106 protein-coding genes, 1 tRNA gene and 2 pseudogenes (1 of these 109 only partly in view) are annotated in these 102,338 nt (G+C 61.6%); 59 read left to right on the top strand and 50 right to left on the bottom strand.

Going from position 1 to position 102,338, the window contains the following annotated elements:
• Positions 1 to 165: 165 nt before the first annotated feature.
• The 8 genes and pseudogenes from LXM96_RS10830 to rsmI form a co-directional block, all read right to left on the bottom strand.
• A pseudogene (locus LXM96_RS10830) lies at positions 166 to 1,432 on the bottom strand (YifB family Mg chelatase-like AAA ATPase).
• Between the two features lie 183 nt (positions 1,433 to 1,615).
• Positions 1,616 to 2,566 (bottom strand): glutathione synthase, encoded by a 951-nt coding sequence (gene gshB / locus LXM96_RS10825; protein ID WP_239998475.1) that lies wholly within the window; start codon positions 2,564 to 2,566, stop codon positions 1,616 to 1,618.
• Between the two features lie 76 nt (positions 2,567 to 2,642).
• Positions 2,643 to 3,743: a sn-glycerol-3-phosphate import ATP-binding protein UgpC gene (locus LXM96_RS10820; RefSeq protein WP_239998474.1), complete on the bottom strand. Its 1,101-nt coding sequence runs from the start codon at positions 3,741 to 3,743 to the stop codon at positions 2,643 to 2,645.
• Between the two features lie 12 nt (positions 3,744 to 3,755).
• The gene (ugpE, locus tag LXM96_RS10815; RefSeq protein WP_239998473.1) at positions 3,756 to 4,598 is read right to left on the bottom strand and encodes a sn-glycerol-3-phosphate ABC transporter permease UgpE; all 843 of its coding nucleotides are present in this window, start codon (positions 4,596 to 4,598) and stop codon (positions 3,756 to 3,758) included.
• A gap of 10 nt (positions 4,599 to 4,608) precedes the next feature.
• A complete protein-coding gene (locus LXM96_RS10810; RefSeq protein WP_239998582.1) occupies positions 4,609 to 5,538 on the bottom strand; it encodes a carbohydrate ABC transporter permease in 930 nt (309 codons plus the stop codon).
• Positions 5,539 to 5,641: 103 nt separating this feature from the next.
• Complete coding sequence (locus tag LXM96_RS10805) at positions 5,642 to 6,940, bottom strand: extracellular solute-binding protein (protein WP_239998472.1); 1,299 nt, start codon at positions 6,938 to 6,940, stop codon at positions 5,642 to 5,644.
• Between the two features lie 126 nt (positions 6,941 to 7,066).
• The gene (locus LXM96_RS10800) at positions 7,067 to 7,429 is read right to left on the bottom strand and encodes a YraN family protein (RefSeq protein WP_239998471.1); all 363 of its coding nucleotides are present in this window, start codon (positions 7,427 to 7,429) and stop codon (positions 7,067 to 7,069) included.
• Positions 7,413 to 8,282, bottom strand: a complete 870-nt coding sequence (gene rsmI, locus LXM96_RS10795) for a 16S rRNA (cytidine(1402)-2'-O)-methyltransferase (RefSeq protein WP_239998581.1) — start codon at positions 8,280 to 8,282, stop codon at positions 7,413 to 7,415. Before rsmI ends, LXM96_RS10800 begins: the two co-directional genes overlap by 17 nt.
• Before the next feature lie 302 nt (positions 8,283 to 8,584).
• Between rsmI and dnaN the strand changes: the two genes are divergently transcribed.
• The 11 genes from dnaN (at position 8,585) to LXM96_RS10740 (ending at position 17,063) form a co-directional block, all read left to right on the top strand.
• The gene (dnaN, locus tag LXM96_RS10790) at positions 8,585 to 9,703 is read left to right on the top strand and encodes a DNA polymerase III subunit beta (protein ID WP_239998470.1); all 1,119 of its coding nucleotides are present in this window, start codon (positions 8,585 to 8,587) and stop codon (positions 9,701 to 9,703) included.
• A gap of 120 nt (positions 9,704 to 9,823) precedes the next feature.
• Positions 9,824 to 10,417 carry a phospholipid N-methyltransferase PmtA gene (gene pmtA / locus LXM96_RS10785; protein ID WP_239998580.1) on the top strand — a complete coding sequence of 198 codons (594 nt, stop codon included), beginning with the start codon at positions 9,824 to 9,826 and terminating at the stop codon, positions 10,415 to 10,417.
• A 6-nt stretch (positions 10,418 to 10,423) separates the two neighbouring features.
• Positions 10,424 to 11,023, top strand: a complete 600-nt coding sequence (locus LXM96_RS10780) for a histidine phosphatase family protein (RefSeq protein WP_239998469.1) — start codon at positions 10,424 to 10,426, stop codon at positions 11,021 to 11,023.
• Complete coding sequence (gene pyrF, locus LXM96_RS10775; protein WP_239998468.1) at positions 11,010 to 11,702, top strand: orotidine-5'-phosphate decarboxylase; 693 nt, start codon at positions 11,010 to 11,012, stop codon at positions 11,700 to 11,702. Before LXM96_RS10780 ends, pyrF begins: the two co-directional genes overlap by 14 nt.
• Positions 11,703 to 11,724: 22 nt before the next feature.
• The gene (locus LXM96_RS10770) at positions 11,725 to 12,012 is read left to right on the top strand and encodes a DUF1330 domain-containing protein (protein ID WP_239998467.1); all 288 of its coding nucleotides are present in this window, start codon (positions 11,725 to 11,727) and stop codon (positions 12,010 to 12,012) included.
• Positions 12,013 to 12,112: 100 nt separating this feature from the next.
• A complete protein-coding gene (locus LXM96_RS10765; protein ID WP_239998466.1) occupies positions 12,113 to 13,093 on the top strand; it encodes a complex I NDUFA9 subunit family protein in 981 nt (326 codons plus the stop codon).
• A gap of 191 nt (positions 13,094 to 13,284) precedes the next feature.
• On the top strand, positions 13,285 to 13,449 hold the full coding sequence (locus LXM96_RS10760) for a hypothetical protein (protein ID WP_239998465.1): 165 nt from the start codon (positions 13,285 to 13,287) through the stop codon (positions 13,447 to 13,449).
• 145 nt (positions 13,450 to 13,594) lie between these two features.
• Entirely contained in the window at positions 13,595 to 14,725 is a 1,131-nt protein-coding gene (locus tag LXM96_RS10755; RefSeq protein ID WP_239998464.1) for a TRAP transporter substrate-binding protein, read from the top strand.
• An 80-nt stretch (positions 14,726 to 14,805) separates the two neighbouring features.
• Positions 14,806 to 15,390, top strand: coding sequence for a TRAP transporter small permease subunit (locus LXM96_RS10750; protein ID WP_239998463.1), 585 nt, complete (start codon positions 14,806 to 14,808; stop codon positions 15,388 to 15,390).
• Positions 15,387 to 16,805, top strand: a complete 1,419-nt coding sequence (locus tag LXM96_RS10745) for a TRAP transporter large permease (RefSeq protein ID WP_239998462.1) — start codon at positions 15,387 to 15,389, stop codon at positions 16,803 to 16,805. Before LXM96_RS10750 ends, LXM96_RS10745 begins: the two co-directional genes overlap by 4 nt.
• 90 nt (positions 16,806 to 16,895) lie before the next feature.
• Positions 16,896 to 17,063, top strand: a complete 168-nt coding sequence (locus LXM96_RS10740; RefSeq protein WP_239998461.1) for a hypothetical protein — start codon at positions 16,896 to 16,898, stop codon at positions 17,061 to 17,063.
• Positions 17,064 to 17,067: 4 nt separating this feature from the next.
• Here the strand turns inward: LXM96_RS10740 and LXM96_RS10735 are convergent, their stop codons facing one another.
• On the bottom strand, positions 17,068 to 17,874 hold the full coding sequence (locus LXM96_RS10735; RefSeq protein ID WP_239998460.1) for an undecaprenyl-diphosphate phosphatase: 807 nt from the start codon (positions 17,872 to 17,874) through the stop codon (positions 17,068 to 17,070).
• A 164-nt stretch (positions 17,875 to 18,038) separates the two neighbouring features.
• Between LXM96_RS10735 and LXM96_RS10730 the strand changes: the two genes are divergently transcribed.
• From LXM96_RS10730 to LXM96_RS10665, 14 genes are all read left to right on the top strand, one after another.
• Positions 18,039 to 18,731, top strand: a complete 693-nt coding sequence (locus LXM96_RS10730) for a glutathione S-transferase family protein (protein ID WP_239998459.1) — start codon at positions 18,039 to 18,041, stop codon at positions 18,729 to 18,731.
• A complete protein-coding gene (queG, locus tag LXM96_RS10725) occupies positions 18,712 to 19,887 on the top strand; it encodes a tRNA epoxyqueuosine(34) reductase QueG (protein ID WP_239998458.1) in 1,176 nt (391 codons plus the stop codon). Before LXM96_RS10730 ends, queG begins: the two co-directional genes overlap by 20 nt.
• Positions 19,887 to 20,780, top strand: a complete 894-nt coding sequence (locus tag LXM96_RS10720) for an SDR family oxidoreductase (protein WP_239998579.1) — start codon at positions 19,887 to 19,889, stop codon at positions 20,778 to 20,780. The genes queG and LXM96_RS10720 overlap by 1 nt, the downstream gene beginning before the upstream one ends.
• A 410-nt stretch (positions 20,781 to 21,190) precedes the next feature.
• On the top strand, positions 21,191 to 21,541 hold the full coding sequence (locus tag LXM96_RS10715; RefSeq protein WP_394801940.1) for a septal ring lytic transglycosylase RlpA family protein: 351 nt from the start codon (positions 21,191 to 21,193) through the stop codon (positions 21,539 to 21,541).
• Positions 21,542 to 21,621: 80 nt separating this feature from the next.
• The gene (locus LXM96_RS10710; RefSeq protein ID WP_239998456.1) at positions 21,622 to 22,914 is read left to right on the top strand and encodes an RsmB/NOP family class I SAM-dependent RNA methyltransferase; all 1,293 of its coding nucleotides are present in this window, start codon (positions 21,622 to 21,624) and stop codon (positions 22,912 to 22,914) included.
• 125 nt (positions 22,915 to 23,039) lie between these two features.
• Positions 23,040 to 24,314 carry an imelysin family protein gene (locus LXM96_RS10705; protein ID WP_239998455.1) on the top strand — a complete coding sequence of 425 codons (1,275 nt, stop codon included), beginning with the start codon at positions 23,040 to 23,042 and terminating at the stop codon, positions 24,312 to 24,314.
• 107 nt (positions 24,315 to 24,421) lie between these two features.
• Entirely contained in the window at positions 24,422 to 25,891 is a 1,470-nt protein-coding gene (locus LXM96_RS10700; RefSeq protein WP_239998578.1) for a di-heme oxidoreductase family protein, read from the top strand.
• Positions 25,891 to 26,997, top strand: coding sequence for an imelysin family protein (locus LXM96_RS10695; RefSeq protein ID WP_239998454.1), 1,107 nt, complete (start codon positions 25,891 to 25,893; stop codon positions 26,995 to 26,997). The genes LXM96_RS10700 and LXM96_RS10695 overlap by 1 nt, the downstream gene beginning before the upstream one ends.
• A 2-nt stretch (positions 26,998 to 26,999) precedes the next feature.
• Positions 27,000 to 28,085, top strand: coding sequence for a DUF1513 domain-containing protein (locus LXM96_RS10690; RefSeq protein WP_239998453.1), 1,086 nt, complete (start codon positions 27,000 to 27,002; stop codon positions 28,083 to 28,085).
• A 40-nt stretch (positions 28,086 to 28,125) separates the two neighbouring features.
• The gene (locus LXM96_RS10685) at positions 28,126 to 28,578 is read left to right on the top strand and encodes a TspO/MBR family protein (RefSeq protein WP_239998452.1); all 453 of its coding nucleotides are present in this window, start codon (positions 28,126 to 28,128) and stop codon (positions 28,576 to 28,578) included.
• A 67-nt stretch (positions 28,579 to 28,645) separates the two neighbouring features.
• Positions 28,646 to 29,089: a PaaI family thioesterase gene (locus LXM96_RS10680; RefSeq protein ID WP_239998451.1), complete on the top strand. Its 444-nt coding sequence runs from the start codon at positions 28,646 to 28,648 to the stop codon at positions 29,087 to 29,089.
• Positions 29,086 to 29,724, top strand: coding sequence for a 5'-methylthioadenosine/S-adenosylhomocysteine nucleosidase (locus tag LXM96_RS10675; protein ID WP_239998450.1), 639 nt, complete (start codon positions 29,086 to 29,088; stop codon positions 29,722 to 29,724). Before LXM96_RS10680 ends, LXM96_RS10675 begins: the two co-directional genes overlap by 4 nt.
• A gap of 40 nt (positions 29,725 to 29,764) precedes the next feature.
• Entirely contained in the window at positions 29,765 to 31,342 is a 1,578-nt protein-coding gene (gene guaA, locus LXM96_RS10670) for a glutamine-hydrolyzing GMP synthase (protein WP_239998449.1), read from the top strand.
• Positions 31,343 to 31,360: 18 nt separating this feature from the next.
• A complete protein-coding gene (locus tag LXM96_RS10665) occupies positions 31,361 to 31,666 on the top strand; it encodes a hypothetical protein (protein ID WP_239998448.1) in 306 nt (101 codons plus the stop codon).
• 6 nt (positions 31,667 to 31,672) lie between these two features.
• Here the strand turns inward: LXM96_RS10665 and LXM96_RS10660 are convergent, their stop codons facing one another.
• From LXM96_RS10660 to LXM96_RS10650, 3 genes are all read right to left on the bottom strand, one after another.
• The gene (locus LXM96_RS10660) at positions 31,673 to 32,230 is read right to left on the bottom strand and encodes a methylated-DNA--[protein]-cysteine S-methyltransferase (protein ID WP_239998447.1); all 558 of its coding nucleotides are present in this window, start codon (positions 32,228 to 32,230) and stop codon (positions 31,673 to 31,675) included.
• A gap of 76 nt (positions 32,231 to 32,306) precedes the next feature.
• A complete protein-coding gene (locus tag LXM96_RS10655; RefSeq protein WP_317208214.1) occupies positions 32,307 to 33,749 on the bottom strand; it encodes a methyl-accepting chemotaxis protein in 1,443 nt (480 codons plus the stop codon).
• 83 nt (positions 33,750 to 33,832) lie between these two features.
• A complete protein-coding gene (locus tag LXM96_RS10650; protein WP_239998446.1) occupies positions 33,833 to 33,997 on the bottom strand; it encodes a hypothetical protein in 165 nt (54 codons plus the stop codon).
• Positions 33,998 to 34,165: 168 nt separating this feature from the next.
• Between LXM96_RS10650 and LXM96_RS10645 the strand changes: the two genes are divergently transcribed.
• The 3 genes from LXM96_RS10645 (at position 34,166) to LXM96_RS10635 (ending at position 36,314) form a co-directional block, all read left to right on the top strand.
• Positions 34,166 to 34,513: an ArsC family reductase gene (locus tag LXM96_RS10645; protein ID WP_239998445.1), complete on the top strand. Its 348-nt coding sequence runs from the start codon at positions 34,166 to 34,168 to the stop codon at positions 34,511 to 34,513.
• A gap of 7 nt (positions 34,514 to 34,520) precedes the next feature.
• The gene (gene ybaK, locus LXM96_RS10640) at positions 34,521 to 34,997 is read left to right on the top strand and encodes a Cys-tRNA(Pro) deacylase (RefSeq protein ID WP_239998444.1); all 477 of its coding nucleotides are present in this window, start codon (positions 34,521 to 34,523) and stop codon (positions 34,995 to 34,997) included.
• Positions 34,998 to 35,060: 63 nt separating this feature from the next.
• Complete coding sequence (locus tag LXM96_RS10635) at positions 35,061 to 36,314, top strand: aminopeptidase (RefSeq protein WP_239998443.1); 1,254 nt, start codon at positions 35,061 to 35,063, stop codon at positions 36,312 to 36,314.
• A 67-nt stretch (positions 36,315 to 36,381) separates the two neighbouring features.
• Here LXM96_RS10635 and xseA read toward each other — a convergent pair whose 3' ends face one another.
• Together xseA and LXM96_RS10625 are read right to left on the bottom strand one after the other, a co-directional pair.
• Positions 36,382 to 37,998, bottom strand: coding sequence for an exodeoxyribonuclease VII large subunit (xseA, locus tag LXM96_RS10630; protein ID WP_239998442.1), 1,617 nt, complete (start codon positions 37,996 to 37,998; stop codon positions 36,382 to 36,384).
• 121 nt (positions 37,999 to 38,119) lie between these two features.
• Positions 38,120 to 39,895: a hypothetical protein gene (locus LXM96_RS10625; protein ID WP_239998441.1), complete on the bottom strand. Its 1,776-nt coding sequence runs from the start codon at positions 39,893 to 39,895 to the stop codon at positions 38,120 to 38,122.
• Positions 39,896 to 40,088: 193 nt separating this feature from the next.
• Between LXM96_RS10625 and LXM96_RS10620 the strand changes: the two genes are divergently transcribed.
• From LXM96_RS10620 to LXM96_RS10605, 4 genes are read left to right on the top strand one after another with little or no spacing between them, the layout of a single operon-like run.
• Positions 40,089 to 41,090, top strand: coding sequence for a glycosyltransferase (locus LXM96_RS10620; RefSeq protein WP_239998440.1), 1,002 nt, complete (start codon positions 40,089 to 40,091; stop codon positions 41,088 to 41,090).
• Entirely contained in the window at positions 41,087 to 41,785 is a 699-nt protein-coding gene (locus LXM96_RS10615) for a class I SAM-dependent methyltransferase (protein ID WP_239998439.1), read from the top strand. Before LXM96_RS10620 ends, LXM96_RS10615 begins: the two co-directional genes overlap by 4 nt.
• Positions 41,786 to 41,794: 9 nt before the next feature.
• Complete coding sequence (locus LXM96_RS10610) at positions 41,795 to 42,157, top strand: EamA family transporter (protein ID WP_239998438.1); 363 nt, start codon at positions 41,795 to 41,797, stop codon at positions 42,155 to 42,157.
• Between the two features lie 8 nt (positions 42,158 to 42,165).
• The gene (locus tag LXM96_RS10605; RefSeq protein ID WP_239998437.1) at positions 42,166 to 42,537 is read left to right on the top strand and encodes a hypothetical protein; all 372 of its coding nucleotides are present in this window, start codon (positions 42,166 to 42,168) and stop codon (positions 42,535 to 42,537) included.
• Here LXM96_RS10605 and LXM96_RS10600 read toward each other — a convergent pair.
• A complete protein-coding gene (locus LXM96_RS10600) occupies positions 42,534 to 43,520 on the bottom strand; it encodes a Gfo/Idh/MocA family protein (RefSeq protein ID WP_239998436.1) in 987 nt (328 codons plus the stop codon). The two genes, LXM96_RS10605 and LXM96_RS10600, sit on opposite strands and share 4 nt — an antisense overlap.
• Before the next feature lie 168 nt (positions 43,521 to 43,688).
• Between LXM96_RS10600 and LXM96_RS10595 the strand changes: the two genes are divergently transcribed.
• The 5 genes from LXM96_RS10595 (at position 43,689) to LXM96_RS10575 (ending at position 46,729) form a co-directional block, all read left to right on the top strand.
• Complete coding sequence (locus LXM96_RS10595) at positions 43,689 to 44,639, top strand: aldo/keto reductase (RefSeq protein ID WP_239998435.1); 951 nt, start codon at positions 43,689 to 43,691, stop codon at positions 44,637 to 44,639.
• A gap of 3 nt (positions 44,640 to 44,642) precedes the next feature.
• A complete protein-coding gene (locus tag LXM96_RS10590) occupies positions 44,643 to 45,098 on the top strand; it encodes a GNAT family N-acetyltransferase (RefSeq protein ID WP_239998434.1) in 456 nt (151 codons plus the stop codon).
• A 14-nt stretch (positions 45,099 to 45,112) separates the two neighbouring features.
• Entirely contained in the window at positions 45,113 to 46,105 is a 993-nt protein-coding gene (locus tag LXM96_RS10585; RefSeq protein WP_239998433.1) for an aldo/keto reductase, read from the top strand.
• Between the two features lie 87 nt (positions 46,106 to 46,192).
• Positions 46,193 to 46,417, top strand: coding sequence for a hypothetical protein (locus tag LXM96_RS10580; RefSeq protein WP_239998432.1), 225 nt, complete (start codon positions 46,193 to 46,195; stop codon positions 46,415 to 46,417).
• An 87-nt stretch (positions 46,418 to 46,504) separates the two neighbouring features.
• Positions 46,505 to 46,729: a DUF3072 domain-containing protein gene (locus tag LXM96_RS10575; protein WP_239998431.1), complete on the top strand. Its 225-nt coding sequence runs from the start codon at positions 46,505 to 46,507 to the stop codon at positions 46,727 to 46,729.
• Here the strand turns inward: LXM96_RS10575 and LXM96_RS10570 are convergent.
• The 6 genes from LXM96_RS10570 to infC all read right to left on the bottom strand — a co-directional run bounded on the left by LXM96_RS10570 (position 46,726) and on the right by infC (position 52,464).
• Positions 46,726 to 47,352 carry a hypothetical protein gene (locus tag LXM96_RS10570; protein ID WP_239998430.1) on the bottom strand — a complete coding sequence of 209 codons (627 nt, stop codon included), beginning with the start codon at positions 47,350 to 47,352 and terminating at the stop codon, positions 46,726 to 46,728. The two genes, LXM96_RS10575 and LXM96_RS10570, sit on opposite strands and share 4 nt — an antisense overlap.
• A gap of 84 nt (positions 47,353 to 47,436) precedes the next feature.
• Positions 47,437 to 49,860, bottom strand: coding sequence for a phenylalanine--tRNA ligase subunit beta (pheT, locus tag LXM96_RS10565; protein ID WP_239998429.1), 2,424 nt, complete (start codon positions 49,858 to 49,860; stop codon positions 47,437 to 47,439).
• A gap of 16 nt (positions 49,861 to 49,876) precedes the next feature.
• Positions 49,877 to 50,959, bottom strand: a complete 1,083-nt coding sequence (pheS, locus tag LXM96_RS10560) for a phenylalanine--tRNA ligase subunit alpha (RefSeq protein ID WP_239998428.1) — start codon at positions 50,957 to 50,959, stop codon at positions 49,877 to 49,879.
• A gap of 130 nt (positions 50,960 to 51,089) precedes the next feature.
• A complete protein-coding gene (gene rplT, locus LXM96_RS10555; protein ID WP_239998427.1) occupies positions 51,090 to 51,494 on the bottom strand; it encodes a 50S ribosomal protein L20 in 405 nt (134 codons plus the stop codon).
• 38 nt (positions 51,495 to 51,532) lie between these two features.
• Positions 51,533 to 51,736: a 50S ribosomal protein L35 gene (rpmI, locus tag LXM96_RS10550; protein ID WP_052641458.1), complete on the bottom strand. Its 204-nt coding sequence runs from the start codon at positions 51,734 to 51,736 to the stop codon at positions 51,533 to 51,535.
• Positions 51,737 to 51,927: 191 nt separating this feature from the next.
• On the bottom strand, positions 51,928 to 52,464 hold the full coding sequence (infC, locus tag LXM96_RS10545) for a translation initiation factor IF-3 (protein WP_239998576.1): 537 nt from the start codon (positions 52,462 to 52,464) through the stop codon (positions 51,928 to 51,930).
• A 183-nt stretch (positions 52,465 to 52,647) separates the two neighbouring features.
• On the opposite strand from infC, the gene LXM96_RS10540 reads away from it, so the two are divergent.
• Both LXM96_RS10540 and LXM96_RS10535 read left to right on the top strand, forming a co-directional pair.
• Complete coding sequence (locus LXM96_RS10540) at positions 52,648 to 53,454, top strand: alpha/beta hydrolase (RefSeq protein ID WP_239998426.1); 807 nt, start codon at positions 52,648 to 52,650, stop codon at positions 53,452 to 53,454.
• A 131-nt stretch (positions 53,455 to 53,585) separates the two neighbouring features.
• A complete protein-coding gene (locus LXM96_RS10535) occupies positions 53,586 to 54,200 on the top strand; it encodes a transglutaminase-like cysteine peptidase (protein ID WP_239998425.1) in 615 nt (204 codons plus the stop codon).
• Positions 54,201 to 54,251: 51 nt separating this feature from the next.
• On the opposite strand, the gene mbfA is transcribed toward LXM96_RS10535, so the two are convergent.
• A complete protein-coding gene (gene mbfA, locus LXM96_RS10530; RefSeq protein WP_239998424.1) occupies positions 54,252 to 55,244 on the bottom strand; it encodes an iron exporter MbfA in 993 nt (330 codons plus the stop codon).
• Positions 55,245 to 55,476: 232 nt separating this feature from the next.
• Here mbfA and LXM96_RS10525 point away from each other — a divergent pair, with 232 nt between their 5' ends.
• The 3 genes from LXM96_RS10525 (at position 55,477) to LXM96_RS10515 (ending at position 58,142) form a co-directional block, all read left to right on the top strand.
• Positions 55,477 to 56,583, top strand: coding sequence for a TRAP transporter substrate-binding protein (locus tag LXM96_RS10525; RefSeq protein WP_239998423.1), 1,107 nt, complete (start codon positions 55,477 to 55,479; stop codon positions 56,581 to 56,583).
• A gap of 133 nt (positions 56,584 to 56,716) precedes the next feature.
• On the top strand, positions 56,717 to 57,823 hold the full coding sequence (locus LXM96_RS10520; RefSeq protein WP_239998422.1) for a TRAP transporter substrate-binding protein: 1,107 nt from the start codon (positions 56,717 to 56,719) through the stop codon (positions 57,821 to 57,823).
• Positions 57,824 to 57,965: 142 nt separating this feature from the next.
• Entirely contained in the window at positions 57,966 to 58,142 is a 177-nt protein-coding gene (locus LXM96_RS10515; protein ID WP_239998421.1) for a hypothetical protein, read from the top strand.
• Between the two features lie 237 nt (positions 58,143 to 58,379).
• Here the strand turns inward: LXM96_RS10515 and LXM96_RS10510 are convergent, their stop codons facing one another.
• From LXM96_RS10510 to LXM96_RS10495, 4 genes are all read right to left on the bottom strand, one after another.
• The gene (locus tag LXM96_RS10510) at positions 58,380 to 58,550 is read right to left on the bottom strand and encodes a hypothetical protein (protein WP_239998420.1); all 171 of its coding nucleotides are present in this window, start codon (positions 58,548 to 58,550) and stop codon (positions 58,380 to 58,382) included.
• Positions 58,551 to 58,698: 148 nt separating this feature from the next.
• Complete coding sequence (locus LXM96_RS10505) at positions 58,699 to 59,199, bottom strand: GNAT family N-acetyltransferase (protein ID WP_239998575.1); 501 nt, start codon at positions 59,197 to 59,199, stop codon at positions 58,699 to 58,701.
• Between the two features lie 71 nt (positions 59,200 to 59,270).
• The gene (locus LXM96_RS10500; protein WP_239998419.1) at positions 59,271 to 59,843 is read right to left on the bottom strand and encodes a helix-turn-helix domain-containing protein; all 573 of its coding nucleotides are present in this window, start codon (positions 59,841 to 59,843) and stop codon (positions 59,271 to 59,273) included.
• 50 nt (positions 59,844 to 59,893) lie between these two features.
• A complete protein-coding gene (locus tag LXM96_RS10495) occupies positions 59,894 to 61,438 on the bottom strand; it encodes a VOC family protein (RefSeq protein ID WP_239998418.1) in 1,545 nt (514 codons plus the stop codon).
• A 397-nt stretch (positions 61,439 to 61,835) separates the two neighbouring features.
• On the opposite strand from LXM96_RS10495, the gene LXM96_RS10490 reads away from it, so the two are divergent.
• Positions 61,836 to 62,531, top strand: coding sequence for an Ntn hydrolase family protein (locus tag LXM96_RS10490; RefSeq protein ID WP_239998417.1), 696 nt, complete (start codon positions 61,836 to 61,838; stop codon positions 62,529 to 62,531).
• 202 nt (positions 62,532 to 62,733) lie between these two features.
• On the opposite strand, the gene LXM96_RS10485 is transcribed toward LXM96_RS10490, so the two are convergent.
• Positions 62,734 to 63,078: a hypothetical protein gene (locus tag LXM96_RS10485; protein ID WP_239998416.1), complete on the bottom strand. Its 345-nt coding sequence runs from the start codon at positions 63,076 to 63,078 to the stop codon at positions 62,734 to 62,736.
• A 242-nt stretch (positions 63,079 to 63,320) separates the two neighbouring features.
• On the opposite strand from LXM96_RS10485, the gene chrA reads away from it, so the two are divergent.
• Positions 63,321 to 64,556 carry a chromate efflux transporter gene (chrA, locus tag LXM96_RS10480; protein WP_239998415.1) on the top strand — a complete coding sequence of 412 codons (1,236 nt, stop codon included), beginning with the start codon at positions 63,321 to 63,323 and terminating at the stop codon, positions 64,554 to 64,556.
• An 11-nt stretch (positions 64,557 to 64,567) separates the two neighbouring features.
• Here the strand turns inward: chrA and LXM96_RS10475 are convergent, their stop codons facing one another.
• On the bottom strand, positions 64,568 to 66,076 hold the full coding sequence (locus tag LXM96_RS10475) for a CHASE domain-containing protein (protein WP_239998414.1): 1,509 nt from the start codon (positions 66,074 to 66,076) through the stop codon (positions 64,568 to 64,570).
• Positions 66,077 to 66,255: 179 nt separating this feature from the next.
• Positions 66,256 to 66,657: a ketosteroid isomerase-related protein gene (locus LXM96_RS10470; protein ID WP_239998413.1), complete on the bottom strand. Its 402-nt coding sequence runs from the start codon at positions 66,655 to 66,657 to the stop codon at positions 66,256 to 66,258.
• Positions 66,658 to 66,739: 82 nt separating this feature from the next.
• Here LXM96_RS10470 and LXM96_RS10465 point away from each other — a divergent pair, with 82 nt between their 5' ends.
• From LXM96_RS10465 to lepA, 3 genes are all read left to right on the top strand, one after another.
• Positions 66,740 to 67,333, top strand: coding sequence for a GNAT family N-acetyltransferase (locus LXM96_RS10465; protein WP_239998412.1), 594 nt, complete (start codon positions 66,740 to 66,742; stop codon positions 67,331 to 67,333).
• A complete protein-coding gene (locus LXM96_RS10460; protein WP_239998411.1) occupies positions 67,330 to 68,199 on the top strand; it encodes a carbon-nitrogen hydrolase family protein in 870 nt (289 codons plus the stop codon). The genes LXM96_RS10465 and LXM96_RS10460 overlap by 4 nt, the downstream gene beginning before the upstream one ends.
• A gap of 96 nt (positions 68,200 to 68,295) precedes the next feature.
• Entirely contained in the window at positions 68,296 to 70,116 is a 1,821-nt protein-coding gene (lepA, locus tag LXM96_RS10455) for a translation elongation factor 4 (RefSeq protein ID WP_239998410.1), read from the top strand.
• 24 nt (positions 70,117 to 70,140) lie between these two features.
• On the opposite strand, the gene LXM96_RS10450 is transcribed toward lepA, so the two are convergent.
• The 5 genes from LXM96_RS10450 to choX all read right to left on the bottom strand — a co-directional run bounded on the left by LXM96_RS10450 (position 70,141) and on the right by choX (position 75,806).
• Complete coding sequence (locus LXM96_RS10450) at positions 70,141 to 70,947, bottom strand: hypothetical protein (protein ID WP_239998409.1); 807 nt, start codon at positions 70,945 to 70,947, stop codon at positions 70,141 to 70,143.
• Positions 70,948 to 71,017: 70 nt separating this feature from the next.
• Entirely contained in the window at positions 71,018 to 71,998 is a 981-nt protein-coding gene (locus LXM96_RS10445) for a L,D-transpeptidase family protein (protein WP_239998408.1), read from the bottom strand.
• A gap of 878 nt (positions 71,999 to 72,876) precedes the next feature.
• On the bottom strand, positions 72,877 to 73,218 hold the full coding sequence (locus LXM96_RS10440; protein WP_239998407.1) for a hypothetical protein: 342 nt from the start codon (positions 73,216 to 73,218) through the stop codon (positions 72,877 to 72,879).
• 95 nt (positions 73,219 to 73,313) lie between these two features.
• On the bottom strand, positions 73,314 to 74,831 hold the full coding sequence (gene betC, locus LXM96_RS10435) for a choline-sulfatase (protein WP_239998406.1): 1,518 nt from the start codon (positions 74,829 to 74,831) through the stop codon (positions 73,314 to 73,316).
• 12 nt (positions 74,832 to 74,843) lie between these two features.
• A complete protein-coding gene (gene choX / locus LXM96_RS10430) occupies positions 74,844 to 75,806 on the bottom strand; it encodes a choline ABC transporter substrate-binding protein (RefSeq protein ID WP_394801939.1) in 963 nt (320 codons plus the stop codon).
• 102 nt (positions 75,807 to 75,908) lie between these two features.
• Between choX and LXM96_RS10425 the strand changes: the two genes are divergently transcribed.
• A complete protein-coding gene (locus tag LXM96_RS10425) occupies positions 75,909 to 76,859 on the top strand; it encodes a LysR family transcriptional regulator (protein WP_239998404.1) in 951 nt (316 codons plus the stop codon).
• 8 nt (positions 76,860 to 76,867) lie between these two features.
• On the opposite strand, the gene LXM96_RS10420 is transcribed toward LXM96_RS10425, so the two are convergent.
• On the bottom strand, positions 76,868 to 77,893 hold the full coding sequence (locus tag LXM96_RS10420) for a glycoside hydrolase family 25 protein (RefSeq protein ID WP_239998403.1): 1,026 nt from the start codon (positions 77,891 to 77,893) through the stop codon (positions 76,868 to 76,870).
• A gap of 276 nt (positions 77,894 to 78,169) precedes the next feature.
• On the opposite strand from LXM96_RS10420, the gene LXM96_RS10415 reads away from it, so the two are divergent.
• From LXM96_RS10415 to LXM96_RS10395, 5 genes are all read left to right on the top strand, one after another.
• Entirely contained in the window at positions 78,170 to 78,883 is a 714-nt protein-coding gene (locus LXM96_RS10415; RefSeq protein WP_239998402.1) for a nutrient deprivation-induced protein, read from the top strand.
• Entirely contained in the window at positions 78,876 to 79,292 is a 417-nt protein-coding gene (locus tag LXM96_RS10410; protein WP_239998401.1) for a phage holin family protein, read from the top strand. The genes LXM96_RS10415 and LXM96_RS10410 overlap by 8 nt, the downstream gene beginning before the upstream one ends.
• The gene (locus LXM96_RS10405) at positions 79,289 to 80,305 is read left to right on the top strand and encodes a DUF3618 domain-containing protein (RefSeq protein ID WP_394801938.1); all 1,017 of its coding nucleotides are present in this window, start codon (positions 79,289 to 79,291) and stop codon (positions 80,303 to 80,305) included. Before LXM96_RS10410 ends, LXM96_RS10405 begins: the two co-directional genes overlap by 4 nt.
• Positions 80,306 to 80,498: 193 nt before the next feature.
• Entirely contained in the window at positions 80,499 to 80,783 is a 285-nt protein-coding gene (locus LXM96_RS10400; protein WP_239998574.1) for a SelT/SelW/SelH family protein, read from the top strand.
• 91 nt (positions 80,784 to 80,874) lie between these two features.
• Positions 80,875 to 80,961: transfer RNA gene (locus LXM96_RS10395), tRNA-Leu, on the top strand.
• Positions 80,962 to 81,151: 190 nt separating this feature from the next.
• On the opposite strand, the pseudogene LXM96_RS10390 reads toward LXM96_RS10395, so the two are convergent.
• The 4 genes and pseudogenes from LXM96_RS10390 to LXM96_RS10380 all read right to left on the bottom strand — a co-directional run bounded on the left by LXM96_RS10390 (position 81,152) and on the right by LXM96_RS10380 (position 84,972).
• Positions 81,152 to 82,166 (bottom strand): annotated as a pseudogene (locus tag LXM96_RS10390) (L-lactate permease).
• Positions 82,111 to 82,644, bottom strand: a complete 534-nt coding sequence (locus tag LXM96_RS21595) for an L-lactate permease (protein ID WP_262913598.1) — start codon at positions 82,642 to 82,644, stop codon at positions 82,111 to 82,113. The pseudogene LXM96_RS10390 and the gene LXM96_RS21595 overlap by 56 nt, the downstream one beginning before the upstream one ends.
• Positions 82,645 to 82,858: 214 nt before the next feature.
• Entirely contained in the window at positions 82,859 to 84,082 is a 1,224-nt protein-coding gene (locus LXM96_RS10385; protein WP_239998399.1) for a LysR family transcriptional regulator, read from the bottom strand.
• Positions 84,067 to 84,972, bottom strand: a complete 906-nt coding sequence (locus tag LXM96_RS10380; RefSeq protein ID WP_239998398.1) for an NAD(P)-dependent oxidoreductase — start codon at positions 84,970 to 84,972, stop codon at positions 84,067 to 84,069. The genes LXM96_RS10385 and LXM96_RS10380 overlap by 16 nt, the downstream gene beginning before the upstream one ends.
• Before the next feature lie 150 nt (positions 84,973 to 85,122).
• Here LXM96_RS10380 and LXM96_RS10375 point away from each other — a divergent pair, with 150 nt between their 5' ends.
• The 4 genes from LXM96_RS10375 to LXM96_RS10360 are packed head-to-tail and all read left to right on the top strand — an operon-like array spanning position 85,123 to position 88,579.
• Positions 85,123 to 85,872 (top strand): PIG-L deacetylase family protein, encoded by a 750-nt coding sequence (locus LXM96_RS10375; protein WP_239998397.1) that lies wholly within the window; start codon positions 85,123 to 85,125, stop codon positions 85,870 to 85,872.
• Positions 85,873 to 85,883: 11 nt separating this feature from the next.
• Positions 85,884 to 86,840, top strand: a complete 957-nt coding sequence (locus tag LXM96_RS10370; RefSeq protein WP_239998396.1) for a VOC family protein — start codon at positions 85,884 to 85,886, stop codon at positions 86,838 to 86,840.
• A 1-nt stretch (position 86,841) separates the two neighbouring features.
• The gene (locus LXM96_RS10365) at positions 86,842 to 87,513 is read left to right on the top strand and encodes a 4-carboxy-4-hydroxy-2-oxoadipate aldolase/oxaloacetate decarboxylase (protein ID WP_239998395.1); all 672 of its coding nucleotides are present in this window, start codon (positions 86,842 to 86,844) and stop codon (positions 87,511 to 87,513) included.
• Positions 87,506 to 88,579 carry a 4-oxalomesaconate tautomerase gene (locus tag LXM96_RS10360; protein ID WP_239998394.1) on the top strand — a complete coding sequence of 358 codons (1,074 nt, stop codon included), beginning with the start codon at positions 87,506 to 87,508 and terminating at the stop codon, positions 88,577 to 88,579. Before LXM96_RS10365 ends, LXM96_RS10360 begins: the two co-directional genes overlap by 8 nt.
• A gap of 56 nt (positions 88,580 to 88,635) precedes the next feature.
• Here LXM96_RS10360 and LXM96_RS10355 read toward each other — a convergent pair whose 3' ends face one another.
• From LXM96_RS10355 to LXM96_RS10340, 4 genes are all read right to left on the bottom strand, one after another.
• Positions 88,636 to 89,187, bottom strand: coding sequence for an acyl-CoA thioesterase (locus LXM96_RS10355; RefSeq protein WP_239998393.1), 552 nt, complete (start codon positions 89,185 to 89,187; stop codon positions 88,636 to 88,638).
• A gap of 115 nt (positions 89,188 to 89,302) precedes the next feature.
• Entirely contained in the window at positions 89,303 to 92,485 is a 3,183-nt protein-coding gene (locus LXM96_RS10350; protein ID WP_239998392.1) for an efflux RND transporter permease subunit, read from the bottom strand.
• Positions 92,486 to 92,602: 117 nt separating this feature from the next.
• Entirely contained in the window at positions 92,603 to 93,790 is a 1,188-nt protein-coding gene (locus tag LXM96_RS10345) for an efflux RND transporter periplasmic adaptor subunit (RefSeq protein ID WP_239998391.1), read from the bottom strand.
• A gap of 52 nt (positions 93,791 to 93,842) precedes the next feature.
• Positions 93,843 to 94,634, bottom strand: a complete 792-nt coding sequence (locus LXM96_RS10340; protein WP_394801931.1) for an alpha/beta hydrolase — start codon at positions 94,632 to 94,634, stop codon at positions 93,843 to 93,845.
• 149 nt (positions 94,635 to 94,783) lie between these two features.
• Here LXM96_RS10340 and LXM96_RS10335 point away from each other — a divergent pair, with 149 nt between their 5' ends.
• Entirely contained in the window at positions 94,784 to 95,770 is a 987-nt protein-coding gene (locus LXM96_RS10335; RefSeq protein WP_239998390.1) for a LysR family transcriptional regulator, read from the top strand.
• Positions 95,771 to 95,795: 25 nt separating this feature from the next.
• Here the strand turns inward: LXM96_RS10335 and LXM96_RS10330 are convergent, their stop codons facing one another.
• The 6 genes from LXM96_RS10330 to LXM96_RS10305 form a co-directional block, all read right to left on the bottom strand.
• Positions 95,796 to 96,692, bottom strand: a complete 897-nt coding sequence (locus tag LXM96_RS10330; RefSeq protein ID WP_239998389.1) for an NAD-dependent epimerase/dehydratase family protein — start codon at positions 96,690 to 96,692, stop codon at positions 95,796 to 95,798.
• 39 nt (positions 96,693 to 96,731) lie between these two features.
• Positions 96,732 to 97,508 carry an SDR family NAD(P)-dependent oxidoreductase gene (locus LXM96_RS10325; protein WP_239998388.1) on the bottom strand — a complete coding sequence of 259 codons (777 nt, stop codon included), beginning with the start codon at positions 97,506 to 97,508 and terminating at the stop codon, positions 96,732 to 96,734.
• A 117-nt stretch (positions 97,509 to 97,625) separates the two neighbouring features.
• The gene (locus tag LXM96_RS10320; RefSeq protein WP_239998387.1) at positions 97,626 to 97,982 is read right to left on the bottom strand and encodes a hypothetical protein; all 357 of its coding nucleotides are present in this window, start codon (positions 97,980 to 97,982) and stop codon (positions 97,626 to 97,628) included.
• Positions 97,983 to 98,063: 81 nt separating this feature from the next.
• A complete protein-coding gene (locus tag LXM96_RS10315) occupies positions 98,064 to 98,915 on the bottom strand; it encodes a C40 family peptidase (protein ID WP_239998386.1) in 852 nt (283 codons plus the stop codon).
• Positions 98,912 to 99,268, bottom strand: coding sequence for a MarR family transcriptional regulator (locus LXM96_RS10310; protein ID WP_239998385.1), 357 nt, complete (start codon positions 99,266 to 99,268; stop codon positions 98,912 to 98,914). The genes LXM96_RS10315 and LXM96_RS10310 overlap by 4 nt, the downstream gene beginning before the upstream one ends.
• Positions 99,269 to 99,324: 56 nt before the next feature.
• Complete coding sequence (locus LXM96_RS10305; protein ID WP_239998384.1) at positions 99,325 to 100,710, bottom strand: leucyl aminopeptidase family protein; 1,386 nt, start codon at positions 100,708 to 100,710, stop codon at positions 99,325 to 99,327.
• Between the two features lie 128 nt (positions 100,711 to 100,838).
• On the opposite strand from LXM96_RS10305, the gene LXM96_RS10300 reads away from it, so the two are divergent.
• Positions 100,839 to 101,666 (top strand): tetratricopeptide repeat protein, encoded by an 828-nt coding sequence (locus LXM96_RS10300; RefSeq protein WP_239998383.1) that lies wholly within the window; start codon positions 100,839 to 100,841, stop codon positions 101,664 to 101,666.
• Positions 101,667 to 101,804: 138 nt separating this feature from the next.
• Here LXM96_RS10300 and LXM96_RS10295 read toward each other — a convergent pair whose 3' ends face one another.
• Positions 101,805 to 102,338, bottom strand: the 3' portion of a protein-coding gene (locus tag LXM96_RS10295) for a type II secretion system F family protein (RefSeq protein WP_239998382.1). Its footprint extends 444 nt past the window's final position; 534 of the gene's 978 nt are visible here — the last part of the coding sequence; its start codon lies beyond the right edge, outside the window; the stop codon is at positions 101,805 to 101,807.

Genomic DNA, 102,338 nt, shown 5'->3' with positions numbered 1-102,338 from the left:
AGCGAGTAGCGAGTAGCGAGTAGCGAGTAGCGAGTAGCGAGTAGCGAGTAGCGAGTAGCGAGTAGCGAGTAGCGAGTAGCGAGTGTCAAACCTACTGATGGCCTGCACCGCAAGCCCTCCGCTTTCTCCACCTCGCTATTCGCTATCCCCTATTCGCTCATCTCGTTATGCCGCAGCGGCCAGCCGTTCGCCGGCCATGCGGTAGGAGATCGCTTCGGCGAGATGTATGCGTCCGACCGTGTCGGCGCCGTCGAGATCGGCCAAGGTACGGGCGACCCTTAGAACGCGATGATAGCCGCGGGCGGAGAACTTCAGCTTCTCCGCAGCATCGCGCAGAAGCTGAAGTCCGCCGGCATCCGGTTCGGCAATCTTTTCAATCAGCGAGGTCGAGCAGCGGGCATTGGTCGAGACCTGCGGCGCGCCGGCCCAGGCCAAGCGATCCTGCTGCCGCTCCCGGGCAGCAGCCACACGCTTTGCCACATCGGCGCTCGCCTCGGCAGGGCGCGGGCGGATGAGGTCCGCGGCCGACACCGCCGGCACGTCGATGCGGATATCGATGCGGTCCATCAACGGTCCGGATATGCGACCCTGGTAGTCCGACATGCATTTGGGACCGCGCGCGCAGCTATGCCCAGGTTCGCCCGCCATGCCGCATCGGCAGGGGTTCATCGCCGCCACCAGTTGGATGCTGGCCGGATAGGAGACGCGGTGGTTGGCGCGCGCGATAACGCATTCTCCCGTTTCCAGCGGCTGGCGAAGCGCATCTAGCACCTGCGGCGCGAACTCCGGAAATTCGTCGAGGAACAGAACCCCGTGATGCGCCAGCGACGCCTCCCCCGGCTTTGCCCTTAGCCCGCCGCCCACAAGCGCTGCCATGGTGGCCGAGTGGTGCGGAGTACGAAACGGGCGGCGGTCCGACAGCTTACCGCCTGAAAGCTGCCCGGCAATCGAGTGAACCATCGAAACTTCAAGCAACTCGGCGGCAGACAAGGGAGGGAGAATGGAGGGAAGCCGCGCCGCCAGCATCGACTTGCCGGAGCCTGGGGGGCCAACCATCAGGAGATTATGCCCGCCTGCCGCAGCCACCTCCAGCGCCCGCTTGGCGCTTTCCTGGCCCTTGATGTCGATCAGGTCCGGCAGATTGGCAGGCAGCGCGCGCACAGCCGGCTGCGGCCGCGACATGACTTGTGTACCGCGGAAATGGTTGGCGAGCGCGATTAGGCTGCGCGGCGCGAGGATGTCTATGTCGGCACCCGCCCAGGCTGCTTCCGGGCCGCTGTCGTACGGGCAGATAAGGCCTTCTTTCTGCCACCGCCTTGTCCGGCAGACCGACGATCGGCATCAGCAGCTTGCCGGGCGAGACCATCACCTGCACCTCGACCGGAACGCCTTCTATGCCATGGAATGCAACTGTAGAGACACGCGCCACCATATTCCCGCCTCCAACCTCATGTCTGAGGACCGCAAGATACAAGCCTTCCGCATCAGCGAATACAATCTTGCATAGAAACTAGAATAAAACAAGAACATCTGTTGAACGAGTTCCCGCCCGCGCTGTGACTAGGTTGCAAGCGGTTGTAAAGCAGGAACAAAGCGGCGCTGGATGAGGAACGTTCTAGCGGCGCTTGGCCTCGATTGCGTCCCACAGAAGGGCCGCAACATCGGCGCCGCCGAACTTCTTCACCTCGCGGATGCCCGTCGGCGAGGTGACGTTGATTTCCGTCATGTAGTCGCCGATCACGTCGATGCCGACGAAGATGAAGCCACGCTCCCGCAGCGCCGGACCGATCCGCTCGCAGATTTCCCGGTCGCGGCTCGTCAGTTCCACGGCCTCGGCGCGGCCGCCGACATGCATGTTGGAGCGGCTATCAGTCTCCGCCGGCACGCGGTTGATGGCCCCGACGGGCTCGCCGTCGACGAGCAGAATGCGCTTGTCACCCTTGCGCACGGCCGGCAGATACGCCTGTGCAATATATGGCTCGCCGCGATAGACCTGCTCGAACATTTCCAGCAGCGAGGTAAAGTTGCGGTCGTCGCGGGCGGAATGGAAAACGCCGGCGCCACCGTTGCCATAAAGCGGCTTGAGGATGATGTCGCCCATCTCCTGACGGAAGGCTGCGATTTCTTGGACGTCGCGGCTGATCAGCGTCGCCGGCATCAGGTCTGAGAATTCAGTGACGAAGATCTTTTCCGGCGAATTGCGCACCCAGGCCGGATCGTTGACCACCAGCGTCTTCGGATGAATACGCTCGAGCAGGTGCGTCGAGGTGATGTAGCCCATGTGAAAGGGCGGGTCCTGGCGCAGGTGGATCACATCCATCGTCGACAGATCGACCCGCTCGCGCTCGCCCAGCGTATAATGGTCGCCCTTGACGTCGCGAACCTGCATCGGTTCGACGGCGGCGAAGATCTTGCCGTCGCGCATGGTCAGCCGGTCCGGGGTGTAGTGGAACAGCTCGTAGCCACGCGCCTGCGCCTCCAGCGCCATGGCAAAAGTGGAATCTCCAGCAATGTTGATGCTGGAGACATGGTCCATCTGGAATGCGACTTTGCAAATGCGTGCCATAGCCCCTGCCCCTTGAGAAATGCCCGCCTGATGTAGGACGACGGATCGTCAAAGGCAACGGCTGCAGGGCCTCCCCTCAGGCGACTTCCATGACGGACGTCTGACTTGCGGGAGCCGTCGCCGGCGCATGGACGCGCTTTCCCGTCTCCCGTGCGAAGAAATGCAGCCGCCGCGGATCGATTGCGAACTTCATCTCGTCGTCGAGCGCGACGTCGAGAGCCATGGCCGCCGTCAGCGCCTGGTCGCCGACATGGCCGTGCACCAGACGTTGCGAGCCGAGTTCTTCGACATAATCCAAGCGGAACAGCAGGCCTTCCTCATCCGGCGAAGCGACCCGCAAGTCTTCCGCGCGCAGACCGATAGTGACCTCGCCGGACGTCGGTGCGTGCCCGCCCAGGGTCAGAAGTGATGGCCCGACCGCCAGCCGGTCGCCGTGCAGTTCGCCCTGCACGAGGTTCATGGCTGGCGAGCCGATGAAGCTTGCGACGAAGGTGGAGGCCGGCTGGTGATAGATCTCTAGTGGGGCGCCGATCTGCTCTATGCGGCCACCATTCAGCACCACCAGGCGGTCCGCAAGCGTCATCGCCTCTAGCTGATCGTGGGTGACGTAGATGGAGGTCGTGCCGAGGCGGCGCTGCAGGCGCTTGATCTCACCGCGCATGGAGACACGAAGCTTGGCGTCGAGGTTGGAGAGCGGCTCGTCGAACAGGAAGGCGGCGGGCTTCCTCACGATGGCGCGGCCCATGGCGACGCGCTGGCGCTGGCCGCCCGAGAGCGCACGCGGCTTGCGGTCGAGGTACTGGTCGATCTCGAGCATGCGCGCAGCCTCGGCAACCCGCGCATCGATGTCGGAGCGCGGCGTCTTACGGTTCTTCAGGCCGTATTCGAGGTTCTGGCGCACCGTCATATGCGGATACAAAGCGTAGTTCTGGAACACCATGGCGATATCGCGCTCGGCCGGCTCGACCGTATTGACGGTGCGGCCGCCGATCTTCACCTCACCCTCGGAAATCTCCTCCAGCCCCGCCACCATGCGCAAAAGCGTGGACTTGCCACAGCCGGACGGGCCGACGAGGACGATGAATTCTCCATCTTGAATTGCGATGTCGACGGAGTGCACGGCCTTGTTGCCGCCGGCATAGATCTTGGAAACCTGGTTGATGTCGATGGATGCCATGACACGTGTCCCTTACTTGTCGCTTTCGGTCAGGCCCTTGATGAACCAGCTCTGGAAGATCACCACGATCAGCACGGGAGGCAGCATGGCGAGCACCGCTAGCGCAAAGGCCTCGTTGTAATCGGGGATCTGAGAGCCGATCCAGACCTGCAGGATCTGCTTGATGCCGCGCATCAAGGTGAAAAAGCGCTCGTCCGTCGTCATCAGCATCGGCCAGAGATACTGGTTCCAGCCATAGACGAACATGATGATGAAGATCGCTGCGATCATCGTCCGCGAGAGGGGCACGAGCACGTCGATGAAGAACTTGATCGGACCGGCACCATCGATGCGTGCCGCTTCCAGGAGTTCGTCCGGCACCGACTTGAAGAACTGCCGGAAATAGAATGTGCCAGTAGCCGACGCTAGAAGAGGCACGATCAGGCCTGTGTAGGTGTTCAGCAGGCCAAGCTCGGACATGACCTGGTAGGAGGGCATGATGCGCACTTCGAGCGGCAAAAGCAGCGTCGTGAAGATCACCCAAAAGGCAAGCGTCGCAAAGCGCATGCGGAAATAGACGATCGCATAGGCCGCCAGCATCGACAGCACGATCTTGCCCAGAGCAAACCCAATTCCGAGAATGAAGGAATTCATCACCATGCGCGACCCGGTGACCTGGCCGGTGAACCCGCCTTCGCGGGTGAGCACCTTTTCGTAGGTCTCGACAAAATTGCCGCCCCAGGTCAGCGACAGGCCGTTGCTATGGATGTCGGCGGCTGCATGCGTCGACGTCATGAAGGCGACGACAACCGGCACCATGAGGAAGAGCGAGCCGAGGATCAGCACCAGATGGTCGGAGAGCTTGTTTTTCTGCATCGCCTTGCCCTCAGGTATAATGGATGCGCCGCTCGACGAAGCGGAACTGGAAGATCGTCAGCACGAAGACGACGATCATCAGGATGACGGACTGGGCGGAGGAGCTGCCGAGGTCGTTGCCGCGGAAGCCGTCCTCATAGACCTTGTAGACGAGCGTAATCGGGTTGTTCGCCGCCTTGTCCTTCACCATGACGTCGATGATGCCGAAGGTGTCGAAGAGCGAATAGGTGACGTTGATGATCAGCAGGAAGAAAGCGGTCGGCGCCAGCAACGGCAGCGTGACCGTCCAGAAGCGACGGAAGCCGGACTTGCAGTCGATCGCTGCCGCCTCGCGCACTGAAACCGGCACGCTCTGCAGGCCCGATAGAAAGAAGATGAAATTGTAGGGCACCTGCTTCCACACCGCGACGACGATCATCGCGAAGGCGGTATCGAAATAGCTCAAGCCGACGCGCATGTCCCAGCCGAACCAGCTCGCCACTTCGACGAAAGGGCCGATATGCTGGTCGAAGAACATCATGCCGATCAGGGCCGCCACGGGTGCCGCGATCGCATACACGGAAATCAGCATGGTCTTGTAGGCGGAGGAGCCGCGGATCACCGCATCCGCCTTCACCGCCAGCAGGAGTCCGATGGACAGCGAGAACAATGTCACGAGGGCCGTGAACACGACGGTAAACAGCGCGATCCCGCGATACTGCGCGCTCGTCAGCACATCCGTGTAGTTGCTCATGCCCACGAAGGTGGAGCCGAACCCGAACGGGTCTTCAATGTAGAAGGACGAGCTGACGGCCTGCACGGAAGGCCAGTAGAAAAAGATGAAGATCACCGCAAGCTGCGGCGCGAGAAAGAGATAGGGGAGGACGGGGGACGAGAACTGCACCCGCTTGTCACCTTCGGCAACGACCTTCGGGCGAGGCTTGCGGGTGAGCCAGGGCAGGAATCGGGGTGATGGCGCGACATAGGCCAATGCATTTCCTCCTTACGGGAAACCAGGCCGCTCCTTTTCAGGACGGCCTGGCCTTGTCATTCAGAGGCTCAAATCAGCCGGCGGTCTTGGCGAAGCGGGCGAGCAGCTCGTCGCCTTCCTTCTTGATGGTTTCCATCGCGTCCTTGACCGATGTTTCGCCAGCGAAGATACGGTTGTATTCACGCTCCATGATGGTGCGGATCTGCGGGTAGAAGCCGAGGCGGTAACCCTTGTTCCACTCGCCGCTCGGCAGCTGCAGCTGCTGGATGCCGACTTCGGCGGCAGGCTTTTCCTTGTAGTAGCCTTCTTCCTTGGCAAGCTCATAGGCAGCCTCGGTGATGGCGACGTAGCCGGTGGCCTGGTGGTAGAACTTCTGGATCTCGGGCGAGGTCAGGAAGTGGAAGAAGGAGGCCGTGCACTTGTTTTCGGCTTCGGACTTGCCGGACATCGCGAAGAGTGCGGCGCCACCGATGAAGGTGTGAACGCCTTCCGGGTTGACCGACTTCCAGTAGGGTAGGAAGGTCGCCGAGAACGGCATCTGAGCCGTCTTCTGCAGACCGCCGAAGGAGCCGGACGAGCCGATCCAGAGAGCAACCTTGTTTTCTTCGAAGGGCTTCTGGTTGTCCGACCAGCCGGCACCGTAGTAGCCGAAGTAGCCGTTGTCGTGCCAATCCTTCAGCTTCTGGTACATCATCACGTGGTTCGGATCGGTGACGTTGATCGTCGTGTCGATGACACTGTCGTAACCGTTGTTGTTCGATGCGAACTGAAGGTTGTGGCGCGAGAAGAAGTTCTCGGTAAACTCCCAGGTCAGCTGCGACTGGACGAGCGGGATGTAGCCGGCTTCCTTGAGCTTCGGCGCGATCTCTTCGAACTCTTCCCAGGTCTTCGGAGCCTCGACGCCAGCCTTCTTGAGGGCTTCGTCGTTGATGTACATGATCGGCGCCGAGGAGTTGAACGGCATGCCGACGAACTTGCCATCGGAATCGGCGTAGAAGTAGCGGACGCCTTCGATGAAGTCGTCGCGGTTGAAGTCGTAGCCGGCGTCCTTGATCAGGTCTTCGGCAGCAACGGTCGCGCCCTTGGCGTTGATGATCGTGGCGGCACCTGCGTCAAACACCTGCAGGATGTTCGGCTGTTCACCGGAACGGAAGGCGGCGATGCCGGAAGCGAGCGCTTCTTCGTACGTGCCCTTGGAAACAGGCGTCAGTGCGCATTCAGTCTGGGATTCGTTGAACTTCTGCGAAATCTCGTTGATGACTTCGCCGTTGCGGCCACCCATGCCGTGCCACCAGGTAATGTTGGTTGCGGCCAGCGAAGACGTGGCAGAGAACGTGACCGCAAGAGCGGCCATGGAAAACTTCTTGATCATGACTTGGTCCCTTCCCACCGGTTGATCGGTGAGCAAGCCAATAGGCAGGGTACGTGACACGACCATAACGGTTCCATGTCAAAAATATTACATTGCAGACTGAGGTTTAGACGGCGGTGGCGCAGATCAAAACGCATCGCGAAAGTGCCGGGGAAGGCGCCCCGGAAGCACCGCTACCACGTCGTAGCGCTGTGACAGGCGTGCAGCATCCGGACGCTTTGACAGCCACACGTCGCTGGCTGCTCGGATGCGCCGTTGCGCAGTGATGCTGACTGCGTCGATTGCCGCTCTTTCGTCGGCGCGCGCCTTCACCTCGACGAAGACTGCGAGGTCACCTTTTCGCGCAACAAGATCAATCTCCCCGGCCCTAGTGCGGAAGCGGATGGCCAGAATGCGGTAGCCCTTGGCGAGCAGAAACAGAGCCGCGATATACTCGGCGAAGTGGCCGCGCCTTTCTGCTTGGCGCCGGAGCTTACTGTCCTTCGCCACCTTCTTCGTCCTTCAGGGCCAGCAGGCGTTGGTAGAGGTCCTTCTTGGACAACCCGGTCAGGCGGGCTCCTTCGGCAGCAGCTTGGGAAGCAGGCATGTTGGCGGACAATTCCCGCAGCAGGACCTCCACCTCGACCGCGCCCGGAACGTCGTCAATCTCCGGTGGCGCGACCAACAGAACGATTTCCCCCTTCACCGCGCGGCCACCATAATGCGACGCCAGCTCCTCCAGCGTCCCCCGCTGGAATTCCTCAAAGGTCTTGGTCAGCTCGCGGCAGACTGCAGCGCGACGTCCCGGCCCGAGAACATCGGCGGCAGTTGCAAGCGTAGCACCGATACGGTGCGGGGACTCAAAGAAGATCAGCGTTGCAGGGACCCTTGAAAGCTCCGCAAGCCGGTCGCGCTTGCCCTTGTCCTTGACCGGCAGGAAGCCGGCGAACAGGAAGGCATCGGACGGCAAGCCAGAGCCGACCAGCGCGGCGAGTGGCGCGGACGCGCCCGGAACCGGCACGACTCTGTGCCCCCCCTCGATCGCCAGCTGACCGAGCCTGTAGCCGGGATCGGATACCAACGGCGTTCCGGCATCGGAAACCAGCGCCACAGACTTTCCCTCTTCCAGCGCCGCAAGCAACTTCGTGCCCGCTTCCGCTGCATTGTGCTCATGGTAGGGAAACGGCCGGTTGACGATCCCAAAGCGATCCAGAAGGACACGGGTCACCCGCGTATCCTCGCAGGCCAGCACATCCGCCCCAGCGAGCGTCTCCAGAGCCCGTAACGTGATATCGCCGAGATTTCCGATCGGCGTCGCGACAAGGTACAGCCCCGCCTCGAGCGGGCGTGCCGGGATCGCCATGCTGGCGATCCGGTAGGTGCGGGCGGTTATAGTCCGGTCGTCGCTCAATGGCAGGCTCGGTAAAAAGTTAGTTCCTCATCCCTCTTATGGCACCCGAGGGTAGATCGGCAAGGATGGGACCCTCCCGATTGCCTGTGGATGTCTGGGGCAAGTCTGTGAATGCAGATCACCCTCCCTCACTGGCTCTTGCTTTCTGGGTAAATCTTCTGCCATTTTGCGCGTCCACATCTTCCGGCCTTTCCTGGGCCGGCAATTATCTGGGCGTCGTCCCCAAGGGCGCCCTGTCGAAAGCGGTAGCGTCAATGCGTATTACTCTTGAGCGGTCCAACCTCCTGAAGTCGCTGAACCACGTCCACCGTGTGGTGGAGCGTCGAAACACGATCCCGATCCTGTCTAACGTTCTGTTGCGCGCCTCGGGCGCGGATCTCGCGCTGAAGGCAACGGACCTTGACCTTGAAATCACCGAGGCTGTCGCCGCCATGGTCGAACAGCCTGGCGCGACAACCGTGCCGGCGCACCTGCTTTACGAAATCGTTCGCAAGCTGCCGGACGGCTCGGAAGTGCTACTCGCCACCAATCCTGACGGCGGCTCTATGACGGTACAGTCCGGCCGCTCGAAGTTCACCTTGCAGTGCCTGCCGGAAGCCGATTTCCCGGATCTGACCGCTGGAAGTTTCTCGCACACGTTCAAACTGAAGGCGACCGATCTCAAGATGCTGATCGACCGCACCCAGTTTGCCATCTCGACGGAAGAAACCCGCTATTACCTGAACGGCATCTTCTTCCACACGATCGAATCCGGGGGCGATCTGAAGCTACGGTCCGTGGCAACTGACGGCCACCGCCTCGCCCGCGCCAATGTCGACGCACCTTCCGGTTCCGAGGGCATGCCTGGCATCATCATCCCTCGCAAGACGGTGGGCGAACTGCAGAAGCTTGTCGACAATCCGGAGGTGGTGGTCACGGTTGAGGTTTCGGACGCGAAGATCCGCCTGACGATCGGCGGCATCGTGATGACGTCGAAGCTGATCGACGGCACCTTCCCGGACTACCAGCGCGTCATTCCGGCCAACAATGACAAGGAGATGCGCGTCGACTGCCAGAGCTTCACGCGCGCCGTCGATCGCGTTTCGACGATCTCCTCTGAGCGCGGCCGCGCGGTCAAGCTGGCGCTGACGGACGGCCAGCTGACGCTGACGGTCAACAATCCCGACTCGGGCAGTGCGACGGAAGAAGTCGCCGTGGGTTATGACAATGATCCCTTGGAGATCGGCTTCAACGCCAAATACCTCCTGGACATCACGGCTCAGCTGTCCGGGGAAGACGCAATCTTCATGCTGGCGGACGCGGGATCGCCAACACTTGTCCGCGATACGGCGGGTGACGACGCTCTTTACGTACTGATGCCGATGCGCGTCTAAGGATCAAAGCGGCAGGCACTCCTGCCGCTTTCTTTTTGCTGTTTTCCGCGTGCGACATTTTTCCTTGTCTTTGCGCCATCCTCCACCATAACTTGAGGAACCGGAGAGGAGACAGACGTGATGCAGATGCGCCTAAAGGAACGGCTTGGCCGAAAGTTCGATGAAGAGATCCGCTTCTTCAAGGGATGGATCGACGGTCCGAAAAGCGTTGGTGCCGTCTTGCCAACTTCCTCAGTGACCGCTCGACGCATGGCGAGCGTGATCGAACCTTCATCCGGTCTTCCCGTGCTGGAGCTTGGCCCAGGAACGGGGATCATCACCAAAGCGATCATGAAGCGCGGCGTTGCCCCCGAAAACATTGTGTCGATCGAGTACTCGACCGACTTCTACCAGCACCTCACGCGAACTCTCCCTGCGGTCAACTTCATCAATGGCGATGCATTTGACCTCGACCGGACGCTAGCCGATTGGGAAGGCCGGCAGTTCGACGCCGTCATCTCCGCCATCCCGATGCTGAGTTTTCCGATGGAGCGACGTATCGCACTGCTGGAAGACCTGCTTGATCGCATGCCGTCGGGACGCCCGGTTGTACAGATCACCTACAGCCCCATTTCTCCAATCGACGCCCGGCCGGACCGCTTCCACATCAGGCATCTGGATTTTGTCGTGCGCAATATCCCGCCGGCGCAGCTATGGGTCTACAGCAGAGGCTAGTTCGCCATGTTCGGCGTCTACATTACGCATCCGCAGGTGGATATAAACCCTAACATTCCAGTTCCTGAGTGGGGGCTGTCCACGATCGGTCGCGCACGCGTTTTCAAATCGGTGCAATTGCCATGGGCTGCCACGCTTCAGCGCGTTATCGCGAGCCAGGAGAGGAAGGCGATTGAGACAGCAGAACTGCTGGTGAGTCTTTCCGAGATCCCCGTTGAGATCCAGCCGGACATGTACGAGAATGACCGTTCCGCAACAGGCTTTCTCCCGCCACAGGAGTTCGAGGCAGCCGCCGACCAGTTCTTTGGTCATCCCCATGACAGCTACCGTGGCTGGGAGCGCGCGGTGGACGCGCAGGTCCGGATCGTCGCTGCGGTGACGAGAATCCTCGACGAGCATGACCCTGCCATCCCGATCGCCTTCGTTGGGCACGGCGGAGTCGGGACACTTCTGAAGTGTCATCTTGCCGGCCATCCTATTGCGCGCGACCGTGACCAGCCTCCAGGTGGCGGCAATCTCTATGCCTTCTCCCTTGCAGACCGGAGCCTCTCATGCGACTGGACGCCTATGGAAGAATGGAAGGGATTCGGACATGGACCCGCGTGACCGCCTGATCGTTGGCCTGGACGTTCCCACCGTGCGCGAAGCGCAGGCACTTGTCTCTACCCTTGGGAATGAGGTCACCTTTTACAAGGTCGGCTATCAACTCGTCTTCGCCGGAGGTCTTGATTTCGCCCGTGAGCTCGTCAATGCCGGCAAGAAGGTGTTCCTCGACATGAAGCTTCTGGACATCGACAATACCGTGGCCAAGGGCGTCGAGAACATCGCCAAGATGGGCGTATCCATGCTCACATTGCATGCCTATCCAAAAGCGATGCGCGCTGCCGTTGAGGCCGCAAAAGGGTCGGATCTGACGCTGCTCGGCGTCACTGTACTCACGTCGATGGACGATGCGGATCTGCGCGAGGCAGGCTATGACTGCGATCCCCAGAGCCTTGTCCGACGCCGGGCCGAGCAAGCACGTGACGCAGGCATGGGAGGGATCGTTTGCTCGGCCGAAGAATCTGCGGAGGCTCGTCGCATCGTGGGCCCGCAAATGAACATCGTCACACCGGGGATCCGCCCGCTAGGATCCAACGCCGGCGACCAGAAGCGTGTCATGACGCCCCGCGATGCCCTTCGCGCTGGATCGACACATCTGGTTGTCGGGCGTCCAATCGTAAAGGCACAGGATCCGAAGTCGGCCGCGCGTGCCATCGTCGACGAAATGGCGGCCGCGCTCTAACGTAGCACAAGGAGAGATCATCATGCCCAAGGGATACTGGATTGCGCGCGTGGATGTTCGCGATGCCGAGCGCTACAAAGATTACGTCAGCACCGCAAAGCCCGCCTTCGAGCGCTTCGGGGCAAACTTCCTTGCGCGCGGGGGAGAATTCGTCGAGCTTGAAGGCGGCGCTCGTGCTCGTAACGTGGTGATTGAGTTTCCTTCGCTTCAGGCGGCTGTCGATTGCTACAATTCGACCGAATACCAGGCGGCGGCCAGGATTCGCCAGGAGGTTGCAGACGCTGAGATGGTGGTCGTCGAAGGCGTTTGAGCACGCCTCTGGATGCGGCATTTCTCAGGCTTCCAGTTGCGGTGCATTTAGTCTAAGAGACCGTCAACAATCAGACCATCATAGCTCCCGGAGCAGCATCATGACCGTGTCCAACCTGCCACCTCTCGTCACCGTCTTCGGGGGATCGGGGTTCGTCGGGCGGCATGTGGTGCGCACGCTGGCTAAGCGCGGCTATCGCATCCGGGTCGCTGTGCGCCGGCCGGATCTCGCGGGCTTCTTGCTGCCCTATGGCTATGTCGGCCAGATTTCGCTGATCCAGGCCAATCTCCGCTATCGCTATTCGGTGGATCACGCGGTTCAGGGCGCATCCGCCGTGGTGAACTGCGTCGGCATTCTGTTTGAAAGCGGCCGCAATTCATTCGATGCCGTTCAGGATTTTGGTGGCCGTGCCGTGGCGGAGGCCACGCGTGCCGCAGGCGCCAGGCTTGTGCATATTTCGGCGATTGGTGCTGACGAGAATTCGGCCTCCAGCTACGCCCGCAGCAAGAGCCGGGGAGAACGCGCAGTCCTGTCCAACGTGCCGGATGCAGTCATTCTGCGTCCCTCCATCGTCTTCGGGCCGGAAGACAGCTTCTTCAACAAATTTGCCGGCATGGCTAAGATGTTCCCAGCCCTGCCACTGATCGGCGGCGGCAAGACGAGGTTTCAGCCCGTCCATGTCGAGGATGTCGCCCAGGCAGTGGCACTCGGTGTCGATGGGGTGATACCCGGTGGCAGGATCTACGAACTCGGCGGGCCCGAAGTTCTGACTTTCCGGGAGACCCTTGAGTTCGTCCTGCGGACCACCAATCGCAAGAGGCCGCTTGTGTCGTTGCCCTTCGGCCTGGCCTCGCTACTTGGCAGTGTGGCATCGCTGGTTCCTCTGATCACCCCGCCAATTACCGGCGATCAGGTGGAGTTGCTGAAGGGTGACAACGTCGTCTCGCAGGATGCGGTCGAAGAGGGACGCACGCTGGAGGGGATGGGTATCAGCCCGACGCTGATGTCCTCGGTCGTGCCGGCCTATCTCGTTCAATATCGCCCGCAGGGCCAGTTCACGAACACCGGCAAGGCAGCCTGACAGGCGCTTCCTGCTTCAGCGGTTACCTCGCTGGCGCTGAACATGTTGCACGAAGGTCGCAACTTCGAAGACTTGCGCATTAACGGGCGATTCAGCAACTTTCGCTATTGAGTTCGTTCCTGCCGGACAATACACGCCCTGCAGCGAAAATTGCTCAACACCGTCACATCCTATCCGAAAGGCATCTCCCCATGGGCAAGCCCATCGCACTGTTCTTCGTGTGTGCGGCACTTACCATTCTCGCCGGCTCCTTCTTCGCTCCGAAGACAGATGCGGCAGGCAACAGCGAATGCGCCCCTGCCTATGGGCTCGATCCGTGCAGCACTTCGTCCATTCCGGTCAGCGCCGTGCGCTGAATAGTTCAACATCTTCAAGTGGATCATGCATCGACAGGGCTTAATCGAAGCTCGGGCGGCCTTGATCTATTGAAGTCGAACTTTTTTTCCGGAATACTCCGCCTTGGGAGAAGGGCAAAAGCCCGCCCAATGGGAGGAGAAATCAATGGGAAATGCTGACAAGGCGCACACGCGCCGGAACTTCTTGAAAATTAGCGCAACCGCAGGTGGAGCCGCCGCAGGTACGCTTGCAGCGCCGGCAGTTCTGGCACAATCGCCTATGGTGATGAAGATGCAGACATCGTGGCCTGCGTCTGACATCTGGATGGATTTTGCACGTCAATTCACTGAGCGTGTGGAAGCCATGTCGGGCAAACGGTTGACGGTTGACCTGTTGCCAGCAGGCGCGGTCGTGGGCGCGTTCCAGGTTTTGGACGCCTGCCACGACGGCGTCATCGACGCCGCGCATTCTGTGCCCGTCTATTGGTACGGCAAGCACAAGGGCGCCTCACTGTTCGGCACCGGTCCCGTATTCGGCGGATCGGCCACAACCATGCTGTCCTGGTTCTACGAGGGCGGCGGTGCGGAATTCTATCGGGAACTGCAGCAGGATATCCTGGGCCTTGAGGTTGTCGGATTCCTGGGCTTCCCAATGTTTGCGCAGCCCTTTGGCTGGTTCAAGAACGAGGTCAAATCGGTCAGCGACATCAATGGCCTGAAGTACCGGACGGTCGGTCTGGCTGCAGACCTGATGCAGAAGATGGGCATGTCGGTGGCGCAATTGCCGGGCGGCGAGATCGTGCCCGCCATGGAACGCGGCGTCATCGATGCGTTCGAGTTCAACAACCCCTCATCAGACATTCGCTTCGGTGCCCAGGACGTTGCCAAGAACTACTACCTGTCCTCGTACCACCAGGCATCAGAATCCTTCGAGTTCCTGTTCAACCGAGGCTTCTATGAGGATCTCGAGCCGGACCTTCAGGCGATCGTGCGCTATGCGGTAGAGGCCGCGTCGACGGCCAATACCGCATCGGCGATGAACAACTATTCTGCCGACCTGCGCAAGCTGGAAGAAGACGCCGGCGTGACGGTGCATCGCACGCCACAGGAGGTGCTTGATGCGCAGATCAAGGCGTGGGACGAACTGATCGTCGATCTTGAGCAGGACGAGTTCATGAAGCGCGTGCTGGACAGCCAGCGCGATTGGGTCGAGCGGGTGACGTACTATGAGTTGATGAACTCACCCGACTACGCTCTCGCCTACCAACATTACTTCCCCAATAAGCTCAAGCTGTGAGCCTCACTCGATAGCATGTCTTGGTCTCGGCAGGGGTATTCCCCTGCCGAACGTCCCTCAACAGAAAGACGCACGCATCGATGGTGGCATTCATTCGTTTTGCAGACTCCCTGTCGGCTTGGTTCGGCAAGGCATTCGCGTGGCTGATCGTCCTGATGACCTTCGGTACGAGCTACGAAGTCTTCGTTCGCTATGTCGTCGGGCGACCGACACCATGGGCGCTCGATGTCTCTTTCATCATGTACGGCACGCTCTTCATGATGGGCGGTGCCTACACTTTATCTCGCGGCGGCCATGTTCGCGGTGACTTCCTTTACCGGCTCTGGAAACCACGGACCCAGGCGTCCGTGGACCTGGTTCTCTACCTTATCTTCTTCTTCCCCGGCGTCACGGCGCTCATCTTTGCAGGATGGAAATACGCCTCCCGCTCGTGGGGTTACGGAGAGGTCAGCGTCAACAGTCCTGCGGGCATCCCGATCTACCAGTTCAAGATGGTTATCGTGGCAGCCGGCGTGCTCCTTTTCATTCAAGGGATCGCGCAAGTTCTACGATGCATCCGCTGCATTCGAGACGGTGAGTGGATTGAGGCGGAAGAAGACGTAGAGGAGACGGAGACGCTCCTGATCAAGGAAAAGCAGGCCGAACCTGCAGGAGAAAAAGCATGACGGACCCACAAGTCGCCCTATTGATGCTGGGTCTTTTCATTTTCATCGTGTTCCTGGGTTTCCCGATTGCCTTCACCTTGATGGCGATGGGCATCGGCTTTGGCTACTACGCCTATTATGAACCCAATCGCATGTGGCGATCCTATAACCGCCTCGACGAGACGGCGGGCTGGTGGGACAGTAGCAGCCTGTGGCTAGAGGGCTTCTTTAACAACCGCGTCTTCGACCTGTTCATCAACCAGACCTACACGGTCATGGCGAACGACGTACTGACGGCGGTGCCTCTCTTCCTGTTCATGGGTTATATTGTCGAGCGTGCCAATATCGTCGATCGTTTGTTTTCGACCCTGAATATTGCGTCCAGGAACCTCCCCGGCTCCATGGGCGTCGCGGCGTTGATCACCTGCGCGCTGTTTGCGACAGCCACCGGTATCGTCGGCGCCGTGGTTACTCTCATGGGATTGCTGGCGCTGCCGGCGATGCTGAAGGCTCGGTACGACCATTCCTTTGCCACCGGCATCATCTGCGCGGGAGGAACGCTCGGCATCCTCATTCCACCCTCGATCATGCTGATCGTGTATGCCGCTGCCTCCGGCACCTCCATCGTGCGCCTCTATTCGGCAGCCCTTCTGCCGGGGCTCACGCTTGTCGGGCTCTATCTGATCTATATCGTGGGCCGCTCCATTCTGCAGCCAAGCGTTGCGCCCAAACCGACCGCCGAGGAGGTTCCGGACGTCCCGTTCCTGAAGCTTGCAGGCATGATCGTCACGTCCTTCCTGCCACTGGCCATTCTGATCCTCGCGGTGTTGGGGTCCATTCTATTCGGTCTTGCAACGCCAACGGAGGCGGCGGCGATCGGAGCTTTGGGCGGGATGGTTCTGGCGGTCCTTTACCGCGCCATGAGCTGGGACCGCCTTCGGCAAAGCGTTTACTTGACGGTGAGAACCACGGCGATGGTCTGCTGGCTCTTTGTCGGCTCCTATACGTTTTCTTCCGTCTTCTCCTATCTGGGCGGTGAGCACATCATCTCTGAGTTCGTCCGCAGTCTGGACCTGACGCCATTCCAGTTTCTGCTTCTGGCGCAGTTCATCATCTTCCTGCTGGGCTGGCCGCTGGAGTGGTCGGAGATCATCATCATCTTTGTGCCGATCTTCCTTCCGCTGCTGGATATGTTCGGTATCGATCCCTTGTTCTTCGGAATCTTGGTAGCGCTCAACCTGCAGACGTCTTTCCTGACGCCGCCCATGGCGATGTCAGCCTATTATCTCAAGGGAATTGCGCCGCCGGAGGTGCGGCTGACACAGATCTTCAGGGGCGTACTCCCCTTTGTCTTCATGGTCTTCATAAGCATGACGCTTATGTATGTCTTTCCGCAGATCGTGTTCTATCTACCGGAGTTGTTCTATGGCCGCTGACGAGAGATCAATGCGCGCTCGCAAGGCGGCTGTTGCCACTCAACCGTCCACCTCCTCTTTGGAGGCGGACCTCAGACAAAGGAGTAGGGCATGACGGACCGTCTGCTCGCCCTGATCGCCTTTGGCGTCCTGTGTGGCTTCCTCGGCATCCTGCTTTGGCAGGTGCCTCGCGCGGACCTCATCGCCGTCGTCGGCATAACTGTAGCTTTCGGCGGCTACGATCTATTCTTCTATCATCGCCGCGACGACCACGGTTGACCGATCAGCCAAAGGCAAGAAGACCAAACAAACCGACTGCTCCAACGAGGATCCGCCACCAGGCGAAGGGTGCGTATCCTCGACTGGATACGAAATTCAACAGAGAGCGCACGACGATCAGCGCCGTTACGAAGGCCGCGACGAAGCCAATGGCGATTATCGCAGCATCATCGACGCGAATGGCAGCCCGATTCTTGTATAGATCAAGCGTGAAAGCCCCAAGCATTGTCGGCATGGCAAGGAAGAACGAGAATTCCGCAGCTGAACGCTTGTCGGTCCCCAGCAGCAGCGACCCCACGATCGTCGCTCCCGAACGCGAGGTGCCGGGAACCATGGCGAGGCACTGAAACAGTCCGATCTTGAACGCGAGCGAAAGGGGATAGTCTTTGATATCCGTATACCGAGGCTGATGGGCCATTCGATCGACGAACAGGAGGACAACCCCTCCCAGAATCAAGACGATGCACATCAATGCAGGCGTTTCGAAAAGGACGGTCTTGATGAAACCGTGGGCAAGAACGCCGAGGACGGCTGCCGGAAGAAAAGCAATTAGCACCGTCAACACAAAATGTCGCGCCTCTGCACTGGTGGGCAGATTGAGCGCAATATCGAGCAGGCGGCGAAAATAAACGAGCAGAATCGCCGATATCGCGCCCAGCTGGATCAGGACGGCGAAGGTATTTCCGGGAGACTCGAAACCAAGAAAGTGTCCCGCGAGAAGGACGTGAGCGGTCGAAGAGACCGGTACGAACTCCGTCAGCCCCTCGACAAGCCCTAGAACGAGAGCACTGACGATTGATGATTCCGGCATTCTTTACCCTTCTTCATACGGCTTGCAGGCAGGAATGCCGGAACCGGCCATGTCGCCTTTGCTTGCCATGCCTCTTACCAAACCCATATAGCTGCGGTATTGCAGTCGGGCCTTAGCGCAGCCGGCGTTACTCCCTATACCCATTTCGTAAAGCTCACGTTTCGATGCCCACGCTCTACCATCACCCTATGTCGTCTAGTTCGCGATTCGTCCGTCTTATTCTTTCGGAATATGGCTTTCAGACGGATCTGGTGGAAGAACAGCCGTGGGAGAAGCGGAGGGAGTTCCTGGTGCTCAACCCGTCCGCTGCATTGCCGGTCTACGTCGACGACAATATGCGAGCGCTCTGCGGGCCAAACGTTCTGATGGAGTTTCTGGATGAAACCCACGGCGTACTGAAGCGCGACCGACGCCTGTTCGCCGAAGACCCCTTTCAACGGGCAGAGATACGGCGGCTGACGGAATGGTTCCTCTTGAAGATGGAAAACGACGTGACGAGGCCGCTGGTGCGAGAGCGGGTTTTCAAGCTGCAGATGACGGCGGCGCAAGGCGGAGGTGCGCCTGACTCCAAGGCACTTCGCACGGCGCGCGCCAACATCCGCCAGCACATGAAATATCTTGCCTGGCTCGCCGGCTCGCGTCCCTGGATGGCGAGCGACCGGCTAAGCTACGCGGACCTCGCCGCGGCGGCCTCCGTTTCAGTTCTTGACTATCTTGGGGAAATCGATTGGGCTGAAACGCCAGTTGCCAAGGACTGGTATCAGCGACTGAAGTCGCGCCCCTCTTTCCGGCCGCTTCTGGCCGAACGGGTCCGGGGGCTTACCCCGGTGTCTCACTATGCGGATCTCGATTTCTAACCCTACAGCGGAGCGTGTAGCGACTGACGGCCGGCGGCAGGAGAAGCTGACCGGCTTCATCAAGGCGGAAGCGGCGGCGCAGGGCTTCGATCTCTGCCGCATCACCCATGCCGATAGCATCCCTGAGGCGTCTGGCCGTCTCGCCACCTATATCGCCGATGGTCACCACGGCACCATGGGCTGGATGGAGGAGACGCGCGAGCGCCGCGCCGCGCCGCGCGCCCTGTGGCCCGAGGTGCGTTCGGTTATTATGTTCGGCCTGAACTATGGCCCGGACGAAGATCCGCGGGCGCTGCAGGCAAAGCCGAGCCACGGCGCCATTTCCGTCTATGCCCGCAACCGTGACTACCACGACGTCATCAAGGGACGCCTGAAGGAGATCGCCACCCGCTTTGCCGCACGGGCCGGCGAGGACGTCAAGGTGTTCGTGGATACTGCGCCGGTTATGGAGAAGCCCCTCGCCGAGGCGGCGGGGCTTGGCTGGCAAGGCAAGCATACCAATCTTTTGAGCCGGACCCACGGCTCCTGGCTTTTTCTCGGAAGTCTGTTCACCACCGCCGATCTCGTGATGGACGAACCAGAAATAGACCACTGCGGCTCCTGCCGGGCCTGTCTCGAGGCCTGCCCGACCGATGCCTTTCCGGCACCGTACCGGCTGGATGCGCGGCGCTGCATTTCCTACCTGACCATCGAACACAAGGGTCCGATCGATCCCGACCTCCGCCCGCTGATCGGCAACCGCATCTATGGTTGCGACGACTGTCTCGCCGCCTGTCCTTGGAATAAGTTCGCCGTCAGCGCCTCGGAGATGAAACTCAAGGCGCGCGAGGATCTAAAGGAGCCGACACTCTCCTTCCTGCTCTCACTCGACGACGCCGCATTCAGAACCTTCTTCAGCGGCTCGCCTGTCAAACGCGTCGGGCGTGACCGCTTCGTGCGGAATGTCCTGATTGCCGCGGGCAATTCCGCGGATGCCACGTTGATCGAGCCGTGCCTGACGCTGTCCCGCGACCCGTCACCGACGGTGCGAGGGATGGTGGTCTGGGCACTAAAGCGGCTGATGCGGCCGGAGGATTTCGAGCGCTTCGCAGCAACCTCCCGCGAAGAGGATGATCCGGAGGTTCTGGAGGAATGGCGTCTGGCGGGAGTGGCATGATGCAGATGATGATTTTCGGATGCGGCTATTCGGGCACCGCAATCGCCCGATCCGCGCGTGGAATGGGTGCGGGTGTCGCCGGCACCACGCGGACCCTCGACAACGCGACCGCGCTTGCAGATGAGGGCATCGCAGCCTTTGTCTTCGACGGGGCGACGATCACCGACGAACTCCCGACGGCGCTGGCTCAGGTGACCCATCTGGTCCAATCAATCCCGCCCAGCCCCGATGGCGATCCACTGCTGGGCCTGTCAGACGGAGCCCTCCGTCAACTCTGCCCAAGGCTTCAGTGGATCGGCTACCTGTCGACCGTCGGCGTCTACGGCGACCAGGGCGGCGACTGGGTGGATGAGGAGGGCGAATGCCATCCTTCCCTCGGGCGGTCGCAGGAAAGAGTAGACGCTGAGAAGGCATGGCTATCGCAGGGAGAGGCCATGGGCGTGCCGGTTGCGATCCTGCGGCTTGCCGGCATCTATGGCCCCGGCCGCAACGCCTTCGTCAACCTGGATAAGGGCACGGCCAAGCGCATCGTGAAAAAGGATCAGGTCTTCAATCGGATTCGTGTGGAAGACATTGCGGCGGCGACGCTGTTTCTGGCGCAGGGCCACCTTTCTGGGGTCTTCAACATCACCGACGACGAGCCGGCGCCCCCTCAGGACGTCATTGCCGAGGCAGCGCGGCTAATGGGTGTGGAGCCGCCGCCGGAGCAATTGTTCGAGACGGCGAACATGACGCCGATGGCGCGCTCCTTCTACAGCGCCAACAAGAAGGTCTCCAACCGCAAGATCCGCAACCTGGGCTTCGCCTTTCGCTTTCCTGAATACCGGATGTCGCTGCAGCAGCTCTGGACCACCGGCGAGTGGCGCCGGCTGAACGGCCTCGCCAGCGGATGAAAAATCCATCCTCGGCAGCATTCCCTCTATCTTCATCTTCTTCTTTGCCACAAAGGCGCCAAAATTTGGCGTGCGGAATGCATAAATTTCGTTTTGCAACAAAATTATTTTCACCAGTTTCGTGATTGATTGCCTAGGGGATGAGCGGTGGAAGCCTGTTTCCGCTTTCTGACTGAAACCAATCAATTTTTCTCAATTGTGCGCCCGACGTCGACATTCCCATAGCACGTTATGCAATCACGAATGTTACATTATGTAACATTCCGTTACTAGCTGGCGCACTTTTTTGCCAATTTTCGACCTGCTTAACCCGTCCCGCACGCCACGTGCAGCACCACTGAACGGGGACGACGGATTTGAAAACCTTTCGACGCACCACTCTCGCCGCAGCCGCACTCGCTGCTTTCGCCATGCTCGGCTCCACATCGGCTCAGGCCGCTCCCGGTTGCGGTCATGCCTCCTGGTATGCGCTGACCTCCAAGACCGCCTCGGGCGAACGCATGAACCCGGCGAAGCTCACCGCTGCGCACCGTTCGCTGCCGTTTGGCACGAAGGTGAAGGTTACCAACAAGCGGAATGGCAAGAGCGTCGTCGTGCGCATCAACGATCGGGGACCTTTCATCAAGGGCCGTATCATTGATGTGTCCAAGGCTGCCGCGCAGAACATCGGCATGGTCCGCTCCGGCACCGCCCAGGTCTGCTATCAGATCGTCGACTCCGGGAACCAGAAGGTTGCAGGCCGGGGCCTGAAGGACGGCTGAGCCGCCCAAGCATCGCTTGCTCTTGAGCAATATCCCCGTTAGGACCCGCTCGAACGGGTTCAACCGAGACGGAGAGTGACATGCGACTGGGCGGACGGCTGAGCGGAGCCATTGATGTTCTGACCGACATCGAGGAGCGCAAGCGTCCCGTCGCAGATGCTTTGAAGGACTGGGGCCTGGCCCATCGTTTTGCCGGCTCCGGCGATCGCGCCGCCATCGGCAACATCGTCTACGATGCACTTCGCATGCGCCTTTCGCACGCCTGGCTGATGGATGACGACAGCGCAGCAGCGCTCGCCTATGCCGTGTTCCTCCGGCAGTGGGGATTTTCGCCCGACGCACTCGCTGCCGAACTCGAGGGCGATCGCTTCGCGCCGCCGCCGCTGTCGGCGGAGAACCTGGCGGCGTTCTCCTCGAGACGCCTCGAAGATGCGCCGCTTCACGTGCAGGGCGATATTCCGGACTGGATCCAGCCGTCTTTCGAGGACGCGTTCGGCGACGATTGGCTCACCGAAGCCAAGGCGCTAGCAGAACGCCCAACCCTCGACCTGCGGGCCAACACGCTGAAGGCGTCGCGGGACAAGGTCGTGAAGGCGCTGGAGCGATCCGGAGCCGCGCCGGCGCCGATTGCGCGGCATGGTGTGCGTATCCCCGCCGGTGAAGGCCCATCGCGGCTTCCCAATGTCACCGCCGAACTTTCCTTCCAGAAGGGCTGGTTCGAGGTCCAGGACGAAGGCTCGCAGATTGTTGCCGACCTCGCCCATCCGCAGGAGCATGACCAGGTGCTGGATTTCTGCGCCGGCGGCGGCGGCAAGACGCTCGCCATGGCCGCGGCGATGAACAACAAGGGCCAGGTACACGCCTATGACGCGGACCGGAAGCGGCTGGCACCGATCATCGAGCGCCTTCGCCGTGCGGGCACGCGAAACGTTCAGGTGCATGACGATGTGCGGCAATTGGGTGGGCTCAAGGAGAAGCTGGACGTGGTGCTGGTGGACGCTCCCTGCACCGGGACCGGCACCTGGCGCAGGCGTCCCGACACGAAGTGGCGGCTGACCCAGAAGAACCTCGACGAGCGGGTCGCCCAGCAGCAGGAGGCGCTGGCGGAAGCCGCCGCCTTCGTCAAGCCCGGTGGCAGCCTCGTCTACATCACCTGCTCGGTCCTGCCTGAGGAGAACGACCGTCAGATGGAGCGCTTCTGCAGCGAAAACCCGCAGTTTACGCCGGAGCCTGTCTTGGAGACCTGGAAAAGCCTGTTCGGAGAGGGCGCTTCTCGCCCCGTTACGCGCGACGACCGCTCCGTGACCCTGACCCCTGCCAGCACCGGCACGGACGGCTTCTTCTTCTGCCGCCTGCGGAAGGCGCCTCAGTGAATTGACGATCTTCAATTCCGTGTGGTCGTTTCAAACTTTTCTAAACTAGAAGATTTGACACAAGTTTTTACATGGGTCATTCAGGGGCTGCGCAGCCGAGGGATGAGGCTGCCGAAGGAGGGACAATGATCCGCAAGACACTTTTTGGCGCAACATTCGCGCTTCTGGCCGCTTCCGTGGCTTTCCCCGTGACCGCTGCCGCAGCAGCCGAGCCGGCCGCCGTTGTCGAGCATTACGCCGAACTGGCACATGCCAAGTATGAAGACGCGCTGACCACGGCCAAGGCTCTGGATGCGGCGATCGATGCGCTGATCAAGAGTCCGAGCGAAGAAACACTTAAGGCCGCGCGGGAAGCGTGGATCGCCGCGCGCGTTCCCTATCAACAGACGGAAGTCTATCGCTTCGGCAACCCCATCGTTGACGAATGGGAAGGCCGGGTGAATGCGTGGCCGCTCGATGAAGGTCTGATCGACTATGTCGACGCCTCTTACGGCACCGAAAGCGACAGCAATGCGCTCTACGTCGCCAATGTGATCGCCAACCCGAAGCTCAGCGTGAACGGCGAAGAAATCGACGCCAGCAACATCAACCCCGACCTGCTGCGCAGTCTGCACGAGGCAGGCGAGATCGAAGCCAATGTCGCGACCGGCTACCACGCGATCGAGTTCCTTCTCTGGGGGCAAGACCTGAACGGCACGGACGCAGGCGCCGGCAACCGCGCCTATACAGACTTTGACACATCCAATTGCACCAACGGCAATTGCGACCGCCGCGCCGCCTATCTGAAGGCTGCCTCCGAACTGCTGGTCTCGGATCTCGAAGAGATGGTTGCCGCCTGGGCGCCGGAAGGCGATGCGGCGAAGGCCGTCACGTCCGATCCGCAGGCAGGTGTTCGCGCCATTCTGACCGGGATGGGTTCCCTTTCCTACGGGGAGCTCGCTGGCGAGCGCATGAAGCTCGGCCTTCTCCTGCACGATCCGGAGGAAGAACACGACTGCTTCTCCGACAACACGCATGCCTCGCATCTCAACGACGCGATCGGCATCCAGTCGGCCTATACGGGCGAGTACACCCGCGTCGACGGCACGAAGATGACGGGTGCTTCGGTTTCCGATCTGGTTGCAGAAAAGGATGCGGCACTCGACAAGGAAGTGAAGGGCAAGCTGGACGCAACGCTTTCCGCCATGAACGCCATGGCAGAGCGTGCCGAAGGCGGCGAGGCCTATGATCAGATGATCGGCGAAGGCAATGCGGAAGGTAATGCCGCCGTCCAGGCTGCCATTGACGGCCTCATCGATCAGACCCGCTCCTTTGAGCGCGTCATTGCGTCGCTGGATCTAGGCGCAATCGAGCTTGAAGGTTCCGATAGCCTCGATAATCCTGACGCCGTATTCCAATAAGACCCGAGGGAGCCGCAGACCACTGCGGCTCGACATCCATGAGAGCGCCCAAGCACACCATCTTTTTCCTGCCGATTCTTTCGGGCGCTCTCCTTCTGACTCCGCTGATGGCGATCGGCGAGAGCCCGAACTTCCCTACCGAACGGACTGACCTTTCGCCGAAGGACAAGAAGCGGGTCCTCGGTGTCACGCGACCGACGCAGGACTTCTCCAAGGCCGAAAATTTCGAGACGATGCAGGGCGGGGCGGCAACCTCGAAGGCGATCGTCAACGGGGACGCCTTCTCGCATTTCTCCGCCAACATCACCTTCGCGGAAGAAGAGACCTTCAAGCTCGGCAATGCGCTGTTCCGCAAGCTTTGGGTCTCGTCGCCCTCCTCGACACAGGCCTCTGACGGGCTCGGCCCACTGTTCAATGCCCGCGCCTGCCAGAGCTGCCACCTGAAGGACGGGCGCGGCCATCCGCCCGAAGGCATGGCTGACAACACCTCCATGTTCCTGCGGCTGGCACGCGATGCGCGGGATGCGAAGGAGCAGGAGATTCTCGCCCGCCACGAGGCGCTGAACTTCCCCGACGTTACCTATGGCAAGCAGCTCCAGGAACTGGCCGTTCCGGGCCTCGCGTCGGAAGGCACGATGAAGATCGCCTATAAAGAGGTGCCGGTCACCCTCGGCGACGGTGAAATCGTGTCGCTGCGCAAGCCGACCTATTCCGTCGAAGGCTTGAACTATGGTGCGCTGGAGCCGGACGTCACGCTGTCGCCGCGGGTAGCTCCCCCGATGATCGGCATGGGCATGATCCAGGCAATCCATGAAGCGGACATCCTGGCGAAGGCCGATCCCCACGATGCCGACGGCGATGGGATCTCCGGCAAGGCTTCGCTCGTGCGGGATCACCGCACCCGAGAACTGAAACTCGGGCGCTTCGGCTACAAGGCTGAAAATGCCACCGTCCGCGACCAGTCGGCATCGGCCTTCGTCGGCGACATGGGCATATCCAATCCGGATGCACCCTTCGACCAGGGCGACTGCACGAGCAGCCAGCAGGGCTGCCTCGACCGCCCGACAGGCGTGCAGGAGCGCCTCGGCGAAACGGAAGCGCCCGACCCGGTGCTCGAACTCGTAACCTTCTATTCGGAGAACCTTGCGGTGCCTGCCCGCCGCGATCCCGGCGACGTCAAGGTGCTGAAGGGCAAGGAGCTATTCTACCAGTCGGGCTGCGTCTCCTGCCACACGCCGAAATTCGTCACGCGTCGCGATGCGGAAAACAAAGCGCATGCCTTCCAGCTGATCTGGCCCTATTCCGATTTCCTGCTGCACGACATGGGCGAAGGACTGGCGGATGGCCAGCGGGTTGGCGTGGCGGACGGCCGGGAATGGCGAACGCAGCCGCTCTGGGGCATCGGCCTCACCGAAACCGTCAACGAGCACACCTTCTTCCTGCACGACGGCCGCGCCCGCAATCTCACCGAAGCCATCCTCTGGCACGGGGGCGAGGCTCAGGCGGCGCGCGACGCCTTCGCCTCGCTCGATCGGGACGACCGCACCGCCCTCATCGCATTCCTGGAGTCGCTGTAATGCTGAAAATCCTGATCAGTGCGAGCCTTGCCGCCATCCTGACATCCGCTACAGCCTATGCGCAGGAAGAGACGCTGCTGCCGGAAACGCCGGAGGATGCCGAGATCCACAGCGTGATCGTCAAGGCCGTCGACGACTTCATCCGGCCTGGCTACCGGGATGTCCACGCAAGCGCCGGCGCCCTGGCGCAGGAGATGGATGCCCTCTGCGAAAAACCGTCCGACGCGGCACTTGCGGAAGCACGAGAAGCCTTCGCGGCGGCGGCCAAGGCCTGGGCGAAGATCGAGATCGTCCGCACCGGACCGGCAATCGAAGAAAACCGCTTCGAACGGATCCTGTTCTATCCCGACCGCAAGAGCACCGGGCTGAAGCAGGTGCAAGGACTGCTGGCGAAGCCGGACGAAAGCGTGACTGCACCCGGCGGGCTGTCCGGAAAGAGCGTCGCAATCCAGGGCTTCGGTGCCTTGGAGTTCGTCCTCGCGGGAACCGGCTCGGAAGAAATGGCCGAGGCGCCTGCCACCTTCCGCTGCCACTATGGTCGCGCCGTTGCCCACAATATCGAGCAGGTCGCTGCGGAACTGGAGCGGCTGTGGGAAGACCCGGAAGGCATCCAGCAGGACTGGAAGGAGCCTGGACCGGACAACCCGCTGTTTCGCACTCAACAGGAAGCACTGACGGCGCTGCTCGGCATCCTCGTCCATGGCGCCGAGATGGTGCGCGACCAGCAGATCGAGACCTTCTACAAGGGCGAAGACAGTGTTGCCTTTCCAAAGCAGGCGATCTTCTGGCGCTCGGGAAACACCTGGACAATGGTGGAAGGCAACCTGCAGGGCCTGCGGGATCTTCTTCACGTGTCAGACATGGTCACGCTCTTGCCGGAGGACCAGAGCTCCATCGTGGCGTCCGCCGACTTCGTGTTGAAGTCTATGCTGCGCGTCAGCGCAGAGTTGGACAGTGACATCGAGGCGGCGGTAGCTGACGAAGGGCAGCGCCAGAAGCTCGACTTCCTGCTCCTCAACGGGCGTGACCTGATCACCCGGCTCAACGACCACTACGGAGGCGCGATTGGGCTAACCTCCGGCTTCTCCTTTTCCGACGGAGACTGATCATGACCTGGCGGAGCGGATTGATCGACCGCCGCAGCTTCATGAAGGCCGCCGGCATCACCTTTGCGGCGGCACTCTCGCCGCAATCACTGCGGGCTCTCGAGCAGACGGATGCCGTCTATGCGTCCGGCTTTCGCGGCGCAGATGGCTCGTTCGGCATCGCGACCGTCTCCGAGCGCGGCGAGATCGTCGACCGGGTCGCCCTACCCGCCCGCGCCCATGGCATGGCGCTTTGTCCCTCCTCCGGCCATGTCGTCGCCTTTGCCCGTCGCCCCGGTACGTTTGCGATGATCTTCCGTGCCGACCGAACCGCTGAACCCATTATGATCGCGGCACCGGAAGGCCGGCACTTCTACGGCCATGGCGCCTTTTCGCCAGAAGGTCGCTTTCTCTATGCCAGCGAAAACGACTTCGAGGGCAATCGCGGCATGATCGGCCTCTACCATGCCAGCGACCGCTTCACCCGGATCGGCGAGTTCGACGCGCATGGGATCGGCACGCACGACATGACCGTCTCCGACGACGGAGCGATGCTCGTCGTTGCCAATGGCGGCATCGAGACCCATCCGGACTTCGGCCGCACCAAGCTTAACACCGACCGCATGGAGCCGTCGCTTGTGCTTCTCGATGCCAGAGATGGGCGCCTGATCCAGAAGCACACTCTGCCTTCAACGTTGCGGCAGCTTTCCACCCGGCACCTTGCCGTCGGCGACGATGAGCAGGTGTGGTTTGCGGGCCAATGGGAAGGCGCGCGGAATGCCTCTCCGCCGCTGGTCGGTTATCTGAGGCGCGGCGATGATATCTCGCTCGTGACCTTGCCGGAGCGGGTGACGGAGGGGCTGGCAAACTATGTCGGCGCGATCGCCGTCAACCGCCGCGAAGGGATCGTCGGCCTCACCTCTCCCAAGGGCGGCTCAGCCGTGACGCTCGATGCCAGGACCGGAGAGGTCCTGCGCGAGGAGCGGATCACGGATGCCGCCGGGGTGGCTCCGGCTGCGGAAGGCATCGCCGTCTCCTCCTACCGGGGACGCTTCAACGACACCCTGAGCGACGTCGCTTGGGACCAGCACATCATCCGCCTGGCATAGCAGGCTGGAAGGTGGGCGCGCCTGCGCTAGATTGAACGACATGAAACGCACTCTCACCTATATCCTCTTCATCGTCCTCGTCGTCGGATTCGGGGCGCTAAGCGGCATCAGCAACATGCCGGGCGAGTGGTACCAGACACTGGAGAAACCGTTCTTCCAGCCGCCGCCTTGGCTCTTCGGCCCAGTCTGGACGACACTCTACGTGCTGATTGCCATTGCCGGGGCCAAAACCTGGCTTGCCGCTCCAGCCTCGGGCCGCATGCAGGTCTGGTTTGCACAGATGGCTCTCAACTTCCTCTGGTCTCCCGCCTTCTTCGGCGCCGAGAGCTCCATCCTCGGCCTCATCGTCATCGTGCCGCTGCTTGTCGCGATCATCCTCTTCATCAGGATGAGTTGGAGCCCGGACCGTGTCAGCGCATGGCTGTTTCTGCCCTATCTCGCCTGGGTCGGCTTCGCCACGCTACTCAACCTGTCGATCGTCTTGCTGAACTGACCGCCGCAGGCAGTTGCCGAAGGGCGGCACACGTGCCAGTTTCGCACCCGCGAACACGGGTACCGAGATGACTGATGACAGCGACTTTGGTGAGCGGATCCGGCAAAGCTTCGGCCGGCAGGGCACGATGGCGATGATCGGGGCTGAGCTCACCCGCATCGAGCCGGCCATGGTGGAGATCGAGGTACCGTTCGATCCGAAGCTGACGCAGCAGCACGGGCTTCTCCATGCCGGCATTATCTCGGCAGCCTCGGAAACCGCCTGCACCTATGCCGCCTATGCCAAGGTCAATCCTGACGTCTCGCTTCTGACGATAGAATTCAAGGTCAACCTGATGTCGCCCGGACGCGGCGAGCGCTTCCTTTTTCGCGGCGAGATCACCAAGCCTGGCTCCACCATCATCGTCGCCGATGGGCGCGCCTATGCCATCTCGGACGGCCCAGCCAAGCTGATCGCTTCGATGACCAGTACGATGATGGTCATCCGAGGTCGGGAGGACATCGTCGGATGACATTCGAACTGAAGCAGGCAGGTGGCAGATCGATCCTCTTCGTCATGGCTGTCGATGCCGAATATGGCGCGCACCTGCGCCGGCGGATCGTTCCCCTGATGACGGGCGTCGGCCCAGTCGAAGCAGCCGTCGTCCTCACGTATGCGCTGACGAGACTGGAAGCGGACGCGTCGCTGCCGGATCTTGTCGTCTCTCTCGGATCCGCCGGCTCGCGCAGCCTTGAGCAGACGGAGGTCTATCAGGTATCGTCCGTCGCCTACCGGGACATGGACGCCTCGCCGCTCGGTTTCGAAAAGGGCCGCACGCCGTTCCTCGATCACCCGGCGGTCATCACCCTGCGCCATCGTATCCCGGAGGTACCGGCGGCCTCGCTGTCGACCGGCGCCAACATCGTCTCCGGCGCCGCTTACGATCTGATCGAGGCAGACATGGTGGACATGGAAACCTTCGCCGTGCTCCGCAGCTGCCAGTTGTTCCGCCTACCGCTCATCGGACTGCGCGGCATCTCCGACGGCAAGGAAGAGCTGAAGCATGTCGGCAGCTGGACGGAATACCTGCACGTCATCGACCAGAAGCTCGCGCATTGCGTCGATGAGCTTCTCACTGCGCTGGAAAGCGGGGAATTGGCCCTTTGACGCAGTTGCACAAGGCCCGAGTTTTCACTAAAGGCTCGATATGACCCAGATAGCCCATCCCGACAGCATCCTCATCATCGATTTCGGCAGCCAGGTGACGCAGCTGATCGCGCGCCGCATCCGCGAAGCCGGTGTCTATTGCGAGATCCACCCGTTCCAGAACGCCGCCGGCGCGTTTGAGAAGATGCAGCCGAAGGGCGTGATCTTTTCCGGCGGTCCGGCATCCGTCACGGCTGAAGGCAGCCCGCGGGCGCCGCAAGCGGTCTTCGACTCCGGCGTGCCGATCCTCGGGATCTGCTACGGCCAGCAGACGCTCTGCACCCAGCTTGGCGGCGTGGTCGAGGGCGGCCACGCGGCGGAATTCGGCCGTGCCGACCTGGAAGTGAAGGCGGCAAGCCCGCTGTTCGACGGCTTCTGGGACGTCGGCGGACGCTATCCGGTCTGGATGAGCCACGGCGACCGGGTCACCAAACTTCCCGAGGGCTTCGAAGTCATTGCGACATCGGAGAACGCACCCTTTGCCATCGCCGCAGACGAGAGCCGCCGCTACTACACCACCATGTTCCATCCGGAAGTGGTCCACACGCCGGATGGCGCCAAGCTGCTTTCCAACTTCGTGCACAAGATCGTCGGCCTGAAGTCAGACTGGACGATGGCCGCCTATCGCGCGGAGATGATCCGCAAGATCAAGGAGCAGGTCGGCCCCGAGCGCGTCATCTGCGGCCTGTCGGGCGGCGTCGACTCCTCCGTCGCGGCCGTGCTGATCCACGAGGCGATCGGCGACCAGCTGACCTGCATCTATGTCGACCACGGCCTAATGCGCCAGGGCGAGAGTGAGCAGGTCGTCGGGATGTTCCGCGACAACTACAATATCCCGCTCGTCCACGTGGACGCATCGGACCTGTTCCTCACCGAACTGGCCGGCGTCACCGACCCCGAGATCAAGCGCAAGACGATCGGCCGCCTGTTCATCGAGGTCTTCGATGCCGAAGCCACAAAGATCGCCGAAGACGGCAAGGGTGCGCCGAAATTCCTCGCGCAGGGTACGCTCTATCCTGACGTCATCGAAAGCGTCTCCTTCTCCGGCGGTCCTTCCGTCACCATCAAGAGCCATCACAATGTCGGCGGCCTGCCCGAGCGCATGAACATGCAGCTGGTCGAACCGCTGCGGGAGCTCTTCAAGGACGAGGTGCGTGCGCTCGGCCGCGAACTCGGCCTGCCGGAAAGCTTCATCGGCCGCCACCCCTTCCCTGGCCCAGGCCTCGCGATCCGTTGCCCCGGCGCAGTGACCCGCGAAAAGCTCGACATCCTGCGCAAGGCCGATGCCATCTATCTCGACGAAATCCGCAAGGCCGGCCTCTACGACACCATCTGGCAAGCCTTTGCCGTGCTCCTGCCGGTGCAGACCGTCGGTGTCATGGGAGACTACCGCACCTACGATTTCGTCTGCGCGCTGCGCGCGGTCACCTCGGTCGACGGCATGACAGCGGACTTCTACCCCTACGATATGAACTTCCTCGGCCGCACCGCCACCCGCATCATCAACGAGGTGCGCGGCATCAACCGCGTCGTCTATGATGTGACGTCGAAGCCCCCGGGCACGATCGAGTGGGAATAAAGGGTAAGCGGCGGCATCATGCATCTTGTTCAGATCCTGCTGCCGACCACCGACGCCTCCGGCTCACCCTTTGCACCCGAGCTTTTCGCGTCCGTTCGTGAAGAACTGACCCGCACATTCGGCGGGATGACCTTTCACCGCAGCGCTCCGGCCGAAGGCCTTTGGCTGAGCGATGCCGGGGTGGAGCGAGATGCCATTGTCACGGCTGAGGTCATGGTGAACGAGATCGACCACCAAAGGTGGGCAAACATGCGGAAGGATTTGGAAGCGCGCTTCAATCAGGATGTGATCGTTATCCGCGCGCTTCCGATTACCCGTCTCTAGCACCCGCTAGAACGCAAAGGCCTGCTGCGCCGGATCGGTGGGACCAAGCCGAACACCCTCCAGTTCCAGCATGCGCATCTTGGTCTCCAAGCCGCCGGAGGCCGAGAAGCCGCCAAACTTGCCGCCGGCAGCCAAGACGCGGTGGCAGGGGATGATTAGCGGCACCGGATTGTTGGCCATCGCCTGGCCGACCCGTCGCGCCGCTTCCGGACCTGCGCCAAGCTCCTTCGCCAGATCGCCGTAGGTCGTGGTCTTGCCCCAGCCCACCCGGCGAAGTGCCGAATAGATCCCGCGGAAGAACGCGTCCTGGTCGGCGATATCCAGGGCCAGATCGGAGAACTCAATCGGGATGCCGCCGAAGTATCGGCACACGGCCCCGATGACCCTGCTGACTTCGGGCGCCGGGCTGCCGGAGGACGCCTGAGGCAGGCGGCGCAACATGAGGCGCTCCGTTGCCTCGGCACTTTTCGTCGGGAGCTGGAACCGGCTGACGCCCCCGTTGCTCCAGGCAATCGCGCAGAAGCCGGCCGGCGTCTCGAATACATGATAGCGGTGCACTGTCATGCGGTGATCCTCCGTTCTTCGGGAGAATCGTTCCATCTGTAGCCATTTTCAACCCGCTTCTTGCAGGCTGAAGATCCTAGACGCGGATCGCCAGTCTCAACCCGCCCCAGTGGCGGCCGTTGACGGTGATCGGGGCGGAGATGTCCTTCATCAGCACGAATTGTCCGCCACCCATGTCACGCCGATAGGTCTGCAGCAGGAAGGGCTCGGTGTTGCGCCCGGCCGACAACCCGACCCGGTCATTGAAGATGCGGCGGTTGCGGCAGTTTGCGGTATTCCAGTCCACATCGCCGGGGCGCCGGGGCTGCGAGAACTTGCGATTGTGGGTGGGCAGGTAACCGTTCTCGTCAACGGCGGCGCAGAAAGCGATCCGCTCGTCGCTCGACGCAGCCTTCTCCTGGATGGCGGGCAAGACGGTGTCCATGAATTCGGTGAAGCGGGTCATGTACTGCACCGGATCGCTGCCCTTGATTGGCTGATACTGCCGGTCGAACAGGGCGTTCATGTCGATGCGTCCCGACCTGAGCCCGGCTTCGAACGCAGAAGAGACCTCGGCGGCAACCGCCATGGCCGCACGGATGTAGGGCGTATCCGGGGTTTCGGTACCCGCGCTCGCGGTCGCCTGGATGATGCGTTCGGAAATCGCAACCACCTCTCCCACGCGGACAGAGGTGTCCTGCAGCTTTTCGTTCGACTTCAAGATCGCCGTTGCCGCCGTAGCGATCGATCCCGCAAACTCGCTACATTGGCGATCGACCACTTCAGTCGTCGACGCCAGCGAGGAAGCGCTGTCGAGGATCTGCGACATCACGTCCTCAACATCCTTGAAGGAGCCCTGGACGTCTTTGGCCGTACTTTTCACCCCTTCGGCGGAGACACGAGCACCCTCGCCGGCGGCGACCAATCGGTCAACGCGGCCTGCAAGCGTCTCGAGGGTTGTCTGGATCGAACTGGTGGTTTGCGACGTCTGCAGCGACAGAGCACGCACTTCCGCCGCGACCACGGCAAAACCTTTGCCTGCATCGCCAGCACGTGCCGCTTCGATCGCGGCATTGAGCGCGAGAAGATTGGTCTGGCGCGCAATTGTCCCAATCGCATCGGCGAGGCGGCCGACATCAGCGAGCGCGGTGGAGAACGACTTGGTCTCTTCGCCGATTTCCTGGGAAGCCGTTACCATGTGATCGATGGCGGCGACGGAGCCGTTCAGTTGCTGCGACTGTTCGCCGAGAACCTGCCGGGCACTGGCAGCCAGTTTGTCGGTTTCGCCGAGCGAACGGGCAACCTCTGCATTTGCGTCCGCAATGGCTTCGGCAGCCTGGGTGAGGCGGGAAAGCAGGGCCGCATGTTCTGAAGACTGAGCGGCGGTGTCTTGGATGGTGCCGGCAATGTCCACGAGGTGGAGGCCAAGATCGGAGGCTTCGAGGGCAAGCTTTCCGACGGACGCCTGAAGCGCCTGTGGATCAGCCACCGGAACCTCCGGCAGCACATCATCTTCGAGACTCTGAGCAATCGCAGCCACCGCACCACCTCCCCACTATCTGGAGATGATGCGATGACAGGGTTAACAAAACGTGTCGCTGCGCAAAACTTAGGCGGTTCCGATCAGATCTGGTCGAACGCCTTCGGATCGATGCCGAGGGTGGCAAGATCACGCCTCGCAGGCCTGCGGCCGTTTTCAACGGCGCTAGACGCGTTTACCGCAGCACCGAACACTGCGAAGGCGCGACCGATGAAGCCAGTGGAAAGACGCGTACGGGGGATCGACATGATGTGCTCCTTGGTTAAGCCCAATGTGGGCCCGCACCTGGATCCTCACAACGGCCAAGGACGCAGCCAAGCCATGCCAAAAGCGCATGACCCAATCTGATCCATGTCAATGCTTGCGGACCCGGCGTCAGCCTTGGTATCGGTTCGGCCTATTGCGGAGGACATCGCATGGCCACGACGATCTACGGCATCAAGAACTGCGACACGATGAAGAAGGCGAGGAACTGGCTCGACGAGCGCGGCATCGGTTACAGCTTTCACGACTACAAGGCCGTGGGTGTCGATCGCACCCAATTGGAGCGTTGGTGCGATGCAGCGGGATGGGAAACCGTGATCAACCGCGCCGGCACGACCTTCCGCAAACTGGACGACGGCCTGAAGGCAGATCTCAATCGCGAGAAGGCAATTACGTTGATGCTGGATCAGCCTTCGATGATCAAGCGCCCGGTGCTGGAGGCCGAGGGCAAGATCCTTCTTGGCTTCAAGCCAGAGCTCTACGCATCGCATTTTGCGTGAGCGCGCAATGAGCAAGACGACGCGGGCGACACAAATACTGACGAAGGTAAGGATCGCCTTCACGACCGTGACCTACGACTATGACCCGTCCGCCGACCGGATCGGCATTCAGGCCGCGGAGGCGATTGGCGAAGCGCCGCACCGCGTTCTCAAGACATTGATGGCAGAAGTGGACGGCAAGCCCGTCTGCGTGGTCGTGCCGTCCGACCGGGAGGTCAGCATGAAGAAGCTGGCCGCGGCCTTTTCGGGAAAATCTGCTCAGATGATGAAGCCGGCGGACGCAGAGCGCATTACCGGCTACCATGTCGGCGGCATCAGCCCGTTCGGCCAGCGCAAGACGGTGCCGACAGCCATCGAGGAAACTGTGCTCGGCGAGACGCATGTCTACATCAACGGCGGCCAGCGCGGCCTGCAGGTCAGGCTGTCGCCGCGGGATGCGCAGGCAACGCTAAATGCTGTTACGGCATCTCTTGTGGCAGACTGACTTCAAACCCTTCAGGTGACGCCTTATCTCCTTTGCACATTCAGCAAACAGGACAGTGACACGATGAACATCCAGACCGAGATCAAAAGCGCCGTCGACCCGATCAAGCTAGAGAAGCTGGCAGAGGTGGCGGTCAAGGTCGGCCTTCAGCTGCAGGCGGGCCAGGACCTCGTCATCACGGCACCCATTGCGGCCCTGCCGCTGGTACGGCTCATCACGCGCCACGCCTACCTGGCTGGCGCTGGTCTCGTTACCACCTTCTATGCCGACGAGGAGGCGACGCTGGCGCGCTACGCCCACGCCCCGGACGAGAGCTTCGACCGCGCCTCCGGCTGGCTCTATGAGGGCATGGCGAAGGCCTACGCCGATGGCGCTGCTCGCCTGGCAATCGCCGGCGACAACCCGATGCTGCTGGCCGGTCAGGACCCGGCAAAGGTGGCGCGCGCCAACAAGGCGAATTCCACGGCCTACAAGCCGGCCCTGGAGAAGATCTCCAACTTCGACATCAACTGGAACATCGTCTCCTATCCAAACCCGTCCTGGGCCAAGGTGGTCTTTCCTGATCTGCCGGAGGAGGAGGCAGTCCGCAAACTCGCCGATGCCATCTTCGCGGCCTCCCGCGTCGACGTCGCCGATCCCGTGGCTGCCTGGGCGGAGCACAACACCAACCTGAGAAAGCGGTCGAGCTGGCTCAACGGCGAGCGGTTCGCGGCGCTCCACTTTACCGGTCCCGGGACCGACCTAACGGTTGGTCTCGCCGATGGTCACGAGTGGCACGGTGGTGCATCGACGGCCAAGAACGGCGTCACCTGCAACCCCAATATCCCGACGGAAGAAGTCTTCACCACGCCACACGCGCTGAAGGTGGAGGGCCACGTCTCCTCGACGAAGCCGCTGTCGCACCAGGGCACGCTGATCGACGAGATCCAGGTTCGGTTCGAGGGTGGGCGCATCGTTGAGGCCAAGGCCGCCAAGGGCGAAGCCGTCCTCAACAAGGTACTCGACACAGACGAGGGTGCCCGGCGTCTCGGCGAAGTTGCGCTCGTGCCGCACTCTTCGCCGATCTCCAAAAGCGGCATCCTGTTCTACAACACGCTCTTCGATGAGAACGCCTCCTGCCACATCGCGCTTGGCCAGTGCTACTCCAAGTGCTTCCTGGACGGTGCATCGCTCAGCCAGGAGCAGATCGCGGCGCAGGGCGGCAATTCCAGCCTCATCCACATCGACTGGATGATCGGCTCCGACAGGATCGACATCGACGGCATCAAGCCGGACGGCACGCGCGTGCCTGTCATGCGCAAGGGCGAATGGGCTTAGGGTCTATACAGAAGCACCTATACAAGCTCGACCGGAGCGATGGCTAGATCGACGAGGGTAACCAACTCTAGAACAAGCTGCCCTGCTTAGGGGGGTCGGCGGGCGGTACGGACTTCCGTGCCGTTCGCTTGCGAACAGGAGGCTCTTCTGAGACCGAAAAGTCGGCTGGTCTCTGTGAGGCCTCACCCCCAGCCTGCGCCTCAACCCGTCCGTCGGAAAACTCGATCGCCAGAGCCTGACCTGCGGCAATACCGGCCGCGCGCGTAAGCGGCTTATCAGTGGCGTCCCGGATCACGGCATAACCGCGCTTCAGCACGTTCTTGTAGGACAGCGAGTTGAGCATCCGCTCCTGCGAGGCGACGGCCGCCCTGTTTCTCGCCAGGCTGTGTGCGACCGCCGTATCGGCATGACGGATCAGCGATGAAACCCGCTGGCGCTCACGCTGCAGCTGCGAGTTCAGCCGCGCTGGCAGCGCCGACAAGGATGTCGCCGCCCGCGCCACGCGATTATGCTCCTTCAGCATGTGCCGCTCGAGGCAGCGCTCCTTGCGCAGGATCTGTTCGCCGACGAAACGACGGCGTTCGGCGATGCGGTTGGTCAGGAGGTCGAGGCGAAGGCCGGCCGTCGCCTGCTCCAGACTGCGGCGCTTGACGACCGTCGTCCGCTCCAGCCCGCGTCCCAGACCCGCGGCCGCCTCGTCGAACCGGCGGCGCGGCAGCGCCAGCAACTGGTCGAGCGAGGGAAGTGCCCGCACCAGCGCGCGCACCGCTTGGCGCCGGTGCTCCATCTGGCGGCTTGCGCAGCCGCTGAGCCGCGCGGCAAGGCTTACCACCTGCGCCTCGAGCTCGGCCCTGACCGGCACCGCCATCTCGGCAGCGCCCGTGGGGGTCGGCGCGCGCATGTCGGCGGCATGGTCGATCAGCGTCCAGTCCGTCTCGTGCCCCACCGCGGAAATCAGCGGGATCCGGCTTTCGGCTGCGGCACGCACGACGATCTCGTCGTTGAAGCTCCAGAGATCCTCCAGGCTTCCGCCGCCGCGGGCAACGATCAGGACATCCGGCCGGGCGATCCCCTCCCCTTCGAGCGCATTGAAGCCGCGGATCGCAGCCGCCACCTCCTCGCCGGAGCCTTCGCCCTGGACCTTCACCGGCCAGACGACGACATGGACCGGGAAGCGGTCAGTAATGCGGTGCAGGATGTCGCGAATGACCGCCCCGGTCGGCGAGGTGACGACGCCGATCACGCGCGGCAGGAAGGGCAGTGGTCGTTTGCGCGCCTGATCGAACAGGCCCTCCTCCGCCAGCCGCCGCCGTCGTTCTTCGAGCAGTGCCATCAGTGCACCGGCGCCAGCGGGCTCCAGCGTCTCGATGACGATCTGATACTTCGAAGACCCCGGGAAGGTCGTCACTTTGCCGGTGGCGATCACCTCCATACCTTCTTCCGGGCGGAACTTGATGCGCGGGAAGGTGCCTTTCCAGATAACCGCATCAATGCGTGCGCGATCGTCCTTGAGGCAGAAATAGGCATGCCCCGAGGAATGCTGCCCGCGGTAACCGGAGATTTCGCCGCGTACCCGAACATGGTCGAACGCCGTCTCCATCGTCCGCTTGATCGATCCGGACAGTTCGGAGACTGATAGCTCGAGGAGATTGCTTGCAGTATTCTTGGCGGCCAAGGTGTTCATGTCATCCTTTTACAGGAAGCTCGCCGCCATTTCACCTCCTCACGGCACAGATGATGAGGATGATCTCACCGCAAGGTCTCTCAGGCAGCAGCAGGGACTTCCGGCAGCACGACGCAGATCGTCAGTTCTTTTTCAAACTCTCTGTCACTCGATAGAAGGTGAACCCATCTTGCGAGCTTCCAAGCGGCTGCAGATAGGGAGGAACCTCGCCGCGAGCCAATGCCGCGTATAAACCATCCGGCTTCATCCGGATCAGTGACTGTGTCTGCGGATCGTTTTTGCAGAAGGCAATGAAAGAGACACCGGCGCCACTGAGGAAAGCCTCGGCCTCGTCAGGTGGGGCTAACCCTATATGCAGCTCCGTCAGCATGCCGCCTTGGTTGCGGTGATAGGGAGCCGCAAGAACCCTGTGTTTCGTGAACCGGAGGATTTCGGCGCCGCTGTTCGAGGGACCTGCGACCACTCCCGTCTCCTGCGCCGCCAGGACGCGCAAGCTGTCAGTTGCTGAACACTCACCCCGCTCCGGCCGTGCCCCAGAGTCTTGAGTAATGGTCTCCATTCCCATCGTGTCCTCTGTCCCCTTCGCGATCAGGGCGCCCGAGAGGGCCCAGACAGCCGGCACCGACACCAGCACCGTCACGACATAGGCAAAGGCCGCATTGGGGCTTTCCGGATCAGCCTGTGAGCCCAAACGCAGATCGGCGATCAGGAGCGACAGCGGCAAGATCGCGAGCAAGTTGACGAAGAAGAAGCCGCGAACCTGAAGCAGTGCGATCATCCAGCTGACGGCGAGCAGCAACAGCAGGACGAGATGCGCCTCCGGTTTTTCGCCTTGCACCACCTGGAAAAGGCAGACGGAGATGGCGAAGAAGCCCACCGCGTAGTAGCCACCTAAGGTGTGCGGCTCACTTCGCAGCAGGTCAGAGAAGGACTGGGCCTCCGTCACCGCCTCCAACCACAGCGTCACCAGCATCGGATCGAGGTCGCTCAGCGGGCTGCCCAGACATTGCGGCGCAATGATGCGAGCGGTGAAGAAGACCGCTGTTGCGATGACGGCAGCGGCTGCCAACCGGCTGCGAATGGAGTGGATCCGAGGAACGGCGGTCGCAACCGCCAGCAGGCCGCCGCCCGTCGCCGACAGGGCATAGAAGCCGAGAGAGAGATTGTCGCAGGTTACCGTGGTGTAGTGGCTTGGCGGAACCGTCAGAAAGAACATCGCAGAGATCATAAGGGCAAAGGCGAGGCCAAAGGCGCGCGCGGCGCGCGCTGCAACCTGCCCCTGCCAGATCCATCGGGCTGCAACACCGACACAGGCGGCCGCGACAAACGGCACTGTTTCTGCTCCGACCGCTACTGCCAAGGCGGCGGCTATACCGGCGATGACGTGACTGGTCACACGGCGCTCCGGGTCGATGAGCATGGCCGCGATCCATGCCGCCAGAACCAGCTGGACGTTGTGGTGATCGATGGATCCCGGATGGAACCGTATGTTCGTAAAAGCGAAGAGGCTGGAGAGCCCAAGCGCGACATGCATCGCGGCAGGTCCCGCCAAACGCATCGCAGAAAGTCCGATCGGGTAGAGCAAAAGCGGAATGAGCAGCAGGGGCCAGATCGTCAACACAATGGACTCGGCTTGCTCCTGCGGCAGGAAAGTTGCACCGATGCCGAGGAAAACAGCAAGCGGAAGATCGACCAGCCGCGACCAGTGCATCAGCGTGCCGTCGCCCAGTCCGAGTCGGTACTGCCTCAGATCGAACCAGCCTTGCCCGGCAAGAAGATCTCTTACCTGCACGAGGCGCATCACATCGTCATTGTCTGCGCCGACATAATCCTCCGCCGCCGGGAGGAACATCGCCAGCATGATCGCAATGGTGACCAGCGCGTAGATGCAGGCCAATCGTCCGGGACGATCCGACCGAGATGTTCGTACAGGTTGGGCTCGATGTTCGTAGGCAGCCGCGGCGGGTGTCATCTAGCTCTCGGCTCTCGCTTCGCTTGAAGCGGAAACCTAGCTTTAACCTTCCCAAGAAATAGTAAAGCCAGCAGCGCGGCATCGCCCCGTGCCGGTCTTCTGAACGTAGCGAGTGAACATGACGACTGCCGGCTCCTTCGACATCGCCGTCCTCCTGCCCTGTTACAATGAAGCGGCGACGATCGCCGAGGTCGTGCACCGCTTCCGCGAGGCGCTGCCTTCGGCGCGCATTTATGTCTACGACAACAACTCTACCGACGGCACTGCCCTCAAGGCCATGCTCGCCGGCGCGCAGGTGGTGCGAGAACGCCGGCAAGGAAAAGGCCACGTCGTACGCCGGATGTTCGCCGACATCGATGCCGACATTTATCTAATGGCGGACGGCGACGGAACATACGCTCCTTCAGACGCGGAAGATCTCATCCGGACATTGGTCACAGAGCGAGCGGATATGGTCGTCGGAACCCGTCGCGGCGTCCGGGAGGACGCCGGCCGCCATGGCCACGCCTTCGGCAACCGCGTCTTCAACCGCCTCTACCGGATGATCTTCGGTCGCGACTTCAGCGACATTTTCTCCGGCTACCGCGCCTTCTCCCGACGCTTCGTGAAGAGCTTCCCGGCGGTATCCGGGGGCTTTGAAATCGAGACGGAGATGTCGGTGCACGCCTCGCGGCTTAAACTGCCGGTCAGCGAGATCGAGCTGCATTACGGCCGTCGGCCGGACGGGTCCCACTCTAAGCTCTCGACGTTCCGTGACGGCGGGAAGATCCTCTGGATGTTCGCAATGCTGATGAAAGAGACGCGCCCGTTCGCCTTCTTCGGCATCATCAGCGCGGCGATCATGGCCGCCAGCCTCGGATTCATGCTGCCGGTTCTGGCAGAATATTTCCAGACCGGCCTCGTCGACCGCCTGCCGACCTGGGTACTCTCCATGGCGCTGATGATGGTGTCGCTCCTCATCTTGACCTGCGGGCTGATCCTTGATTCCGTATCTCGCGCACGAAACGAGCAACTGCGGCTGCACTATATGGCGATGCCGGCGGACCTTGCTTCGAAGGAATGGCACTTGGTCGCACCAGACCAAGCGACGTTGAAGCGTGACAGGATCAACGCGGCATGAACCGCGAAACCACCAACCGCATCCGGTTCGTGATCGAGGACCTTCTGCCGCCCATACTCAGGGATTCCCGCGTATTCCTCTGGTTGGCCAAGCGGGTCTGGGGCGAACACGTATCCGATCTTGCGAGCTTTCGAGCCCGCGCCCCGTTTCTGACGGCGGACGAGTATGAGACGCTCTACCGCAACCACCCACGCGTCCACGCCGGAACAGATAATTCCGCGGCCTGCATCCGTTATATCAAAGAGGCGGTCGCGGGAACCAGCATCTGCGACGTCGGGTGCGGCACCGGCGCCCTGCTCAGGCATATCCAAGCGGCGAACCCGGACCTCACACGCCTCGTGGGTGTGGATTTTGTCGTGGAGGATGCGGCGGCGATCCCCGGCGTTGAATATGTCGCTGCCAAGATCGAAAGCCTTCCGTTCAAGGACGGGGAGTTCGACACCGTCGTCTGCACGCATGTGATCGAACATGTGCTGGAGTATCAGGCCGCCATCGCAGAGCTGCGGCGCATCGCGAAGACGCGGCTAATCATCGTCGTTCCGCGCGAACGGGAATACCGCTACACCTTCAACCCGCATTTCAACTTCTTCCCCTACACGCACTCCTTCCTGCGAGCCGTTCACCCGGTACCGGAGGTCCATGTGTGCAAGGAGATCGGCCGCGACATCTTCTATTGCGAAGATCGGACGAACTAGGAGGTGGCCATGCCCGCTACAGTTTCCCCCGCAACATGGATCGGACTCCTTGGCACCCCTTTGCTCATTGCAATGGGCCAGGTGCTTTTCAAGATGACCAGTTCGACGACGGGTGATCTCACGGTGCGCGGGCTTTTCGCCCTCGCGGCCAATCCGCTGCTTTTGGCAGCACTTCTGGTGTATGGGTTCGGCACCATCGTATGGATCTATGTGCTGAAGTCTGTGCCGCTGACGCTGGCCTATTCCTTCATGGGATTGACTTTTTGCTTCGTGCCACTCCTTGCCCAGCTGTTTCTGGGCGAGCCCCTTACCCTGCGCTACGCCGTCGGCACAGCGCTGATCTTCGCAGGTCTTCTGGCGATCAACAGCTGAGCAAATCCATGGCAAACGGCCCTCGTCTCCTGCTGCTTCTGGCGGTGCTGGTTCTGGCAGACGCTGCCATTCTGGAGATCTTGTTATCAACAGCACAGGCCGGCGCGGCGGTGGATCGGCTGGTGTCGATGGCAGGCGGCATGGCAGCCGCCTGGCTTTGGGGCAAGTCTTTGCCTGTGCCGCCAGAGCAACGCACTCCCGCCGGGACCTGGCCGCTCGCCATCGTCGCGCTCTGCCTCAGCTACGGCATCTTCACCGCCTTCACCGCCTACGCCCCGCACATCCAGCCGCTGGCTCATCTTGCCCTTTCCTGGTTTGGCGCGGGCCTGTTTGGAGCTTTCGGCTGGTGGCGACTGAAGTCTTGGCGGGACGACCGCTAGACCTTCTCCCACCCGTCATGCTCGCTGGCGCGGTAGATGGCGTCGATGAACTGCTGGTTCTTCAACGAGTTTTCCAGCGAGACCACGTCAGCCGTTTCACCGGCGGCGGCACGAGCGAAGGCTTCGGCCTGGCGGCGGTACTGGCGGCTGTCCTGAAAGCGGAAGATCTGCGATTCTGTGTGCTTCTGGTTGGTGAGCTCGACTTCCTCGGCGCCCCAGCGATCGGCGTTGAACGGCGACTTGACCTCGATGAAGCCCTCCGTGCCGTGGAAGACCATCACCTGCCGGTTGGCCATCTGGGTGGCGATGTAGAAGCTCATCTCGAAGTCGCCGAAGTCGGCCTTGACGCTCGAATAGATGTCCGTGCCGAAGTCCGGGTCGCGCTCCGTCACCGCCTGAACACGCTTTGGCTCAAGCCCTGTGACGAAGCGCGTGGTGATCGTGGGATAAACGCCGATATCCGGCAGCGCGCCACCGCCGAGCTCGGGGATGTTGCGCATGTTGTTGGCATCCCGGTTGAAGTAGGTGAAGGCCCCCTGCACGTGGCGCAATTTGCCGATTGCGCCCGCGGCCAGCAGTTCGCGCACCTTCAGCCAGACCGGTGCATAGGTCACCATGAAGGCTTCCGCGATCAGCACCTTGTTGCGGTCGCGGGCGGCAATCACAGTCTCGATCTCTTCGGCCTTCAGCGCGATGGGCTTTTCGCAGAGCACGTGCTTGCCGGCATCGGCGGCCTTGATCGACCATTCCACGTGCTGGCTCGTCGGCAGCGGAATGTAGACGGTATCGATCACGTCGGAGGCAAGCATCTCCTCATAGGAGCCGAACGCGTGCGGCACGGAGAAACGATCGGCCATGGCGCGTGCGCGGGGCAGATCCCGGCTGGCGACCGCGGTTACCACGCAGTTTTCCGCGTCCTGGATTGCCGGAACGACAGCATCCTTACCGATCTTCGCCGTCGACAGAATTCCGAAGCGCAACATGGTTCTCTCTCCCTTACCTGAATCGCAGCGCACCATAGGGTCGAGCAATCGCCGATGCAACGCAGAGCGGTTAACGTCCCAGCTCCGTGCGATCATGCTTTGACAGAAACCGCCAGTGCCATACATTCCAGGATATCGGCATTCGCCGCAGCAATCTCTGGAGATCCCATGCAGAAGCGTCCTCTCGGCCGTACCGGCCTTTCCGTCGCGCCGATCGTTTTCGGCGGCAATGTCTTCGGCTGGACGGCAGACGAGAAGACGTCCTTCGACCTGCTCGACCGGTTCTTCGATGCCGGTTTCAACACGATCGACACCGCCGACGTTTATTCCGCCTGGGTCGACGGACATGAGGGTGGCGAGAGCGAGACCGTCATCGGCAAGTGGCTGAAGCGCGGCACCGTCCCGCGTGACAAGGCCATCATCGTGTCGAAGGTCGGCTACGACAACAGGGGCAAGAAGACCGGCTTGTCGGCAAAATGGATCGCGGAAGCGGCAGACGCTTCCCTGAAGCGGCTCGGGACCGATTACGTCGACCTCTATCTCGCCCACCAGCCCGACGACGCGGTGCCGCATGAGGAAACGCTGGCTGCTTTCGACAGGCTGAAGCAGGCGGGCAAGGTGCGGGCGATCGGCTGCTCGAACTTCGATGCGGCCCAGCTCCAGGAGAGCCTGGATGTTGCCGCCAAAACAGGTCTGCCGCGCTACGATGTCGTGCAGCCGGAATACAATCTCTACAGCCGCGCCAAATTCGAAGGACCGCTCGCGGACCTCTGCACCCGCGAAGAAATCGGCGTTATCAGCTATTACGCACTGGCTGCCGGCTTCCTGACCGGCAAGTACCGCAGCAAGGAAGACACCGAAGGCTCCTCGCGCGCCTATCGCGTCGGCGACTATCTCAACGACAAGGGCTTCCGCATCCTCGCGGCCCTCGACGAGATCGCGGTTGAAACCGATGCGGAGCCGGCAAGCATTGCGCTTGCCTGGCTGATGCGCAAGCCGGCGCTGACGGCACCGATTGCCAGCGCGACAAAGGTGTCGCAGCTGGAAACGATGATCGCGGCCGCGGATCTTTCGCTTTCGGACGACCAGATGAAGCTTCTGGACGAGGCCGGAGCGTAAGCCATGACTGACGTATCTGATGTCACCGTCCGCGCAGCAAAGCCTCAGGACGAGGCGGCCTGGCGAACGCTCTGGGCTGACTATCTGACCTTCTACGAGCTCACGCTCGACCCGGCGACCACTGATGCCACGTGGCGTAAGGCGATGAACGACCAGTCGGCGATCTTCATGCGGGTGGCCGAGCTCGATGGCCGGGTGGTTGGCTTCACCCTCTCGCTGACCCACGAAGGAACCTGGATCAAAAACCTCGACTGCTATCTTGAGGACCTTTTTGTCGATGCATCCGTCCGCGGGCGGGGCGTCGGGCGGGCCCTGCTCGACGACCTCGTGGGCCTTTGCAAGAAAAATGGCTGGTCCCGCCTCTACTGGCATACCGCCGAAGACAACAGGACGGCCCGCAAACTCTACGACAGCTACGTCAAGACCGACGGCCACATCCGCTACCGCATCGAATTCTAGCCGAGGAGCATGTCATGAAGACGAGACAGCTTGGACCGCATCTCACCGTTTCCGCCATCGGGCTCGGCTGCATGGGCATGAGCCACGCCTATGGCGGCCAGGAAGAGGCCGACGCCACCCGTACCCTTCACCGGGCGGTCGAACTCGGCGTCAACTTCTTCGATACGGCGGAGGTCTATGGTCCCTTCGCCAACGAGATCCTCGTCGGTAAGGGGCTGAAGCCCTTCCGCGACAAGGTGATGATCGCGACGAAGTTCGGCTTCACCATCGGCGACGAAGCAAAGTCCGCCCGTCCTTCCGGCACCGACAGCCGCCCGGAGCATGTGCGCGAGGTGGCGGAAGCCTCGCTGAAGCGGCTCGGCGTCGACGTGATCGATCTCTTCTACCAGCACCGGGTCGATCCGGACGTGCCGATCGAGGAGACGGTCGGTGCGCTCGCGGAGCTCGTGAAGGAAGGAAAGGTGCGGGCAATCGGTCTCTCCGAAGCGAGCGCCGCGACGCTGCGCCGGGCGCATGCCGTGCATCCGATCTCCGCGCTGCAGAGCGAATACTCGCTATGGACGCGCGATCCTGAAGGCGCCATCCTCGACACCTGCCGGGAGCTCGGCATCGGCTTTGTCCCCTTCTCGCCTCTCGGCCGCGGCTTCCTCACCGGCAAGGTGCAGAAGCCGGAGGATTTCGGCGCCGATGATTTCCGCACGACCATCCCTCGCTTCACCGCCGAAAACATGGCCGCCAACGCGTCGCTGGTGAAGCTTCTGGAGGAGATGGCCGAGCAGAAGGGCGTCACCGCCGCACAGCTGGCGCTGGCCTGGGTTCTGCATCGCGGCGACTTCATCGTGCCGATCCCCGGCGCCCGGAAGATCCCGCACCTGGAGCAGAACATCGCCGCCACAGAGATCGATCTCACCGACGAAGAGGTCAGAACGCTGGGCGAGCTTCTTTCGCCGGAGAAGTTTTCCGGCAAGCGCTATTCCGACGCCGTCGCTGCCATGACCAACCGGTAACCCGCGCGGCCGGACCTCGCGTTCAGCAGGCCGGCCGGGCACAAAACGCGCTGCTCGTTGTTCTGTCTCCGAAACAGGAGGCAGACCATGGACGACGATAGGAAGATCAGCAACGGCGCGAACGGCCGCCCGCGTAACGAGACGATCGCGCAATCGGGCGCCGGCATCCCCGACGACACCAGTCGTCCGCTGGAGGCGGACGATGCGGAGGTGGATCGGGTTCGCGACAACCTCACCGGCCGCAGCCCGCGCCAGCAGCTCAAGGAAGAGGTGCGCGAAGAGATCGAGAAGCCGCAACGCGGCTCTGCATGAACAGCTCTTGGCCGTTCCGCCCTCACCCGGCGGAACGGTTTTCAGTCTGGAACGTTTAGTGAACATAGAGAACCACAAGAGGTCGAGATGGTTGATCAGCATAACCCGAAGCTCGATACAGAGCCGCAATCGAACACGGAGAAGGATCCGGAGGACTGGGTCACCGGCGACGAGCCTATGACCGGCGCTCAAGGGTCTTATCTGAAGACGCTTTCCGAGCAGGCACACGAACCGGATGCCTTCGCCGACGACCTCTCGAAGGCGGAGGCTTCCAAGCGCATCGATGCGCTGAAGGAGAAGCTGAAGCTCTAGCCTTCGACGGCTGCCGGCAGCGGAAAGCCCTGGTAGAATTGGGAATGGCCACCCGCGTGGTTTGCCATTCCCGGCTTCGTCAGCACGCCGCGAGGCTGTGCATAGCTGGTAATCCGCCGTACCGGTCGCTCGTGCCACTGGATGTTGAAGGCCCAGAGCTTGGGAAAGAAACAGAGCGAGGCATAGGGGAGATGGTCGCGGATCCACCAGGCCATCCTCCGCCAGTCATCCTCCTCATGGCAATGGTCGATCAGCCAGAGCACAACGATGCAGACGGTCGCGCCCATGCATCCGTCCGCATCGCGCATGTCCCAGATATGGTCGGCTGCGGAGGCCGCATTGGTCGAGCAGTTGAGGCCACGGCGGTTGCCGAACTCGTTCACGGCCGCAGAACGGTAACCGGAGCGCAGGTGCAGCCTGCCGAAGCTTGCCTGCAGCGGCTCCAGCAGTTCCTCGCAAAGCCGCCGCCCCGCCTCGATGGCCAGATCCGGATCGTCCGGCACGTTCGGAATGCTATAAACGGCTGCAATCTCGGAGAACAGAAAGTCGCGAAAGAAGAAGTTCTCGGACAGCCTGACGCGTCCGAGATCCTCCAGTCCCTTCATCGAATTCGGCTTGCGCATTCCCGCCTCATGAAAAAGCCTGCCCCTAAAAGGGACAGGCTATCTCGCAAGATGGCAAGGTGCCACCCGATACCGGTCAGCGTGTCAGGCCCGCAGCGTGCCGCCCGTCGTCTTCTCGACATTGCCGACGATCTTCGCCGTCAGCGCCTCGAAATCCTCATCCGTCAGCGTCCGCTCGACCGGCTGGATCAGCACTTCAATGGCAACCGACTTGCGGCCCTCGCCGAGTGAAGCGCCTTCGAAGATATCGAAGACGTTGACGCCGGTGATCAGCTTGCGGTCGGCGCTGGTGGCCGCCTTGATGATGGCTCCGGCTTCGACATGGCTGTCGACCACGAAGGCGAAGTCGCGCTTCACGACCTGGAAAGGCGAAAGCTCCAGCGGCGGCTTGGTCCGCGTAGCCTTCTTCTTCGGCTCCGGCATGGCGTCGAGATAGACCTCAAAGCCGCAGAGCGCTCCGGAAACGTCGAGTGCGCCGAGCGTCTTCGGGTGGAACTCGCCGAAATAGCCGAGCACCACCTTGGGTCCCATCTTGATCGTGCCGGAACGGCCGGGGTGATACCAACCGGGCGCACCCGCCTCGACCTGGACGTTGCCCATCGGCAGGCCACAGGCTTCCAGCACCGCCAGAGCATCGGCTTTCGCGTCGAAGACGCCCACAGGCTTGCCACCGCCCTTGGCCGCGTTCGACCAGAGGCGACCGGCGCCGTTGATCGACGCGGTTCCGCGACGCACGCCGCCAGCGACCCGGCGCTGGCCTTCCGGCCTGTCATTCTCGTAGGTGCCCGAGACCTCGAAGATCGCAACATCGCCATAGCCCTTGTCGGCATTGCGCTGTGCTGCGGTCAGCAGGCCCGGCAGCAGCGACGGCCGCATGTCGGACATGTCAGCGGCGATCGGATTGGCGAGCTTCAACGCCGGTGCGCCGCCGCCGAAGAGCTTCGCCTGATCCTCCGGAATGAAGGACCAGGTGACGGCTTCCAGCATGCCACGGGCGGCAAGCGCGCGCTTGGCCGTGCGACTGCGCACCTGCAAGGTCGTCAGGATGCGGCCGTTGACCGCCCCGAGGTTCTCGATCGGCTCCGGCTTGATCTGGTCGACACCGTGGATGCGCATGACCTCTTCCACCAGGTCCGCCTTGCCGTCGACGTCCGGGCGCCAGGAGGGCACCTTGACCGACAGCCGCTCGCCCGCGCCTTCGACGCCAAAGCCGAGGCGCGCCAGGATCTCGCGGCTCTCGTCGGCGGAGATATCGAGGCCCGTCAGGCGCTTCACCTCGGAGGTCGGGAAATCGACGACCTTCGGCTCATAGCCCTTGTAGCCGACGATCTTGGCCTCGGCAGCGGTACCGCCACAGAGCTCCAGCACCAGTTGCGTCGTGCGCTCGAGCCCCGGCACCATGTATTCCGGATCGACGCCGCGCTCGAAGCGGTAGCGCGCATCGGTGATGATGCCGAGCGAGCGGCCGGACTTGGCGATGTTGATCGGGTCCCAGTGCGCCGATTCGATCAGCACTTCAGTCGTGTTTTCGTCGCAGCCGGAATGCTCGCCGCCCATGATGCCGCCGATGGATTCCACACCGTTGTCGTCGGCGATGACGACATTGTTCGGGGTCAGCTTGTATTCGCGCGTGTCGAGCGCGAGGATCGTCTCGCCTGCCAGCGCGCGGCGCACCGTCAGGTTCCCCTTCACCTTGGCCGCATCGAAGACGTGCATCGGCCGGCCCTGGTCGAAGGTCATGTAGTTGGTGATGTCGACCAGCGCATTGATCGGACGAAGGCCGATCGCCTTCAGCCGCGCTTGCATCCAGGCCGGGCTTGGGCCGTTCTTCACCCCGCGCACGAGGCGCAGACCGAAGCCCGGGCAAAGACGCTCGTCATCCAGGATGATCTTCAACTCGACCGGCGTCTCGCCTTCCGTTTTGAAGTCCGGCTTGGCGTGCTGCTTCAGCGTTCCGAGACCGGACGCGGCGAGATCGCGGGCGATGCCGTAGATCGAGGTGCAGTCGGGCCGGTTCGGCGTCAGGTTGATCTCGATGACCGGATCGTCGAGACCGGCATAGCTTGCAAAGGAGGTGCCGACCGGCGCATCGGCCGGCAGATCGATGATGCCGTCGTGGTTGTCCGACATGTCGAGCTCTTTTTCCGAGCACATCATGCCATGGCTTTCGACGCCCCGGATATTGCCGATAGACAGCGTCACGTCGATGCCGGGAACATAGCTGCCGGGCCGCGCGAGCGCACCGATAAGCCCTGCCCGCGCGTTCGGCGCGCCGCAGACGACCTGCACCGGTTTGCCGTCGCCGGTGTCCACCATCAGCACCTTCAGCCGGTCCGCCTGGGGATGCTGCTCGGCCGAAACGACCCTGGCAATGACGAAGGGCTTGTAGGAGGCCTTGTCGTCGACGTCCTCGACCTCGAGCCCGATCGCGGTCAGGCGCTCGCAGATCTCATCCAGCGTGGCATCGGTCTCGAGGTGATCCTTGAGCCAGGAGAGTGTGAATTTCATGTGTCTATTCCTCCCTTCAAGCGCTCAAGCCGCCGAACAGCGTCGGCATGTCGAGCGGGCGGAAGCCGTAGTGGTTCATCCAGCGGACATCGGCGTTGAAGAAGTCGCGCAGGTCCGGCATGCCGTATTTCAGCATCGCGATGCGATCGAGCCCCATGCCCCAGGCAAAACCCTGGTACTCGTCCGGATCGAGCCCGCCGGCGCGCAACACGTTCGGATGCACCATGCCGCAGCCGAGGATCTCCATCCAGTCGGAGCCTTCGCCGAACTTGACGATCGGGCCGGAGCGGTCGCACTGAATGTCGACCTCGAAGCTCGGTTCGGTGAAGGGGAAGAAGGACGGGCGGAAGCGCATGGTGACGCTGTCGACCTCGAAGAAGGCCTTGCAGAACTCTTCCAGGATCCAGCGCATGTTGCCGACATGGCTCTTCCGGTCGACGACCAGGCCCTCGACTTGGTGGAACATCGGCGAGTGGGTCGCGTCGGAGTCCTGGCGGTAGGTCTTGCCAGGAATGACGATGCGGATCGGCGGCTTCTGCGCCTCCATGGTCCGCACCTGCACCGGGGACGTATGGGTGCGCAGCACCTTGCGTTCGCCGTTCTCGTCCGGCTGGAAGAAGAAGGTGTCGTGCATTTCGCGCGCGGGATGGCCTTCGGGGAAGTTCAGCGCCGTGAAGTTGTAGTAATCGGTCTCGATGTCCGGGCCTTCGGCAATCGAGAAGCCCATGTCGGCGAAGACCGCCGTGATCTCGTCGACGATCTGGCTGATCGGATGGATGCGTCCACGCTCAGCCGGGGAGGAGCGCACCGGCAGCGAGACGTCTACCGTCTCCGCCTTCAGCCGTGCCTCGATCGCCGCGTCCTTGAGCACCGTCTTGCGGGCATTGATCGCCTCGGTGATCTCCGTCTTCAGCGCGTTGATCGCGGCGCCGCGGGTCTGGCGCTCTTCCGCGCTCATCGCACCCAGCGTCTTCAGGAGCTCGGAAACCGACCCCTTCTTGCCGAGCGCATTGACACGAACGGCTTCGATGGCCGCCTCGTCGCCAGCGGCTTCGATTTCCGCCAGGAGCGATGTTTTCAAGTGTTCCAGATCGGACATGGTTTCTTCCGTGTGATACTCGTGTCGGTATTAGCGACGCGTCGTGACGGGCAAAAGAAAAACCCGCGCCAGCCCAAACCAGCGCGGGTTTCCCAAAAACTATGAAGCTAAAGAGCCTGGGAAGCGCTGGTTACCGAACCGCGCTTTCAAACTCGTTGGCTGTGCCTGCATCCTTGAGGTACTCGAGAGCCTTCTTGGAAGCATCGACGAGGGCACCGAAGGCAGCCGGCTCATGGATCGCCATGTCGGACAGGACCTTGCGGTCGACTTCGATGCCGGCCTTGTTCAGGCCATCGATGAAGCGGCCGTAGGTCAGGCCAGATTCGCGGACGGCTGCGTTGATGCGCTGGATCCACAGGGCGCGGAAGTTGCGCTTCTTAACCCGGCGGTCGCGGGTGGCATACTGGCGCGAACGGTCAACCGCAGCCTTTGCGGCGCGGATGGTGTTCTTGCGGCGGCCGTAGAAGCCCTTGGCTGCCTTGAGGGTCTTGGTGTGCTTGGCGCGGGATGTTACGCCACGTTTTACGCGTGCCATGTCATGATCTCCTTAAATGATCCAAAAACGAAAGGGTCTCAGAGACCGTTCGGCAGGTAGTTCTTGACGACCTTCTTGCCGTCTGGTTCGGCAAGGACCATCGTGCCGCGTGCATCGCGGATGAACTTGTTGGACCGCTTGATCATTCCGTGGCGCTTGCCAGCAGCGGCCGCGAGGACCTTGCCGGAAGCCGTGATCTTGAACCGCTTCTTGGCGGAGGATTTCGTCTTCATCTTGGGCATTTTGCTACTCCATTCTTCTTGAGCGAACCCGGCTGAAGAGGCCAGTTTCGAGCACATTAAGAACGGCCTCGGCATGCCCTGCCGGACCGTTCGGACGCGCGCTTATAACTGCAGTCGATGAAAAGCGCAACGGGATGGGAAGAGGTTTTGCAGCCAAAGCGGAGTCGGCACCATCCGACTCCGTCGGCACGCTACCGCGGCGCCAGCACCATCATCATCTGGCGCCCTTCGAGCTTCGGCTCGGCTTCCACCTTGGCGATCTCTGCCGTGTCTTCCTTGACCTGCTGCAGAAGCTTCATACCCAGCTCCTGGTGCGCCATCTCACGCCCGCGGAAGCGCAGCGTCACGCGAACCTTGTCGCCCTCATCAAAGAACCGGTTCATCGCCTTCATCTTCACGTCATAGTCATGGGTGTCGATGTTCGGGCGCATCTTGATTTCTTTGATTTCGACGATCTTCTGCTTCTTACGCGCTTCGGCAGCCTTCTTCTGGTTCGCATACTTCAGCTTGCCCAGATCGAGGATCTTACATACCGGCGGGTCATTGTTGGGAGAGATCTCGACGAGGTCCAGGCCGGCCTCTTCGGCCATCCTCATCGCTTCGTCTGTCGCGACGGCGCCGAGGTTGTTTCCTTCGGCATCGATAAGCTGAACCCTAGGAACCCGGATTTCCCGGTTGGAACGCGGGCCTTCCTTGACGGGAGCATCGGCTTTGTACGGTCTGCGAATGGTCGTATTCTCCTTGGCTATTTCGATAACGGTGGGCGCGTCGCCCTGCGTCATTTGCGAGGGCGCCGGCAATGTCGTAACTGCGACGGCGAAGTCAATAGCATAGTCCGCTACAGAAATCACCTGCCGCAACGAGCGCAGGAGTCGGATTTCTCCCGGTGGCTTGAGATAAGGAGTTCATTCATGACGGAACAACCCACGCCACCTGAAGAGAGTGTAATCATTGTTGGAGATGCGAGCGCCAAAAGGACGATTACGATCCTCCACCGACCTGCCGGCGCCGACGCTTCCGCACCCGTCCTTTTGTGGCTAGGCGGCTACCGGTCGGACATGACAGGCACCAAGGCGGCAGAGCTGGACCGGTTCGCTGCAAGTCAGGGGCTTGGCGCGATCCGGTTCGACTATTCCGGCCACGGCGCCTCCGGCGGCTCCTTTCGCGATGGAACCATCTCCCGCTGGCTGGAGGAATCGCTGGCTGTGCTAGAGCATTGTGCGCCCGAGAACATCATCATCGTGGGCTCCTCCATGGGCGGATGGATCGCGCTGCGCCTCGCACAGGAACTGCGCCGTCGCGAGTCAGCGCCAAGGCTCTCCGGCTTGGTGCTGATCGCGCCAGCTCCGGACTTCACTTCAGAGCTCATCGAGCCGCACCTGACCGAGGAGCAACGCCAGTCATTGACCCAAGACGGCTATTTTCAGGAGCTTTCGGAGTACAGCCCGGAGCCGAACGTCTATACCCGCGCTCTTCTAGAGGATGGCCGTAACAACCAGGTGCTCACCGGCATCATCGAGACCGGCTGCCCAGTCCACATCCTGCAGGGAATGAAAGATCCGGACGTGCCCTACCGCCACGCCCTCAAGCTCGTCGAATTCCTGCCGGCCGAGGATGTTGTCCTGACGTTGATCCGCGACGGAGACCATCGCCTTTCCCGCCCGCAGGACATTGAGAAGATGCTCTCGGCGGTCGGCACCCTCATAAATCATGATTAAAAAATAAGCTGAGGCTAAAAAGCATCACCTTTAACCATATTCCGCATCAGCGCCATTCGGTAAAAGTTGATCGATTGACAGTTCGTCCCGACGCACCTTAACGTTTTGTTAAGACTTGAAGGGACGGGTCCATGAACTATACATTGAAGGCTTGGCATCTTGCTGCCTGCCTTACGGCGATACTTGCCTCAGCCACCTCTGCGGTACCGGGGCCCCAAGCCTTGGCAAGCATGGTCACCGGCGGCGTGACGTCACAGCCCATCGGTCACTACGAGTTCTGCCGCATCAATGCCGACGAGTGCAGCCAGCGCTTTGCGTCCAGCCCGGCACCGACGCTGACACCGCAGGGTTGGGAGATGATCGAGAAGGTAAACACCTCGGTCAACGAGCGCATCCACGCAATGACGGATCGGGAGGTCTATGGGCGCGAAGAGGCCTGGGCTTATCCCAATGATGTGGGGGATTGCGAAGACTACGCGCTCGAAAAGCGCCGCCAGTTGGCTGCCAAAGGTTTCTCGCTTGCGGACCTGTTGATCACCGTCGTGCGCAAGCCGGATGGGGAGGGGCACGCAGTCCTCACGGTTAGAACTGCACAAGGGGACTTCGTGCTCGACAATCTCAGTTCGGAAGTGAAGCCCTGGTATCAGACCTCCTACACGTTCCTAAAGCGCCAGGCGAGCTTCCACACCGGACGCTGGGTTAGCATCGAAAACGGCCGCGACGTTCTGGTGGGCGCTCTCCGCTAATCGATAGATCTCTGTACAAGCTCAAAGAGCGGGCCCAGGCTCGCTCTTCTTCTATCCATGACCGATGATAATGCCGGCTGCCAAGACCAGGGAGCCTCCAAGGACCACTTGCATCACTGCACGCGTGAAGGGCGTCTCCATGTAACGGTTCTGGATGAAAGCAATCGCCCATAGCTCCACGAATACCACAACGACGGCAAGCATAGTTGCGGTCCAAAAGTGCGGAATGAGATAAGGCAGCGCGTGTCCGAGGCCGCCGATCGCAGTCATGACCCCTGAGGCCAGGCCGCGCTTCACCGGCGAACCGCGGCCTGAAATCCTGCCGTCGTCATGCGCAGCCTCCGTGAACCCCATGGAGATCCCGGCGCCAACGGACGCAGACAAGCCAATCAGGAACGTGCTCCAGGTATCTTGGGTCGCGAAGGCTGCGGCGAAGATCGGCGCAAGGGTAGAGACAGAACCGTCCATCAGCCCCGCAAGCCCCGGCTGCACATACGTCAGGATGAATTGTCGATGCGCCGCATCATCCTCTTCTTTCTTGGTCTCTGCTCCGACATGCTTTTCACCGAGGGTGCGCGCGATCTCTTCATGCCCCTGCTCGGCAAGCGCCAGGTCACCCAGCAAACGACGCGTTGATGCATCGCTCACGCGCTTGGCTGCCTCGGTATAGAAGCGATAAGCCTGATCCTCCATCACCTGCGCCTGCTGTCTGACCTCCTCCAGCGGCAGGTTCCTGACCAGCCAGTCCGGCTTGCGGGAGTAAAACCCACGCACGTGTTCGCGCCGGATCAGCGGGATCAGTTCGCCAAAACGGCTCCGAAACATCTCGATCAGCATGTTCTTGTGCGCCTGCTCCACCTCCGCCATATCCTCGAAGACTTTCGCCGAGGCCGGATAGCGGTCACGCAGATTGTCCGCATAGGCGAGATAGATGCGCGAGTCCTCCTCCTCGGCGCCAATGGCAAGGGCCAGAATTTCGTCTTCGCTGAGGGAATCGAAGCTGCGGCGGGAGGACATGAAGGAAGGAGAGAACGGCAAGAACATCAGCAACCTCATTAGAATTATTCTAATCTATGCGATGCGACCCTACTCTTCAAGGTTCATTCGGCTGCCACCACCACGCCACCACCACCAGAGGCCTGCGCAACGATTAGACAAAGCGGGTAGCGTTTGAGCAATTTTTGGCCGAATGCACTTGCCGAGGACGAAAGGATTCGCTTTAGAAGAAGGTGAGCCGCGGCCGTTGCCGCGTTCCTATTTTCGAAAGGCATGCACCATGGACCGCAGAACATTCATACGCCGTGCAGGTACGGCGAGCGTCGGCGTCGCGGCCGCAGCGACCCTCGCTGCGCCGGCAATCGCGCAGGAGAACCCGAAGATCAACTGGCGTATGACCTCGTCCTTCACCAAGGGCCTGGATATCCTGTTTGGTGCTGGCCAGATCGTCGCAGACCACGTCAAGGAAGCCTCCGGCGGAAATTTCGTTATTGAACACTTCGCCGGCGGCGAGATTGTTCCCGCACTGCAGGCGGCGGACGCCGTTTCTGCCGGCACGGTGGAAATGGCGCACACCTGTGCCTACTACTACGTCGGCAAGGATCCAACCTTCGCGCTTGGCACCGCTGTTCCGTTCGGCCTGAATGCACGTCAGACGAACGCCTGGTTCAATCAAGCCGGCGGCAACGAACTCCTCAACGAGTTCCTCTCCAGCTACAACATTCATGCCATCGTCCTGGGCAACACCGGCGCACAGATGGGCGGATGGTTCCGCAAGGAAATCAACACGATCGAAGACCTGAAAGGTCTCAAGATGCGCATCGCCGGCCTGACGGGGCAGGTCATGAGCAAGGTCGGGGTGACGCCGCAGCAGATTGCCGGTGGCGATGTTTACGCAGCTCTGGAAAAGGGCACGATCGACGCGACCGAGTTCGTCGGGCCTTATGATGACCAGAAGCTCGGCTTCCACAAGGTCGCCAAGTATTATTACTATCCTGCATGGTGGGAAGGCGGTCCGGCGGTCCACGCGTTCATCAATTCGGAGAAGTACAACAACCTTCCGGAAAACTACAAGCGCATCCTCAACGACGCCTGCGCCGCCGGCAGCGCCAGCATGCTGGAGCGATACGATACCAGAAATCCGATCGCACTGAAGGAACTCGTATCAGAGGGCGCTATTCTTCGACCTTTCAGCCAGGAGATCCTCGAAACCTGCTACAAAGCAGCTCAGGAAACCTATGCAGAGATTTCGGCAAGCAACCCCGCGTTCAAGAAGATCTATGACAGCCAGCAGGCTATCAAAAAGGACGCCTATCTATGGGCGCAGATCGCTGAATACAGCTATGACACGTTCATGATGATCCAGCAGCGCAACGGCAACCTCTGATACGCGACGTAAGAGGGCCGGTGGCACACCGGCCCTCTTACCGATGCTGCCACGGCATGCTGGGGACCCGCCTGCGGAGCCGGGAGCGACGCTGAGCTACACCAGATTTGACGGACTATCCCAGGAGGAACCCATGAACCGCCGAAATTTCCTACGCCAGGCTGCAACGGCCGGCGTAGGCGCCGCGGCTGCCATCCCGCTCGCAGCTCCTGCCGTCGCGCAGGACAAACCAAAGGTCAGTTGGCGGCTCACCTCGTCCTTCCCCAAGAATCTCGACATCATCTTCGGCGCTGCCAGCGAGATTGCCGAGAGCGTGAAGAACGCGACGGACGGCCAGTTTACCATCGAGATCTTCGCCGCCGGCGAGATCGTGCCCGGCTTGCAGGCGGCGGATGCCGTTGCGGCAGGCACGGTCGAGATGGCCCATACCTGCTCCTACTACTACATCGGCCAGGACCCCGCCTTCGCGCTCGGAACCGCCATTCCCTTCGGTCTCAATGCCCGCATGACCAATGCCTGGTTTACGGCAGGCGGCGGCAACGACCTGATCAACGAGTTCCTCACCCCGCGCGGCCTTTATGCTCTGCCGGCCGGCAACAGCGGCACGCAGATGGGCGGCTGGTTCCGCAAGGAGATCAACACGCTGGAAGACCTCAAGGGTCTGAAGATGCGCATCGCGGGCCTTGCCGGTCAGATCATGACGAAGGTCGGCGTGACGCCGCAGCAGATCGCTGCCGGCGATGTCTATCCGGCGCTCGAAAAGGGTACGATCGACGCCACCGAGTTCGTCGGTCCCTATGACGACCAGAAGCTCGGCTTTCAGAAGGTCGCCAAGTATTACTACTACCCGGCATGGTGGGAAGGCGGCCCGGCCATGCATGCCTTCTTCAACCTGGAGAAGTGGAACGAGCTGCCGAAGAGCTACCAGCAGATTCTCTCCAATGCCTGCGCCTCGGCCAACAACAACATGCTGGCGAACTACGACGCCCGTAATGCCGTGGCGCTGAAGCAGTTGGTGGCCGACGGCGCGATCCTGAAACCGTTCAGCCAGGAGATCATGGAAGCCTGCTACAAGGCTGCGATCGAAACCTACGCGGAACTGTCGGAAAAGAGCCCATCCTTCAAGAAGCTCTACGACAGCCAGCTGGTCTTCAAGAAGGACGCCTACCTTTGGGCGCAGGTCGCCGAATACAGCTACGACACCTTCATGATGATCCAGCAGCGCAACGGCAATCTCTAGCAACAGGCCCTGCACAACATCCCATCACTGAAAGCTCCGCAACGCGGGGCTTTTTTATTTGAGCACCGGCTAATTCGACGCCTGGAGGAAGGGAACCGTCGCTCGGCTCATCCGTTGTCTGGGGACCACACGGAGAGACTTCATGGCATACCATCACGCTCCGCGTCAGGCCAAGGGCGGCCTCGGCAGCGCAGTTCTGTTTTTGATTCTTGTACTGGCGGGCGGCGGATATGCCGCCGCAACAATGGAGGCCGGACCTTCAGCGGCTCGGGTCTATCTGGCCAAGGACCTTGCGGCGCAACCCGTTGCCGTAAGATGAGCCACCATTCCGATTTTGGCCAGCCACGCCACAGCATGCGCATTATCGGGCGCAAACGCAGTCATTATACGGGTTTATGGACTTAACCCCGTAAGTGCGCGAGCGGGGCACTGTTGACCCCTCTTTTACGAAGACCGTGGGTACACCTTGACGATCGGTTCGCAATCCGAGGATATTTTACAAGTACGGAATAGCCCCGCATGTGCGGGGCTTTCGTTATCCTGTTCTCGTCGGCGATCAGGAACTGCCGGAATTCGGGCGGTTTCGTCCAACGTTGGAGTTGCTCGACGACGTCTTGCCGTCCGGTTCCTGGCCATAATAGGTGCCGCCGAGATGGCCGCCGCCGCTGGTGTTTTCCACCTGCTTTTCGGCGCGCTTGATGGCTTCCTTGACATCGGTCTTGCTCATAGTGCCTCCGTTTTGTTTCTTGGGGGACAGATGGCTAACCCACGTGGCCGCGTTCCGTTCCTTCTTTTCGCTGGCTGTCGTCTTGATGACTGGCCTGTTCTGGCGGTCGTACTTCCATGGCTTCACCGAACGGACTGAGCCGTGCGGATCAGGCGGCCTGCGAGGGCGCCCGAGCGTCGCCGATCCGCTTGTAGAACACCGTCGTGTCGCAGAGCCCGCCCTGTGGCCACAGGGCGTAATCCGGGATGACGCCCACCCGCTGCCAGCCGAAACGTGGATAGATCGCCTCCGCTTCGCTGCCGGTTGCCGTATCGAGCACCAGCAGCGTCCGCCCTCGACGTGCCGCCTCCGCCTCGACCGCCTGCATCAGCCGGCGCGACAGGCCGAGGCCGCGGGCGCATCGGTGGACGAGAAGCTTCATCAGGTCGCCTCGGTGCGGCTGGTTCGGCTTGGTCGCCAGCCCCACCTGCACCGTTCCCACCACTTTGTCGTCAATCTCGGCAAGCGCCAGGATGATGTGGCCCGCCTCCACCTGGGCGGCAATCTCCTGCCAGTAGGCCGCGGCATCGTCCGGTGAGAACGGCAGCATGAAGCCGAGCGAAGCCCCGCCGTTGATGCAATCGGCCAAGACCTCGCTAAGGTCGGGCATCGCCTGGCGGGCGGCACTGGCATCGGCGATACGGATGATGGCCGTCACGTGCTGTTTCTCCTTGTGTGGCTTCAGCGTCCCCGGTCGAGGATCACCGCATAGCGGGCCGGCCGGTCGCCAGGATTGTGAAAGTCAAAGGCGTCTCCGATGTCCATGAAAAGGCAATCACCGGGTTCGAGCCGATGCACCGCCTCGCCGATCGTCATCTGCAACTCGCCCTCGAAAAGCCAGACATGCTGCGTCATCACCCGGCTTTCCTCCCGCGGCGGAAAGCTGACGCGCGCGCCGGCCGGAAACTCCACCTCGACAATATCCACCCGGCTTGGCATGCCCGGGGGTGATACGGAGCGGCGCAGATAGCCGGTATGCGGGTCGCGCCACAAGCGCTGGTCGTTCCTCCGGCTGAGCGGTAATGCAGGTTCATCATTCTCGGCAAAGAAGGTCGAGAGCGTCAGCCCCAACGCCTCGCAAAGCCGTGCCAGGAGCGCTGCCGTCGGGCTTGCCTCGGCCCGCTCGATGCGTGAGATCATGGCGCGACTGACACCCGAGCGAGCCGCCAGTTCATCCAGCGTCAATGCCTGCGCGTCCCTGAGGCCACGCAGCCGCTCTGCAATCGATCGATCCAGCGAAAGTACATCTTCCATTATCCGAGAATGCATTTCTCGGATAATGGAGTCAACAGCAGCCAAGGGGACTAGCTGGGCTCGTCCATCCAGGCCTTCGCCAGCGGCAGATCCTCGTCCGAGAGCTGATGGCCTGCGTCGATGAAATGGCTGGTGAGGTTCGCGCCGCTGTCTCGCAGCCATGCCTCCAGCCGCCGGGCCAAGGGAGCCGCGAGGTCCTGCCGGCCGCTCACCATCAGCACGGAGTTTGCCGAAAGATCCACCACCGGCGGGTCTTCCAGCACCATCGCCGGCCGCAGCAGGACCGCCCGGCGGATCAGCCCCGGGTACAGCGCCATCACTGCCGCCAGGAAGTTTGCGCCGTTCGACAGGCCGAGAAAGGCCAGGCGCTCCGCGTCCAGCCGATAGCCTTCCACCGCGCCCTCCACGAAAGCGGCAAAGGCCTCCGCTTCTGAGCGGATGTCAGCCTGGTCGAAACGATCGCCCGGCAGCCGGCGGAACCAGCGCGGCGAGCCTTCCTCCACCGAACGCCCGCGCAGACCGAGAAGCATAGCCTGCGGTGCAATCCGGTGCGCCAGCGGCATCAGGTCGGCCTCGCTGCCGCCGCTGCCGTGCATGAGAACCAGCGTCTCCTCCCCCGGCGCATCCGGCACGAAGAAGCGGTGCACGAAGGGCAGCTCGCGGCGCGGCATGCGCTGCTCGCCCGGCAGCGAGAACTGCGGCAGGAACACCTTGAGGTCTTGCGCACGCGCCTCGTCGCCCGGCGGCATGAAGAGCTGCTCGCCTAGATGCCCGGACTCCTCGTCGACGGCAAAGCCCGGTCCGTCGGTCGCGTATTCGATCAGCGTGCCGCCGGGCTCGCGCACGTAAAGCGAGGTGAAGTACTTGCGGTCATGGAGATTGGTCGGCGAGGAGTTCAGCCGCGAAAGCTCCGACTCCATCTCCTTGATCGCAGCAACGTCGCCGGCGCGGAAGGCGACGTGATCGGCCGTTCCCGTCCCGGGAATGCCGGGCACGTAGCCGGTGGCGTCGCGCACATCCACGGCATCGGTATCGGACAGCATCCGCTGCTGATTGCCCAAGACGGGGCCCGGCCGGTATCCAAAGCGGGACAGGAACGCCGCCGTTTCCTCCGGCGTTTCGGTCAACAGCGTCACCGCCCGCAGCCGGGTGACGGCCGGCTCCTGCGCTGCCACAACGGCTGCCGCTTCGCCATGACCTACCAGCTTGACGATGATGCCATCCGGATCCTTCAGCCGCAGCACCGTTTCGCCGAACTCATGCAGCGGCCCCTCCACCGGCACGCGGTGGGTGATCGCCCGCGTCAGCCAGTCACCTATCGCATCGCGCGGCACGGAGAAGGCGATCTCGGACACCTGCCCGTTGCCCACCCGCCCAGAGGCGCCGTCTTCCCAGACAAGGAAGGTGACGAGCGTGCCGGGCTCGGCCTTTCTGTTGCCGTAGAACAGATGCAACTGCTCGGCATCTTCAAACCCGCCGGTGCGCTTGACGAGATGGAGCCCCAAAAAGCCCACGTAGAAATCGACATTGTCCTGCACTCGCCGGGTGATCAGGGTAACGTGGTGGATGCCGGTGGGAGACGAGGATGCGGCCATAAGCGGGGTCCGGTTGTGTGGACCCGCAGCTTAATGGGTTGTGCGACAGCGGGACAGGGGGTGGGGACGACCATCCACGTGGAAGCGACGCTATCTCGTTCCTTGGTGCGCAGGTGCGGTACCTCCCTCGCCCGGCGTGTCTGCTTTCAATCGACCACAATAACGGCATTCATAGCCCATGGGGACGCGAACCAGCGTCCGGGCGAAGTTGCAGAGAGTCTGTGTTCCGCGACTTCGTGGAATACAGATCATCGTGTGGAACGACGCGGGGCTAGACGGCGTATAGGTGGGGCGGACAGTGCGGCATATCGCATTGTCTGGGTCGTCGAGGTTCAATGCTCGGGCGATTACGGGTCCGACAGAATACCCAAGACATCTAACTTGGAAGGATCGCTACATGACTGTCGTGCTTGCCACCGTATGTGAAGATGGAGTCGTTATCGGATCAGACTCCCAGATCACCGACAAGGGGCGAGGCATGACGTATCCTGCCGAGAAACTTCATCCCCTGGGCAATACCGCGGCCTGGGGCGGCAGCGGCGCACGATCCGTTCTGACGGATGTAAAACGCTGTTTCAACGAAAAGAGCGCTGCGATTTTGGAAGCGCCGGACATTGGCCGGGCCTTGCAGGCACAGGTTCTGCCGATCCTTCGCTATCACTACGAGACTTTCATCGAAGATGTACCGGGCGAGGAGGGCGGCGGGACGCCTTCGGCCTATGTGATGGCCGCCGGTTGGCGAGATGGCGAACCCTGGATCATCGAGATCACGCCCTCGGGCATGATCGGGCACTACGCTGATATCGGTTTCCATGCTATTGGCAGCGGTGCAGCCATGGCCCAACAGGCCGGTTCACTGCTGTCTCACTTCCATATCACGAAGCGCTCCGTACGTTTTGGCTGCGCAGCGGTGCTGCGCGTCCTGCACGCGCTCGACCTCACCTCTGCCAGCGTCGGCAAGCCGTTCAGCCTGTGCCGGATCAATGCCGAGGGTGCCCACCACCTCAGCGACAAAGAGATCGAGGAGGTTGGCGAGTTGGTCCGCCAGTGGGAGGACGCAGAACAGGCGGTTATCGCCAAGCTGTTCGATTGATCACCACGATCGTGAAGGGGCAACGCCTTCGCTACGTCTCCACCACTTGCGACTTGACTCATAGGATCGTGAAGAGCGCAAAGGCAGGGCCGGGAAGCCACCGCTTGTCCTCTTTCGGGCCAACCTGATGATAACGACCTCCAGCCGAGGCTCAAATGCCGCGAGATCGAGCTCATTATCGGCGCGGCATTCGATCAGGGGTTCATCTGGCGAGAGTCTGCTGGTGCTGAACCAGCTTCCACCCCTCAACACCTGCACGATATGTCGAGGTGCAGAAACAGAGATAAGGGTTTGCTCCCTCGCGCTGTCCCTCGGCGGTGTACCCCAGTACGACAATATCGTCACTTGCTCGACTGATCACGCGGCCCGTCATCGCCACGGACCTCCAGCGCGAGGCGCCTTCGAGGCCTTTGCGGATAGCAGTAGCCTGCAGCACTCCCATGGAAGGGAAAGCCATCAGACAAGCAGGATCGACAATCTCATCGTAGGCTTCGACCCCTTCCAGCCACAGCCGTTCCTCGGTTTTCCAGGCCACCTCATCGTTCATCATGAACTCCTTTGGCATCCGGTTTGCTGACCCTCGGTCGTCACGTCAATCTAGCAAGGCACCCTCCCTTCGCAATGGCCACTGTTGGCGTATAGCCGGCCGGGCCGGATCAAGCCTGCTCCATCGCTCAGTCGCTGCCAACGGCACGCCTCCATCAATCGCTTGTCTTTCACCTGCGCTACCGGTACCGCTTCACGGTCCGTTCTTTTCCCCTTGCCAGCCCAGCTCGCAGAGACTCGCCCGTGCCGCAGCCCATTGGATCGCCCGCATCGGAATCGGCCACCAGCACCACCGCACGCGGCACGCCCGCGGAAGTCTTTCTCGTGTTCCTCAAGCTCGGCCTCACCTCCTTCGGCGGACCGATCGCGCATCTCGGTTACTTCCGCGAGGAGCTGGTGGTGCGCCGCAAGTGGATCGACGAGGCGGGCTATGCGGATCTCGTGGCGCTCTGCCAGTTCCTCCCTGGGCCGGCGTCGAGCCAGGTGGGCTTTGCGCTGGGCCTGCTGCGCGCCGGCCCACTTGGTGCGCTTACCGCATGGACAGCTTTTACCCTGCCCTCGGCCCTGCTCCTCCTCGCCTTTGCCTTCGCCGCGACGTCCTTCGATGGCGCGACCGGCGAGGGATTGCTGCACGGGCTGAAGCTAGTAGCCGTCGCCGTCGTGGCCCAAGCCGTCTGGGGCATGACGAAGAGCCTGACGCCAGACCGGCCGCGGGCGGGGATTGCGCTCGCGGCCGTGGTGATCGTGGTGGCCGCCGCGGGCTCCCTCGGCCAGATTGCGGCGATCGCCACCGGCGCACTCGCCGGCCTCATGCTTTGCCGCAACGGTGCGGCGGTCGAGGCGACCCACCTCTCCTTCCGTGTCCCGCGGCGGTTCGGCATCGCCTGCCTGCTCGTCTTTGTCGCGCTGCTTCTCGGCCTCCCACTCCTGACGAACGCTGTCGATGCGCAGGGGCTTTCGCTGGCGGATGCCTTCTATCGCGCCGGGGCCCTCGTCTTCGGCGGCGGCCATGTGGTGCTGCCGCTCCTGCAGGCGGAAGTGGTGGCGCCGGGCTGGGTGAGCGAGGATGCTTTCCTTGCCGGCTATGGAGCGGCCCAGGCGGTCCCCGGCCCGCTCTTTACCTTCGCCGCCTATCTCGGGGCCGTCATGGGGCCGGCGCCGAACGGCGTGGCTGGCGCCATCATCGCGCTGATCGCGATCTTTCTTTCCGGCTTCCTGCTGCTTCTCGGCGTGCTGCCCTTCTGGGACCGGTTCCGCCGCCTGCCGCGCGCGCAGGCGGCAATGCGCGGCGCCAACGCCGCCGTGGTCGGCATTCTGGGAGCGGCACTCTACAGCCCCGTCTGGACGAGCGCGATACTTAGTCCCTACGACTTCGCGCTGGCGCTTGCGGCTTTCATGCTGCTGGTGGTGTGGAAGGTCCCGCCGTGGATGGTCGTGGTCTTCTGCGCGCTTGGCGGCATCGGCCTGACTTTTCTCTAAGTCGTCCGGCGTCAGGTGGCGCCCGACCGCTCCAGCGGCCATTCCATCACCAGCCTGTACGCGTTCTCGCCCACCGTGCGGGTGAGGCTTCCGCCGAGCTGGCGCTTCACCAGCGTCTCGATCAGCCGCGTGCCGAAGCCGCTTGTGGTCAGGTCGACGATGCTATCACTCACTTCCAGCCATTCCAGCCGCGCCATAGCTCCTGTTGTCCAACGCACCTCCAGCCGCCCGCCGGTTCGACCGAGCGCACCATATTTCAGCGCATTGGTCAGCAGTTCATGCATCACCAGCCCGAGCGCCTGTACCTGGTTAGCGTCGAGCAGAAGCGGTGGGCCATCGACGACGACGCCGTCTGAGCTACCACCGACGGAGGCAAGCTCCGCCTCGAGCAGCGCCTTGAAGTCGATCCTGCCGTCGAGCGAGGGGTTGAGGAGATCCTGGGCGGCCGCCAGCGCCTTCAGCTGTCGCTCCAGTGCAGCGAGGAATTCCTCCTTGCTCTCCGTCTCGCGCGCGGTCAGCCGCGCGATGCCGGAAATGCGGGCGATGGAATTCTTCAGGCGGTGCTTGGTTTCATCGAGTAGGAGGCCGCGCAGTTCCGCCGCCCGCCTCGCCTCGCGAGCGGCCTCGCGTTCGGCCGCGATGCGCTGCTCGCGCTGTTGCAGCAGCCACTGCAGCAGGATCGCTACCAGACCGCCGACCAGCAGCGTGACGAAGGAGGGCTGTAGCAACAGGTGGCCGCGGTCGCGATAAGCAAGGTCCACCTGCCACTCCCGATCCGCCACCGTAATGGGAAACCGCCCCTGCCAAGCTATGCCTTTCTCCGGCTCCAGCATCACCTCGCCAGTCGCGGCATCGACCACACGCGCCGAAACGCCAAGATCGCTTGGAAGGGAGAGGGCAGTGCGCATCAGATCACCCACCCGGTACGGCGCATAGACCATACTATGGATGGAACGGTCATCTTCTCGCATTACCGGCAGGTAGATCAGGAAGCCCGCCTGCTTTTCCTCCGTAATCTCCTGGACCAGTTCCACCGGAGCGGTTGCCGCCGCACGGCCGGAGCGCCAGGCGCGGTTCATGGCCTCGCGCCGCACCGGCTCCGAATACATGTCGTAGCCGATCGCAGCCTGGTTACGCGTATCCGGCGGCTCCAGAAGCACGATCGGGAAGCGGTAAGGCTGGTCTGTCTCCGGCCATATGCGCTGGTCGCCGCCATAGGAAGAGCGCAGGATGGAAAGCGCCCCACCTGTTTGCCCCGCTGGCTGGAAGAGCGCTATGCCGATACCCTGCATCCCACCGGTCAAGTCATGCTCGTCGCCGAGATTGAGGAAATGGCGAATGTCCGCGATATCGATCCGAAAATCATTGGCAACCAGAAAGGAGCGGAGGAAGGAGAGAAGCGACGTCTGGCTGGCGATCCGCCCCTCAATGCGGTCGGCCAGCATGGTGAGATCATGAAGGTCCTGCTGCGTACGTGCACGCTCCATCACGCCCGCGGCCGCAACCGACAGGAGCAGCACGACCGCTCCTGCGATCAGTGGCCCAACCGTTTGTCCCCTCAGCCTCTTCAGTTCACCCTATCCCCGTTGCGCCCACGCGCCGCAGCCCATTGTGAGCGAGGTGCCGTCGTCCAGCCCTATTGCGAACGATTGCGGCTTCAACGGGGCAGGCGCGGCGAAACCGCGGCACGCTACCGGCCTTATGCGGAAACCTGGGCGATCCACTCAGGGAGGCTGTAATAGTTGGTGACGCGGGCGACCTTGCCGTCGCGGATCTCGAAGAAGGCGCCAGCAGGAAGGCGATAGGTCTGACCGTTGGCTTCGGGCAGACCCTCGTCGGTCGCGAGATACGTGCCGTTGACGATGAATTCGGCGGCCGCCCGCGTGCCGTCCGCGTTCGCCATGATCACCACGTCCGTCAGTTCTTCGCGGTAGCAGCGGTTCATGTGGTCCATGAACGTCGTAAATGCCCGCTTGCCCACCTGCCGCTCTCCCTGGTTGATGTCATGGACAACGTCGTCGGTCAGCAGCGAGAGGAAACGCTCCATGTCCTGGGCATTGAAGGCATCATAGTAGGTGCGAACGGTTTCAATAGCGGTCATCGAAGGCTCTCTGTGCAGCTGGAAGGGTTGGATCGGCCGGCTGGCGTCGGTATAACCGCTCCGCAACCGGCTGAAAACTATCATGACGCTCACCATCAGAAGCTTTTCCGGCAGCCATGCCGCGCCCTCCTTCGACGACCTCGCGCGGCTGCGCATCATCGTTTTTCGCGATTTCCCCTATCTTTACCATGGGGACAGCGACTACGAGCGGCAGTACATGGAGACCTATGCGCGCTCGCAGGGGTCCGTCTTCGTGCTGGCCATCGATCATGACGCCGTCGTCGGCGCATCCACCGGAACGCCAATGGCAGCCGAAACGGACGAGGTGAAGGCGCCGTTCCTTGCGTCCGGGCGCGATCCCAACGACTATTTCTATTTCGGCGAAAGCGTTCTACTGCCTGCCTATCGCGGCCATGGCATCGGCCTCGCCTTCTTTGCCGAGCGCGAAGCGCAGGCGCGCCTGCTCGGCCTGCGCTACACGACCTTCTGCGCTGTGGAGCGCCCGCTCGACCACCCACGCCGCCCGGCAGACTACGTGCCGCTCGACGACTTTTGGGAGAAGCGCGGCTACCGCCACCATCCGGAGCTTCGCACCACCTTCACCTGGCGCGATCTCGACGAGGCCCGTGAAAGCCCTAAACCCCTCTCCTTTTGGATCAAGGATCTTGCCGCATGATCAAGCTCGCCGCCTGTCAGTATGCCATCGAGTTGATCGAGAGCTGGGACGATTATTCACGCCACCTCGCCCAGCTTGTGGCGGACGCGGCTGGCCAGGGCGCAGAACTCCTGCTGATGCCCGAATATGCCGGGCTCGTGCTCGCCGGCCAGCTCGACGCCGCAAGCCGTTCCGACCTGCACGGCTCAATCGCCGGCATCCAGCCGCTCATCCCGCGCTGGCTCGATCTCTGCGAGTCACTCGCCCGCAAGCACCGGATCGTCTTCCAGCCGGGCTCCGCCCCTGTCCTCGACCCTGATGGGCAGTATCGCAACCGCGCCTGGCTGTTCGGGCCAGACGGGCTCATCGGCCGCCAGGACAAGCAGATCATGACGCGCTTCGAGCGCGAGCGCTGGGGAATCGCCGCCGGCAGCGAGGGGCTCAAGGCGTTTGAAACCCATCTCGGTACGCTCGGCATCCTGATCTGCTACGACAACGAGTTTCCCCTGCTCGGACGGAAGCTTGCCGATTTCGGCGTGGAACTGGTGCTCGCCCCTTCCTGCACCGATACGCTGGCGGGGTCCTACCGGGTACGCATCGGGGCCCAGGCCCGCGCGCTGGAAAACCAATATGCCGTGCTTGCCTCGCCCACCGCCGGCACCGCGCCTTGGTCGCCGGCGATGGACGAAAATCGGGGTCGCGCCGCCCTCTACGTCCCCTCCGACTACGGCATGCCGCCGTCGGGCATCGTCGCCGAAAGCCCTTCGGACACCGTTGAGAAAACCTCCTGGCTCATCGTCGACATCGACCTTGCGGATGTTGCGCGGCTGCGCACGGAGGGCCAAGTGGTGACCCGCCGTGACTGGCCGGAACAGTTTGAACGGTAAAACACCTGCACTCGCCACCAGACACAGCGAATTTGTCGCAAATGCCGCCTACTACCCGCTAGGCGTTCGCGTTGCCCGCTGCTATATGCGCGAGCCATGAGCACCGATCGCACGCCCCTCGACCATATCCGCAACTTCTCCATCGTCGCCCACATCGACCACGGCAAGTCCACGCTGGCTGACCGGCTGATCCAGACCTGCGGCGGCCTTGCCGAGCGCGACATGTCGGAACAGGTGCTGGACTCGATGGACATCGAGCGCGAGCGCGGCATCACCATCAAGGCCCAGACCGTGCGGTTGCACTACAAGGCCACGAATGGCGAAACCTATGTGCTGAACCTGATCGACACCCCCGGCCACGTCGACTTTGCCTATGAGGTCTCGCGCTCGCTGTCGGCCTGCGAAGGCTCGCTGCTGGTGGTCGACGCTTCGCAGGGTGTGGAAGCGCAGACGCTGGCCAACGTCTACCAGGCGATCGACAACGACCACGAGATCGTCACCGTCCTCAACAAGGTCGACCTGCCGGCGGCAGAACCGGACCGGATCAAGGAACAGATCGAGGAAGTGATCGGCATCGATGCATCGGAAGCCGTGCTGATCTCGGCCAAGACCGGTCTCGGTATTCCCGACGTGCTGGAAGCCATCGTCCACAAGCTGCCCGCGCCCAAGAGCGAGATGGGCGAGAAAGGCCCGCTGAAGGCGCTTCTCGTCGACTCGTGGTACGACACCTATCTCGGCGTCATGGTCCTGGTGCGCGTGCTCGACGGCGTACTGGCCAAGGGTCAGACCATCCGGATGATGGGGACGGATGCCAAGTATCAGGTCGAGCGCGTGGGCGTGCTGACGCCGAAGATGCTGGCCGTTGATTCCCTCGGTCCGGGCGAGATCGGCTTCTTCACCGGCTCGATCAAGGAAGTGGCCGATACCCGCGTCGGCGACACGATCACCGAGGACAAGCGTCCAACCGAAAAGATGCTGCCGGGCTTCAAGCCGGCCCAGCCTGTCGTTTTCTGCGGTCTCTTCCCGGTCGATGCTGCCGATTTCGAGGACCTGCGCTCGGCCATGGGCAAGCTTCGCCTCAACGACGCCTCCTTCTCCTTCGAGATGGAAAGCTCCGCCGCGCTCGGCTTCGGCTTCCGCTGCGGCTTCCTCGGGCTGCTGCATCTGGAAATCATCCAGGAGCGCCTCGAGCGCGAGTTCAACCTCGACCTCATCGCGACCGCCCCTTCGGTCGTCTACAAGCTGTTCATGACCGACGGCACGGAGCGCGAGCTGCACAATCCGGCCGACATGCCGGACGTGGTGCGCATCTCCGAAATCCACGAGCCGTGGATCAAGGCGACGATCATGACGCCGGACGATTACCTCGGCGGCATCCTGAAGCTTTGCCAGGACCGCCGCGGCATCCAGACCGAGCTCACCTATGTCGGCAAACGCGCCATGGTCACCTACGAACTGCCGCTTAACGAGGTGGTGTTCGATTTCTACGACCGCCTGAAGTCGATCTCCAAGGGCTATGCCTCCTTCGACTATCATCTCGACGAATACCGCGAAGGCAACCTCGTCAAGATGTCGATCATGGTCAACGGCGAGCCGGTCGACGCGCTCTCCATGCTGGTGCACCGCTCTGCTGCTGAAAAGCGCGGCCGCGACATGTGCGAGAAGCTGAAGGACCTCATCCCGCGCCACATGTTCAAGATCCCGATCCAGGCCGCCATCGGCGGCAATGTGATCGCCCGCGAAACGATCTCGGCCATGCGCAAGGACGTCACCGCCAAGTGCTACGGCGGCGACGCCACCCGCAAACGCAAGCTCCTGGACAAGCAGAAAGCCGGCAAGAAGCGCATGCGCCAGTTCGGCAAGGTCGAAATCCCGCAGGAAGCGTTCATCGCAGCGCTGAAGATGAGCGACGAGTGACAAGTGGGGGGCCGCGATCGCCCCTTACTCCGCCCTTTTCTCCCGCGTCAGCGAATAACCCGCCGCCCAGTCGGTTACGTCCTTCAACGTCACCGTTTCGCCGCTGGTGTTCAGCCCCGGCAATGCCTCGAAGCTTGGGCGGAAGGTTTCCCACAGGTCCGGGGACTGCGCCGCCCTCGTAGCAAAACGGCTGATGGCGAATGTCAGGCGCAGGTCGGGCCGGACGGCGGAATAATTCAGAGCCATCGGCACCGAACTCAGTTGCGAGACGAGCTGTGCGAAATTTTCGGCATAGGTCGTCGTGTAGCGGGGATCGGCCGGGTCCAGCGAGTTTACTAGCAGGGCAAAGCTGCGCCCAGAGGCAACCGTCTGCATCACCGTCAGGATATAGGTGACCGAAAGGGTCAGCAGCACGAAGCCGCTTGCGGCGGCCACCGTGCCCCAGACGCCCCACCAGGCGCTCGCGGTACTGGCATTGGCCGCGCCCATGGTCGATAGCGCACTGCCGGCATAGGAGAGGGTTTCCAGCCAGTCCGCCGGCTCGCCGGTCTCGCGCATCACCAGCGAGGCGGAGGCGCCGCCGAAGATCATCAGCCAGGCCAGCGCCGTCAGCAGCAGCCATGTGAGCGTGACCACCGTCATGATGATGAGGCCGCTGTAGGAGTGCAGGAACGTGCCGCCGAAGCGTGTATGCAGCGACTGCAGCAGGCCCCAGGCGCCACGCGAGAGCCGGCTCGTGAACGGTCCGTGATGGCCGCCGCTGAGCGTGGTGACAATGAAGTCCGCCTGAACGAGAAAAAGCAGGATCAGGCCGAGGATGATCAGCAGCATGGTCTAGCCCCGAATCTCAGGCAGAGTGCGTTCCTGCGCCAAACGTCGGCGGCAGGTGTCTCCGTCCATCTCAGTTGATGAACTCGACCGTGACGCCTGGATCAACCATGGCGCCCAGTTCCTCGGCGTCCCAGTTGGTCAGGCGCACGCAACCATGAGAACCCACCTTGTCGATCAGCGCCGGTTCGGGCGTGCCGTGGATGCCGTAGGTCGGCTCCGACAGATCGATCCAGACGGAGCCGACAGGATTGTTGGGGCCACCGGCGATCTCCAGCACCTTGGTGTTGTCGCCCTGCTGGAAGTTGATGTCGGGGTTGTAGGTATAGACAGGCATTGGTGCGACGCCCTTGACCTCATGGGTGCCGGAGGGTGCCGGATTGTCCTCGCTGCCGATGGTCGCAGGATAGACCGCGAGCAGCTTGTCGTCCTCTGCGAACGCGCGCACCTGATCCGTCTCGCGGTCAACTTCGATACGAGCGACTGTTCCCTCGATCGGATCTCCAGGTACTGCGACGGACACCGTATCGCCCACCGCAAACCCGGCGTCGGGGTTGAGGCCTTTGAGGAGTTCGATGTCCATGTGGAAGCGTTCCGCAAGTCGCTCCGCGATATCGGTATAGCCAAGCTTTTCCATCTTGGCCATTTCCGAATAGTCTTCGGGAATGGCGCCGACGATATCCTCGGCGTCTTCCGGCGTGATCTTATAGTCCCGCACGACAGCTGCATCGCTCTTCAATCTGTCCAGCACCTCTGCATCCAGTTCGCCGTCCGTTTCGAGCCCCTGAAGGGCCTCGAAACCTGCAATTGCTTTGCTGACGTTCTCGCCGTAGAACCCGTCGATGACGCCGGGCGAGGCGCCGGCACGGTCGAGGAGGATCTGGAGGCGAACAATCGCCGCGACGGGATCAGCCGCCATCTCGTCTGGGCGCGTTTGCGGAACCGCCTCAATCGAGGCATTGGTGATTGCTTCCGACTTGATCTCGGATGCATGAACGCTACCGGCGATGAAGGCCGCGGCAAGCGAAGCTGCTGTCAGGGTCGTGTATCGCATGCATTGGAAATGATGTGGGCTGCAACTTGTTCCGCTTCGGCCGACAGGCCTCACATCCTGATCGGCGCGAGACGCCTCCCGAGACGCCCAAACCGCACCCCCACCCTCCAAATATCAACCACTTAACCCCCTCAAGATTCACCTCCCCCAAACCCGCGCCTACACTCCCCCGTCCCGCCGCGGATACACCAGGAGGCGTCCTGGCGAGGCGGGGCCGGCGCTGGTGATGAGGAAACGACGTAAGTCCTCATCATCGGGGTCCGCGGAGAATGGTCTCCCTCCGGCGACCGGGGCGGAAGAAATGCAGTCGGACCGACGCTTCTTTCGATTTCCCGTTATCGCGCGCCGGGTGTGCCTGTGAGGCACAGAGGGTGACGGGGCCGCGCCGGGCGGCGTCCGAGAAGTGGAAACACTTTGATGGTCGCGCGGCGCAGGTGGATGACGAGGTTCAAGGGCACTCATGGCCTGAGCCTCGTAAGCTGAGGGCGCCCATGACCCTTCTCCGGAAGGCGGCGCTACTGTTCCCACAAACCCCGCCATCGCAGAGAGACCGAAGTCGCGGATAACAACCGCCGAACGGGGCGCTGAGAGGTGCCACATAAACTAACTTTACGAGGCAGCTTTCAGCGCCCCGTCCGATTTGTAAAACCGAGATCGCCAAGGGAGGAGTCTGTCTCTTCGTCACCCTCGGGCTTGACCCGAGGGCAAGGGGACGTGTGTCCACTCGTCATCCTCGGGCGAACGCAGTGAGACCCGAGGACAAGGGAGGGATCTATCATCTGCGCAACCGTCGTCACCGGAAACGGGTTCGACCGACCAATGACGAAAGAGCCGTCCGCCAGGATGGCAGACGGCTCAGGATGGCTCTGTGCGGCAGATCAGTTGCCGGTGGTCGCGCCACCTGCTGCCGGGGGAGCAGCGGGATCGGCCGGGCTGGCCGGGTCGGCCGACGTGGCGTCATTGACGACGCCGGGTGCTGGTGCCACCGGGGCCGGTGCCGTGTCTGTGGCCTCAGGCACAGTGGACGCGGTGGTGCCCGGGTCCGTTCCGGGCTCGCCGCCCATGTTACCCCAGATGAAGGCGCCGATCAGCAGGACGGCAAGAACCGCAAGCCAAGGCATCCAGGACGAACTCCGGCTACGGGCATCGACGTTGTTATTCACAAGATCCGGACGGCGGTCACGCACTTCCGGACGAGTGTCATTCGGATCATAGGTCATGGGCTTTCCTCCGTTGAACCTGACAGACAAACGGAGGATCACACAAATTTGTTCCGCGCAGTCTCAAGCGGGGTGAGCCGGACGGCCATAGCCAACTATTCCCCCCGCGGAAACCGCTGGCTCTCCTCCAGTACGTTCAGATCCATGTGGTTGCGCATGTATCGTTCGGAAGCCTTTTGCAGCGGCTGATAGTCCCAGGGGAAATACGCACCGTTGCGCAAGGCGTCGTAGACCACGTGGCGACGGGACTGGCTTTCGCGCACCTCCGTATCGAACCGTGCGAGATCCCACCGCGCCGCAGCCAGGCGCGACAGTCGTTGCAGTGCGTCCGCGTGCACAGGATCTGCGCCCAGATTGCATAGCTCGGCCGGATCCGCCTCAAGATCGACGAGGATCGGTGGATCGGGGTCGCACAGGGTCAGTTTGTAATTGCCGTCACGGATTGCCACCATCGGCGCGATAGATCCCTCCGCGGCATATTCCATCGGTACGGGATCATGCGTCCCTTGCCCGCGCATCAGACCTGTCAGATCTTCTCCGTCGATCCAAGGCGCCAGACCGGCCAGCTCGATGCCGGCGATCGATGCAAGCGTCGGGCAGACGTCGAGGGTGGAGACAGGGTTTTCGATCAACCCGGGCTCCAGGCCCGGAGCAGAGATCATCAGCGGCACGCGGGCAGAACCTTCGAAGAAGTTCATCTTGAACCAAAGGCCACGGTCGCCCAGCATATCCCCGTGGTCAGAAACGAACACGATGACTGTCTCCTCCGCCTGTCCGGTGCGCTGGAGCACGTCGAGGATCTCGCCGATCTTCTCGTCGACATAGGAGATACTGGCGAAGTAGCCGCGCCGAGCCCGGCGAACCTGCTCGTCGCTCAGGTCGAAGGCGGCGTGGTCGCAAGCGTCCATCAGCCGCTTGGAATGGGGATCTTGCTGCTCATAGGGAATGGCGGGAATGGCAGGGTCAAGCTGCGGCAACCCTTCGTACTGGTCCCAGAAGCGGCGCCGGGCGACATAGGGATCGTGCGGGTGCGTGAAGCTAGCCGTCAGGCACCAAGGGCGACCATCGTGACCGCGTGACAGGTCGTAGAGCTTGCGCGTGGCGTGGTAGGCGACCTCATCATCGTACTCCATCTGGTTAGTGATCTCGGCCACGCCTGCCCCGGTGACGGAGCCGAGATTGTGATACCACCAGTCAATGCGCTCGCCGGGTCTGGTATAATCTGGGGTCCAGCCGAAGTCTGCGGGATAGATGTCCGTCGTCAGCCTCTCCTCAAACCCGTGCAACTGGTCGGGTCCGACGAAATGCATCTTTCCCGAAAGGGTGGTCTGGTAGCCGGCCCGGCGGAGGTGATGTGCGAAGGTCGGAATATCGGACGCGAACTCTGCGGCATTGTCATAGACGCGCGTTCGGCTCGGCAACTGGCCCGACATGAAGGACGCACGCGCCGGTGCGCAAAGCGGGCTGGCAGTATAGGCGTTCGCGAAGCGCACGGAGCGCTTCGCGAGAGCCTTCAGATGAGGGGCATGGAGGAAATCCGCCGGCCCATCGGGGAACAGGGTACCGTTCAGCTGATCCACCATCAGGATCAGCACGTTGGGTCGCGACTGCATGATGGCCGTTCCTTAGAGCCCTAGCGCTTCGTCTACAGCTTCCTTGGCGGGCTCGCCTTCGAATGTGGTGACGTCTGCCAGCCACGGTTCATAGGCAGAAGCATTTTCCTTCAACCAAGCCTCTGCGGCATCCTGCGGATCTTCACCGTCCAGGATCTCGCCCATCAAGACGTTTTCCATGTCGATCGAGAAGGTGAGCTGTTTCAGGAATTTCGCAGCGTTTGGGCATTGTGCGGCCCAACCGGTGCGCGCAAGCGTGTAGACCTCCGCACCGCCGTAGTTGGCGCCAAAATAGTCGTCCCCGCCGGAGAGATAGGTGATGTCGAACTGCTCGTTCATCGGGTGCGGCGCCCAAGAAAGAAAGACGATCGGTTTGCCGGCGTTGTTGGCCCGCTCCACCTGGGCAAGCATTGCCTGCTCGCCCGATTCCACCAATTCCCAGTCCTTCAGGCTGAAGTCGCCGGAATCGATCATCTTCTGGATATTGGAGTTGGCAGGAGCCCCGGGCTCGATGCCGTAGATCTTGCGCTCGAAGGCATCGCCGTGTTCCGCAAGATCGGCAAAATCCTTGATCCCTTGCTTCTCCGCAGCGGCGGTCGGCACGGCAAGCGTGAATTTCGCCCCTTCAAGGTTCTTGTTTAGCACCTCGGCAGCATTGGCGGCGTTGAGGTCGTCGATGAAGGCCTGCTGCGCCGGCATCCAGTTGCCGAGGAAGACATCGATTTCGCCATTCTTCATCGACTGGTAGCCGATCGGCACAGAGAGCGTCTTCACGTCCGGCTCGTAGCCCAGCGTGTCGAGAAGGTAGGCGGCCACGCCATTGGTGGCCGTGATGTCGGTCCAACCTGGATCGGAAAGCCGGATCGTCTTGCAAGCTTCAGGATCGGCGGCAGCAGCAGCGGGCGTGGCCGCCGCAGAAAGACCGAGAAGTGCCGTTGCTGATGCGAGCGCACGAAGCGTCGCCGCGGAAGGCAGAGTCATGATAGTCTCCTTCTTCTATCTACTGGACTTATTGAAGCCCAGCGGGCCATAGTCTGTAAAGACGCTGATTTTCGATGCCGCCCATAACGAGCTTTTATGGCAGATAATCCTGTAGAGATTGGTTGGCTCCGACTGTTCGTGGATATCGTCAGACACGGCTCCTTGTCTGGAGCCGCGCGCAGCCATGGCCTAAGTCAACCTGCGGTGAGCTATCAGGTCCGGCAGTTGGAGGCCAGATTCGGCGTCCCGCTTCTGTCTCGCCAGCATCGGGGGGTGGCGCCAACGCTTGAGGGCAGGAAGCTCTTTGAAATAGCCGAAAAGACGGTTTCTGACCTCGACGATCTGGCGGCCCGCTGTCGGGAAAAGGTGAGACGGCCAATTCTCCGTCTTGTTACGGATTATGCGTTCTCGACTCTCTGGCTCATCCCCCGCATGCACAGTCTCCGGCTACTTTATCCGGAATTCGACCTTCAGATCGGCACCGCACAACGGCTCGAGACCGACTGGTCTGAGACAGGCGACATTGCCGTAGCCTTCGGTTCTCGGTCGCAGTTCGCGCTGACTGGCGAGATGATGATGCCCGAGCGGGTGGTGCCGGTTTGTTCTCCCGCCCTCCTAGACAGTCTGGATGCAGAAGAAACCGGTACATTTCTTCCGGCTGCGCCGCTCATCCACCTTGATACCAACTCGTCGTCTCCTTGGTTCAACTGGCAGAGCTATCTCGCAGACTCGGGCGTCCGTCATCAGACTCGCGCCGCCCATGGCGACGTGAGCTTCAACAACTATGCCATGGTGGTGCAGGCGGCACTGGGAGGACAGGGTCTCGCCCTGGGGTGGCTCGGGTTAGTGGACACCATGGCGGAGTCCGGCATGCTAGTTCCTGTTGGCCCCGAATTGATCGCGTCCGACCGAGGTTACTGGGTGCTGACGTCGAAAGCACCGCACCCGAATGCACGTCGGCTTGCAGATTGGCTCATGTCGGAGTCCGCCTCCTCTACTCGCCCAATACGTGGTCTGGAAAAGCAGGCATTACAAGCCGGTGCCTGATTCCAAGGTCAGTTTCTGGCTGTCATGGCTCTTGCAGATACCCAGTTGTGCCATCCCTCTTCGGTGCCGTTGAACACGTTCAGGTCGATTCTCTCACTGACACCCTGCGACAGCCCGGATCCGGAGTACTGCCAGAAGACCCACTTGCGACCAGGATATACTTTCGAGGGATGTTGAGCGACTGCACGAAGCCAGAAGGGGTAGTTCTCGAAGGCACCGACGAGGTTGTCCTTGTAGAAATCGGGGGCCGTATAGATGACCGGTCGCTGGCCGTAGTGCCGCTCCAGTTTGTCCATGAACACCTGCATCTTCTCCAGAACATCGGCGCGAGATGGGCGGCGCTTGCAGGCGGAATCGCCGTTCCATTCCACGTCGATGACGGGAGGGAGCGCGTCCGGATCGCGGGGCACGTTGCGAATGAACCAATCCGCCTGCTCGCTGGCGCGACGGCACCAGTAGAAGAAGTGATAAGCGCCGCGCTTGATGCCAGCTTCGTTCGCCTTGCGCCAATTGGTTTTGAACATGGGATCCAGGTGATCGCCGCCATCGGTCGCTTTGATGTAGGCAAAGTTGGCACCTTGAGTGCGAAGCTTCGGCCAGTCAATGTTGCCTTGCCAACGTGAGACATCCACGCCATGGACGGCATAGTGCCGCGGCGTCACCTTGCCGAAATCGATGGGCTTTGCGTCCCGGAAGCGCTGGCTGTATATGCGCGCGCTTGTTCGCGGGACCCCCGTTGGATTCTGCGGCAGCAAGGATGCAATCGGGCGCTGTCGCGGCACCGGCATTCCCACTGTCGTGGCCATCGAACCAAAGGGTTGGGACCCCTGCGCCTCATCGGCCCAGGCAAGGGGTTGCTGTGCGGCGTCAGCAACAGCCACAGGCGCAGGAGGCAGCGGCGCAGAGGGAGTGATCGAGTTAGTGGTCTCGCGGGAGGGCAGACCTGCAACAAGACTTTCAGGACCGGCGCTGGACGAGCAGCCAGTGAGAGCAAGGCCGGCAAGCAAGAAAGCAGATAAGCCTGAAAGACGCATGGGAACCCGTACTCGAAAAGAACTATGGGACGCGACCGTCGAGCCAAGAGCCCGTCGGGAAAAACTAACGGAAGATTACCGGAAAAGGCTGAATCCAATCTTAATCGGAAGAGGCGGGCGCACCGAGGGCAAACACGCATCCGTTACTACAGAGACGCTGCTCGCCCTTGTCGATCGAATTGCCGACACGTTTGGAACAATTGGCCGCCACGGACGGTTGAAGGTTGGATCGCATCAAAAGATCCCCTTTCGACCCCTTCATCCTGGGAGAGACCAATGACCGAACGAGACCCAACTCTAGGATCCGGATCGAATCCCGGATCCTCCTATACACCCGGCAAACCGGCCGAACCCTCAGCGCCTTCTACGTCTACCACCAAAGCCGCCGCCTCGGAGACTGTCACCTCCGCTTCTACGACGGCCAAGCAGGCAGGCGGCGACCTCAAGAGCAAGCTGAACGAAGACTGGCAGAGCGCAAAATCCACAGCTCAGGCCGAGTTGGATCATGCGACGCAGCGCGCCCGCGATGCAGCAGATGAACAGAAGAACTACGCCGCTGAACGTGTCAGTGGCTTCGCCGCCGCGATAGAGAAGGTCGGCGATGAACTGGAGCGCGGTGACAAGGGAGAGCAGCGCGAGATCGGCCGCTATGCAAAGCAGATCGGCTCCAGCATCAACCGATTTGCCGACGACATTAAGGGCAAGGACATGGCTCAAGTTGCCGGTATGGCGGAAGACTTCGGCCGCAGACAACCCGCAGCCTTCATCGGCCTTGCGGCGCTCGCGGGTTTCGCAGCGAGCCGCTTCCTGACCGCATCGGCAGAACGACGCGCGAGCACGGATGTCGGCTCTAATACTGGTCGCAGCAGCGACATGACTAGCCGTAGTGTCGGAAGCCCCGCGACATCGACCCCAACTACCCCGGTAAGCCCGGCATCCGGTGCCGGCTATGCAACAGGCTATTCTCCGGAGGGCACCCGCAATGGCTAATCAAATGGATAACCGTCCCCTTTCAGAGCTGATTAGCGGCCTTGTGTCCGACATCACCGGCCTTTTCCGGAAGGAGATCGACCTCGCCAAGACCGAGGCATCCGAGAAGATGTCGCAAGCGATGACCGGCGTAGAATCCTTTGCCGCAGGGCTTGTCTTCGCAATTGCAGCTGTCGGGGTTCTGCTGGCAGCGCTCGTCAATGGGCTCGCGGCATTCTTCACGGCCCAAGGCATGCGCGAGCCCAGCGCCGACGCTCTTTCAGCTGTGATAGTGGGTGTCATCGTTGCTCTGCTCGCATGGGCCATGATCAAGAAAGGCTTGTCGACCCTGCGAGGCGAGAACCTTAAATTCGACCGCACCTCGTCGTCCCTTCGCCGAGATGCACAAATGATCAAGGAGCGCGTCTGATGACCAGCAATGATACGAAACGAGCCGAAGAGCTCGAACATGAGATCGCCCGAGATCGCCTCCGCATCGAAGAGCGGATGGATGCGATCCAGGCGAAGATGTCGCCGGGACAGCTTCTCGACGAAGCGCTGAATTACGCGAAATCCAGTGGCGGCGGGGAATACGTCTCGAACCTCGGCAACGCCATGAAAACAAATCCTATCCCCGTCGCGCTGATGGGGATCAGCGTGGCGTGGTTGATGGCAAATCCCGGTTCGCACAGGCGTGATGACGAGCTCTATTACCATGATGAGCCTGAGTACCCGCTGGCACAGGTCACAGGAACCGTGCGGCGCGTTGGCCCGGTCAAGACGGATGGTGACAGGCGTTTCAGCCACTTCACTGACGAAGGAGGAAGTCGCTTCCGCGCCCTTACCGACGAAAGCGGCCGCCGCGCCGGCCACTTCATGGATGAAGCGGGCAAAAGCTATCGCGGCTTCGCTGATGCAACAGGGAAGCAAATCCACGACATCCGCGACGAAGCTGGACGGCTCTTCGATGAAGCGTCGGGATGGATTTCCAAAACCTGGCGGCAGATGGGCTCTTCGGCCAGCCGGGCTGGAAGTTCAATGATGGGCGGTGCACGCTCGGTTGGCAACAGTGCCAAGGCCATGGGCGGATCCGTTCGGGGCCAGGCATCGCATCTCAACGAGGGCATCATCCGGCAGTTTCAGGACCAGCCGTTGATCGGCGGCGCGCTCGCCTTTGCCCTTGGTGCCGCTATCGGCGCTGCCCTTCCTAACACCCGCCGCGAAAACGAGGTTCTTGGCGAAAGTGCGGAGGAATTCCGCAGCCGCATGTCCAGCCAGGCCTCGAGTACTATGCATAAGGTTGAAGAGGCTGCGTCCGATGTCTATGAGCGGGCATCTTCCGTCGCATCCGAAGTGCATGACACGGCGAGGGACCGGCTTGCCGAAGAGGCTCGCAACTATCAGCGCGCCAACGGCGATGGCCGAGATACGCGACCCAACTAAACCTAACGGCTAAACTGAAAGAGGGCTCTTGCATACGCGCGGGGCCCTTTTTCGTGTCGCTTCTGCCCATCAACCACTGCCTTGATATTCCCGTGCGAAAGCTTGCGCCCCTCACAAATCCCGAGGATCATGCTTACGATCAGTGTCACAGGTGTTGTCAGGAGCCGACGTGGATAAGCCGAAAGTTGCGATAATGTACTGCACTCAGTGTAACTGGTTGCTGCGCGCAGGCTGGATGGCGCAGGAGTTGCTGCACACTTTCCAAGACAGGCTCGGAGAGGTTGCACTGGTGCCCGGCACCGGGGGCATTTTCGAAATCCGCCTGAACGGCGACCTTCTTTGGGAACGCAAGCGGGATGGAGGCTTTCCCGGTCCCAGAGAGCTGAAGCAGCGCGTGCGCGATGTCCTTGATCCTGAGCGTGACCTCGGACATTTGGACCGCGGTTCCGCGCCTGGCGGAATGACTGGAGAGACCTGACGGCTCGGGCGAAACTTTCGCAGGTTGCGATGCGGAAACTGCGAAAAGCCAGTTGACACTCACATGCCGTCCTCGTACATGGCTCTCCGTCGCCCAGATGGCGGAATTGGTAGACGCGCCAGCTTCAGGTGCTGGTACTCGAAAGGGTGTGGAGGTTCGAGTCCTCTTCTGGGCACCAGTTTCATGTTCCGGATTGTCCCGGACGATCAAGAGCCCCGCGAAAGCGGGGTTTTTTGTTGCCGTCTCGCAGAGTTTTGGTCTCATCGCCTCCCGCGTCGGACAGGGCATCCAGACAATTGATGGCAAGGGTACTTTGCCTCTCCCTACCGCTTTTTTTTCATCCGCCACACCCATTGAAACGCGCCTTGTCAGCTGGCGAGGGCGGCCACCAGCACACCGATTGCCGCGAGGTAGGAGATGCAGATTGGCGCGGTCCATCGCAGTATCTTGCCCTCTCCTCCAGCAAGCCCCACAGTTGCGCAGCCTGCGATGATGTTATGGGGCGATAACGTTGCCAATTGCAGCCCCCGCTCCCTGAGCCGCAGCCATCAGCACCGGAGACAGTTGCAGCACCTGCGCCGTTGAGAGCTGGAACTGCGTGAAAAGGATATTGGAAGCGGTGGCTGAGCCGGACACGAATGTGCCAAGTGTTCCGACGACTGCGGCAAGAAAGGGCCAGGTTCCTCCCGATCGCGCAGCACCCTCGGCCAACTGATCGACCATACCCGAATGCACCAAAACTCGGGCAAGCGCCAGCATGAGAAGGAGAGCAAGGGCGACCGAGCCGAGGCGCCCGAGCGCCGCTGCAAACGCGGGGGCGAGAGCGGATCGAAGGCTCGTCGCAAGCGCCACCAGGGCAATGCTCACGAGCAGGAGGGTGCCTGGATGAAATAGCGGCGCAAAGCTCCCGCTGAAGTGCCCAAGGAAATCCCATGACCATACGTGGCCAACAAGCTCCTCACGCAACGGCGGCACAAGACGCGTCGCGAGTACAAGGAGAACGAGGAGCAGGTACGGTAGTAGATCTGGGAGAAGCGCCCGCCAATGAATCGGCGAACGCGCATGTCCTGCTCGCAGCAGAAGAACGAATGCAAGAAGGCCGAGCAGCGCTCCCAACAAAGTTGGCAGTTCCGGGCCGACGGTCACGGCGACCACACCATAGGGGAAGAGAAAACACACACCCGCCATAGCGGTCCAACGCACGTCTTTCCACGTCATCGGCGCATCATCCGCCAACCAACTCACCGCGAAAACCAGCCCAAAGCCCATCACAGCATTGAAGGCAGCAATCGTGCCCGCCAGATCCGGCGATGGCAGCCCGCCCAGTTCAACCTGCGTGAGCGGGGGGGTGCCCACAGCACCAAATGGCACCCCGGGCCGCATGCCCGATCAACGCAACCATCACCGCCCGAGCCGGGGAAAGCCCAATGCCAACGAGAAGTGGAGCAGCAACTGCGACGGGCGCCCCGAAGCCGGCAGCCCCTTCCATGAAAAGCGCAAAGAACCAGCGAATGACGAGAACCTGCAGTCTTCTCGCATTTGTAAGCTGGGAGAGCGCCAGTCGGATTCGCTCCAGGCCGCCGGAACGCTGCTGGTACTCGTACAGGAGAAGTGCCGGCAGAATGATCCAAAGGATTGTTGCTGTCGAATGAACCGTCTCGGCCAGAACGCCAAGTGCGGCAAGCGGAGGCGAGACGAAAGGGGGACCCAGGCCGAACGCCAAGAAGGCGATAATGATCGCGCTGGCAAAGCCCGCTGCACCGGCACCAACTGCTGACCATCCCAATATGCTCATTGTGAGGAGCACGATGACCAGTGGTGCAGCCGCGAGGATGGTGTGGATCAGCATGGCTTCTGCCATTGCCCATCGCAGTCGCGCAACGGCGACCCAGCCAATTCTCCTCGTCGACCTTGGCGGCAACACATTGTTTCACCTGCGATAGTACCTGGTGTCGCGCAACGGCAGACGGCGAGGCTCACATCAGGACCATCTATTGATAGGTGCATCATCTTCTCCTGACATACCTTGCCCATGTTGATGCCAGCTTAGATCATGAGGCGTCGGTGGGCCAAAATCACATCGCCTCTTCTGTCTCCAGGTGCTCGCTTGGACAGGTCGTTATCGAGGATGCCTTGCGACTACTCTCCGTCAGGAGATCAACCATCTTCTGCTGTGGCCGTGTAGGACGCCAGCCGGTTCTGTAGGTTAACCCTATCGGCCGAATATACGCGTCCGTTTCCCACGGCAGTTGCCTTAGAAGGCCGCGGTCGCACTCAGTTCTCGCCTGCACATGAGAGATGCAGCCGAGGTGGTCACTCTCCAACAACAGGCCTCGTATCAGCAGCAAGGAGCCGGATTCGATAAGCCGAGAGGGCGCTCTGCTTCCGGGGGCGGAAAAGATGGCCTCGAACTTATCCCGCGTTGGCGTTCCTTGGTGCGGCACCACCCAAGGATAGGCCAAGAGATCCTCTACACTCACAGTTTGCCGCATTGCCAACGGGTGATCGGGGCGCGACAAGAGTGCAAGTCTGTCCTCGAAAAGCGGGATCTGGACGATGTCACCTATTGGGGCGGGATCCCTCAAGGCCCCGACGAGGAAATCGATGCTGCCTCTGCGCAGGTCGCCCAGCAAGCCTTGATAGGGTCCATCCACCACACGCACCGCCATGTCCCTGTAGCACTGTCTAAACCTCGCCAGCGCCGATGGCAGAAGGACCGAGCGTGACAGAGGCATGGCTCCAATGACGAGCGAACCGGCCTCGCCGCCGTCGAGTTCCGCAAGTTCCGCATCCGCCTGATCGAACTCATAGATCGCCAGCCGGGCCGCCCGTGCGAAAGATTGGCACAGCCGTGTCGGAATGATCCCGAAGGCGGTCCGCTCGAACAGGCTGCGAGCCGCCTCCCGTTCAATTTGGGTCACGGCACGATGCACCGTCGGCTGGGCCAGGCCAAGCTGACGCGCGGCCAGGGAAAAGTTCTCGTTCTCGCTGACGGCGACCAGCGCCTGGAGTTGCGGATATGTCAGAGAGGTTAGAAGGCGGGGGGAGATCGACTTCGCAATCGGATCGAGCAAAGCAAAAGCACTAACAACCCGCCTCAACAGGGTTTCGCCTCGGGACGTCGGGAAGAGCCCGGTCCTGCTGCGCTCGAAGAGGGCTCCGCCCGCGCGGAACTCGAGCTTGTTCAGAGCCTGGGTAACCGCAGGCTGAGACACATGCCATTTTTCTGCAGCCAGCGTCACCGACTTCAGTTCGGCGACCGCGACCAAGAGCCTGAGGTGTCTCAGGTTTCGGGGCATGTCAGCCTCTCCAGAAGTGCATCTGAGCGCTTCGCCAGATCATCGGCTCCAGGATCCACACCAAGGCTCGCCACGGCACGCTGCCACTCCACAGTTCCGCGGCTCATCCAGTCGGGCAGCCCGAAGTGCCGCAAGGTCTCACAGACTTCCTCCACCTCGGCCGCCCGCCGCGCACCATGCACCATCATCCGTTCCATGTTGTAGGAGCCACGTACGCGCCAGTCGATCCCGGGATCCGAGCTTTGAAGCGATGCCAGAACCGCATCCTCGACGCCCGCACGACGCGCTGCTAGAAGGCATTCCGCCGTCAGCGCCTCCAGCCCCTTGACGATGACGGAGCGAAGCATCTTGACGCTAGAGGCATCCCCTACCCTTTCGCCCAGAACCTTCGGACGCATTCCCAACGCCTCGATTGCTGCAGCAGCCTCTTTTGCATGGGGACCGGAGAGGAGAAGCGGTACCTGGTGACGCATGGGGTATACCGGTGCCATCACCGCCACATCAACATAGCTCCCACCAGCGCGTTCAATGACGTCAGCAGCCCTTTGTTTTGTCTGCGGCGCGCAGGAGTTGGCATCAAGCCAAAGGGCGCCCGAGGGCAGGTAATCTGCGCCGGCACAGGCTGCCGAAAATGCCTGGTCAGCGGTTACCAGGCAGAGAACGAGCCTCACACGATGCAGCGCCCGACCTATCTGCTTCATCGGCACGACGTCGGCTTCGCGGCATCGCTCCAGAACCAGCGCTGCAGCCTTCGGATCCCCCAATTTAACGTCATAAGCGCGGACGTCCCTGGCCTCCGTGTGCTGCCATCCGGATGCAAAGGCGTGCGCTGCCTCTCCGAAGCCAACGAAGCCAATAGCGTTCGGTGTTTCACCACTGCATGCGGTCATCGATGGCCTCCTCTTTCGCCAGCGGCATGCTTACACAAGCGGCGCTGTTCGGCCACTGTCTATAGCCAGACCTTATGACGCATAGCGCCTTTTCGATTTGCCTGCCAACGCGTCGCAGGCGATCCTCTCTTCGGGCTCAGGAGGATGCACATGTCAGGAAACACCGGAACGGTACCGAAAACCGCTCTCGTCATCAGCGCCCATGCCGCCGACTTCGTCTGGCGCTGTGGCGGTGCCATCGCACTGCATGCTCAACTTGGCTACAACGTCACCGTGGTATGCCTGTCCTTTGGTGAGCGTGGCGAGAGCGCAAAGCTCTGGAAGCAGGCGGGGATGACACTGGAGCGCGTCAAGGATGCGCGCCGCGCGGAAGCCGAACGTGCCGCAGAAGCCTTCGGCGTCCATGATCTCGTCTGCATGGATCTGGGCGATTACCCGCTCGAGCTGAGCCGCGACGATAAGAATGCGCTGGTGGACGTGATCCGAAAGGTGCAGCCCCGCTTTATGCTGAGCCACTCCCAGTACGACCCTTACAACACCGATCACATGTATGCGACGCAGGTGGCGCTCGAGTGCCGGATGATCGCCCAGGCGTGGGGCCACAATCCGGGCGAGAAGGTGCTGGGCGCGCCGCAGCTCTATCTTTTCGAGCCGCATCAGACGGAACAGATGGGGTGGAAGCCGGATACCTTCCTCGACATCACGCCGGTCTGGGACAAGAAGCGCGCCGCCATCGAGTGCATGGAAGGCCAGGAGCACCTCTGGGAATACTACACGCGCGTCGCGATCAACCGCGCCAACCATTTCAAGCGCAATTCCGGCGGCCAGTCCGGTGGACGCGACTGCAAATACGCAGAAGGCTTCCAGTCCATCTTCCCGCGCACCGTCGACGAGCTTTAGGAGAGGCTTCCATGGAGCACTGCTTCGACATCGCCCATCTCGGTCACGTCGAGATGTACACTGACCGCTACAACGAGAGTCTCGACTTCTTCACGCGGGTCTATGGTCTCAAGCTTTCGGCGGAAGACGAGACCTCGGCATACCTTCGGGCATGGGACGACTACGAGTTCCATTCCCTGAAGCTGACACGCCACCACCAGACCGGGATCGGCCATGTGGCCTATCGTGCCGCGTCACCCGAGGCGCTCAAGCGGCGCGTGGCGGCGATCGAGGCCTCCGGCTACACGGTCCAGGGCTGGGTGGACGGGGATCTGGGCCATGGCCAGTCCTTCCGCTTTGAGGATCCCTTCGGCCACGTCTTCGAGATCTACTGGGAGACGCAGTGGTACGAGCCGCAAGCCGATGCCGAGCGCGCTGCCCTCAAGAATACTGCTTCCGCCTTCACGGGCGCGGCACCGCGTCGCCTCGACCATCTGAACCTCCTGTCGAGCGACGTGAGCGAGTTTCGCCGCTTCATGGAGACCTGCCTCGGCTCCCGGGTCACCGAGATGATCCAGCTCGACAATGGCCGCATCGGCGGCTGCTGGTTCACGGTCAACAACAAGACCTATGACCTTGCGTGCACGGAAGAGCATGGTGGCGGCGAAGGCCGCCTTCACCACGTCACCTACGCGACGGATCAGCGGGAGGATATCCTGCGAGCGGCCGACATCTTCCTGCAAAACGGCATCCATATCGAGACAGGGCCGCACAAGCACGCGATCCAGGGGACGTTCTTCCTTTATGTGTGGGAACCGGCGGGCAACCGCGCAGAGCTAGCCAATGCCGGGGCCCGGCTCATCCTGGCCCCTGACTGGCAGCCCGTGGTGTGGACCGAGGCAGACCGCAAGAAGGGCCAGGCCTGGGGGCTGAAGACGATCGAGACCTTCCACACGCATGGCACGCCGCCGGTCAAGAAGGAGCACTGACATGGCTGTCGTTAATCAAAACGTTAAGCGGGCGGATCAAGACGTCATTCATCGGCTCGCGGCCGCAGGAGTAGCGACCGTGCACGAGGCGCAGGGGCGAACGGGCTGCCTTGCTTCCTATATGCGCCCCATCTATTCCGGCGCGCAGGTTGCCGGATCGGCCGTCACCATCTCAGCCCCGCCGGGCGACAACTGGATGGTTCATGTTGCCATCGAACAGCTGCAGGAGGGCGATATCCTGGTGCTGGCACCCACCTCGCCTTGTGACAACGGCTATTTTGGCGACCTTCTGGCGACCTCTGCCATGGCGCTCGGGTGCCGCGGCCTGGTTATCGACGCCGGCGTCCGCGACGTGCGGGATCTGACGGCGATGGGTTTTCCTGTCTGGTCCAAGGCCATCTCAGCGCAAGGAACGGTCAAAGAGACTCTGGGCTCGGTGAATGTGCCGATGGTTTGTGCGGGTGCGGCGATCGAGGCCGGTGACGTCATGGTCGCGGATGACGACGGGGTCGTTGTTGTGAAGCGTTCCCATGCGGCCAAGGTTGCCGATGCGGCCGACGCGCGTCTTGCTGCGGAGGAAGCGAGGCGCGAACGGCTGCGGAAGGGAGAACTGGGCCTCGATATTTATGCTATGCGCGAAAGACTCGCGGAAAAGGGGCTGACGTATGTCTGATCCCGCATCGGATGGGATTCCGTGCCTGTGGATGCGCGGCGGCACCTCAAAGGCGGCCGTCTTCTTGGCGTCCGACCTTCCCGCCGAGCCGACAGAACGCAATGCGTTGCTCCTGAGAGTGATGGGTTCGCCCGATCCATCCCAGGTTGACGGGATCGGCGGAGGTGACCCGCTGGCATCCAAAGTGGCCATTTTGTCGCCCTCGACGCGTGCCGATGCGGATGTTGACTACCTTTTCCTGCAGGTCTTCGTCGACCAGCCGGTGGTGACCGACGCGCAAGGGTGCGGCAACATTCTTGCAGCCGTAGGGCCAGCGGCCATTGAGCGCGGGCTTGTGCCAGCCGGTGATGACGTGACGCCTGTACGCATTCACATGCTCAACACAGGCGAGGTATCACTGGCACAAGTGTCGACGCCGGGTGGACGCGTGTCCTATCAGGGTGATGCGCGCATCGATGGCGTTCCCGGACGACATGCCCCCATACCGCTCCTATTCCAGAACACGGAAGGCTCCATGTGTGGCGCCCTTTTGCCCACTGGCAGGGCCCGTGACGTCATCGATGGCATCGAATGCACGTTGATCGATAACGGCATGCCCGTCGTTATCCTTCGCGCCTCGGACTTCGACCTTACCGGGAGGGAAACCCGAGAGACGCTTGACGGGAATATGATGCTGAAGGCGCGACTGGAGAGGTTGCGAAGGGCAGTTGGGCCGTTCATGAACCTCGGGGATGTTCGCGACAAGTCGGTTCCCAAGATGACGCTCGTCTCGCCGCCCGGCACGGGTGGAACAATCAACACGCGCAGCTTCATTCCCCACCGCTGTCATGCCTCGATCGGCGTTTTCGCCGCCGTCAGCGTTGCAACGGCCTGTACGCTGACCAATTCTGTTGCTGCCGAGCTCGCGCAGCTTCCTGAAGACGAGCGGTTCCTTGTTGAACATCCAACAGGGGCGACGGAAGTGCTGGTGCGGCGCAACAGCCTTGGAGGGATCGAAGGGATTGGCACACTGCGAACCGCTCGCAAGCTTTTCGACGGGCAGGTCTATCCCGCCCCTCCAGCCTGAGCCGTACGCACAGTTCGTCTTCGAAACCTCGCTTCGGGCAATTTCCGCGGCAGGATCTATCCGCCCGTCGCCGTCGCCTCGCGCAGCGCACCCTCGGCAGCCATGAAGGCCTCGACTTCCGCTGACATTGGCGGCGCCTCGCCCTGCCAGCCCGCTTGTCCGAACAGTTCGTCGACAGGTACGAACGCCTTCTTCCTGCGGTCGTAGATACCGGCAAGAACAAGGGCGATTGCTGCGATCGCTCCCGTTTCCTGCGCAACAAGCCTATGTTCTATCACGAAGCGCGTGTCGTTCCAGAAGACCAGGCGGGTCTGGAGGTCGAAGCGCTGAAACAGTCGCAACTCACGCCGGAATCGAATTTTGCCGGCGCTCACCACTGGCGTCCAGCCGTTCCTCAATACGGGGCGCCAGAGCCCTGACCGGATCACAAGATCGGTCCGCCCCAGATCCATGAGCGTCCAGTAACGACCGTTGTTCATGTGGAGTGATGTGTCGAGGTCGTGCAGCCACACCCTGAAAGGGATGGATGACGTATCGTTGGGGGACGTAATGCGCGTGCGCCGCCAAGCTGACGCGATAACCCAGAACAGACGAAACCAGAGGTTCATTAGACATGACCGTTACGTTAACGTTGCCGGGCGTCTTACACGGGGCAAGGTGGGCACTCCAGATCCCTTTCCAATAGAAAGCCGCGCGGGCGTCAAGCCCGCGCGGCCGGAGGTTCTACTCCGCTGGAGAGAGAGCGGGGACCTCCTCCATGCCGGACCGCCGCAGGGGACGGCTGCCGGTCAGGATACGGACCAGAACGTAGAAGACCGGTGTCATGAAGATGCCGAAGAAGGTCACGCCGATCATGCCGGAGAAGACCGCGACACCCATGGCGGACCGCATCTCGGCACCCGCTCCCGTCGAGATGACGAGTGGCACGACGCCCATGATGAAGGCCATGGAGGTCATTAGGATCGGCCGCAGGCGAAGGCGGCTGGCCTCGACGGCCGCCTGATAAGGCGTTCGGCCTTCCAGTTCCAGCTCCCGGGCGAACTCCACGATCAGGATAGCGTTCTTCGCCGACAGCCCGACAAGGACCACGAGACCGATCTGGGTAAAGATGTTGTTGTCTCCGCCGGTAAGCCAAACGCCTGTCAACGCCGCCAGAATTCCCATGGGGACAATCAGGATGATCGCGATGGGCAAAGTCAGGCTCTCGTATTGTGCAGCCAGTACGAGATAGACGAGCAGCAGCGCCAATGGAAAGACATAGATGCTCGAATTGCCCGCCAGGATCTCCTGATACGTCAGGTCCGTCCACTCGAAGTCGATACCCTGCGGCACAGTCTCCTTAACGATCCTCTCGATCGCCGCCTGGGCCTGTCCGGAGGAGAAGCCCGGCGCAGGCCCCCCGTTGATGTCGGCCGAAAGAAAGCCGTTGTAGCGCGTGGTCCGCTCCGGTCCTGTTGTCTCCTCCACCTTCAAGAGGGCGGACAAAGGGATCATCTCCCCCAAGCGCGACCTTACCTGCAGATGTCCGATGTCCTTGGCCTCGGCGCGAAAATCCGCGTCGGCCTGAACCCGCACGCTGTAGGTGCGGCCAAAGGCGTTGAAGTCGTTGACGTAGAAAGAGCCGAGATAGATCTGCAGGGTCTCAAAGACATCCGTCACCGCGACGCCAAGCTGCTCGGCTTTGGCTCGATCAATGTCGGCATACAGCTGAGGAACGTTGATCTGGAAGCTGGAAAAGATCCCTGCCAGTTCCGGCGTCTGATAGGCCTTGGCGAGCACCGCCTTGGTTGCCTCGTCCAGGGCTTGGTTGCCATAGCCCGCCCGATCCTCGATCTGGAGCTTGAAGCCGCCGGTCTGGCCAAGCCCGTTGACGGGAGGCGGCGGGAACATGGCGATGAAGGCTTCCTGAATACCGGCATATTTCTGGTTCAGTGCCATGGCAATGGCACCCCCCGAGAGTTCCGGCGTCTTGCGCTCCTCGAAATCATCGAGCACCGCGAAGACGATGCCGGCGTTGGAGCCAATGGTGAAGCCGTTGATCGACAAGCCTGGGAACGCGATGGCGTGTTCGACCCCCGGCTGCTCCAAGGCAATGTCGCTCATCTTGCGGATCACGTCCTCCGTCCGGTCGAGCGTTGCCCCGTCCGGCAATTGTGCAAAGCCGATCAGATACTGCTTGTCCTGTGCCGGCACGAAGCCGCCGGGAACAGTGGTGAAGACGCTGTAGGTGGCACCTACGAGTGCAAGGTAGATGACCATCACCAGGCTCTTGCGCGACAACAGGCCGCCGACTGTGCGGCCATAACCGTGCGACGCTGCTCCGAACGCCCTGTTGAAGCCGCGGAAGAACCAGCCAAACAAGCGGTCCATCGTCCGCGTCAGCCAGTCCTTCGGCGCATGGTGGTCCTTCAAGAGAAGGGCAGAAAGCGCCGGGGACAAGGTCAGCGAGTTTATCGCGGAGATCACGGTCGAGATGGCGATCGTCAGGGCGAACTGTCGGTAGAACTGACCAGATAATCCACTTATGAAGGCGAGCGGCACGAAGACAGCTACCAGGACCAGCGCGATCGCAATGATGGGGCCCGACACCTCACGCATCGCCCGATAGGTTGCATCCCGAGGCGACAGGCCGTTCTCGATATTCCTCTCGACGTTTTCGACGACGACGATCGCATCGTCCACGACGATACCGATGGCCAACACCAGCCCGAAGAGCGTCAGGGCGTTGATGGAGAAGCCGAAGGCATACATCACGGCGAAGGTGCCGATGATCGAAACCGGGACCGCGATCAGCGGGATGATGGAGGCCCGCCATGTTTGCAGGAACAGGATGACGACGAGCACAACCAGCGCCACCGCCTCCAGCAAGGTCTCGACCACCTTCTCGATCGATGCGCGGACGAACTTGGTGGTGTCATAGACGATCTCGTACTTCACGCCCTGCGGCATGGCCAGTTGCAGTTGGTCCATGGTGGCGCGGACGTTGTCGGCAATTTCGATGGCGTTCGACCCAGGCGCCTGAAGAACGGCAACAGCAACCGCGGGCTTGCCGTCGAGCAGGGAGCGGAGCGTGTAGTCGGCCGCGCCAAGCTCGATGCGGGCAACATCCCGTAGGCGGGTGATCTCGCCAGCGGCGCCCGTCTTGACGATGATCTCACCGAATTGCTCCGGGGTCTCAAGCCGGCCCTGCGCATTGACGTTAAGCTGGAGCCCTGTCCCCGGGACGCTGGGCGCTGCACCGATGATGCCGGCGGCGGCCTGCACGTTCTGTGCGCGAATGGCATTGGTGATGTCGCTGGCAGCCAGCGAATGTTCCGCAGCTTTCTGGGGATCGATCCAGACACGCATCGAATAATCGCCAGCACCGAAGACCTGTACCTGACCCACACCTTCGATCCTGGCGAGGCGATCCTTGATGTTCAAGGTTGCGTAGTTGCGCAGATAGGTGATGTCATAGCTGTCATCATCGGAGACCAAGTTCACCACCATGATGAAGTCCGGCGAACTCTTGACGGTGGTGAGGCCCAGCGCGCGCACTTCCGCGGGCAAACGCGGCTCCGCCTGCGCCACCCGGTTCTGGACGAGCTGCTGCGCCTTGTCGGGATCTGTACCCAACTTGAAGGTGACTGTGACGGTGAGGACACCGTCGGAGGTGGCTTGAGAGGACATATAAAGCATATCCTCCACGCCGTTGATCTGCTCCTCCAATGGTGTCGCCACGGTCTCCGCGATGACGGTCGGGTTGGCACCGGGATATGTGGCGCGCACGACGATCGAGGGAGGAACGACCTCGGGATATTCGGAGATCGGCAGGGCACGCAGCCCTATCAGGCCCGCAACGACAATGAGAATGGACAGCACGGCAGCAAAAACCGGACGGTCGACAAAAAACCTTGAGATGTTCATCTCGATACCCTCTCTCCAGGGTTCGCACAGAAATCGAAATCCTCGGCCCGCGGCAGGCCACGAGCTACAGGCGGTCTGAGTTTGGGTGCCAGCAGGCGCTGACGCCTGCCGGATCTTTTACTTCGTTGCGGCCACTTCTGCCGGATCGGTCTGGGGCTCAACGACCGCACCAGGACGCACGCGCTGCAGGCCGTTCACGACGATCCTGTCACCGGGTGCCAGCCCATCTTCCACAATTCGTCGTCCATCGACGGCTGCACCCAATTCGACCGGGCGATAGGCGACCGTGTTTGACTGATCGACAATCAGGACGAACTTCTTGTCCTGATCCGATCCAACGGCACTCTCGCTGACAAGCAGGTGCTCCTGTGGCCGGGGCTGTCCGAGGCGGACTCGGACGAACTGGCCGGGGATCAGGTCGCCGTTGGGATTGTCGAAAACCGCACGCAGCCGGATCGTGCCACTGGTGGCACTGACTTCATTGTCGATGAGTTGCAGCCGACCTCGCGTTGGCTCACCTTGCGCAAGCGTCAAAATTTCGACCGGAACCTTATCCAGTGCCCGCACACCATCCCTTTGGGCAGGGAGCTCCGAAAGGATTTGCGCAACCAGTTCCTCGTTGGCATTGAAGCTCGCGTAGATCGGGTCCACCGAAACCAGGGTGGTCAGCACTTGCGCAGCATCTCCGGCACCGACGAGGTTGCCTTCCGTGATCTCCAGCTTACCTACTCGCCCGGCAATCGGAGCCTTTATCTCTGTGTAATCCAGGTTCAGTTGGGCGATCTTCAGAGCTGCTTCAGCGGATTGGGTTGCAGCTTGTGCCTCGCGCTGCGCACTCTGGCGCTGTGCAAGCTCGCTTTCCGAGATCGTCTTCCTCGCAAGCAGCGCTCTTCCTCTTTCCAGTTCAGTGTTCGCCAGTTCAAGCCTTGCTTGAGCGGAGGCCACCATGCCCTTGGCTTGTGCGACTGCCGCCGCATAAGGCGCGGGATCTATCGTGATGAGCCGGTCACCGGCCTTCACCATGCCACCTTCGCGAAAATGCACCTGCTGGATCGTACCTGCGACCCGCGGGCGGATTTGGACGCGATCGACAGCTTCCAATCGGCCGGAAAATTCCGTCCACGTGGTTACCCGCTGCGGCTGTACGGCGGCGACCGTCACCGGTATGGCCGGCGGCGGCGCGGCTTGTGCCTCCGTGGCATCCGCATCCTTGGCGAAATCGATCTTCACCGCCGCTCCTGCCATCGAGACAGCGAGTACCACTCCGGTGCCCCACAGGGCCCAGCTTCCTACCGACATTCTCATGATAGTCTCCTTGCGACCCTCAGGGCGGCCGCCACCTTCTCAAATCAACAGACTACGAATGCAACTGATGAACGAAGAGACGAAACTCGCTACATAGCTCCTGTAGCCAGACGCCGCCTTCCTCGTTGTAAATACCCGACCAGCCGCTTCCCGCAGGAAAGACATGCTGGCGTACTCTAACACCCGCTCCTTCAAGGCGCTCGGCATAGCCGATCGTCTCGTCGTGCAGCGGATCGTCCTCCGACGTCACCACCAGCGCCGGCGCAACCGTCGACAGACGGGAGCACATGCATGGCGCCACATAAGGATGCGAAAACCCGCAGAAGCCCCGCAGATAATGCATCCATCCGTCCGACCACCGTTCACGCATCCCGATGGCATCGGCCTTGCGGATCGACACCGAACTCATCGTCGGGTCGATCAAAGGCGATAACAACACCTGGCCGTTCAACTGGCCAGGTAGCTGATCCCGCGCCTTCAAGGCGAGACCAGCAGCGATATTTCCTCCCGCTTCGTCACCCGCAACCAAAAGCGGCGACTTTCGGCTACCCAGTTGCTTCCGCCGTGCGGCGAGACATCGAAGCGCATCGAGCCCATACTCCAGAGCTCCGGGAAACATGTTCTGGGAAATGCTCCCATAATCTGCTTCCACCACCATAGCGCCCGTTTCGGACAGGGCCCGCGCAATGGGCGCCTCCTGTGCAGCGGGCTCATGCTGCTGAAACGAACCACCGCGAAGGTAGAGGACGATCGGTGGAGCCTTCTCCTTAGCCTTCGGCTCATAGAGCCGCATGGGCATGGATCGTGCTGCACCAAAGTCTACCCGCTCCCACCGCGTCTCCATCACACCTCTGCCTGCTCTTTGCTAAAGGCAGCTTCTTGTTTCTGTTGTGCTGCCTGATATTATTGTTCCACATAGAGCGCACAAGCGCGCCGTTCGTACTTCACTGTCAACCATAACCTGACAATACTGCAGCGCAACGAGGTCGTATCATGGATCAGCTATCCGCCATGCGTGCATTTGTTCGCGTCGTCGAAACGGGCAATTTCACCCGCGCGGCACGCTCTCTGGACATGTCCAAGACAACCGTCACCAATCTGGTGCAGAACCTGGAAGGCCATCTCAAAGCCAAGCTGTTGAACCGTACCACCCGCCAAGTCGCGGTCACCACCGAAGGAGCGCTCTACTATGAGCGTGCTTCCCAATTCCTATCTGACCTGGACGAATTGGACGGGAGTATCTCCTCGTCACAGGCTCAGCCGTCCGGACGGCTGCGCGTGGAAATGGCGGGCGCCTTCGCGGACCTTATCGTCATCCCTTCACTCTGCGACTTTTACTGCAGTTACCCGCAGATATCGCTCGACATCGGTGTGGGGGATCGCTTGATCGACTACATTGCGGAGAATGTTGACTGCGCCCTGCGCGCCGGTACGCCGACGGACCAGTCGCTAATTGCGCGGAAGGTGGGGGAAATCAACCTGCGCACCTATGCGTCTCCCGGCTTCATCGACATGTTCGGCACCCCCGAGCACCCGCGTGATCTGGAGGATAAGTTCTTCTCCGTCGGCTACCTCAATGCCCAGGCGGGCAAGGTCCTGCCGCTGGAGTTTACGCGCGGCGGCGAAAGCTTGGAGATCACGCCTCGCTATGCAGTCTCCGTCAACGATAGCCGCAGCTATGTCGCGGCCGCCCTTTCCGGAATGGGCATCGCCCAAGCCCCTCAGTTCATGGTTCGAGAGGCGGTGGAACGCGGGGAACTGGTAGAAGTGCTGACCGACTGGGACAGGGACCCACTCCCGCTCTACATCGTCTATCCGCGCACCCGTCACCTCGGCAACAAGGTCCGCGTGTTCGTTGATTGGCTGGTGAAACTGCTGAAGGAAAGCAGCGCGCGTGATGCCGCCTGCCCGCGCCGGGCTGGCGTGCCGAAGCCGAAGGCCGATCCGGCACCAGTCCAAATTCCAGTGGCGGCAGAATAGCTAGGCGGCGGCTCTCTGGCGATGGCTAAGGTTTTGGAACGTACTTGCGCCAGTCATGCTCTTCTCGGAAGCCGAGGACGTCGCGGATCTTGCGGTTGGAGATCGGGGCTTCGAACTCGCCAATTTCTCCCTTGATCGGGGTTCCCGGCGCCCAGCGCTCCAGAAAGGATCGCGTCGGCTCCCAGGCGGTGATGGTGTCGTTGACAGCGTTGAAGACCTGGAAGCCAAGCCCATCCCTCTCTACGCAGCGGTGAACGATCTGGCCGAGGTCCCGAGCGTCGATATAGCTCCATGCATTGCGCTTGCGTGACGGCGGATCGGCAAGGAACGCAGGGAACTTGTTGTATTCGTGCGGCTCGATGACGTTGCCGATGCGCAGCGCATAAATGTCCGCACCGGAGCGCATGGCAAACGCACGCGCCGTCTTCTCGTTCACCACCTTGGAGAGCCCGTAGCTGTCCATGGGATCGACGTCGTAGTCTTCGGTGAGCGGGAAGGAGTGGTAGTCCTTATCGCCTTCGGCGAAGCAGACGCCGTAGGTGGTTTCGCTGGAGGCGATAATGACCTTGCGGATGCCGAGTTTCACCGCCGCCTCGATGACGTTGTAGGTCGATACGGTGTTGGCGGCGAAGGTGGCATTGTCCGGCCGGATCAGGATGCGCGGTACGGCGGCAAAATGCACGACGGCATCAACGGGCGCCGGCCCCTCTCCCGTCTCAAGCCCTTCGAAACCGAAGTGCATCGACAGCGCATTGAAGGTTTCGCCGCTATCGGTGAGGTCCGCCGTCAGCGTGTTGACGTCCGGGTGATCCAGCGGCGCCAAGTCGACGTTCAGAACCTCGTGACCCTGTTGCAGAAGGTATGGCACCACATGGCGCCCCGCCTTGCCGCTGCCGCCAGTGAAAACGATTCTCTTGCTCATCAGACTGCTCCTCCAAATGCTTATGCTTCTCGTAGAGCCTTACGGCATCAACTGACCGCCGTTCACCTCGATCACCTGCCCGATGACGTAGCTGGACAGCATTTCGGAGGCGAGGAAGAGATAGGCACCGACACATTCCTCCGCTGTTCCAAGCCGGCCTTGCGGGATGGTGGCTAGTGCGGCCTGTAGTTGCTGCGAGGTGGAATAGCGATCGTGGAAGGGGGTCGTGATGACTCCGGGGGCCACGCCGTTGACGCGGATGCCGAAGGGAATGAGTTCTTTGGCCATGCCGCGGGTGACGTTGGACACGAAAGCCTTCGACGAGCCATAGATGCCGGCGCCGTTACTGGCGCCATTGCGCGCTGCAATCGAAGTCGTATTGATGATAAAGCCGCCGCGCTGCTTCAGATGCGGAATTGCGGCAGTGGAAGCGGCAAGGACCGAACGCGCATTCAGATCCATGACGGCATCATAGTGCTCGTCGGTCATCTCGGCGTAGGGAACGCGAGCGACCATCCCGCCGGCATTGTTGATCAGCCCATCAAGTCCGCCGAAGGCGGCCGCGGTCTCCTCAACCACACGAGCCATCTCACCGGATTTCGCCGCATCACCGCGCACAAGATGAACCTTTCCGCCGGCAGCCTCGATGTCCGATGCCACGGCCTTGGCCGCATCCACGCTGGCGTTGTAGTGAAGCCCTACTGACGTCCCCAAGGCGGCAAATGCGCGCGCCAGTGCCGCGCCAATGCCGGTCGAGGCGCCGGTGATGAGGACAGATTTTCCAGCAAGATCCGGAATAACGAGTTGTGCAGACATGATGGCCTCCTGAGATGTGAGTTTATCCTCGACACATCCCATCTTGGCTTGTCAAGTCATCCGACAACAACCGGTATACGTCAGACGTTGATCGTCGAACCTATGTTCGTGCTCCGGTCAGTGCTCTTTGGGAAGATGATGCGGGTTGAGGCCCGGCACCCATTGGGTGTTCGGCAAAGCGGTCCCTGAGTAGGTCACGCCGCTTTCGCTCTTGCAGTGGTAGACGCGACGGGGCGACGTGTCGCCATAGAGAATGTCGTAGCGCCCGCGGCCGCGATAGACGTTCTCTATGCTGCTGGTGCAGGAATAGCTTTCCTGCTTCACCCGCTCTTCTTCAGGAACCACGCCCGGAAGGTCGTGGAACCGCTCTCCTGCGAGATTCCGGAAACGGTCGTCAGCCCGAGCTGGCGCGAGACCGGCAAGGACGACGACCAGCAACATCAGGAACGGTAGAATCCAGGCAGTCTTGATCATAGCGAATCCTCAAGCCCTGGCAGCAAGATAGGGGTAGTTCGTGCAGGATTCCATGCAATAGGCGCCACGTTTCCGTGATCTTTATTCGATCCTGCGAAAGCCGGTCGGCTGTTCATAGAGCCAACCGATCCGGTTGATTGCCGCTTCCAGGCCCTCCCGCGCCACCGTCATCGTATGTCCGTTCGCATGGAGGAGCGTCCGCTCGTCTTCCATGATGCCCACATGCCCTTTCCAGAAGACGAGGTCGCCACGGCGAAGCTCGTCTCGCTTGATGCCCGTTCCCGCCTGCGCCTGCATGTCGGAATCACGCGGGAAGGCGCGTCCCATCATGCTCAGCGACAATTGCACGAGCGCCGAGCAATCGATGCCGAAGCCCGAGCGGCCGCCCCACAGGTATGGCGTCTCGATAAACCGCACTGCGACGTCTACATAATCGACCGAAAGTGCTTCCCCGACGGGGAGACAATGGGCAGCGATCAGAGCCGTTCCGTCAGCCAGCGTGAGGTAACGGGTACCGCGTGTTTCCACCTCTGCAAGAGTTTGTACGCGGCTTCCCATGGAGAGTGCTGCAATCGGCGGGCGGCGCAGTTCAGGCTGCGGATACAGGAAGGTCCGGGGCACGCAGATCACGTGCGTTGCTGCTTCAGGCTCCGCCAACGCGCTTTCTTCAAGATAGCCAACATAGCCGTCCTGGTCCGCCTGCACCCATGCCCAGCCATCCTTCCGATCAAAGACACGAACCGTCTCGCCAAGAAGAAGTTCGGTATCGATGCCGCGGTCTGCATCGGGCGCAGGTCGCAGAGCCGCTACCGGTCGCCCGACCCTTGCGGCTTCGCCCGAGACGAAACGCTGGGAATCCACCTGGCCGCGGAGAGACACGTCGGCGAGATCCGGCCGAAAGGCGTGCAGGCGCCTGTCCAATGCTTGTTTCATGTCGCTCCAGGCTCTCGCCTGCCTTCCCGTCGAATGAGATCCCCAAGCTGCTCCAGATAAAGAGCCCCTGCTACCGTGCGTTTGACCACAACATTGCGGCGGTCTTTGTCATCCCGCGCACGGTCAAGCAACCCGAGCTCTCCCATCGTGTCCAATGCCCGAGTCACCACCGGCTTTGTGACGCCGAGGGCCGTGGCCAACCCACGTACCGTGTGGGGCGGCGGGATCAGGTAGACCTGCAGCAGGATTGCCTGCTGCCGGAGACTGAGGTCCGGACCTTCGCCACGGACCTGTCCGAGCGTGACACGATGCCATAGGCGCAACGCTTCTGTCGCCGTCAGTTCACGCGACACGGCGGCTCCCCTTTTCCGCTTCGATGGGGCAATCCTACGAGTAAAGCCTTACCGCATCATTGCTTCACAAGCTCGCGAATGTATCGGTACAGGGCGCGGATCGCGAAGGCCTCGCCGCCTACCGGCGCGTGGGCTTTTTCGGCGGGCGTCCACCCGTAGATATCGAAATGGACCCAGCGCGTTTCAGCTCGAACGAATCGCTTCAGGAAAAGAGCCGCCGTGATGGCCCCGGCCATGCCGCCGGAAGGGGCATTGGTGATATCCGCAACGCGCGATTTCAGGTCCTTGTCGTAGCCTGACCAAAGGGGGAGCCGCCACAGGGGATCCAGCTCCTCCACAGAGAGCTCCCCTAGCCGACTGGCCAAGCCTTCATCATCGGTAAAGAAGGGGGCGACGTCGGCGCCGAGAGCCACACGGGCGGCGCCGGTGAGGGTCGCCATATCGACCAGGAGATCACACGGCGCTTCATCGGCGTAAGCCAATGCGTCAGCGAGCACCAGGCGTCCCTCGGCATCGGTGTTGTCAATCTGTACGGTTAGGCCCTTGCGGCTTCGGTATATGTCTCCCGGCCGAAAAGCATTGCCGGCGATGGAGTTTTCCACGGCAGGGACGAGCACGCGAAGGTTCACATCCAGGCCGGCGTCCATAATCATGAGTGCCAGGCCCATGACATTGGCAGCACCACCCATGTCCTTCTTCATGAGCGCCATATTTGCGGCACCCTTGATGTCCAGACCGCCGGTATCGAAGCAGACGCCCTTGCCCACAAGCGTGATACTTGGCGCCCCCGCCCTTCCCCAGCGCAACTCAAGGAGCCTCGGCGCCTGCGCGCTGGCGCGCCCGACCGCGTGCACAAGAGGGAAGTTCTGTACCAGAAGATCATCGCCGACGATCGACGTGACCTCGGCCCCGTAATGCTCACCGAGGGAACGGAAAGCCGTCTCCAACTGCTCGGGGCCCATGTCGTTCGTCGGCGTGTTGATCAAGTCCCGGGCCAGGAAGACGCCGGCGAGTTGACGCTCGACATCCGGGAGCAACTCGTTGGCGAGCGCCAGCCGAACCTGCTTCTGCTTGTCCTTGCGATAGCGGGAGAAGGAATAGCTGCCGAGACCAAATCCGAGCGCGATTCTCTGGTGCCCCAGAGACGTTTCGATGTGCCAATCACCTGCCGGCAGAAGCTTGGCCAGCTTGCCGGCGCCAAACGCACCCTCGGTGCCCGCATCAAGGCCGAAAAGAGCGCCAGCAAGTTCACCATCGGCACCTGGCACAAGCAGCAGACTGCCCTGATCCCCCGAAAAACCTGCCGCACGAGCCCAGGAAAGCATGGCAGAATCCATAGCACCCTGCTCCAGTTCCGTGGGCGTCACCAGATAAACCGGGAGAGACCCGGAGGAGCTTGCGGTCAGTGGCGAAGGACGCTCGATGTAGCGATAGCTGTTCATGGATTGCCTTGTCGTGGTGAATCAGGTGCTTAACCGTATGTTAGGGTTAACAGTCTATTGCTCAAGGACGCAATGCGCCACAGGTCCGCCATGTTTATGGATGTGCGGCAAAGGGACGAGATAGCATCATGACCGCAAGCATCCCTGTCTTTCCTCGGAAAGTTCGGTTGGCACAAACCACCAGCCTGATTCTCCTTGCACTCGCGCTGGGTGGTTGTGCGTCGCAGAAGGATACCATCAAGACAGGCTCTGTCTCGGCGTCGGCCGTGCAACTCGAAACCATGAGCGCGTCAGAGTTGGAACGGGTCGAGCGGACCTTCGGCCGGGCCTATGAGAACAACCCCAAGGATCGCGGGGCGGGTCTCCGCTACGCACAGATCCTCGCCATGACAGGGAAGCACACCCAGGCTCTGGCTGTGATGCAGCAGGTGGTGATTGCCCATCCCCGCGATCGGGAGGTTCTTGCCGCCTATGGGAAGGCACAGGCTGCGGCGGGACAACTAGAGCAGGCACTTGAAACGATCCGTCGCGCGCAGACGCCGGACCGCCCGGATTGGCGCCTCTATTCCGCAGAGGGTGCAGTGCTTGACCAATTGGGTCGGTCGAACGAAGCACGGCAGAAGTATCGCATGGCTCTTGATGCCAAGCCAAACGAACCCTCGGTGATGTCGAACCTGGGCATGTCCTATGTGCTCAGCGGAGATCTTCGTACTGCCGAGACCTATATGCGTTCGGCCGCGCAGCAGCCGGCTGCCGATAGCCGGGTTCGCCAGAACCTTGCCCTTGTGGTCGGACTTCAGGGCAGGTTCGCGGAAGCGGAAGAAATCGCGAAACGTGAGCTTACGCAGCAGCAGGCTGATGCCAATGTTGCCTACCTGCGCTCAATGCTGGCGCAGCAGAATTCCTGGGCAAAACTTTCGGACAACAAGGCGAAACCGAAGACGGCGGCGAACTAGCATGACGTTTGCCAAGGCCCGTCAGGCCTTGATCTTGCTGATGGCAGCACTCTGGACCTTCACAAGCATCTGATTACGTTTGAGAATGCCTCATCGGAACCTCAAAAGGCACCCGGTCAAGCGGCATAGCTGACACCATCAGAAGCGATCAGCGACCTGGATACCGGCAGGGCCGAGAATGACGGCGACAAGCACCGGCAGAAAGAACAGGATCATTGGCACCGTTAGTTTCGGTGGAAGGGCCGCCGCTTTCTTTTCTGCTTCATTCATCCGCTCATCGCGGCCCTCCTGCGCCAGGACACGGAGCGCCTGTGCCATCGGAGTGCCATAACGCTCTGCCTGGATGAGGGCCTGCGTGACATTCTTCACAGTGTCGAGCTGGGTGCGGACCCCAAGGTTTTCCAGCGCCACGCGACGGTCGGGCAGGAAAGACAGTTCCGCCGTTGTCAGAACCAATTCCTCCGCAAGTTCCGCGGACTGACTGCTGACCTCTTCGGCAACCCTCCGCATTGCAGCTTCCATTGAAATTCCAGACTCCACGCAGATCAGCATAAGGTCCAGTGCATCTGGCCAGGCCCGCTTGATTGATTGCTGGCGCTTCGTCACGCGATTGCTCACGTAGATATTCGGCAGATAGAAGCCGACATAGGCGAAGAAGACTGCTGCCAATAT

The organism is Rhizobium halophilum (assembly GCF_021648825.1).
Taxonomy (GTDB): Bacteria; Pseudomonadota; Alphaproteobacteria; order Rhizobiales; family Rhizobiaceae; genus Neorhizobium; species Neorhizobium halophilum.
The sequence above is the reverse complement of the archived record's forward strand: the minus strand, read 5'-3'. Positions and strand labels throughout refer to the sequence as shown.

Bases quoted from the DNA above. Each gene is read 5' to 3' on its own strand.
- LXM96_RS10650 (WP_239998446.1), bottom strand. From the start codon at position 33,997: ATGTCGATCCCCCGTACGCGTCTTTCCACTGGCTTCATCGGTCGCGCC.
- LXM96_RS10765 (WP_239998466.1), top strand. From the start codon at position 12,113: ATGACCGTGTCCAACCTGCCACCTCTCGTCACCGTCTTCGGGGGATCG.
- LXM96_RS10705 (WP_239998455.1), top strand. From the start codon at position 23,040: ATGATCCGCAAGACACTTTTTGGCGCAACATTCGCGCTTCTGGCCGCT.
- LXM96_RS10495 (WP_239998418.1), bottom strand. From the start codon at position 61,438: ATGGCCGCATCCTCGTCTCCCACCGGCATCCACCACGTTACCCTGATC.
- pheT (WP_239998429.1), bottom strand. From the start codon at position 49,860: ATGAAATTCACACTCTCCTGGCTCAAGGATCACCTCGAGACCGATGCC.
- LXM96_RS10690 (WP_239998453.1), top strand. From the start codon at position 27,000: ATGACCTGGCGGAGCGGATTGATCGACCGCCGCAGCTTCATGAAGGCC.
- LXM96_RS10645 (WP_239998445.1), top strand. From the start codon at position 34,166: ATGGCCACGACGATCTACGGCATCAAGAACTGCGACACGATGAAGAAG.
- LXM96_RS10665 (WP_239998448.1), top strand. From the start codon at position 31,361: ATGCATCTTGTTCAGATCCTGCTGCCGACCACCGACGCCTCCGGCTCA.
- LXM96_RS10460 (WP_239998411.1), top strand. From the start codon at position 67,330: ATGATCAAGCTCGCCGCCTGTCAGTATGCCATCGAGTTGATCGAGAGC.
- mbfA (WP_239998424.1), bottom strand. From the start codon at position 55,244: ATGTTCTTGCCGTTCTCTCCTTCCTTCATGTCCTCCCGCCGCAGCTTC.
- betC (WP_239998406.1), bottom strand. From the start codon at position 74,831: ATGCAGTCGCGACCCAACGTGCTGATCCTGATGGTGGATCAGCTGAAC.
- LXM96_RS10370 (WP_239998396.1), top strand. From the start codon at position 85,884: ATGGAGCACTGCTTCGACATCGCCCATCTCGGTCACGTCGAGATGTAC.
- LXM96_RS10315 (WP_239998386.1), bottom strand. From the start codon at position 98,915: ATGAAACAAGCATTGGACAGGCGCCTGCACGCCTTTCGGCCGGATCTC.
- LXM96_RS10685 (WP_239998452.1), top strand. From the start codon at position 28,126: ATGAAACGCACTCTCACCTATATCCTCTTCATCGTCCTCGTCGTCGGA.
- LXM96_RS10760 (WP_239998465.1), top strand. From the start codon at position 13,285: ATGGGCAAGCCCATCGCACTGTTCTTCGTGTGTGCGGCACTTACCATT.
- LXM96_RS10515 (WP_239998421.1), top strand. From the start codon at position 57,966: ATGGCATACCATCACGCTCCGCGTCAGGCCAAGGGCGGCCTCGGCAGC.
- LXM96_RS10535 (WP_239998425.1), top strand. From the start codon at position 53,586: ATGAACTATACATTGAAGGCTTGGCATCTTGCTGCCTGCCTTACGGCG.
- LXM96_RS10750 (WP_239998463.1), top strand. From the start codon at position 14,806: ATGGTGGCATTCATTCGTTTTGCAGACTCCCTGTCGGCTTGGTTCGGC.
- xseA (WP_239998442.1), bottom strand. From the start codon at position 37,998: ATGAACACCTTGGCCGCCAAGAATACTGCAAGCAATCTCCTCGAGCTA.
- LXM96_RS10340 (WP_394801931.1), bottom strand. From the start codon at position 94,634: ATGGAGACGCGGTGGGAGCGGGTAGACTTTGGTGCAGCACGATCCATG.
- LXM96_RS10680 (WP_239998451.1), top strand. From the start codon at position 28,646: ATGACTGATGACAGCGACTTTGGTGAGCGGATCCGGCAAAGCTTCGGC.
- LXM96_RS10425 (WP_239998404.1), top strand. From the start codon at position 75,909: ATGGCAGATAATCCTGTAGAGATTGGTTGGCTCCGACTGTTCGTGGAT.
- LXM96_RS10660 (WP_239998447.1), bottom strand. From the start codon at position 32,230: ATGACAGTGCACCGCTATCATGTATTCGAGACGCCGGCCGGCTTCTGC.
- LXM96_RS10570 (WP_239998430.1), bottom strand. From the start codon at position 47,352: ATGCGCAAGCCGAATTCGATGAAGGGACTGGAGGATCTCGGACGCGTC.
- LXM96_RS10385 (WP_239998399.1), bottom strand. From the start codon at position 84,082: ATGCCCCGAAACCTGAGACACCTCAGGCTCTTGGTCGCGGTCGCCGAA.
- LXM96_RS10745 (WP_239998462.1), top strand. From the start codon at position 15,387: ATGACGGACCCACAAGTCGCCCTATTGATGCTGGGTCTTTTCATTTTC.
- LXM96_RS10590 (WP_239998434.1), top strand. From the start codon at position 44,643: ATGACTGACGTATCTGATGTCACCGTCCGCGCAGCAAAGCCTCAGGAC.
- LXM96_RS10440 (WP_239998407.1), bottom strand. From the start codon at position 73,218: ATGACCTATGATCCGAATGACACTCGTCCGGAAGTGCGTGACCGCCGT.
- LXM96_RS10635 (WP_239998443.1), top strand. From the start codon at position 35,061: ATGAACATCCAGACCGAGATCAAAAGCGCCGTCGACCCGATCAAGCTA.
- LXM96_RS10755 (WP_239998464.1), top strand. From the start codon at position 13,595: ATGGGAAATGCTGACAAGGCGCACACGCGCCGGAACTTCTTGAAAATT.
- LXM96_RS10380 (WP_239998398.1), bottom strand. From the start codon at position 84,972: ATGACCGCATGCAGTGGTGAAACACCGAACGCTATTGGCTTCGTTGGC.
- LXM96_RS10770 (WP_239998467.1), top strand. From the start codon at position 11,725: ATGCCCAAGGGATACTGGATTGCGCGCGTGGATGTTCGCGATGCCGAG.
- pheS (WP_239998428.1), bottom strand. From the start codon at position 50,959: ATGTCCGATCTGGAACACTTGAAAACATCGCTCCTGGCGGAAATCGAA.
- LXM96_RS10605 (WP_239998437.1), top strand. From the start codon at position 42,166: ATGGCAAACGGCCCTCGTCTCCTGCTGCTTCTGGCGGTGCTGGTTCTG.
- pyrF (WP_239998468.1), top strand. From the start codon at position 11,010: ATGGACCCGCGTGACCGCCTGATCGTTGGCCTGGACGTTCCCACCGTG.
- LXM96_RS10575 (WP_239998431.1), top strand. From the start codon at position 46,505: ATGGTTGATCAGCATAACCCGAAGCTCGATACAGAGCCGCAATCGAAC.
- LXM96_RS10700 (WP_239998578.1), top strand. From the start codon at position 24,422: ATGGCGATCGGCGAGAGCCCGAACTTCCCTACCGAACGGACTGACCTT.
- ugpE (WP_239998473.1), bottom strand. From the start codon at position 4,598: ATGCAGAAAAACAAGCTCTCCGACCATCTGGTGCTGATCCTCGGCTCG.
- dnaN (WP_239998470.1), top strand. From the start codon at position 8,585: ATGCGTATTACTCTTGAGCGGTCCAACCTCCTGAAGTCGCTGAACCAC.
- ybaK (WP_239998444.1), top strand. From the start codon at position 34,521: ATGAGCAAGACGACGCGGGCGACACAAATACTGACGAAGGTAAGGATC.
- lepA (WP_239998410.1), top strand. From the start codon at position 68,296: ATGAGCACCGATCGCACGCCCCTCGACCATATCCGCAACTTCTCCATC.
- LXM96_RS10520 (WP_239998422.1), top strand. From the start codon at position 56,717: ATGAACCGCCGAAATTTCCTACGCCAGGCTGCAACGGCCGGCGTAGGC.
- LXM96_RS10485 (WP_239998416.1), bottom strand. From the start codon at position 63,078: ATGAACGATGAGGTGGCCTGGAAAACCGAGGAACGGCTGTGGCTGGAA.
- LXM96_RS10675 (WP_239998450.1), top strand. From the start codon at position 29,086: ATGACATTCGAACTGAAGCAGGCAGGTGGCAGATCGATCCTCTTCGTC.
- LXM96_RS10610 (WP_239998438.1), top strand. From the start codon at position 41,795: ATGCCCGCTACAGTTTCCCCCGCAACATGGATCGGACTCCTTGGCACC.
- LXM96_RS10415 (WP_239998402.1), top strand. From the start codon at position 78,170: ATGACCGAACGAGACCCAACTCTAGGATCCGGATCGAATCCCGGATCC.
- LXM96_RS10780 (WP_239998469.1), top strand. From the start codon at position 10,424: ATGTTCGGCGTCTACATTACGCATCCGCAGGTGGATATAAACCCTAAC.
- rsmI (WP_239998581.1), bottom strand. From the start codon at position 8,282: ATGGCGATCCCGGCACGCCCGCTCGAGGCGGGGCTGTACCTTGTCGCG.
- LXM96_RS10500 (WP_239998419.1), bottom strand. From the start codon at position 59,843: ATGGAAGATGTACTTTCGCTGGATCGATCGATTGCAGAGCGGCTGCGT.
- LXM96_RS10735 (WP_239998460.1), bottom strand. From the start codon at position 17,874: ATGCCGGAATCATCAATCGTCAGTGCTCTCGTTCTAGGGCTTGTCGAG.
- LXM96_RS10470 (WP_239998413.1), bottom strand. From the start codon at position 66,657: ATGACCGCTATTGAAACCGTTCGCACCTACTATGATGCCTTCAATGCC.
- LXM96_RS10330 (WP_239998389.1), bottom strand. From the start codon at position 96,692: ATGAGCAAGAGAATCGTTTTCACTGGCGGCAGCGGCAAGGCGGGGCGC.
- LXM96_RS10585 (WP_239998433.1), top strand. From the start codon at position 45,113: ATGAAGACGAGACAGCTTGGACCGCATCTCACCGTTTCCGCCATCGGG.
- pmtA (WP_239998580.1), top strand. From the start codon at position 9,824: ATGCAGATGCGCCTAAAGGAACGGCTTGGCCGAAAGTTCGATGAAGAG.
- LXM96_RS10305 (WP_239998384.1), bottom strand. From the start codon at position 100,710: ATGAACAGCTATCGCTACATCGAGCGTCCTTCGCCACTGACCGCAAGC.
- guaA (WP_239998449.1), top strand. From the start codon at position 29,765: ATGACCCAGATAGCCCATCCCGACAGCATCCTCATCATCGATTTCGGC.
- LXM96_RS10580 (WP_239998432.1), top strand. From the start codon at position 46,193: ATGGACGACGATAGGAAGATCAGCAACGGCGCGAACGGCCGCCCGCGT.
- queG (WP_239998458.1), top strand. From the start codon at position 18,712: ATGCGGATCTCGATTTCTAACCCTACAGCGGAGCGTGTAGCGACTGAC.
- LXM96_RS10525 (WP_239998423.1), top strand. From the start codon at position 55,477: ATGGACCGCAGAACATTCATACGCCGTGCAGGTACGGCGAGCGTCGGC.
- LXM96_RS10730 (WP_239998459.1), top strand. From the start codon at position 18,039: ATGCCCACGCTCTACCATCACCCTATGTCGTCTAGTTCGCGATTCGTC.
- LXM96_RS10490 (WP_239998417.1), top strand. From the start codon at position 61,836: ATGACTGTCGTGCTTGCCACCGTATGTGAAGATGGAGTCGTTATCGGA.
- LXM96_RS10620 (WP_239998440.1), top strand. From the start codon at position 40,089: ATGACGACTGCCGGCTCCTTCGACATCGCCGTCCTCCTGCCCTGTTAC.
- gshB (WP_239998475.1), bottom strand. From the start codon at position 2,566: ATGGCACGCATTTGCAAAGTCGCATTCCAGATGGACCATGTCTCCAGC.
- LXM96_RS10615 (WP_239998439.1), top strand. From the start codon at position 41,087: ATGAACCGCGAAACCACCAACCGCATCCGGTTCGTGATCGAGGACCTT.
- LXM96_RS10465 (WP_239998412.1), top strand. From the start codon at position 66,740: ATGACGCTCACCATCAGAAGCTTTTCCGGCAGCCATGCCGCGCCCTCC.
- LXM96_RS10375 (WP_239998397.1), top strand. From the start codon at position 85,123: ATGTCAGGAAACACCGGAACGGTACCGAAAACCGCTCTCGTCATCAGC.
- LXM96_RS10350 (WP_239998392.1), bottom strand. From the start codon at position 92,485: ATGAACATCTCAAGGTTTTTTGTCGACCGTCCGGTTTTTGCTGCCGTG.
- LXM96_RS10805 (WP_239998472.1), bottom strand. From the start codon at position 6,940: ATGATCAAGAAGTTTTCCATGGCCGCTCTTGCGGTCACGTTCTCTGCC.
- LXM96_RS10740 (WP_239998461.1), top strand. From the start codon at position 16,896: ATGACGGACCGTCTGCTCGCCCTGATCGCCTTTGGCGTCCTGTGTGGC.
- LXM96_RS10600 (WP_239998436.1), bottom strand. From the start codon at position 43,520: ATGTTGCGCTTCGGAATTCTGTCGACGGCGAAGATCGGTAAGGATGCT.
- LXM96_RS10510 (WP_239998420.1), bottom strand. From the start codon at position 58,550: ATGAGCAAGACCGATGTCAAGGAAGCCATCAAGCGCGCCGAAAAGCAG.
- LXM96_RS10335 (WP_239998390.1), top strand. From the start codon at position 94,784: ATGGATCAGCTATCCGCCATGCGTGCATTTGTTCGCGTCGTCGAAACG.
- LXM96_RS10820 (WP_239998474.1), bottom strand. From the start codon at position 3,743: ATGGCATCCATCGACATCAACCAGGTTTCCAAGATCTATGCCGGCGGC.
- LXM96_RS10720 (WP_239998579.1), top strand. From the start codon at position 19,887: ATGCAGATGATGATTTTCGGATGCGGCTATTCGGGCACCGCAATCGCC.
- LXM96_RS10540 (WP_239998426.1), top strand. From the start codon at position 52,648: ATGACGGAACAACCCACGCCACCTGAAGAGAGTGTAATCATTGTTGGA.
- LXM96_RS10420 (WP_239998403.1), bottom strand. From the start codon at position 77,893: ATGCGTCTTTCAGGCTTATCTGCTTTCTTGCTTGCCGGCCTTGCTCTC.
- LXM96_RS10400 (WP_239998574.1), top strand. From the start codon at position 80,499: ATGTACTGCACTCAGTGTAACTGGTTGCTGCGCGCAGGCTGGATGGCG.
- LXM96_RS21595 (WP_262913598.1), bottom strand. From the start codon at position 82,644: ATGGCAGAAGCCATGCTGATCCACACCATCCTCGCGGCTGCACCACTG.
- LXM96_RS10410 (WP_239998401.1), top strand. From the start codon at position 78,876: ATGGCTAATCAAATGGATAACCGTCCCCTTTCAGAGCTGATTAGCGGC.
- LXM96_RS10695 (WP_239998454.1), top strand. From the start codon at position 25,891: ATGCTGAAAATCCTGATCAGTGCGAGCCTTGCCGCCATCCTGACATCC.
- rpmI (WP_052641458.1), bottom strand. From the start codon at position 51,736: ATGCCCAAGATGAAGACGAAATCCTCCGCCAAGAAGCGGTTCAAGATC.
- LXM96_RS10360 (WP_239998394.1), top strand. From the start codon at position 87,506: ATGTCTGATCCCGCATCGGATGGGATTCCGTGCCTGTGGATGCGCGGC.
- LXM96_RS10450 (WP_239998409.1), bottom strand. From the start codon at position 70,947: ATGCTGCTGATCATCCTCGGCCTGATCCTGCTTTTTCTCGTTCAGGCG.
- LXM96_RS10365 (WP_239998395.1), top strand. From the start codon at position 86,842: ATGGCTGTCGTTAATCAAAACGTTAAGCGGGCGGATCAAGACGTCATT.
- LXM96_RS10715 (WP_394801940.1), top strand. From the start codon at position 21,191: ATGCTCGGCTCCACATCGGCTCAGGCCGCTCCCGGTTGCGGTCATGCC.
- LXM96_RS10445 (WP_239998408.1), bottom strand. From the start codon at position 71,998: ATGCGATACACGACCCTGACAGCAGCTTCGCTTGCCGCGGCCTTCATC.
- LXM96_RS10505 (WP_239998575.1), bottom strand. From the start codon at position 59,199: ATGCCCGACCTTAGCGAGGTCTTGGCCGATTGCATCAACGGCGGGGCT.
- LXM96_RS10595 (WP_239998435.1), top strand. From the start codon at position 43,689: ATGCAGAAGCGTCCTCTCGGCCGTACCGGCCTTTCCGTCGCGCCGATC.
- LXM96_RS10355 (WP_239998393.1), bottom strand. From the start codon at position 89,187: ATGAACCTCTGGTTTCGTCTGTTCTGGGTTATCGCGTCAGCTTGGCGG.
- LXM96_RS10710 (WP_239998456.1), top strand. From the start codon at position 21,622: ATGCGACTGGGCGGACGGCTGAGCGGAGCCATTGATGTTCTGACCGAC.
- LXM96_RS10300 (WP_239998383.1), top strand. From the start codon at position 100,839: ATGACCGCAAGCATCCCTGTCTTTCCTCGGAAAGTTCGGTTGGCACAA.
- LXM96_RS10320 (WP_239998387.1), bottom strand. From the start codon at position 97,982: ATGATCAAGACTGCCTGGATTCTACCGTTCCTGATGTTGCTGGTCGTC.
- rplT (WP_239998427.1), bottom strand. From the start codon at position 51,494: ATGGCACGCGTAAAACGTGGCGTAACATCCCGCGCCAAGCACACCAAG.
- LXM96_RS10325 (WP_239998388.1), bottom strand. From the start codon at position 97,508: ATGTCTGCACAACTCGTTATTCCGGATCTTGCTGGAAAATCTGTCCTC.
- LXM96_RS10345 (WP_239998391.1), bottom strand. From the start codon at position 93,790: ATGAGAATGTCGGTAGGAAGCTGGGCCCTGTGGGGCACCGGAGTGGTA.